The following is a 115,343-nucleotide window of genomic DNA, read 5'->3' as shown; positions in this document are numbered from 1 at the left end:
CCTTTCTGATTTACTCAACGCACTGACATGTACCGCGCGCCCGGTCTCCTCTCTGGAGGCCGGGCGCGTGCCTTTTCTGGCCAATCTAAACGGCAACAACTCTAAAAAAACACAGCCCAACCGCGAACGGCTGGGCTGTGGCACTTTTCATAGCGTTGAGTGTAGTGAAGGCGAAGAAACAGCTTAGTTGAACTTCAGCGCGTCTTCGGCTTTGTTGATACCGGCTTTGGTAGCGTCGGCGGCATCTTCGACGGTGTTATTGTAGGTCGACTTCGCTTTCTGCTGATTATACTGTGATTTCACGTCAGCTTTAACGTCGTCTACTTTGTTCTGTGCTTTATCGGCCAGTTGGTCGGCTTTGTCTTCTGCCTTACCAAGTAGGCTGTTGATCTGTGCTTTAACGTCGGCTACGCCTTCGTCCCACTGACTTTGCAGGTCGCTTACGCCTTCGTTCAGTTTTTGACGGGTTTCTTTGCCACTGCGGGGGGCTGTCAGATAACCGATAGCCAGACCTGTTAATACACCACGTAGGAAACTCATGTTCGTATGTCTTTAAAGTTGAATTCTGGGATTGACTGGTACAGTCGAAAAATGGTGCCAACTATACGCATTTGCTCGATAGTTGACTGATGGTCAGTGTTTTGTATTGGTTTTGGGGCGTGCCAGCGCGAGTCAGAGGTAGCGACGACTGAGTAGTTTTCTCTACAGAATAGGGGTTAGGAGGGGGCGATACACACCCGCTGCCGGTGCAGCAAAAAGGCGAGCCGCCGGATAGCAACTCGCCTTTTTGCGGATTCTCGGAAAGCCCGATTACCGGTTTTCAGAAATGACTTCCCGAATGTCGCTGATGATTTTGCCGGCCAGATGATCGGCCGTGGCCAGCGTATCGGATTCGGAATAAATGCGGATAATGGGTTCGGTGTTGGACCGGCGCAGGTGCACCCACTCCTTGTCGAATTCGATCTTAACCCCGTCGATGGTGCTGATCGGGTTGCGGGCGTAGCGGGTCTTGATGCGTTCCAGCAGCGCGTCGACGTCGATATCGGGCGTCAGTTCGATCTTGTTCTTGGAGATGTAGAAGTTCGGATAAGTCCGGCGCAGCATCGATGCCGATTTGCCCGACTTGGCCAGCTGGGTCAGGAAGAGGGCAATGCCTACCAGAGCGTCGCGGCCGTAGTGCAGTTCGGGGTAGATGATGCCGCCGTTGCCTTCGCCACCGATCACCGCCTGCTGCTGTTTCATCAGCTCCACCACGTTGACTTCGCCCACGGCCGACGCAAAATACTGCCCGCCGGCTTTTTCGGTGATGACCCGCAGGGCCACCGTACTCGACAGGTTCGATACTGTGTTGCCGACCTGCCCGTGCCGCAGCACGTAGTCGGCCACCGATACCAGGGTGTATTCTTCGCCAAAGGGCGAGCCATCTTCGCAGATCAGCGCGAGCCGGTCTACGTCGGGGTCGACCACGATGCCCAGATCGGCGGTGCCTTTTTCCATCTCCTTGATAATGTCGCGGAGGTTTTCGGGCAGCGGCTCGGGGTTATGGGCAAACTGGCCGGTGGGTTCGCAGTGCAGCTTTGTAACCTGCTCGACACCCAGGGCCTCGAGCAGCATCGGCACGGCCAGCCCGCCGGTTGAGTTGACGGCATCGACCACAACGCGGAAGTTGCGGGCCGCAATAGCCGCACGGTCGACCAGGGGCAGCGCCAGAATCTGGTCGACATGGCGTTTCAGCCAGGTATCGTCGGTGCGGTACTGCCCGAGTTTGCGCACATCGGCAAAGTCGATGGCTTCAGCGTCGGCAATGGCCAGCACCTCGGCGCCATCCTGAGCCGAAATAAACTCACCGGCTTCGTTGAGCAGCTTGAGGGCATTCCACTGAATGGGATTGTGGCTGGCGGTCAGAATAATACCCCCCGACGCCTGTTCGCCCGTGACGGCCAGCTCGACAGTCGGCGTGGTCGACAGGCCCAGGTCGATAACGTTGAGCCCCAGCCCCTGCAGCGTAGCCGCAACCAGCTTGGCAACCATCTCGCCCGACAGCCGCCCATCGCGGCCAATCACCACCGACGACGACGCGGGATTACGCTGTTTCAACCATTGCCCAAAGGCCGCCGTAAATTTTACGACATCCAGGGGCGTCAGTCCGTTTCCACTGCGCCCGCCAATTGTGCCTCTAATCCCGGAAATAGACTTAATTAATGTCACAGTACTGGCGTAAAAGGAGTAATTTTTTTATGTACAAAGATAACAGGTACTGCCAGTCGGCAGTGAGTTGTGCCTAAAAAGAACCTGTCCGATCGGGATCGTATTTACCTGAAGAATAACTCGGCCCGCAGGGTCGAACTGGCCTGCCCCTGGAAGGTGCCACTGATGGGCGCGGCCAGTTCGGGCTTGGCCGTCGAGGTCAGGAAAATGTGGCGGTTTACTACCACCGACCCTTCGGTGGGATCGAAGCCCCGCCAGCCTGCCCCGGGCAGGTATACCTCGGCCCAGGCGTGAAGCTGGTGTTCCTGCTGGGGGTTGCCAAACAGGTAGCCGCTCACGAAGCGGGCCGCCACGCCCAGGCTGCGGCAGGCGGCCATAAACAGGGTGGTGTAGTCGCGGCAGGAGCCACAGCCGAGCGTCAGGGTTTGTTCGGGTGGGTAAGGGGCACCTACCTCGCGCACTTCGTAACGAAAGGCCCGGATGGCCCGGTTGAGCGCCATCAGAAAGCCTACCGTTTGCCAGTTGGCCCCGGCCGCCAGCCGGCGTGCCCACGTTTCGACCCGCTCCGACACGCCGACCCGCTCCAGATAAGGCTGCAGCAGGTCGCTGACGGGTTTGGGGTACCGAAACGGTATCTGCTGGGTTTCGAACGGAAAGAGCACGAAATCGAACGAGTTGAATTCCTTCGACTCCAACTCCATTTCGGCCGTCACGCGCAGGTGCCGCGTGGGATGATCGAAATAAACGAGCTGCTGCACGTTGCCCTCCACATCGATATTGCGCACCACCCGGGCGGGTGTGGGGTCGATCTGCAGGTCGTAGCGCAGCAGCCGCTGATACGGATAGGTGCGCGGGTAGAGATACAGCGTCTGCGGGCCGAGCGCGACGGGATGATCGTACGTATATTCAGACTCGTGCCGGACGTGCAGGTGCATAACGAAGAAAATTGCGCGGGTAAGATCAGCCACGGCGAAGCAAACCGCCGGTCTGCTCAGACGTCTTTTACCGAACGGACTTTATCGAAAATAGGGTCCATCCAGTAGGTGGGCACTTTTCGTACCGAATTGCTGAGCAGGGCGCTCCACTGGTGCGAAATCTCATCCATGTCCTCTTTCTCGAGCCGGTATTCGGTCATGTGAAAGCTGTCTTTGGGGTAGATCACCACATCGAGCGGATAGTCGACATCGTTGGCGCTGACCCGGGTGGCATCGAAGGCCAGAAACCCGATCTTCAGGGCATCCTGCAAACTGGTCTCGTAGGAAAGGTTGCGGAAGAGCAGCGGCTTGCCGTAGCCCGAGTTGCCAATGATCTTGAAAGGCGAACCCTGGTCTACTTCGACCCAGTTGCCCTCCGGATAAAGCAGAAACAGCTTATGTTCCTTGTCGTCTTCGAGCTGCCCCCCAACAATCGCGTTGAGGTTGAAATTCAGCCCGCTGGCCGTAATAGAGGCTTTGTCTTCCTGCGCTACGCGCTTTACCTGCTCGCCAAAGGCATTGACAGCCTGGTAGAGTTTGGTAAAGGATCGATCCTGCTCGGCGATTACTTCGCGGAAGTAGGTGATGGCCTTATCGCGAACCGACCGCAGGCCGGAGGTCATGATAAACAGGGAGTGATTTTCAACTTCGTGAACCGAAATTTTCCGGTTCGACGATACATCTGTGCCCGACGTCAGCCGCGTGTCGGCGATGGCAACCAGGCCCGACGCGACCTTAATTCCTAAGCAATACGTCATCGTAAGCGTTGCAAAAAGCAGGGGTGTCCCGAACAAATATACAGGTTGCCCCCCTACTTGGTGCTGTTGCAGGGCGTTTTCTCGAAAAAGAATCGGCTCACTGGCCACTGCCGGAGAGCCGACGCTGGGGCTGACGGGGCCGGCTCAGCACGGCCTGACCCGGGCTGCCGGCGGGGGCCGCCTGCCGCCCGCCCGAGGTCAGACTGGTCGATCGGATGTCGATACGGGCCGTGTCGTCTTCGCCGTTGGTGACCCCATTGCCGGGGGTCGAGTCGGGGTCGGGCTGGTTCGAGGCACTGACTTCAGCGGCATGGCTGAAGGAGCCAGCCGCCGTGGTTTTAACGATATAGCTTACCAGCGCGCTCTGCCCGGCCTGAATCTGGCCGATGGTGGCGGTCAGCACGGTACCGGCGGCCGTCACGCCCGCATTCGACGAGACAAACTGCAGTCCGGCCGGCAGTTCGCTGCGCAGTGCTACCTGGGTGGCGGGTAGCTGACCACGGTTCGAAACGACCAGGCTGACACTGATAGCCCCCCCCACAGGTACGGTTCGGCGGTCGGCCAGCATCGACAGGCTAAGGTCGGCTTTGTTGGGGTCTGGTGCGGGCTGGTTCGACTGAACAGCCGGCAGCGGTACCTGGTTGGGGTTGGGCGAAGCAAACAGAGCGGTGGCGGTAGTGCGGGTGCGGAGATCGGTGGTGGCGGCATCATCCTGCCCGTCGCCGGTGCCGCTGTTGGGCTGGCTGTCGGGGTCGGGGCCGCTCTGGGCGCTGATCTCGGCAGCATTGAGGTACTGACCCGCCGTCTGAAGCCGGGCCACGTACTGCCGGCTCACCGACTGCCCCGGCTGAAGCTGACTGATGGTGCCGGTAATAATGCTGTTGCTGGCGCTGAGGGTGCTCGGCAGCGTTACCACGCTCACGTTGGCGGGGAGCCGGTTTTGTATCGTGACGCCGTTGACCTGGCAGGTTCCCTCGTTCCGGATGGTCATGGTAAACGTGACCGTATCGCCCACGGCCGGCGACCGGCGGCTGCTGTTCATGGCGAGGGCCAGGTCGGAGCCGGCCGCACTGACCGTATAGGCAATCGGGTTCGAGAGGCACCCGTAGGCTGCGCCTTTAGCCTGCACCGAATACACACCGGAATTGTTGACCGTGAGGGTGGCGGTCTGGGGCCCGGTGTTCCAGACGTTGGTGCCGGCGTAGCTCGACTGCAGCACGGTGCCACCCACCACGCAGAAGCTCGCCGAGCCCTTCACGCTGATGGTCGGGTCGGCGGGCCGCACTTCGGCGGGCACCGTTACGGCGGGCGGAAAGCTGATCTGGTTCTGGCTGTTGCGGAGCCGGGCCGAATACGTGCCGGGTCCCACGGTCAGGGTCTGGCTGGTACTGCCGGTATTCCAGGTGTAGCTCACGCTCTGGGGCTGCGACAGCCGTACCGTGTTGCCCGAATCGCAGGCAATACTGGTCAGGGGCTGCAGCTGGGCCATGTAGGGCTGGGTCGACTGCAGAAAGCTATTGGTAATGGCCGTCGACCAGAGCTGGGCCACCTGCATCTGCCCCGAGGGGGAGTAGTGAATACCATCGGGGCGGTCGGTCATGTTGTCGAGGTCGGGGCCCTGATACACGTTGTAATTCGCGCGGGCCAGTACCTGGGTCTGGGCATCGCGCACGTTCTGGTAACGGCCACCGGCATACGATGAAATGGCGATCATCCAGGCGAGGTTGGGCTTGTTGAACTCCTGCCGCACCTTGTCGATCACGCCCACATTGTGCGTATAGATATCGCTGGTCGCGTTGCCCCGGTCGTTTTCGCCGTGGTGGAGCAACACCGCCCGCACGCCCGTCGAGGGCACGTAGAGGTTCATGATGTTCCGCATGTTCACGTAGGGCATCCGGATGCTGTAGTTCACAAAGAAATGGTCGAACGGAATGTCGTAGGCCGCCTTGTAATTCTGCTCCATGTTGGTGCCGCCAAAGCCACCGTTGTAAATCAGCACCGGCACGTTGATACGCTGCACGAGCTGATCGCCCATGCGGCCCCAGAACCAGGCAAACCGCGCAAAGGGCGACAATCCGCTGAAAGTAGCCAGCTGGCTGAATACCAGTCCCGGCAGGTAGCGCGTGTCGGCTGTCTGCTCGTAAGCCCGGAATTCGGGGGTGCTCTGGTCGAGGGGGACCACCGTCACGCGGTCGTCGACGGCACCATCGATAGTGGGGCAGTAGTCGGTATTGTTGATGACACAGCTGGAGCCCTGCGCATTGGAGTGGCCCATGATGGCAAATACTTCGCCCACCCCGAAGCGGGCCACCGAGTCGAGGCCAACGACCTGGCCGTTGCGCAGGCCCCGCACTTCCAGACGGTACCAGCCCCCCTGTACGGGCATCATACCCGAAAACTGTCCGTTGGTGGGATTGCTCTGCAGGGTGGTCCAGCTGGTGGTGGTACCCTGACCGGCGGTACGGGCTACGGCCCGCGCTTCCACGGCGTCGAGGACCTGGGCGTAACTGCCGGCAATCTGCACCGTCGCTTTGTTGCTGTTGTCGCGCTGCAGAATCATCCGCTCCACCGGATAGGTAACATCGACCTGACCAAGCGTTACGTGTGTCGACAGAACAAGCAGGGGTAACAGCCAGACGAGGTAAGGCGAAAAACGTAGTGGTTTGTGCATCGTTGAATAAAGCAGGTAGATACCGGCTGGCTGATGGCGAACCGGTTACTCCACAAACGGCCGAAGGCAACAGTCATTGCGCGAACATTCGTAAGTGGTCTATGTCAAAGATAACGCCATTGTACCGGGCTGCTTCCGTTTGTCACCAAATCAATGAAAAATTAATATTCATTTTTGACCAGGCCTCAATTGGGGCGCTGGTGGGATAGGAAAGAGCTGGCCTGGCAACCATTGGCTGATTGTCAGGTGGTAAGCGCTCGGTTTCGCCGGCATGCGTTTGTTTTTGGGAAACGTTTCTTTTACTTTGTCGCTAAGAAGGAGGTTATTCCCTTCGCCAACCGCCCTATGAACTTTGATGACGAGGACGACGAAGACGGCTTTATGGATTGGGACGGGTTTGACGAAGACTACGATCCGGAAGAGACGCGCGCCGAGATGGAAGCAGAGAACAAGCGGATCCGGAACCTGCCTATTCTGCGCAAGGCCAATGAGATTATGGAACTCACGCAGGCCATCGTAGAAACGATCAATAAAGAAGAAGACGTGCTGATGATGCACGAGCAGATGCTGGCCAACGCCATGATGCTGCCGCCCAAAATTGTGGGGGCTGAAGGGGGAGACCTCTATACCCTGCGCATGGAAAACGCGGTCATCATCAAGATGCACGCCCGCGAACTGCTGGCACAGACCTCGTATTGCAAAGCCGAAAAACTGGCTACGTCGGCTTACCTCAACGTCCTGCGCGACGAAATCGAGCAGTTCCGGCTGCTGTTTGTCGACTGGGTCAATGGCTTCGATAAAGACAACGATGCTCCTGACGACTGGGGGCTGTTTTACTAAACGGCCAGCCCCGTTATAGTGGCACCCGACCCGACCCCTGAACCGGTCGGGTTTATTGTTTTAGCGCCAATGCCCGACCGTACAAAAAGATCAGACCAGTGGGGTTGGCCGGCGCGCTGTCGCACGGTCAAAACAGATAACTTTGTCTGTATTGTCAACGTATCCTCCTGTTATGGTGCATTCGCTACGGTCTGCTTTGCTGCTTGTTTTCTGTACGTTGGCCGGTCTGCTGGCGACGGTGGCCGGACAGGCCCAGACGCCGACACCACCGGCTTCACAAACCGGTACACCTACCTCCCAGACAAGTACGGTAACGGCGCTGACGCTCAGCCCGGCAGCCAGCACCGTTTGCGTAGGTAGTCCGGCGTTGCTGACCCTCAGTGGCTGCCCTACCGGTGGCACGATTCGCTGGTCGACGGGGCAGACCACGGCCAGCGTAACCGTAACGCCGGCGCAGCCATCGGCCTACACCGCTACCTGCACGCAGAATGGCGTGAGCAGCAGCGCCGTCGCGACGGTCACAACGGTACAGGCCGTCACGTTTACGGCAGGGCCCGGCTCCATCACGGTCTGTGAAGGCACCTCGCCCGAACTGTCGGTGGCGCTGGCCGACGGCACCAGCGGTACACTGGCCTGGTTTGGCAACAATAATCCCATTCGCAACAACCCCACCGCGTCGACGGCCCGGCTTGTGCTGACAACCGTTCAGGCGTGGGAAGAAGGAAACTATACGGTAACGGCTACCAATCAGTGTGGCGTAACAACCAGTCGGGTAGCCCGCGTTACGGTGATTCCCTCGCTGACCCTGGTGGCCACCAGCACCCCGGCCAGTTGCGCGGGGCTGTTTACCGGTAAAATCCAGATAGCCGCTACCGGCGGAATCGGTACCCGGCAGTATCAGTTGAATGGCGGGCCGTTTCAGAGTCTGAACTCATTCATCAGCCTGCCCGCCGGTGCGTATTCAGTAGGTGTAAAAGATGAATTTGGCTGTTCGGCCGTAACCCTGGTCGATGTGAAGCAGCCCGCCACGCTGGCCCTGTCGCTGACGGCGGTGTCTGTGAAATGTACGGGCGGCACCGACGGCGGCATTATTGCGGCTGTAACGGGCGGATCGGCACCCTACAGTTATAAGGTCAACGGCGGAACGGCCCAAAGCAGTCCCATTCTTGTCGATCTGAAAGCGGGCAGTTACACAGTGGTCGTAACCGATGCCGGCGGCTGTTCGGCCTCGCAGACGGCCACCGTGGGCGCGCCCCCAACGTTTGAACTGAAAACGGTGCTGTCGCCAACGCGCTGCGCCGGCTCAGCCGACGGAGCCATCACCGTATCGGCCACGAATGGTACGGCACCGTTCCAGTATCAGCTTGGAACGGGTGCTTTTCAGACTGGTACGCTTTTTACCGGATTGAGTGCCGGTACCTACGAACTAACGGCGCGCGATGCCCGGGGCTGTACGATCAGGCAAACGGCTACAGTGCAGCAGCCGGCCATACTGACCCTGACGGGCGTATCGGCACCGGTCAACTGCTTCGGGGCCGCCAGCGGTTCGGTTACCGTGAAGGCCACGGGGGGCACCGAACCCATTCGCTACCAGCTGACCAGCTCGAAAGTAGTGCAGCGAACCCCTGTCTTTACCGGCCTGGCCGTGGGCGACTATACCGTGGTGGCCACCGATACCAATGGCTGCACGGCGCTGGTGCCGGTTTCGGTGGGTAAGGCCGATCCGATCAGTGTACGGGCGTCGACCCTGGCTGCCCGCTGCTGCGTATGCCCCACGGGGGTTGTCTCGCTGACCAGTACGGGCGGCTCGGGTAGCGCCCGCCAGTTTCAGCGACTGGGTGGTGGGTCCCAGGTCAGCAGCCAGTTTGGTGGGCTGGTGCCGGGTCAGTACCGGTTCCGGGTCACCGACGAGGTAGGCTGTGCCGACACGGTGGCCGCGCTCATTGCCGATGCCACGGCCATGACCCTGACCGCAGGCCGCATCAAAGACGCCACCTGCCCGGGCCTGACCGATGGCGAAGCCGCCGTGCAGCTGGCGGGGGGCACCAAACCGTTCTCGTTTTTCTGGCAAACGCCCCGGCGCGACACGCTGCGCAGCCGCTCCGGCAGTCAGACGGGTATCGGCGCCGGTACCTATACGGTTAGTGTACTCGACAGCAACCGGTGCACGACCACCACAACGTTCGTGACTGTGCAGAACCAGTTCCCGATGACCGAAACACCCGTTGTCTCGCAGGTGGGCGGTACACTTCGGGCTACCAACATTCCGGGGTTGCAGTGGTATGTACAGACCGATACATCGGCGGCCCGGGCGGTACCCAACGCGACCCAGGCTACGCTTACACCGTACCAGAGTGGGCGTTACTACGCCATTGCCACGCAGAACGGCTGCCCGTCGCCGGCGTCGAACCAGATCACATTCGTACTGACGGCCCTTAGCGAGCCCGCCAGTGGCCTCTCGCTGGCGGTTGTGCCAAATCCCGTGGGCGCCGTGCTGCGGCTGGCCATCGAACAGCCCGACCGACAGGGGGTAGCCCTTGCCCTGCACGATGCGGGGGGGCGGCTCGTACGCACCTGGCAGGTACCGGGGTTTGTGGGTAAGAAGCAGGTCGAATGGCCCCTTCTGGACTTACCCACAGGCATCTATCTGCTACGGGCCGAGGCTGGCACCCGGCAGGCTACGCTGCGGGTAGTGAAAGAATAAGCTGCATCAGCGCCCCGGCACCGCCAGGGGGGTGCGGGGTACGGGCCGGCCAAAGTTGGGCGATCCATCGGCGTTCCAGCCAAACTGCTGTATGTTGGGGGCGCGCCGGTTGCCGCAGCCATCGGTTGCCGTGGGGTTGGCATGGTAAATCATCCAGTCCTGCGGAACGGGTCCGGTAGTGCGGAAGAAGCCGCCGTGGCCGGGCGCATACACACCGTTTTCGGGCGCCTGCGTAAACACCGGTTCGGGGCTTTTGCGCCAGCTGGCCGGATCGAGCAGATCGCCGGTGCCGCGGTAACTGAGCAGCCCTAGGCAGTAGTCGAGCCAGCAGGCATTGGCCGAGTAGACCAGAAACAACTGCCCGTTGTGGTGCAGGAACTCGGGCCCTTCGTTTACGTAAATGGTGGGCACCTCGCCGTTTTTCTGCCACTCGGCCGGTACACTGCCGTGGCGCTCCCAGGGCAACTCGGGCTGCGAGAGCCGCACCCGGTCGGAGTCGAGGGTCCAGGGGTTGCGGAGCCGGGCGAGGTAAATGTTCTGCTGCCCATTTTTAGGCCCTTCCCAGCCCGACCAGGCGGCATACAGCTGGCCCCTGAATTCGGTCACGGTCATGTCGATGGCCCAGTGGTCGCCGGTATCCCCAATTTTGCCTTTCATAACCCAGCTGCCCTGCATCGGGTCGGCCGCGCTGTTTTCGATGACCCAGACCCGGTGGCTCAGGTTGTTGAGCGAATCGGCCGAGAAATACACGTACCATTTGTTGTTGATCCGGTGAATTTCAGGCGCCCACAACTCGCGGGAGTAGGGCTGCCCGGCCGGGGGCGTGTAGATAACGGCCGACTCGGCCGTTCGGAGATCGGCCAGGTTACGGGTTTTCCAGAGGGTCAGGTTGCGGCCAGTGGTGTTCATGTAGTAGTACCAGCCATCGTGTTCGAGCACCCACGGGTCGGGCCCCGAATCCTTGATGGGATTGGTAAACGTACGCTGAGCCAGCAGGGGCGTAGCCAGCAGCCACAGGGCGATCAGAAAACAACGGGTCATAGGGAATTGGGCTTAACAGATTCAGTCGCTGCGGGCAGCGGCTGTTTTTTTACCCATAAAGGCCGGCGGCCCGGTTTCTATCCCCATCATCGGGTGGCCTGTTCGCTTAGCGCTGCAGACTAACCGTTGTGACGGGCGGTGTGGGCGTCGGGATCGGAAACGGTTCGGTTGGAACGGGCGGCAGGCCGGGCGTACTGCGCTTGCTGCCGAACAGCCGGTTGAACGACCGGGTGTAGAGCAGACTCAGTCCCCCCCCGGTCGTGATGGTGTTATTGGTCAGACTGAACTGGTTCAGGATGCTTTGCTGATTGCGGTTGTACATCTTGGCCCGCAGCCGTCCGTCGCCCGTCAGCCAGTATTCAAGTGTCCACTCGCCCAGCAGGCTGGCTGCGTTATATTGGTTCTGGCCGTAGGTAAAGCCCCCGTCGCGGCTGATGCGCAGCCGGTCATTCAGCAGCCGGTACGAAAACCGGAGCTGGAGGTTGTTGAGCAGGTTTTCGTTCTGGGTGGTGTTGCCGGTGAAGCCGCCGAACGACACCCCGATGTCGAGGTTGTCGTCGAGCGACGAGGCCAGTCGGCTGATCTGGTTCGACAGCAGTTCGCTCACGCTGTTGGCAACGCCCGCGTTGACCTGGCCCTGTTCGAACAGACCCGTTCCCTCGGGCAACAGCTGGTTGAAAAGCAGTATGCTGCTCACCTGCCGCGTCAGCTCCTGATCGTTGCTCTGCAGCCGCGACTCGAAGGCGGTGACGGCCTGCCGGAAATCTGAGGTCGACGGATACTCCTTCACATCGACATCGTAACTGATAGCGGGCGAACCGAGATCACCGTTGAGTTTGATGACCAGATCGACGGGGTAGCGACGTGTCTGATCGGCGCTGCGGCTCCCGACCGGCAGCAGGGGCGACAGCGATGCGTACTGGGTGTAGGCCGCCGTTACGTCGAGCAGCGCGCCGTAGGGATCACCCGTCCAGGTGATGCGGCTGCTGGGGCGAATCTGAAACCGTTTGTTGATAATGTTCTGGAACGTAAACGTGTAATCACCCTGCTTGATCTCGTAGGTGCCCGTCATCGAGAAATCGCCCTTCGTATCGACCCGCATGGCCATCAGCCCCTGCCCATAGGCTTTGATAATATCGCCGGTCTGCCGGTCGAGCTGAATTTCGCAGTACGCGTCGGGGGTGATGTTGACGTTGAAATCCATCTGAATCCGTGACAGATCGATGGCGCCGGTTCGCTCGTCGGGGGGCGTGCCGTCGGCCTGGGTGGGCGCGGGGCGACTGTGGTTGACAAACCGGATTTGCTCGTCTGAGGCTACGGAGGTAGCCCCGTCGAGCGGGATGTAGATGCGGGTACCCTTATTGCTGGTGAGGTTGGCCCGGATGGTCAGGTCGTTGAGGGGGCCGAAGAGTTCGGCTTTACCCGTTACGACGGCCTGCCCGTAGAAAATATCGTTGTCAGCAACGGTCGTATTCAGAATCCGGAAGTTGCGGAAGTCAGCATCGAACCCCAGCGTGAAATACCGGAATCCATCATGATATACCCCACCCCGCAGTTGGGCCGTGTTGCCGTCGGGGTCGTGGAGCGTAAGCCGGCGGGTAATGATTTCGTTTTCGCCGAAGTAAATCTTGTCGTCGAAGGTAAAGTCTGTTTTCAGGTAGTCGAAGCGACCCCGACCGTTTTCCACGGCTACCTCACCGGTCAGAATGGGTGCCGTGGGCGTACCCGTGATGGTAACCACGCCGTTGGCCGTGCCACCCAGCCGGGAGAACAGCCCGGGCGTAAACGACTCGGCGATGGCCAGATTGGCATCGTGCAGCACGGCTTTCAGCGTCAGCGGGCTGCCCTTGGCCTGTGGGGTGTAGTTACCCAGAATCGTCAGCACATCGGCCCGGTCGCGCATCAGGTGAGCGTCGACATTGAGTTGCTGCGTCAGCTGATCCCATTCGGCCCGGCTGCGCAGGTCGCCAAACAGGGTACTGTCGTAAGCGAGGGCCGACACGGCCAGCTGACTCTCCAGAATGGGGGTGCGGTACACGTTACGCAGCGATACGGTACCGTCGAGGGTACCGCCCAGCTTCGTGTTCAGAACCGGATTGAGCGATTGCAGCCGAAAAGCGTTGGCCTGCACATTGAGTGTTTGCAGGGAGTCCGTCGAGAGTCGGCCCGAAGCCGCAATCTGCTGATCCTGGTTGCTCACCAGCAGGTTCTGAATGGTATACTCGTCGCCCACCTTCCGAATCAGGCTGGCCGGGCTCAGGGTCCAGTCGCCATCGAGTACCCGCAACTGCGACTGTCTGAAGGTAAGGTCGATGGCGTCGCCTTTGAAGCGCAGTTCGCCGTTCAGGTTAGCGCTGTTGGTGCTGCCCGCCTGGTCGACCCGGCTCGTAAACACAATGTGGTCGGTTTCCCACGAGGCTTCGGCCTGCAGGTTACGGGTAGGGAGCAGCCGGCTCAGTGTCTGCCGCTCCGACGTAAGAACTACCGAAGCCAGTACGTCGGGGCTGAGCGTAAACTTGGAGGTGGTGAGGTCGAGTTCGCTGCGCCCGAAACCGGCCTGCCCGAAGCGAACCGAATCGGTGCGGACGTTGGCCGTCAGGAAGGTGGTATTGTCGACCGTGAAGCGTCCTTCGAGCCGGGTGCTGGGCGCTATGTAGACCGATGGGCTCAGGAAGGCCAGCAGCGGGTCGATGCGGTTGGCAATGAGTTGGTAGTCGATGCTGTAGCGCGCCAGCGGCTGGTGCTGCCGGGCCTTGCGGGCGTAGTAAGCGGCCATGCCGGCAGCATCGCCGTCAAAATACAGGGTGTATTCGCGGACCAGTCGCTGCAGATCGTCGAGGGTACGCTGGGGCTCAAACGTGCCTTGCAGTCGGGCCGTCAGAAACTCCGAATCGATTCCGACGTAGCGCTGGCTACCCAGGCTGTCGGCCCGGCCCCGCAGCGATTCGATCGATGAGACAATGGCGAGGCTGTCGATGTGCAGGCTCCGCCGGTTGAGGGTCAGGCTGGCATTGCGGAAAGCAGCCCGGCCCACCATGTCGTTGAGGGTATTACCTTCCAGCTGCACATCGAGTCCGGTACTGACCACTAGCGAGTCGGGCAGAAAGCCGAGTGCCCGCAGGTTGGCCTGCTGGATACTGCCGCGCAGATCGTAGCGGTGCAGCGGTTTGCCCAAGTCGAACTCCCCATCGAGGTCGAAGCCCAGGTTAGGGTCGCGAAGGGCCAGTTGCCCATGGAAAAAGGCCTTCTGCAGATTACCCCGGATCGTAACGTTGCGGTAGTCGTAACCCTGCCAGCCAAAGCGCGACAGTTGCCCGTTTACGTCGACACTGGCTACTTCAACCGTGGTGCCGCGCCCACTCAGATGGGCCTGCCCGTCGAGATGTCCGAACTGATCGGGCTGATCGATGAGCGTACCCAGATCCAGATTCGTGGCTTTCAGGTCGGCCAGGTACGTAGTCTGCTGCGATTTGTCGGCCAGTTTCAGCGTCAGATCGCCGGCCACGGTGCCAATCGCGGTCTGGAATGTACCCGACGTTTTGAAGTTGTCGAACGCGCCTACGAAGCGGGTGTTGAACGTTACCGTTCCGAACTTCTGGACGAGCTGGTTGAACGACGCATCGGGGTAATACTGGCGAATATCGGCCATGTTGACCGATGAGGGCGCGAAGTTAAAATTGACGGTTGTCCGGTCAATATCGGGAAGCCCTTTCCAGGCCATGTCGCCCACCAGCTGACTACGCCCCCCACTGCCGAAGCGCAGGTCGGTTCGCGTCAGCCGAAAGTCGTTGACCGTGCCGGTAAACAAACCGGAGAGCTGCCAGGTCTCGTTGAGCCCCCGCAGGTAATCGGAAAAATAGCCCAGGTCTTTCGAGCGGATCTCGCTGTCGTGAAACCGGGCCTGGATAACGACCCGGCTGTTGAAATCGCCGAAGGCCGCCGGTCGGTCGTAGAAGAACGTGATGTTATGCCGGATAATCGAGTTGCCGATGTGGGCGTACAGCCGGTCGAGAGCCATCTTTTTGGCACAATACAGAAATCGGGTGTCGAGCCGGCGAATGGGCAGCCGCGACCGCTGGTCGATACCCGACAGCCGGCTGATATCGAGCGCAATGGTATCGCCCAGGACCAGAAACTGACTTACTTCGGCGGTGAGGTTGCGGAGCGTAAAGTGGTTGTAGTCGAAGCTGTTGCGGTCGCGCATGTACGGCTCCCGCGGGTCGTCGAGCGTGTAGGCCCCGTCGATCAGGTGAATATGCCCGATGGTGAAAGGCGTATGCTGATCGGGAACGAACGGCTTGGTCGTATCGCTGGTGAGCGTTTCGATCCGGGCAATAAACTCGTCGAGGTTGGTGTCGCCCGTGCGGGGGTTCTTGATCATCCGGACGTGGGGCCGGTACAGTACCGCTTCGTCGAGGTGCAGGTTATGCGCCGATGAGTCGATCAGGTTGCGCAGGTCGTAGTCGATGTCGAGCCGGCCCACATCGATCATAGGCCGCTGTTCACGGTCGAGAATCCGGACGCCCGACAGGGTCAGCGAGTCGAACCACTTGATCGACACGTGCTGGATCGACACCGGAAACTCCAGTTTGGCCGACAGCCGGCGGGCCGCTTCCTGCACGATCCGGGTCTGTACCGCCGGAATCTGCAACGCCAGCAAAACGCCAAACGTCAGCCCTACTACCGTCAGCAACAGGTAGAGCAGCGTTTTAAAGAATATGGCGAAAAACTGACGCATTCGGAGCGGAAAGGTCTAAGGTACAACCGATAGACAAAACGGGATATACATTAGACTACTAACAGAGGGAACGGTTTACCGGCGACATCCATTATACTCTCTACAACAATCATTATGCATTAGTTTTGTGCGTGACTATTTTAGCTATTGAGTCTTCCTGTGATGAAACGTCGGCGGCCGTGCTGGCCGATGGCATCATGCGGTCTAACATCATTGCGGCTCAGCTCATTCACGAGCAGTACGGCGGGGTGGTACCCGAACTGGCGTCGCGTGCCCATCAGCAACACATCTGGCCGGTGGTCGAGCGGGCGCTGGCCGATGCAAAGGTACCGAAACAGGCGCTCTCGGCGGTGGCCTTCACGCGTGGCCCCGGTTTGCTGGGGTCGCTGCTGGTCGGGGCTTCGTTTGCCAAAGCACTGGCCCTTGGTCTGAACATCCCGCTTATCGAGGTCAACCACATGCAGGCCCACGTGCTGGCCCACTTCATCGACGATCCCGACCGGCCCCAAAAGCCCCAGTTTCCATTTCTGTGCCTGACCGTGAGTGGTGGACACACCCAGATCGTGCGCGTCGACGGGCCGCTCGACATGACCGTGATCGGGCAGACGCTCGACGACGCGGTAGGGGAGGCTTTCGATAAGTCGGCCAAGCTGCTCGGGCTGCCCTACCCGGGTGGTCCGCTTATCGACCGGTACGCAGCCGAAGGCAATCCGCTGGCCTACCGCTTTCCGCTGGGCGAAATGCCGGAGCTGAACTTTTCGTTCAGCGGTATCAAAACGGCCATCATGTATTTTCTGCGCGATCAGACCCGGACCAACCCCACGTTTGTTGCCGACAATCGGGCCGATATCTGCGCCAGCATCCAGCACACTCTGATTCAGATGTTGCTGACCAAGCTGAAGCGGGCGGCCCGCGAGACGGGTATCCGGCAAATTGCCATTGCCGGGGGCGTTTCGGCCAACAGTGGTCTGCGCCGGGCCCTGCAAACCCTGGGCGATGAACTGGACTGGACAGTGTTTATTCCGCGTTTCGAATACTGCACCGATAATGCGGCTATGATCGCTATGGCGGCTCAGTTCAAATTCGAGCAGGGCGATTTTGTCGATCAAACCGTCAGCCCCCTGCCCAGAATGTCGCTGTAAGCCGGGGAATGGGAGTTTGTGTTGTGTGGTGTGTGGTTTTCAGTATTCGGTTTTCAGTTTTCTGTGCGTGGCTACGAACCATACCAGTGGAACCCTATGTAGGAGCATCAGCGACTGTACACTGAGTACTAAAATAGAATACCAGAAAGCTGTATAGTCCATAAACGGAGCCTTGCACGACAGCATCAGCCACCGTAACCTGAATACGAAAAACTGTAAACTGTAAACTACAAACCACAAACAGCATCAGCCACCGTAACCTGAATACGAAAAACTGTAAACTACAAACTACAACCCCCACACCATATGCGCCTGTCTGCCCTCTACATCTACCCAATCAAATCGCTGGGCGGTATTGCCCTGACCGAAGCTGTTGTAGAACGCAAAGGGCTGCGGTACGACCGGCGCTATATGCTTGTGACTCCCTCGGGGGTATTCATTACCCAGCGGACTACCCCCGTCATGGCACTTATCGACGTTGCCATCGTGGGCGACATGCTGCGGGTATGGCACCGGCAGCAGCCCGACAACGTGCTCGAACTGGCACTCGCGGGTGTGCCTTCGGGCGAAACGATGTCCGTGTCGATCTGGGACAGTGAAGACGTGCCGGCGCTGACCGTAAGCGAGGCTGCCGATACCTGGTTTTCGCTCGTGCTGGGGCAACCCTGCCGGCTGGTATTTATGCCCGACAGCACGCACCGATCGGTCGAAGCCCCCTACGCCCGCGACAACGACCCCGTCAGCTTTGCCGATGGTTACCCGTTCCTGCTGGTTGGGCAGTCGTCGCTCGACTACCTCAATGCCCGGTTGCCAGCTGGCCAGGCACCGATGGAAATAGCTCGTTTTCGGCCCAATCTGTTCGTCAGCGGTAGTCCCGCCCACGACGAAGACAGCTGGACCTCGTTTCGTATCGGTCGTGTGCCCTTTTATGGGGTAAAGCCCTGTGCCCGCTGCGTGCTGACGACGATTGACCCCCAAACGGCCGAATCCGGGCGTGAGCCCCTGCGCACGCTGGCTACCTACCGCAAGCTGGGCCACAAAATCCTGTTCGGCCAGAACGTATTGCCCGAACCTTCGGCCCTGGGCGTGATCCGGGTGGGCGATCCGGTTGAGGTTGTGCAGCAGCAGGCTCCCCGGCTAACTGCTCCTGAACATAACTGATCGGTACCGGTTCTGGTTGACACCCATACGTGGTTCCGGTATTTACCCTCTTTTGCTTTGTTGACCCCGATTCGCTACGCCTACTACCTGAGTTTCCCGGTTGTACTGGGAGCTGTTTTGTCGAACCGTCTGGCCGCCCGCCTGTCTGATGTCGATCCCATTCACTGGGCGACGCCCGTCGTTCTGGCGCTGGTGGTGTTTATCATTTATACTGTCGATCGGCTGTTCGATGTGCGGAAGGCAGGTGTCCAGACGCCACTGGCGCAGCTGACTCCGCGGCACCGGTTTCATCGGCTGTATGCCGCCCGGCTGTGGCGCATAGTGGTGCTGGCGGGCTTGCTGGTGCTCGGTCTGGTGGCTGTACTGCCCATGTCGGTGATCGAATTTGGGCTGGTGCTGGGCGGTATTTGCGCGATCTACGTAGGACTCGTATTCAGGCTGCCCCCCGGTCACTCTTCGCTGCTGCTCAAGGAGCCGCTGGTCGCGTTACTGTACTCGGCGGGTGTCTGGGGTAGTGTGTGGGTGCAACGGCCTGTGGTGCGGGGCGTCGAAGTAGCCGAGGGGATCATGTTTGCCGCCATCGCCTTCCAGAACCTGCTGCTGTTTGCGCTCATGGAAAACTACGAACACCCGAGCCGCCCCGACTTTTCGCTGGCCACCCACTGGGGCGAATCGGCCAGCCTGTCGGTTCTTTCCTGGCTGACGCTGCTGGTCGTAGGGGCGGCTTTTACGCTCTGCTTCGTTACCGACGACCGGTTCGCGCAGCGAGCGGCCCTGATGCTGGGGCTCATGAGTCTGTCGCTGTACGCCATTCAGCGTTACCCGGCTTATTTCGTACGGAATGAACGCTATCGCTGGCTTGGCGATATCGTGTTCTGGCTTCCGGCGCTGGTTCTCTAGCGTAGGGCTACGGGACGGGCCGTGCTGGCTGCCTTTACGCGGGCGCTGGTCAGGATGTCGATCAAAATGTTGGCGATATAGTCCCGCTTGTTCACGACAATATCGTGCCGGCTTTCGGGTAGTAGAAACTGCTTCAGGCTGGCATGGGTGAGGTGCTGCGCGGCAAACGATACATTGGTTGGGTAAACAAGTTCATCGCGTTGGCCGTGCAGCATCGTAATACCCGACCGGATACGGGGCCAGTCGGGCAGAATGGCTTCGAGGGCCTGGCGGTGGGCCAGTTTTTCATCATTGGCCAGCCGCAGCAGTGTTGGCACACCCCACCGCAACAGGGGGCTGTCGACCACATAGCTGATGGGATATGTGCGTTCCAGACCGGGGCCCAGGGCCGACGACACAAAGACGACATGATCGACCCGATCGGGATTATTCATCGCCAGCCGGGCTGTTACCGATCCGCCGTACGACGATCCCACCACAACCAGGTAAGGCGCTTTACGATAGCGATCGATGAGGGGCTGCAGCAGCCGGGCCTGGCGCACCACCGATGTCTCGACCCGCCCAAAGTCCGAGTAGCCATACCCCGGTCGGTCGACGGCCACAAGCTGCGCCCGGTTGAGCAGGGTAGTATCCTTGAAAAAACCGTTGAAGAAAGAGAGGGAACTAGGGGCGCCGTGAATGAATAGCACGACCGGCCGGGCCGAATCGCCGGCGGGCGTTTCCATGAAGCGGATCGTACGGGGCGGTTTGCCGGGGCGCCCTGCCACCTGGTAGTAATGCACGACCGGACGGATCCGCTGGCCGCGAAACTCGTGGGCCAGTTCGGCATCGGTCTGCCGGAAGTCGACGATCCAGGCTACGAGCACTGCCCCTGCTGCCAAACCAAAAAAGACCAGAAAAGACCATCCCAGCCAGCGTAAAAACCGCACCATATCAAGTTGGAATAAAGACGTAGCGTATTAACCGACAGACCTAGCCAAAGTTAGACCAACTCCTGCTCGACGGCGAGAAAATGTGTCAGTTCTCCGGCTACGTTAAACAGCGGGTCTATCTCGAGCCGGCACAGGTAGGGGTCGCCACCCTTGCGGTAGTTGAGCAGGTCGGCTTTCACCGCCTGTTGCTGGCGCAGCTGGCTGCTTACGTAGCGCAGCGTGTCGGGATTAGTACCAACGCCCTGCAGCATCCGGGGTGTTTGCCCAGCCACCTCGCGGTGGGTATAGCCGGTCATGGTCATAAAACTATGACTGGTCCAGAGAATCTGTTTGTTGCTGTCGGTAAGTACAAAGGTGTAGCCGTTGCTGAGTTTCTGCAGGTAATTCGCCTGCTGCCGCCGGTTGATCTGCCAGTCGAAAATGGTTTTCAACTGCGCAAACACGGTCGATTCGGCACGTTTCGATCGCTCTCTGGCCTGATCGAGCAGGAAAATTTCGAGGCAGGCAACCGGGTAGGGCCGTCGGCCTTCCTGATTGAGATGATCGGTCGACGGATCAGAAATCGTGAAATCGGGTATTGTAAACACGGCAGTTGACGGTTGAGTAGTGACCAATTTAGGGAAAGTATCGATATGGACCAAAACGAGCTGAGGAGTCCTGGTGTTTGAAAGCGGCCCCACGACTAAAAAATTTTTTGCTTCTAAATGGACTGATTTACAGGAAGAGTGCGCGGAGACGGGTTTTTTATTTCACTTTTTTTTGGAACAGCACTTGCGTTGGATGCCCCATAGCACTACTTTTGTGCCACGATAAAGGGAAATAAACAGCCCCACATCGAAAACGGTTCGGTAGTTCAGTTGGTTAGAATACCTGCCTGTCACGCAGGGGGTCGCGGGTTCGAGCCCCGTCCGGACCGCCAACACAGAAGCACTTATCAGCGATGGTAAGTGCTTTTTTTATGTCCTGGCCACACGAAGCGGGTAGGCATAAAACGCGAGGGAGTGATTCCTGCCGGAACCACCCCCTCGCGTCTTGTACTCGCCGGCCGGGTTGGCTAACGCTTCAGCAACCGCAGGCGCTGTACCTGCCCTTTGCTGGTTACCGTCAGCATGTAAACCCCGGTGGGGCGGTTACCCAGCCGCAACCGCACGTCGTGGTGATCGGTAGGCACCTGTTCGACCTGATTCAGAACTGGCTGACTCAGCACATCGGTGATCGACAGTTTTACCGCCTGGTTGGCCATACCGTCGAGGCTCAGCACAAACTCGTTGTCGACCGGGTTGGGATAAACGCTTGCGTTGACCACGGCCGATGTTTCGGCCGATACGCGGGCCCCGACGGGGCACTGGGCGCGGATATTCCAGACATAGGTGGTTTCGACCCCGTTCTGGCGGGCCCGAAGCGTAATGGGCTGGGCATCGGCAGCCGTGCGCAGTTCGGTGTCCACAAACTGATTGGGGTTGGTGGTCCAGCCCGTAATGCCAATCGCCATGTACTCGATTGGCGAACTGTTGCCTCCACTGCTTCTGAAGGTAAACGCACCTGACTGGCAATTGTAGGCGGGCGCTTCGAGTTTAATGGATTCACTGACTACCGGAGCACTGCCACCGACAGGGCACTGAACCCGGATGTCCCAGATGTAAGTGGTTTCGACCCCGTTCTGGCGGGCCCGGAGCGTAATGGGCTGGGCGTCGGCGGCCGTGCGTAGTTCGGCATCCACAAACTGATTAGGGTTGGTGGTCCAGCCTGTAATGCCAATCGCCATAAATTCGACGGGTGCGCTTCGGCTGGTCTGCACGTTGAACGTGAAAGCGCCCGTGTTGCAGTTATACGTGGGGGCAATCAGCGTCAGGCCGGAAGGCGTCGGAGCCGAGCAGGTGGCCGCAGCCGTGATGCGCTGCGTGGCCGTAGCCGTATTGTTGCAGGCATCGGTGGCCGTCCAGGTCCGGATGACAGTATAGGGAATACCGGGCGAAGCGGGGGTGACGGCATCCTGTACGGTTATCGTAACGGGCCCCGCGCAGTTGACCCCCGATGCGGTTACAGTAGCCGCGCTGGCTGCCGGAATCTGGCTGACGCAGTCGTACTGGGCTGCGGCCGGAATGCCGCAAAACCGGGGCAGAAAGCTTGTGCCGAGGGGTGGGTTTCCCGACGCCCGGATGCTGGCCGGGTTGTTATTGAGCGTATTGTTGAGGTAGTCGCGCAGGGCAGGCTTTTCCTGACCGCTGCAGGCATCCACCAGATAGGCTTCCTGCGCCGAACGCCAGTGGCCCGTCAGGTAGCCCCAGAGCGTGATGCCAATGACCGAGGGGTGGTTCCAGTAGAGGCCGAAAATGCGCTCGTACTCCGATTTCTGAAACGCCTGCTTCACGGCGACGTTGCTGGTTACGGTGTAGGTGTTGTCGACGTCGCCATCGATATCCAGCTCGGTAATCATGATGGGTATCTTCGTCGAAGCAATTGTTTCCAGGTTGGCTTTAAGCAAAGCCGTGTGTTCTTCGAAGGTTTGGTTGGGGCTGTATTTTCTGGTTGAGAACGAATGCCCCTGCATACCAGCCACATCGATCAGGTTATCGGCCTTTAGCAGGTTGATGATCTCGGCGTAGCGAAGGGTCTTGGGCGTTTCGTTCTCGATCGCATAATCGTTCAATACCAGCTTTGTCTCACAGGGGAAGTATTTCCGGGCCAGCTTGAACGAGTTCACGATCCAGTCGTATTCGCCCGGGGCTGTTCCTAGCTCGGTATTGAGCGATTTCAGCGCGTTGAGATAATTACCGCTGGCAGCATCGCTTGCGTTGGGTCCTTCGTTGTTCGGTGGATCGTTCAGCGCTTCGTTAACGACTTCCAGATACTCCAGTCTGGCGCGGGCGTTCGAACTACCGTCGTAGTGGCTGGCCACAGCCTGGAACCAGGCTTTGATTTTCTGCACTTTCTCGGCATCGCTCAGCGGTTTAAGCCAGGTAGGCTGCTGAGCACCCCAGATCAGTACGTGAAAGCGGAACGGGAACCCGTTTACCTTGGCAAATTCCCGGGCCTGGTCCACTTCCGTAAAGTTGTAAACACCCTTGGTGCCTTCGATACTGCCCCACTTACCCGCGTTTTCGGGCGTTACCTGGTTGAAGTATTTACTGAAATTGGGCGCCTGGGGCGTGCTGTAGGCCGACCCCAGAAACTTGTTTTTGCCCGTGGCGATGGGCGTTTGATTACCGGGGACCTGATACTTTACGGCGCAGTCGTCGGCCCCGACCACGGTTACGTTGTCGACGAAGAAGGTGCCGGCGCTGGTGCCCATGTCGAGCACGATTCGGGTACTGGCGTCATTGGCCGTAAACGTCCAGCTGATGGCTTTCCAGGCCGTTGTACTGGTTTCGTTCGGACCGTACTGAGCGCCGGCAGTAGCGTTGGTCGAGAACCGGATGATTTCGCCCCCCGCCACGGAGCGCACGTAGGCCGTGACGGTGTAGTTCTTGCCCACCACCAGCGCCATGGGATCGCTTACCAGCTGCACGCTATATGCCTGACCAGCGGCTGTGTTGACCACTTTGACCGCCCGGCTGCCTTCGTTGACTTCGGCCGGCACGGTGGTTTCGATTATGTTGGCCGCGCCGTTGTACTTCGACCAGTTGGTGAACGTATTACCGGGGCCGCCCTGCTCAAAGCTGCCGTTGCTGACCAGGTTGATGACCGCCGGGCTGATGTCGGCATCGTCGAGGTAATAAACATTGGTATTCTTGCCCAGGTCCAGTACCAGTTTCGTTTGGGCACTGTTGGCCGTAAACGTCCAGCTTAGTTTAGTCCAGGTAGTCGGGACGGGCGTGTCGGGGCCGTAGAGGGGGCTGGGGTCGGTTGAGAAGCGGATGGTCCCCCCGGCGGTAGTAGCTTTGGCCCAGACCGAAAACGTGTACTGCGTACCGATAACGGTGTTGGCCGCGTCGTTGATCAGCTGGACCGAGTAGGCCTGACCCGCGTTGGGCTGGGTACCGGTTACTTCGGCCCGCAGGCCCCGGCTGCCTGTGCGCATCTCGCTGGTGGTAGCCGTCAGAAAAGCGGCCCCGTTCTGCTTGGTCCAGTTGGTGAAGTTATCGCCGGCCCCAAACTCAAAACCGCCGTTGCCAATCAGTAGGGCATTGCTGGTTGTGACCCGCATGTCGTCGACGAAATACGTACCGGCATTGCTGCCCAAATCGATCGCTACCCGCGTGGTGGGTTCAACGGGTACGAAGTCGAGCGTCAGTTGCTGCCAGTCGGTACCAATGGTGGTCGACGACGAATAGGCGTAGGCACCGTAGTTGGCCAGGGGCGAAATAGTCGAGAGCCGTACCTGTCCGCCCGCCGTAGCGGCTTTGATGTAGATGGTGAAGCGGAACTGCTTGCCTACCGGCGTAGTCAGAAACGGGCTGGCAAACTGCACAAAGTAAGGCTCACCGGGGGCTGCGGTCACGACTTTCAGGGCCCGGACGCCGGTTTTTACCTCGGCCGGGACGGTTGTTTCCGAGAAGGAACCCGCGCCATTGAGGGCTGTCCAGTTGGTAAACACGCTGCCGGAGCCGTCTTCAAAGCTCGGGTTAGGCAAATAGTTGGTCAGATTGCTGGGCGTCGGCGTTACCGAAACCGTGCCGAGCATCTCCATGTCGTCGAGGTAGTATACCACATTGCTTTCGCCCAGGTCCAGCGCAAGGCGGGTCTGGGCTTCGTTGGCGGTGAAGGTCCAGCTCAGCTGCGTCCAGGTCGTTGGCACGGCCGTGTTTGGGCCGTAGAGAGCGTTGGGCTGGGTCGAAAAGCGGATGGTACCTCCGGTGGTGGCGGCCTTCGCCCAGATTTTAAAGGTGTAGCTTGTGCCAACGGTTGTTGGAATCTGATCACTCAGTAGCTGCACCCGATACTGCTCACCCGGATTACCCGGACCAGCTGATTTCAGGGCGCGACTGCCGCCGTGCACCTCACTGGAGGTGGTGGTAGCCGTCAGAAAAGCGGCCCCGTTCTGCTTGGTCCAATTGGTAAATACATCCCCGGAGCCAAGCTCGAACCCGGGGTTGGGAATTAGGTTTTGTTGCTGCGCATACACCGATACGCAGGTCCCCAGCAGGAGGAGACAACTGACGAATAACTGGTACATTTTCCTCATAGCGATGAGCCGACGATTGGGTTCGTTTGGGTTGATTGTCAGCACGACACTAAAATGAGAAAAATCATTATTTATTCATGCAATCGGTTGTAATTATAACTAAATAAATATTTTGAATAAATAAAGAGTGCGCACGATTTCTATAGACTTTTAGGCTCAGGATGCCGCCAGGGCCCTTTTTGAGGGCTAGTCCGTGGCTTTACCAGTGATACGTTCGGGGCGTTAGTCGCGCGACTTTACTCCGCCAGCAGAGCTATTCGGAACAATGAATTGCTGACTGGTCAGTTTGGGACCCGTGGGACTGGCAGCCGAAACAGGCCTTCTGTCGGGTGGTGCTGCTGTTTTTGTGATTAGCCCGGACAGGCGGGGACTTTTGCTCAGCTGACAGGCCGTTTTTCGGCTGGGTCAGGCCGGTAGCGCCTGCTTGCGATACTGGGCGGGGGAGAGGCCCATCTCGCGCCGGAAGAGCTTCATAAAATACGTCAGGTTATTGAACCCGCAGTCGAGGCTGATATCGGCCAGGTAGCGGTTGGTGGTGCGCAGGAGCCGGCTGGCCAGCGCAATCCGCTGCTGGTTGATATAGTCGACCGGGGTCATGCCGAACGTTTGTTTGAAGGTTCGGTAAAAATTGGGCTCGCTCATGCAGGCCTGATCGGCCAGTTCGCGGATGGGTATGTTGCGCGACAGGTGTCGGTTGATGTACTGCGCTACGTGGGCCAGCCGGTTAACGTTGCTAAGCGTGGTATCGGGACTGAGCAGCAACGAGCGGGCCTGGGTCTGCATCAGCCGCACCACCAGTTCCTGTAGTACCAGATTGGCAAAAACCTCCTTGGCCTGGTTGTTCTCCGTGAAAATGTAAATGAGCCGCGCAATGAGCTGATGGATCGGCTCGTCGTTGGTCAGAAAAAAATTGTGCCCGCCAAACTGCCAGCCCTGCTGCGAGTCGACGAGCGGGGCGCGGTCGTTGAGCATATCGGTTACCTGCCGCACCTTGTCGGGTGCAATGGCCAGCGCCAGGCACTGCGTAGGGTCGCGATGATCGGCATCGGGAAAATCGATACGCATGGTTTCGTCGCTCGGTACGATCACTGATTCGCCGGGCAGGAAGTCGAACGAAGGCGTATTGGGCAGGTACATCACCTTGCGGCCTCGGATCATACTGGCCAGCACCGGGCTGCTGAATGTAAGTTCGACCTGTTCGGCCGTATGCTGGGTTTCATAGATGTTCAGCTCGGCCGTGTCGATGGTGTAGGCAGTCCGATTTTCCACTTCCTGCTCCAGCTGGCGGTGGCGCAGGTGATGCGAGATGTCGAGCGGAGTAGTCGAGATGCGTTTCATGTACAACGGGTTGTCTGTCAGTCTGCCAGCACTGGCTGGCTTATAAGGCCAAGGTAGCTAATTAAACGAGGTTGTATGGCAATTCTGCAAATTAATACCTGACATGTACCATAACTGACCAGCGTTCTTCTTTTGGCCAAACGCCCGGCAAGTTGATAGGATTGTATAAGGCAACGATACAATCGCTCAACTGGGTATTGACTAATTCCGGCAAACTTTGTGAACATTCTAATGTATAAATCAGCTGGATCAGTCGTATGGAAACCCTTGAACTTGTAGAAACCCACGCAAATCGCCCCAAATTCCGGTCGCATTACGATAATTACATCGGTGGTAAATGGGTCCCCCCCCTCGATGGCGAATACTTCGAGAATACCTCGCCGGTCGATGGCAGCCTGATTGCCAAAATGCCCCGATCCAAAGCCGCCGATATCGACCTGGCGGTCGATGCCGCTCACAAAGCCTTTGACACCTGGGGTAAAACGTCAGCAGCCGAGCGCAGCAAGATTCTGCTGCAGATTGCCGACATGATCGAGAAGAACCTGGAGTTTCTGGCCCGGGTCGAAACGGTCGAAAACGGCAAGGCCCTGCGTGAAACCATGGCTGCCGACCTGCCGCTCTGTGTGGATCACTTCCGCTATTTTGCGGGCGTGATTCGCGCCGAAGAAGGCTCGGCCACCGAACTGAATGCCGATACCCTGTCGCTCATTATCAAGGAACCCATCGGCGTGGTCGGGCAGATCATTCCGTGGAATTTCCCACTGCTGATGGCCACCTGGAAACTGGCGCCGGCGCTGGCGGCCGGCTGCTGCGTAGTGATTAAACCAGCCGAGCAAACCCCCACGTCGCTGGCGGTGCTGTTCGAACTGCTCGATGGCATTGTGCCCCCGGGCGTGGTCAACATTGTGCAGGGCTTCGGGCCCGAAGCCGGCAAACCCCTGGCGCAGCACAAGCGGGTCAACAAGGTGGCTTTTACCGGCGAAACCACCACGGGTCGCCTGATTATGCAGTATGCGTCGGAAAATCTGATTCCGGTCACGATGGAACTGGGGGGTAAATCGCCCAACATCTTCATGAAATCGGTGGGCGATGCCGACGACGATTTCTTCGACAAATGCGTGGAAGGGGCGGTGATGTTTGCCCTCAACCAGGGTGAAATCTGCACCTGCCCGTCGCGGCTGCTGGTCCACGAAGACATCTACGACAAATTTATTGCCCGGGTTATCGAGCGCACCAAAGCCATCAAGCTGGGCCACCCGCTCGACCCCGATACCATGATGGGTGCGCAGGCCAGCCACGACCAGTACGAGAAAATTCTGTCGTACATCGACATTGGCAAGCAGGAAGGTGCCGAAGTGCTGACGGGGGGCGGTGCCGCCGACTCGGTTGAGGGTGGATTCTACATACAGCCCACGATCTTCAAAGGCCACAACAAAATGCGGATTTTCCAGGAGGAGATTTTCGGACCGGTTCTGTCGGTGACGACCTTTAAGGATGCCGACGAAGCCGTAGCCATTGCCAACGATACCCTGTACGGGCTGGGGGCGGGTTTCTGGTCGCGCGATGCGCATGAGCTGTACACCATTCCGCGGCAAATTCAGGCCGGCCGGGTGTGGGTCAACTGCTACCACGATTACCCGGCCCACGCACCCTTCGGTGGCTATAAAAAATCGGGCTTCGGCCGCGAAAATCACCTGATGATGCTGAACCACTACCGGCAGGTGAAGAACCTGCTGATCTCGTACAGCAAGCAGAAACTGGGCTTCTTCTAGGGGGAACAAATCCGTCGGCCGGGCGTTAGGTAGCCGATGCCCGGCCGACGGGTATCGTTTTCAGTCACAAACCCCCAACGAACATGGTTCGCTTAACGATTTTATACCCGCAAACGGCTGACAGCCGGTTCGATCTGGCTTATTATCTCGATACCCATATCCCGCTCGTGAAGGAGCGGCTGATGCCGCTGGGCCTGCTCGCTGTCGATCTGCAGCAGGGGTTGTCGGGTGCCACGCCCGATGCCCCCCCGACTTATGCCATGATTACCGGGCTGGTGTTCGACTCGGCCGAGCAGCTGGGCGCGGCCATGGGTACACACGGTGCCGAACTGCTGGGCGATATCCCGAATTTCACCGATGCACAGCCCCTGAGTCAGGTGACCCGGGTGCTGTAGATCGCTTGTCAACAAACCGCATGGTAGCACCACCAATTTCCCGCATTGCCGTTACGCCCGATGCTACGGCCGTTATCGGGCAGCTGCGCGCACAGCACGGGCCCCTGATGTTCCACCAGAGTGGCGGCTGCTGCGACGGGTCGTCGCCGATGTGCTTTGCGCAGGGCGACTTCATTGTTGGGGCGTCGGATGTGTGGCTGGGCCAGATCGACGGCTGCGACTTCTGGATGGCCGACGATCAGTTTACCTACTGGCAGCATACGCACCTCACCGTCGACGTGACGCCGGGGCGCGGGGCCAGCTTTTCGCTGGAGATACCGCTGGGTGTTCGGTTCCTGATTCGCTCGCGGCTGTTCGATGAGGACGAATACGCCCGGCTGCCCCCCGTTCGACGGGGCGAATAGGTAGCGTTCGGGCATGCAAAAAGCCCCGGTCCAGCGGATCGGGGCTTTTTTAACTACCAACCTTAAATTAGAAACATCACAGTTTGGTCAGCGAGTAGGTGTAGTTACCACCGCTGCTCAGGTTGAGCGTAACGAGGTAGTTACCCGCTGCCGGTACTTTGATATTGGCGCCGTTGCTTTCGAGCAGTCCGTCGGCCTTATCATCGCCATAGTTGATGTCCCAGGCATCATTGGCCCGGAATTTCAGCTCGTCCTGCTTGAGGGCCAGCGTTACCTTCCAGGTCCCGGTGGATTCATCATAGGTCATAGGTGTACTGGCATCCCAACCTTTTGGCGTTGCGGCCCCAATTACCCCGAAGGTGGTTTTGGTGGCGCTCCAGGTCAGCGCGTTCAGATCGGCTTTGAGCAGGTAATAGCCCCCCGATGCAACGTTAAGATTATCGCCTTTGGCTTTCAGCTTGCCGGCTCCGGCGCTGCCGAAGTCATTGTCCCAGTTACGGGCGGGCGTGAGTTTGAAATCCGATGCGTCTTTGAAATAGATGTAGCCTTCGTAGACCTTGTTGTCTTTGACCGACACAATGCCCGGCGCTTTATCGGGGGCCCATCCCTGGTACGCGCCCGGCACGTAAATAGCCGGATACTGGATCACAACCAGGTAGGGCGTACCGCTAATGGTGGTTGTGCCCGACACGACCGACGGAACGGTGCTGCCGGCGATATCCGACTTGACCCGCACGTCGACCTGCCCCGCGCTGCCGGGGGCAACCCCCAGCTTAAGCAGCATGGTGTTGAAATCGGCCCCGGTGATGGCCTGCTTCAGGTTGCTGCCGGCCGTGATTTCGATGGGGCTGGCAAACGTACCGCCTTTCTTGTCGAACTGCAGGGTGTAGGCATTGGCCGCTTTGAAGCCATAGCTGGGTACGGTCCACGAAAACGTTACGGCATCTTTGGCGGCATCGGCGCTCGTCAGCGATACGCTCTGGGCGCTGCTCGTCAGGGTAATGGTTCCACCCGGCTGCAGGGTCAGGCGGTCTTCTTCTTTCTCGCACGATACCAGCGTGAACAGGGCCGTTACCGTGGCAAGGAGGGTAAATAACGTTTTTTTCATGAGTACGGATGGTTTACTGTGTGCGGCAGGCCGGTGCCCGGGTGGGTTGGCCTGCCGCAACCGGTATTAATAACCCTGATTTTGTTTCAGATTGGGATTGGCCACCAGATCGGCTGCCGGCAGCGGGAACACGGTGCGGAATGCTTCGACACCCCGGCCTGCTTTCACACCACCTTTGAACGGCCACAGGTAGCTGTTATCGGTAAACTTGCCAAACCGGATCAGGTCGGTCCGGCGGTAGCCTTCCCAGTACAGTTCGCGGGCGCGTTCGGCCAGAATGAAGTCGAGGTTGATGCTCGTCACGTTGCCCGAGGTGCCTTTGTAGGCGCGTTGCCGCAGCTGGTTGATGTAGCCCAGGGCCGTGGTCTGATCGCCACCGGTGCCCCCGCGCAGCACCGCTTCGGCATACATCAGGTACACATCGGCCAGGCGCAGCAGTGGGAAATCGGTATCGGGGAAGTTGCCTTCGATATCCGACCCGGCCTTACCGGCCGACGTTACGTTTTTGTACTTGGCAATGGCGTAGCCATCTTCAAACTTGTTCAGCACCTCGTTGATCTCCAGATTCTGGCCGTCGGTGAAGAACAGCGCCCGCTGGTCGGTTTTGCCCGACGGGTCGCTGAAGTTGCCCACCAGCCCTTTGGTGGTACGCAGGCCAGCCCAGCCCCCGTTGATGCCGAAGGCCGCCGGACTCATTTTGCCCCCTACGGCCGCGTGAACCAGGAAGGTCATACCGCCGTAGGTTTTGGTGCGCGTGCCATCGAACGTAACCGGCAGGATAATCTCCCGCGAGGTGTTGTTGTCGGCCAGAAACAGCTTGTTGTAATCGGTGTCGAGGGCGTAGGCATTCGACTGAATTACTTTGGCCGAATAGGTAACGGCGTCGGTCCAGCGGGCGGTGCCGGTATAGACTTGCGCGTTCAGGTACAGGCGGGCCAGCAGGGTCCAGGCAGCGGCCCGGTCGGCCCGGCCATACTCGCCGGCTTTGGGCGCGGGCAGATCGGCTTCAATGGCTTTCAGCTCCGACTCCACGTAGGTGAACAGGTCGGCGCGGCTGATCTGCTTGGGCAGAAACGAACCCACGGCATCGGCTTCGGTCACGAAGGGCACGCTGCCAAACAGGTCAATGGCGTGCAGATAAGCCATGGCGCGCAGGAAGCGGGCCTCGGCGCGGTAGGTTTTGGCGTCGGTCAGGTTTTGCCCCGTAATACCCCGTTCGCTCAGCTTGGCATCGGTTGTTTCGCGGATAAACTCGTTGCTGGCCGTTACCATGTAGAAAATCCGGTTGTACATGGCGGTGATAAACTCGTTGCCCGACGACCAGTTCATGTTGTGGTAGTCCTGAATCGAGCCATCGTTCCAGCCAATCACGGCTTCGTCGGTGGGCAGTTCCTGAATCATCCAGTACTGCCGCAGGTAGTTCGAGAAGCCTTCGTCGATACCCGAAATGTCGGGCTTACCGGCGGGCCCCTGCTGTCCGCTCACGGCCATAATGGCGTAGAGCTTGGCCAGCACCGATTTGTAGTTGGCGGGGTCGGTATAGACCGATGCCGACGTTACGTCGTAGACGGGCTGCCGGTCGAGGTCCTGCACACAGGATGATACGGTGGCCAGCATGGCGGCCAGCACACCCGTGGTGGTTATTGCTTTAAGTGATTTCATGAGCTATAAGTGATCGGGTGACCGGCTGGTGTCGCGCAGACACCAGCCGGCACGATTAAAAGTCCAGATTGGCACCGAGCGAGAACACGCGGGGGCGGGGGTACAGGTTGTTGTCGATACCACCCGATACTTCGGGATCGAGACCCGAGTACTTGGTGATTACGAACACGTTCTGCGCGTTGGCCTGCAGGCGCAGGTTGCCGCCCTGACGCAGGCCTTTCAGCACCTTGCCGACGTTGTAGCCGATGTTGAAGTTATCCATCCGCAGGAACGACGCATTCTCCACGTAGTAATCCGAGAAGTACTGATTGTTGACAAACATCGTGTTGAGCACGTCGGTCGATCCGTTGCCGTTGAAGCCAAGCGAGTTGGTGAAGTTGCGGATGGCGCCACTGTTCGACCGCACGTTGTTGTACACGTAGTTGCCGATGTTGCCCCGCAGTACGAAGCCCGCGCTGAACTTGTTGATGGTGTACTGCGACGTGAAGCCCAGGAAGATTTTGGGGTTGGCCGATTTGTAGCGGTAGCGGTCGTCGATCGTGATTTTGCCATCGCCAACGGTTTCGCCCACCCGGTTGCGGTCTTCATAAACGCCTTCGAGCGGCTTGCCGTTCTGGTCGTATACCTGATGCAGCACGTAGAACGAGTTGGTGGGGAAGCCCACCGTCTGGATCTGTACCGTGTTACCCACGCCACCACTGATGCCGCCTACCAGTACGCCCGGATCGTTCGGGGTTGGTACTTTGGTCAGGTTCGTGATTTTGTTCTGGTTGTAGGTGATGTTGAAGCCGACATCCAGATTCGAGCGCTCGCCCCGGATGGGGTTGGTGTTGATTGAGAACTCGACGCCCCGGTTTTCCAGATTACCCACGTTGGTCAGGATCTGGTTGGTCAGGTTCGAGCCGGCTGCTACCGGAATCACCGCCAGCAGGTCGCGGGTTTTCTTCTGGTACACATCGATGCTACCCGAGATCCGGCCATCGAAGAAGGCGTAATCTACGGCTGCGTTGATGGCATGCGTTTCTTCCCACTTCAGGTTGGCATCGTAGCCTTCGGCCCGCAGCGTGCGGTAGAACGTGTTGCCAAACTGGTACTGGGCCGTCAGGTCGCTGACGGTGTAGCGGGGCAGGTAGGGGTAGTCGCCTACGCCCGGCAGGTCCTGCTGACCCGTTACACCATAACCCACCCGGAATTTCAGGGCCGACAGGGCTTTCACACCCCGCAGAAACGATTCTTCTTTCACGTTCCAGGCCAGACCGGCCGAGGGGAACGTACCCCAGCGGCTGTTAGGGCTGAAGCGCGAGGTAGCGTCCCGACGCAGGGTAGCGGTCAGCGTATAGCGATCTTTCAGCGTGTAGTTGGCCCGGCCAAAGAACGACAGCAGCGTGTACTGGCTCTCGAACGGAATGCCGGCGGGGGCAAACTCAGTGCCGTTGGCCAGACGATCGGGGAAGCTGGGGCTCTTGCGCAGGAAATCCTGGTAGGCATAACCCGCCGTCAGGTCAACCCGGCTGTCGATCGCGCGCAGTTCTTTGGCGTAGTTCAGGTAGAACTCCAGCGTTTTGTTATTGCGGGTCTGCGCGTACTGGTTGTTCTGACCACCCCGGTTGAACTGCGAGGCTGCCTCGGCCGGCACGAAGATGGTGCCGTTGGTCGACGAGATATCGTAACCCAGGTTCAGGTTGGCGCGCAGTTCGGGCAGGAAATGGAATTTGTAGTCGAACTGGGCGTTGCCGATGCTCCGTTTTACGGTGCTCAGGTCCTGCCGCTGCATCAGCAGCCCCAGTGGGTTGCGCGTTGCCAGCGTGTTGGGTTTGTTGGTGTTGGGGTCGAGCCATTCGTAGAAACCACCGTAGTTGTTGTTGCCGCTGTAGACGGGTTGGGTGGGGTCGAACGAAACGGCGGCACCAATGGCTCCCTGATCGGCAAAAACGTTATTGATGATCGATCCTTTCAGGTTAACGTCGATGCGGAGGTGATCCTGCAGCAGACGGGGCGACAGGCCCAGCGAGCCCGAAAACCGCTCGAAATTCGAGGTTTTCAGAATACCCGCCTGGTTGAGGTAGCCAAACGACGCCCGGAAGGGCATATTTTTGATCGAGCCGGTCAGCGCTGCGTTGAGGTCGCCACTGAACGCCTTGCGGTAAATCTGATCCTGCCAGTTGGTGCTGGCCGTACCGAGCAGGGCACGCTGGGCGGCATTGCCGGTCTGGGTAATCAGGTTGCGGAACTCGTCGGTCGAGAGTACAGGCACCTGCTTATAGATGGTCGAGAGCGATCCCAGCCCGCTGATGCTCAGGCGAAGCTTGTCGCCCGCGCGGCCTTTCTTGGTCGTAATCAGGATAACCCCGTTGGCGGCCCGGGCGCCGTAGATGGCGGCAGCCGACGCATCTTTCAGTACCGTGAAGGTTTCGATGTCCTGCGGGTTGATCTGGCTGAGCGGGTTGGCTGCGCCCGAGATACCACTGTTGTCGACGGGTACACCGTCGATGACCACAAGCGGATCATTGCTGGCATTAAGCGACGAACCACCCCGGATCCGGATGGTGCTGCCACCGCCCGGCTGACCACTGGGGGGCGTGATGCTGACACCGGCCAGTTTACCGGCCACCAGCTGCTCGGGGTTGACGATGTTTCCTTTCTGAAAATCCTCGGCCGAAATCGAGGCAATCGACCCGGTCAGGTCTTTCTTGCGCTGGGTGCCGTAGCCTACCACCACCACCTCGTTGAGTGATTTTGAGTCGTCGGCCAGGGTAACGTTGAACGAAGTGCGATTGCCCACGGCGACTTCCTGGGGCGTTTTGCCGATGAAGCTAAAGACCAGCGTGGCGGCTGGCGGTACGTTGGTCAGCTGGAACTTACCGTCGACATCGGTTTGGGTGCCGCGGTTTGCTCCTTTGATCTGAACCGTCACGCCGGGCAGGGCCGAGCCATCCGATTCAGTAACCAGGCCGGTTACGGTTATTCCCTGAGCCAGCGCCGACAGGCGGATCAGGAAGGTCAGCGTCAGCACCAGCATAACCCGAAGCCAGGCGGCTTGAGTCAGGCACCAGACCTGTTTGGAAGAGGTGTGCATTAGTTAGGTTTGTTAAATGGTCGTTAAGCGAATCAAATCAGACGCGGCCATCGGAACAGCCGGTCAACTAATTCTGACAAAAGTACCATTAGGGAAAACCCGAGTCGTCCCACTTTACAAACGCTGACGATTTTGTGGAGAAAAGGAATAATTAGTTGGATTCCACGCGATTAGGTTGGTGCCACTTTCCGAAAAGGGCACTAGGACAGGAGCTGCTCATCGCTGACCATGTTGAAATACTCCTTGGGTGTCTGACCGGTCAGTTTCTTGAACGCCCGGTTGAAGGCCGTTTTGGAGTTGAAGCCCACATCGAAGGCCAGGCTCAGCAGCGTATAGTTGCGCGATCGGGGATCATCCATGCGCTGCTTCAATTCCTCGACCCGAAACTGGTTGACGAAGTCGAAAAAGTTCTTGCCGAAGCCCTCGTTGATCACCCGCGAGAGCGTATGGGGGGGCATGCGCAGGTTGCCCGCCAGCTCGTGAATGGTGAGGTTAGGATTCGTGTAGGGCTTCTGCTGAATCATGTGGGCGTCTACCAGCTGCTGCAGGGCCTCCAGGTCGGGCAGGGGCGCCGGGCGGGCCGCGCGCGTCTCGGGGGCGGGCAGTACATCGAGCGCAGCCAGTGCTGCCGGCTCGGCCGGATGCTCGGTCGGCTCCTCGATGAGGGGAGACACCACTTCTTCGAAAAGAACAGCCGGCTGACTGGCCGCCGGGCGGGGCTGTGGCAGCTTGAAAATTTCGGGCTGGTGCACCGCTACGTAGCCCAGAAAATACGTGATGGTCGAGAAGGCAAGGTAGATGGCGTCGACGTTGCGTTCGGCAATCGGTATGAGCTCGAACGATGCGCCCTGGCTGACGGCAATCAGTACGTACAGAAACGCCCACAGCAGCAGGCATACCGACTGGATGGTCAGCACCGTGTTGAGGTAGTTCAGGTTTTGTTCGTATGAAATACTGCTCTCGTTGTGGCGCTTGTAGGCCCGGATGGTACGCCGGCACACCAGCCAGTAGCCCGAATTGAAAGCCAGCGCCAGCAGGCCCATTACCAGAAACAGGCCCCGCAGCGTTGGGTCGTGGTTGACCAGCTTCAACTGAAAGTCCTTACTGTCCATCAGCAGGTAAGGCAGGTAGGCGAAAAACTGCACAACCACCGGAATGAAATGGAATGTCCAGTTCCGCATGGGGCGCCTGGTATCGAACAGCAGTCGGCGCAGGTAGAAGTAGAAAAGTGGTGCGTAGAGAAACCAGATGAAGTCGGGCAGCAGCAGCAGTTTGGCGTTGGCCTGCGCCACCGCGCGGTAGCTGGTAATAACCTTCAGAAACACAAACAGCGAGGCCATGCCGATCAGTACCACCAGCCAGCGGTTGGCGGCCCGGTTGTAATTCTGAATACTCGGTATGGCAATGAGCAGCAGTAACCCCTGAAAGGCCGAAAACAACATCAGCAGGTCGTAGATCGAGAAAAAATTAAAGGTGCCACTCAGATCTTCCCAGTTCAGAATATGAATGTCGATGTCCTGGTTACCCGTTTCGATGCGCGTCGACCGGCGGTTGGCGCGGGCTTTGCCGTTTTCGCGCCCCTCCACCGAATCCCAGTTGCCGCGGGTAAACTTGTAGTCGATGTAGGGCGCGTCGGATTCCACCGTGACCCGGTAGGTCCCATCCACCTGCCGCACCAGTCGGTAGCGCGGATCGCCGGGGTTCCATCGGTTGAAGGAGCCCGTGATGTAAAGTACAGCGTCGTGGGGGGTGTTGGGGGGTAGTTCGGTAACCACAAACTGGTAGGCCGGCTTGCGCTCCCAGCCAACAATCGTGGCCTGAATCAGGCGGGGCTGACCCGGCGTATACTGGCGGTTGCTGATGGCCAGTCCGGCGGTGTCGCCTTCGGCCAGCTGCCAGCTGCCCTGCGTAAACTTATACTCGAACGGTTTGTCGCGACCGATGTTAGGCGGCAGCACCAGGCTGTAGCGACCGTTGGCCTGCCGGGTAAACTGAAACCGAGGGTCGCCGGGGCTCCAGTCATTGAACGTACCCGACATAAACAAACCTGAGGCCGTGGGCGACAGAGCGGGCAATACCGTTACCTCCACCCGGATCTGCGCCCGGAGGGTCAGAACCGTCAGCCAGCAAAGCAAGAAGAGGCCGAAACGCATGGAGTAAGTCGGTTAATAAACTGCAAAATACGATTTCAGGCCTTACGCATTCTCGATCGTATCGAAATAGTGCTTGAGTTTGATGGCCCGGTCTTTGCCAACCACCTCGGCCACTTCGTCGATGGAGGCTTCGCGGATTTTGCTGACGCCCTTGAAGTGTTTGAGCAGTTTGGCGGCTGTTTTCTTGCCGACGCCCTCTACGTTTTCGAGTTCGCTGATGAGGCTGTTGCGGCTCCGCTTGTCGCGGTGGTAGGTGATGGCAAAGCGGTGGGCTTCGTCGCGGATACGCTGGATGAGCTTCAGCGACTCCGACCGCTTATCGATATACAGCGGCAGGTTGTCTTCGGGGAAATAAATTTCTTCCAGCCGCTTGGCAATGCCGATGATGGGTACGGCGCCGTAGAGGTTCAGGGCTTTCAGCGCGTCGCAGGCGGCACTGAGCTGCCCTTTGCCTCCGTCGATCACAATCAGATCGGGCATGTCGAGTTGCTCCTCGAGCACCCGCGAATAGCGCCGGGTAACGACCTCATACATGCTGGCGAAGTCGTTGGGCCCCACCACGGTCTTGATCGAAAAGTGCCGGTACTCCTTATTGGCGGGCTTGCCCCCGATGAAGCAGACCATGGCCGACACCGGATTGGTGCCCTGAATGTTGGAGTTATCGAAACATTCGATGCGGTTGGGCAGGGTTTTGAGCTGTAGATCCTGCTTGAGCCGAATCAACACCCGGTCTTTCTTACTGGCGCTGGCCGTAGCCTCGGCAGCCGCCCGTTCCTGCCGCTCGCGCCGGAAATACAGCACGTTTTTAAGCGACATGTCGAGGAGCTTCTTTTTGTCGCCGATCTGCGGAATGGTAACCTCGGCCTTCAGATCAATATCGAGCGGAATGTTGGTGATGATTTCTTTGGCCTGACTGCCGTACTGGTCGCGAAACTCCACGATCATCATGGCAAGCAGGTCGGGATCGGCTTCGTCGAGTTTCTTCTTGATCTCTACCGTATGGGCCTGTACGATGGTGCCGTTGACCACCTTCATAAAGTTGATGTAGGCCGCCGACTCGTCGGAGGCAATCGAGAATACGTCGGCGTCGGCAATTTTGGGGTTTACCACCGTCGATTTGCTCTGAAACCGCTGCAGCACGTCCATTTTTTCCTTGTGCTGCTGCGCCTGTTCGAAAGCCAGCTCATTGGCGGCTTCGACCATGCGGTGCCGGAAGTATTCCTGCGCCGGTTTCAGGTTGCCCTTCAGAATGTGGTGCACCTGTTCGATATCGCGGTTGTAATCGCTTTCGGGCTGTTTGCCTTCGCAGGGGCCTTTGCAGTTGCCGATGTGGTATTCCAGGCAAACCTTGAACTTGCCTGCCTCGATGTTCTCGGGCGTGAGGTTGTAGTTGCAGGTCCGAAGCGTAAAGAGCTGGCTGAACATATCGAGCACCGTGTACATCGGCTTCAGGTTGGCAAACGGGCCGTAGAAGGTCCCCTGCTTGCGGTCGATACGCCGGGTGGTGATGACGCGCGGAAACGGCTCGTTGGTGACACACACAAACGGGTAGGTCTTATCATCGCGCAGCAGAATGTTGTACTTGGGCTGGTAGCGCTTGATGAGCTGGTTTTCGAGCAGCAGGGCGTCAAACTCGGTGTGCACGATCGTGAACTCCAGCTTGCGGATCTGGCTCACCAGCCGCAGCGTTTTGCGGTCGTGCTGTTTGGAGTTGGTAAAGTAACTGCCGACCCGGTTGCGCAGGTCTTTGGCTTTGCCCACGTAAATCACTTCGCCCGACGCGTCGAAATACCGGTACACGCCCGGTTCGTGGGGTACGGTGGCTAAAGCCTGTTTATAATCGAATTCGGGCATAAGGCTGGCCGAAAGGAGGTTAAAGTCTGTGATAAACCCGGCCGGTACGGGGGCGGGGGCTTAGTCAAAACAACCGGCAGACGTTAAAGGTTGCCTGTCGCAGATCATCGTAGGCCGTCTGTTGGGCCTCGGCCAGCCGCTGCGGTCGGGTGAGCACCGAAAAGGCCGCCCGCAGCCCCAAGGCCCGGATGCCGTCGGGGTCGAGGGCCAGCGTGCCGCACAGCGCCAGAACCGGCACCGGGCCCGCGCGCTGCGTAATGCCGTGCAGTAGCTTACCCTGCAGGGTCTGCCCGTCGAGCTTGCCTTCGCCCGTCAGTACGTAGTCGGCCCGGCGGCAGTGGGCGTCGAACTGAACCGCATCGAGCACCAGATCGACACCCGGCAGCAGCTGGGCGTGCAGAAAAAAGCGACAGCCGGCGCCCAGCCCGCCGGCGGCTCCGGCACCCGGCCCCGCATCGAGATCAACACCGAACTGCTGCTGCACCACTCGCGCCAGGTTGCGCAGCCCCGCGTCGAGTTCGGCTACCATGGCGGGCGTGGCTCCTTTCTGGGGGCCGTAGACGTGGGCCGCTCCCTCGGGGCCGGCGAGGGGGTTCTGCACATCGCACGCCACCGATACGCGCACAGCTGGGAAGACTGGTTCGGTGGGGGGCACCAGCCGGGCTACCTGCGTCAGCGCCCCGCCTACGGGGGCCAGGGGGGTACCGGCGGCATCCAGAAACTGCCAGCCCAGGGCCGCAGCCATACCGATGCCGGCGTCGGTGGTGGCGCTGCCGCCGATACCGAGCACCAGCTGGGTAACGCCGGGCGCTACGGCTTCCCGGATCAGCTGGCCGGTGCCCAGGGTGCTCGTCAGGAGGGGGTTGCGCTCGGCTGGCTGCAGCCGCGCCAGCCCCGACGCTTCGGCCATTTCGACGAAGGCCGTACGCCCATCGCCCGACCGGCCAAAGCCTGCCTCGACCGGCCGCCCCAGCGGATCGTCGACGCGGGTGGTGTGCCAGCTGCCGCCCGTTGCGCGGGTCAGCACCGGGGCCGTGCCTTCGCCCCCGTCGGCCAGGGGCAGCAGCTGCACCGTAGCGTCGGGCCGGGCCATTGCCACGCCATCGGCCATGGCCTGCGCGGCCTGCGTGGCTGTCAGCGAGCCACGGAATTTATCGGGAGCCAGCAGCAGGTGCATAGGCAGGCGGGGCTAAAACAGGCCGGGTCAGGACGCTGGCCTGACCCGGTTGCTTATTGGAGAATATCTTCGTCTTCGTTGGGCACCACCTTGGGCGGAATGTACCGGCTGGCGGAGTCGATATGGTAGCCGCCACAGTCGATCTTGAAATTATTGGGCTTACGGAACGGCTCGGGCTTGTACTGGGTCAGCGTCGGGTCTTTGTAAACCTTCTGCATGTAGAGGGCCCAGGCCGGCATGGCCAGCCGGCCACCCTGGCCCAGCTCGATGGTCCGGAAGTGAATGGGCCGGTCGTCGCCACCTACCCATAAGCCCGACACCAGGTGCTGGGTCATGCCCATAAACCAGGCATCGGAGTAGTTGGAGGTCGTACCGGTTTTGGCAGCAATCTCGTTGCCGCCCTCCAGCAGTTTGTACTGGGCACCGAGCCGCGCGGCCGTACCCCCCGGCTCGACAGCGGCCCGCATCAGGTGGAGCATCTCGTAGGCCCGGTTCTCGCTGATCACCTGGTTGGCGTCGGCAGTGAAGCGCTTGAGCACATTCCCGTTTTTGTCGGTGATGGTGGCAATCAGCATAGGCCGCACCCGAATACCGCCATTGGCAAAGGGGCAGTAAGCCGCTACCATCTCGAACACCGACACATCGCCCGTACCGAGGCAAAGCGTGGGGTTGTTGGGGAGGTCCTTGCTCTGAATTCCCATGTCGTGGGCGTATTTGATCACCGCTTCGGCCCGGGTTTTCTTGATGAGCTGGGCACTGACCGTGTTGATCGACTGACCGAGGGCTTCGCGCAGCGTGAGGTCGCGGAAGCTGTAGCGGCCCGTCGAGTTTTTGGGCGTCCAGGCCGGGCCACCGTTGTTGTCCTCGCCGTGGGCAAAGGTGGTGGGTCGGTCGGTGATATGCGAGCAGGGGGTCACGAAGCCCTGGTCGAGCGCTGTCAGGTACACAAACGGTTTAAAGGTCGAGCCCGGCTGCCGGCGACTCTGCCGCACGTGGTCGAACTTCATGTGCCGGAAATTGATACCGCCCACCCAGGCTTTTACGTGGCCCGTGCGGGGGTCCATCGACATAAAGCCCGTGTTGAGCAGCCGCTTGTAGTAGCGGATCGAGTCGAGGGTGCTGATGGTGGTGTCTTTTTCGTTGCGCCGGCCGCCATACACAAACACTTTCATTTTGTGGGGCTGCCGCATCTCGGCCCAGATCGCTTTCTCGTCGTCGCCCAGCTCGGCTTTCAGCTGCTTGTAGCGGGTTGTCTGGCGGGCGCGGGCTTCGATGAAGCCCGGAATTTCCTCATACTTCTTGGTGCGCGGGTTTTTCTGTACCCACGGGTTGCGGCCGCGCCAGTGTTCGTAGAATTTCTTCTGCTGGTCGCGCATGTTGTTCATCACGGCTTCTTCGGCGTAGGCCTGCATCCGCGAGTCGATGGTGGTGTAAATGCGCAGCCCGCTCGTGTAGAGGTCCAGTTCGGCGCCGGGGTTTTCTTCGTTATACTGGTTGATCCAGCGCTTGATGTCGTCGCGGATCACCGAGCGGAAATAAGCCGCCATCCCCGTATTCTGGTTCTCGATACTGAAATCGAGTTTGAGGGGTTTGCGCTTGTAGGCAAAAGCCTGCTCGGCCGACAGAAAACCGTAGCGCTGCATCTGACTCAGCACCACGTTCCGGCGCTGCACGGCGCGGTCCTCAAAAATGCGGGGGTCGTAGCGCGAGGGGTTCTGCAGCATACCCACCAGCAGGGCTGCTTCCTCGACGTTCAGGTTCCAGGGCTCTTTGTCGAAGTACGTCCGGGCGGCCGTTTTGATGCCGTAGGTGTTGTTGCCGAACGACACCGTGTTCAGGTACATCATCATGATTTCCTGCTTGGTGTAATTGCGCTCGAGCCGGACCGACAGAATCCATTCTTTGGTTTTCTCGATCACGGTTTTCAGGACAGGCACCTGTCCCAGCGTACCGCGCAGTTTTTCGCCCCGCGTGTCGAACAGGTTTTTGGCTACCTGCTGCGTCAGCGTACTGCCCCCTCCCGAACTGCTGTTGCTGGTGGCAATCCCTTTGATCACCCGGAAGAACGAGCGTGGATCGATTCCCGAGTGCTTCACAAACCGGGCATCTTCGGTCGCCAGCAGCGCCGAGGTCACGTTGGGCGACACCTGCGTGATCTCGACCGGCGTCCGGTTTTCGGTATAGTACTTGCCGAGCAGCTGGTTATCGGCCGTGTAGACTTCCGAGGCTACCTCGCTCTGCGGGTTTTCGAGGGCTTTCAGGCTGGGCATGCCGCCAAAAAGCCACAGGAAGTTGTAACTCACGGCCAGAATATACAGCACCAGCGAGGCCACGCCCAGCAGGGCGATCTGCCACAGTTTCAGTATCAGTTTCCGGTAGCGACCGGCGGCAAAATCAATCATTATGGGGGAGGTGGTTATCCGTGTTCAGTCGTCGTAGTCGGTATGGGTTGGCTCACGGACGGGTCTGCGCGCCAGCCGTATAGCGGATACGGTATCCTGTAAACATCATTTCTTCTGGTTGGCAGCAGCCAGCATTTCTTTGGCCCTGAACAGCAGCGGGCTGGCTGGAAAATCGCGGACGAAATCGCTCAGCGCCTGCCGGTACGCATCGACCGACTGCACTTTTCCGACCAGTATAACCCGCAACAGGGCCAGTTTGTCGCCAATTTTCGTGCCCGTGTACTGGCTGAGGGCATTGTCGGCCCGGGCCAGGGCCTCCGTTGGGTTGTTGGCTTTATAGAGGTCATAAATCTGGGTGTACACAGCCAGGGCCTGCGCTTCGGCGTCGGTGGTCGACACGGCGGTGTTGCCCGTCAGGCGGGCATACGACGTGTTGGGGAATTCGGCCTGCAGGCGCTCTTTCCAGGGCGAGGTTTTGCCCAGCTGCTCATTCGACAGGTAAAGCAGGTAGTACACCTCGGGTTTTTGCCGGGTGTTGGGGTAGCGGGTCAGCAGCTGCTCGAACACCGGAATGGCGTCGGCAGGCTGGTTGAGCCCAAACTTGTAGAGCTTGCCCAGTTTGTAGAGGGCTGTTTCGATGCGTTCGTTGGCCTGCTGCTGCGCGCCGGGACTCGTGGGAATCAGAGTCTTGAGCGCATCGCGCTGCGCCTGCCGGGCCGACCCCCGGCTGCCGGCGGGGGGATTGGCGCCGATTACTGGCACGGCATTGTCGGCGCCCTGGGGAGCCAGCGGGGCGTTGGGGTTCACATCGTTGGCCGAAGTGCCGCCGTTGAGCGGGCTGTTGACACCCGCCACGGCCTCAGAAGCCTGCTTGTTGCTCCGGCGCCAGTCGTCTTCGAGCGGCCGGTTGCCCCAGCGCGTTGAAAATTCCTGGCGGCCCTGGCTGAGGGCCACCGGGTTGTAGAGTACCCAGCGGGCTGTGGGAGCCAGGTCGGAGTTGGTGGCACCGGGCACCTGCCCGCCGTTGCCGCTGCTGGCCCGGTCAATAATCTGCTGAGCCAGCGCGGCCTGCTCGCGGTCGGCTTTGTCGCGCTGATCGAGCACGCCGTTGAGGGCTTTGTCGAGCTCGGCCGGCGACAGCTGCGCCAGCCGGAGCAGGCTGTCCTGCACCTGAATGGTGCTGCGGTACTGGACAAACTCGTCGAGGGTATTTTTGCGGGTCAGCAGGGCCGCGTATTCGGCCGACTGCCGGGGCAGCTGCGCCAGCGCACTGTCGTAGTATAGCTTGGCCCGGCCGTAGTCGGTTTTCTTTTCGTCGAACAGTTTGCCCATGGCCAGGTAGGTGTAGGGCACCTGCGGAGACGTGGGGGCGGCCTGAATCGAGCGGCTGTAGTAATCGATGGCTTTGTCGATGCGGCCGTTGCGGGCTTCGAGCAGGGCCATCGTGTTGTAGATCTTGTCTTTCAGGTCGGCGTTCTTGCGGTCGTTGAGCATCCGCTCAAACGTCTGGGTCGAGGCTGTGGCCTTGGCCATATCGCCCGTCAGGCCGTTGCTTTGAATGGCATACAGGCTGGCGTAGAACGACTGATCGTAACTGGGCCGCGACGACTGCACGAGCTTGTACTGCTCGATGGCTTTTTTGGGTTGTCCGGACACATCGAACAGCTGGCCCGCAATGAGGTGAAGGCGGGCCGTGACTTCGCCCTTTTTGAGCGCCGGAAACGTGGCTTCCAGAATGGCGGCTGCCGTAGCGTATTCGCCCTGCCGTTCGTGCAGGTACGCCCTGGTCAGGTAATAGTCGCGGGTGTTGGCGTTGTTGAGTGGCTGCGCCCGCAGGTATTCGGCTACGTTAAGGGCGTTGGTATAGTCGCCCGCTTCTACATAGGCCCGCATCAGCCCCACCAGGGCGGTGTGTTTATCGTCGTCGCTGGTGCCTTTGGTGTTGACGTATTTAAACACCTCAATGGCGTTGGGCAAATCCTGCCGCAACAGCCGGGCCTTGCCGATCAGGATGTAGGCATCGTCGAGCCACTTGCTGTTCTGGTGCCGTTCGGGAATAAGGGAGGCCTTCTTGATGGCATCGTCGAGCAGGGGCTTCACTGCCTGGCTGCGAAGCGAATCGACCGGCAGCAGAATGGGCAGCACCTGGCTGTAATTTTCCTGTCGGGTGCTGAACAGCGTGCGCTCGGCTTCGGCGATTTCATCGCGGGCAATGACGTAGGCGTTGTAGTGCGCCGTCAGGTTGTGGTAGCCTTTGCTGACGGGTTTGGTGCTATACTGCGAACACGAAACCAGCCCACCGGTCAGCAGCATGGCTACTGCGGCAGCATAAAAATAGTGGTTACGGACGTAGCGGAACATGCAAACGGGGAACGCGTGAATAGTCACTCTCAAAACGCTGACGAACCCGGCGGTTATATGCAACGTTAGCCCAAATTAACGAATTTTGCCCGACCGAACGTATCGCCCCTCCCTAATTCCATGGAAAACAACCCCGACCAGCCAACCGATCCGCAGCCCGGTCATCGCCCCGGTACCGACCCGGCCAAACGCCTGCCGGAGCAGTCGCGCTCGTTTGTGCAGTACAGCGGCATTGCCTTTCAGATGCTCGGTACCATCGGACTGGGGGTTTTTGTGGGCCTTAAAATCGACGAGTGGCAGCAGAACGCCCGCCCCATCTGGACCATCGTGCTGTCGCTCACGGCCATCGGCGCATCGCTCTACCTGTTTATCAAGCAGCTAACCCGCTAACGGCGGACTAGCCCTGTCTTTAGCGAACGGGCTGGGCTATGCCGGCCTGGTCGAGGGCGATGGGCTGGCCCTGTAGCGCCTTTTCGGCGTCGGGCAGAATCTCACAGTTGTCCCACAGGCCCGTTACCAGCGTTTGGGCGTAGGAGTCGGGCAGGTGGCTGGCGTGCATTCGTTGCTGCGCCGTGTGGTGGTCATACGTGAAGGCGTGGAAGCGGTACGTCAGCTCCCCGTTGGCGTCGTCGAGCAGCATATACCACACGCGGGGCGTTCCGTCGTTGGCCGGCATGCCAATCACCCCGGCGTTGAGCCAGTACTGATCGCCCTGTCCATCACGAACCCGCCTGTCGGCAAAAGGAAGCCCCGCGTGTCCGGCCAGCACCACATCGGCGCCGGTAGCGGCCAGGCTGGCGGCTTTTACCGACCAGGGCGTCGAGGCAAACACAAACTCGGCGATGCCGGTAGCCGCCCCATGCAGCACCGTCACGCGTTTGCCCGCGTACCGAAACGACAGGTGCAGGGGCAGGGTGCTCAGCCAGCGCACCGATTCGGCCGACAGCGTTTGTACGGCGTAGGGAAACCAGGTGCGCGAAAACAGGTCGCACCGCCCGCCTTCCGCGAAATTGCAGCCGCAGTCGTCTTCACCCCGGATAATGTTCTGCTCCACGTTGCCCTGAATGGCATGGATGCCCCAGCTTTTCACCAACTGCACCGATTCGTCGGGCTGGGCGCAGTAGCCCACGATGTCGCCGGTACAGATGATCTGGTCGGGGGCCAGGCCGAGTTCATCGGCCAGGATGCGAAGCGATTCGAGCGCCTGCAGGTTGGAGTAAGGGCCACCGAACACGAGCAGTTTACCGCTGCGGGTGCCGAGGTCCCGGGTGTCGGAACGATCAGTCATGCGGCTTGGGGGCGAACAGCGCACTGCCCGCAAAAACCAGGAAACAGAATCCTGTGGTGATGAGGTTCACGCTGAGCAGCGATCCGTATTTCCCATCGCCCAGCCGCCAGGTGTCGGGCAATGGGAAAAAGGTCAGGAAACCACCCAGTAGCAGTCCGCCCACCACCGACAGGTGGAACGCCAGACGCGGGACGGGCACCCGCCAGCACAGAAAAACCGGTGCCAGCCCCAGCACCAGCGTACCGCTGATGGTGGTGGCCGACAGAATGGCCGGATCGAAAAAAACCGGAATGGTGCCGAGCACTGTCAGTACCACCATGGCCCACCGACCCCGCCTGACGCTCGGCACGGCGGCCCGGCTCAGGTCGATGCTGATCAGTTTGGAAAACGACGCCATGGCCGAGTCGAGGGTCGACGAAGCCGAAGTAACCATAATGAGGTTCATCAGCAGCAGCATCGGCACCCCGAAGTAGCGGGCCACGGCCACCGGGGCTTCGCCCGTCAGGGCGTTGAGTTTGGCGAAAATGCCGACGAAGCTGAAAAAGATGATGCACAGCGAACCGATGGCCCCCGCCCAGAGGTAGGCTTTAAGGGTGGTGCGCGTGTCGGCGATGAAGCCCCGGTCGGTCAGTACAGGGTCGTGGAAGGGGTAGCTGAAACACTGCACCAGCGCCACCAGCAGCAGATCGACGCCCTGATTCAGGTCCCAGCGGCCACTGGTTACAAAGGGCGTCAGGCTACCCCCGTAGTGTGGCATAATGAACCCCAGAATTACCGTAAGCAGAATCACGAAAAGCGACAGCTGAATCACGTCGGTCATGATCGAACTGCTCATACCGCCTTTGAGCGTATAGGCCAGCGTGAGCAGCGTAAACACGATGATGGCCACGTAGTAATCGGTCGAGCCCTGCGCCCCGAAATAAGAGCCGATCACGATGGTGTTCGACCAGATTTCGTTATAGAGTCGGATCATGATGAGCCCCGTGAATACCACCACCGCACTCGCCCCGAATTTCGACTCCAGAAACTGGTGGATGCTGCGGTAGCCGCCTTTGTTGCGCATCGATACGATCACAAACCCCGCCACCAGAAACGACAGGTAATAGCCGGCGTAGGCCACGCCCCCCACCAGTCCGAAGCTGTGGCCCAGGTTGGCGGCATTGGTGATCGACTTGGCAAACAGCCAGGAAATCACCAGGCTGCTGGTCAGGAAAAGGGTGTTGGGCGTTCGCTCGTGGCGGGCACCCCGGAAAAACTCGGGAACGGTGCGGGCCAGGGGCGACACAAAAAACAGCGTAATGCTGGAGGCCAGCACCAGCGCCCATTGCCATAGGGTTGTAGTCATGCGGGAACGGTTAGCGGGTAGCCCACCAAACGGGTACGTTGATGCTGTTGCGCTGGGTTTTGTCGGCGGCTTTCTGGTACTGCACGGCGTTCAGGGCGCTTTCGGTGCCGGGGTAGGGCATCCGCACCGGAATAAGCCCAGTATTAAGGCTGGCCGAAATGGGTTTCAGCCGCGGAAAGCCCGTCCGCCGGTACTCGGTCCAGCCTTCGTAGGCGTTATTGAGGTTGCCCAGCCATTTCTGCGTCAGAATCTGCTGAATCGGGTTTTGCCCGTTCTGCCCGTACGCGACGGCGCTGCTGCTCAGGTACGCAGCCGGCAGCGCGGTGCCCCAGTACTCGAATGCCTGCGTAATGCCCCGTTCGTACAGGTCTTTGGCCTGGCCTGTAACCAGCCCCCGTTCGGCAGCTTCGGCCAGCCAGAAACTTGTTTCGTAGGCCGTCATGTAGTTGGCATACAGGCGATCCGAGTTCTCCCGGAAGATGGTGCCCGTCAACGAATAGTCGGCCACCGAGATCGAGAGCTTTGAGGCATCCGGTCCGTTGAGCAGGCCCCTGTAGGTGCCTGGTTTGGCCGCCGTCGGGCGGAAATACACCCCAACGCGCGGATCATTCAGACTGGCGAGCAGCTCCTGACTGGTCAGCGACATGATAAACAGGTTGTAGTCGCCGATGCGGGCTGTAGACATGCGGAAGTTGTTGGGCTGCGACAGCGAGAACCGATACACGGCATTGTCGGCGTTGGCTTTGATGTAGTTGCCATCTGTCACCACTTTCTGCAGGGCCTCTTTCACGTTGACCTTTCCCGAGATACGCATCAGGGCTTTGATCTTCAGGGAATTGGCAAACAGAATCCACTTGCTGCGGTTGCCGTTGTACAGAATGTCGCCGTCGAGGGCGGTCGCACCTTTGTAGGCATTGATGGCGGTAATGCCCTTGTCGAGGTTGTCGAGGATGCCGCCAGGCGCGGTGTAAATCGATTCCTGCGTGTCGTAGGCGGGGGTGATAACGCCCCCTTTACCCTGCAGGGCTTCGCTGTAAGGAACGTCGCCGTAGAGGTCGGTAAGGGCGGCCGCCATATAGGCTTTCAGGATGAGCGCCGGTCCTTCATACACCCCGAACGCCAGATTGGCACGCGACTTCTGCAGCAGAATCTCGTTGTCGCGCAGGTTGGTGTAGATAAACGGCCAGGGGTTGCCGCCGTATTGCGGCTCGCTCAGGCTGTGCCGGTCGAAGAGGTTGAAGTCGATGGCCGTGAAGTACTGTCCCAGCAGGTTACCCGCCACGAAGGCTTCGTACGACATCTGCTCGCCATAGTCGAACAGAATCTTGCGGAACAGCAGCGACGGCTGCACATCCACGGGCGCGTTGGGGTTGGTGTTGATGTCCTGAAAATTCTCCGTGCAGCCGGGCAATACACTCGTCAGCGCCAGCAGCAGGAGGGTACTATATAGAATCCGTTTCATGATTGTCGGTTGGTTACCAGTTGGCATTCCGATGGTCCGGCATCCCGGTGGTCTGGTCGTTCGAATGCCCTAGAAATTCACGCTTAGTTTCACCCCGATGTTTCGCGAGGTCGGATAGGTCATGTCTTCGACGCCCGTCTGCAGCTGATTCTGCTGAAACGAGGTTTGCTCGGGGTCGAAGTGCGGGATGTGCGACAGCGCCAGCAGGTTGCGTCCCACCAGGGCCACCGTCAGGCGCTGCATACCCAGTTTGCGGGCCAGCCCCGTCGATGCGGGCAGGGTATAGCCGATGCTCATCTCCCGCAGCTTCACGTACGATGCATTGTAGGTGTTGTTTTCCTCGTTGTTGCGGTCGTAGTACATGCGGTAATAGGTTTCGGCCGGAATGGCTTTGGTGTTGGGCTGGTAGTTTGGGTTGTCGGCGGTGCCGGTGTTCACCACGCCGTTGGCCACAATACCGGCGTCGGGCCGGTCGGCGGTTTCGATTAGCTGCCCTGCCACGCCGGCCAGTGCCAGGGTGCGCGACACCAGGATGCCGCCCTGCCGCCAGTCGAGCAGGAAGCCCAGACTCCAGTTCCGGACGCTCAGCTGGTTCGACAGCCCCACCATGAAGTCGGGGTTGTAGTTGCCCAGTTTCTTCAGCGTGTTGTCGGCGATGTACTGGCCGTTGCTGCCCACGATAAACTCGCCCTGGGCGTTGCGCAGGTAACCCGTGCCCCACATGTCGCCCATGCGGTCGCCCTGCCGCACCTGGTACCAGACGGTCTGGTTCACGTTGTCGTAGATGCGGTTGTAACCCAGTGTCAGCGTGCCGGCCTCGTCGGGCAGCGATACCACGTGGGTGCGGTTGCGACTAAAATTCAGCCCTACCGTCCAGCGCACCTGGCTGGTCTGGATGGGCGTGGCGGTTACCACGGCTTCGATGCCCTGCGACCGCACTTCCCCCCCATTGATGACCCGTTCGCTGTAACCCGTCGGGATGGCGATGGGCAGCGACAGAATCTGGTTGCGGGTTCGGGCGTCATAGTACGTCAGGTCGATGCCCAGCCGGTCGTTCAGGAAACGTACATCGGCCCCCACCTCTACCGACCGGATCGACTCCGGTTTCAGGTTGGTGTTGGCAATGGTACTCTGGTCGCTGAAGGCCGGCTGCGAGAAAACGGGGTTGCGGGCGTTGAATACCCCCGTGGTCTGGTAGGGACTGGTGTCGTTGCCGACGCTGGCCACGCTGGCCCGCACTTTGGCAAACGATACCAGCGCCGGCAGCCGGAACTGGTTCGACAGCACCCAGCTGGCCGACACCGACGGGTAGAAAAAAGCCGTATTGGCCGTCGAGGCAGGCGTAGCCAGCGCACTCGACCAGTCGTTGCGGCCCGTAATGTCTACAAACAGCAGGTCTTTATAACCCAGTTTGGCCAGCGCATAGAGGCTGTTGATGCGTTTGCGGGCGCTTTGCTGGTAAACCTCCACCGGCGAGGCCGCGTTGTTGAGCTTGAACACGCCCGGCTGCGCCAGCGTCAGCGCCTGGTACTGATCGAACGACGCCAGCTGATCCATGCGGTTGCCGCCGGCCGAGAGATCGAGCGAGAGCGGCCCCAGGCTGCGGGTGTAGTTCAGCAGAAAGTCGGTGTTGATTTCGCGAAAGAACACGGCGTTTTCGGCGTAGGCCCCACTCTTGAACCGGTTGCTGCTGAAGGCCCGCCGGAACTGCCGCCCTTCGCTCGAGTAGTCCATGCCGCTGCGCACCATCAGCGTCAGGTTGGTGGCCAGCTCGCCCGTTACGGCCACATTGCCGATGAGCCGGTCGCGGTTAAACGAATTGCGGTTTTCGTAGAGCGTGAAGTACGGGTTGTCGAAGTAAGTATAGTTATACGAAAACTGCTGAATGCCCTCCAGTCCCGGCTGCCAGTACTGTTTCATGGGATTCACGTCGGTTTGTCGGCCCAGCCACGCGCTCAGGGCATAATTGATGTTTTCCGAGCCGTATTTGGTGGCGGGGCGGTTGTCGCTGCCGGTGTTGATGTAGTTGATCGACGCGCTGAACTTCAGCCGCCGGATGGGTTCGAACTGCAGGCGGGCGGCCAGCGTTTTGCGTTTCAGGTCGACGCCCGGAATGGTCGACCGACTGTTCAGGTCGGTGTACGAAAGCCGGTAGCTGCCCTTGTCGTAGCTGCCCGAAATCGCCAGGTTGTTGATGGCGGTATGGCCCGTCTGGTAGAAGTTTTTCAGGTTGTCGGGGTGCGATACGAAGGGGGTAGGGGTAATGGGCAGACCACTGTACACGTAGGTGTCGGCTCCGCGCACTACCCGGCCGTCGGGCAGGGAGACGGGGCTGTCGTACTGCGGAATCAGTAGACCCGCGTCGAGTTTGGGGCCATAGCTGTACGAGATATTATCGTTGATCCCTCCGCCCAAACCGTTGACGTACTTAAACGCACCACTGTTGCCCTGTCCATACTGGTTCTGGAACCGGGGAAGCTGGAACGGCCGCTCGGTGTAGAACGTGCTGTTGAAACTCACACCAATGCCTTTGCCCGCCGACGAGCCATCTTTGGTCGTGATCAGGATAACCCCGTTGGCCGCGCGGGTGCCGTAGAGAGCAGCTGCACCGGGCCCTTTCAGCACCGATACCGTGGCCACGTCGTCGGGGTTGATATCCATCGCGCCGTTGCCGAAGTCGATTTCCTGAAAGCCGTTGGCATCGTCGTTGACCCGATTGACGACCGTGGCGTTGTTGATCAGAATCCCGTCGACCACAAACAGCGGATTGTTGTTTGTAAACGACGATTCGCCCCGTATAATGATGCGCGACGACGAGCCCACGCCTGTCGATCCCGAGGTAATCATTACGCCGGCCACCTTGCCCGACAGGTTGTCGAGAAAGTTGGGCGCTTTCACCTCACTGAGCTGCCGGCTGTCGACTTTCTGAATGGCGTAGCCCAGGCTCCGGGCGTTGCGTTCCAGACCAAGGGCCGTCACGACCACTTCGTTGAGCGAGACACCTGCCACCAGTTCGACGGTCAGGTCGGTTTGGCCTGTGTAGGGTATGTCCTGGGCTTTATAGCCGAGGTACGAAAAAGCCAGCACATCGCCCGGTTTAAGGCTGGCCAGCGTGAAGGTACCCGCGGCATTGGTCAGGGCGCCCGCCTGCGTGCGCCTGACCTGTACAGTAGCGCCGGGAATGGGTTGCTGGGACGCCTGATCGATAACGCGCCCGGTTAGTTTCTGGGCGGAAACCGCCAGTGATGCGCATGAAAAAAAGACAAGTAGTAGGAGTGGCCGCATAGACGGGTGGTTAGTTGAAAAAAAACGGTTGGTACAGACGGGATGAGCCGCTAACCAGGAACGGCACGCGTGACGAGGTAACTGGCCGGACAGCTAGGGCGATCGATGGATGACGCGGGAATGACTGGGCAGACAACTCCGTGTAGAGGGTGGAGCAGAGCCCCGCATGGATAGGCACGAAAAGCAAAACTACGCAGGTCGGTGTAATAAATCGATTGGGCTGGTTCACTAAATAGTCGGCTGGTGACATCGGATAGGGGCCTGCGCCCTGCCCGCGCCAACTGTCGCTACGCACCTACATACGCAGCGGAGGCCGGTGCCGATTGCTTTTTTTGCCGGGCGGTGGTGGGCCGGCTGTGCAGGCGGGGCTGGAAGTTAGAAATATCCTGCTGACCTTTGCAGGCTGAAACGCCTTTAAGGGGCGCAAGGGCTTATGATTCGACTCCTCCTCTTCACATTCATACTGGCAATTGTACTTTTCGTAGCCGAACAATATATGGGCGTTTCCTGGCTGCATCCGCGCTGGCCGGTTATGCTGGGCTTCTATCTGTGCCTCGGCTTTCTGGGCGAACGGCTGGTGAGCATTGGTTTACAGGGTAATCGCGAGCATCTGGTCGCGTTCCTGCTGGGGGTAACGGTGGTGCATATGGTGGCAGCCCTGGCCTTCGCCGGTTTTTTTCTCTACCGCCACATCCCCGACCGGCGGACGTTCATCATTAACTTTCTTGTACTATATATATGTTACAGGGGTTTTGAGATTTGGACGATGAACCGTAACTTGCGACGCGATTCATAAAATCGGTCGATTACATCATATGATGCGTTCATTATATAAAAAAGTTCTGGTTGCTACGGCGCTAATTCTGAGCTCGTTAGTATCGGTGCAGGCGCAGGAGGGTCATGAAGGCCATCAGGCTGCTGAAGCCCATGCCCCGGCCAAGGCTGGTAAGTTCGATGTGGGTTCGATGATCATGCACCACATCAAAGATGATCACGGCTGGGAGTTTGCCCACGGCGTTACGCTGCCCCTGCCCGTTATTCTGTACTCGGCCGATCGGGGTGTCGAGGTGTTCTCGTCGGCCCGGCTCGCCCACGACGAGGTGTACAACGGCTACAAAAACGTACACGGTAAAATTCACCGCGTAACGGCCACGGGTGCCGTCGACGAGGAAGCCAAAGTGTATGACTTCTCGATCACCAAAAACGTAGCATCGCTGCTGCTGAGCGCCGTTATCATTCTGACGCTGTTCTCGGCCGTGACCAAAGGCTACGCCAAAAACAAAGGCCGCGCTCCGAAAGGTATTCAGTCGGCGCTGGAGCCCATCATCCTGTTCGTTCGCGACGAGATTGCCAAGCCCAGCATCGGCCCCAAATACACGAAGTACCTGCCGTACCTGCTGACGTTGTTTTTCTTTATTCTGATCAACAACCTGCTGGGGCTGCTGCCCGGCGCGGCCAACCTGACCGGCAACATCGCCGTAACGCTCGTGCTGGCCACGATCACGTTTCTGATCGTCAACTTCAGCGGTAACAAGCACTACTGGCTGCACCTGGTGAAGCCCACGGGTGTCCCTATCCCGTTGCTGCTGATCATGATTCCGGTCGAGATCGTGGGTGTGTTCATGAAGCCCATTTCGCTGATGGTCCGGCTTTTCGCCAACATCACCGCCGGCCACATCATTATTCTGAGTCTGCTGGGGCTGATCTTCATGGCCAACGCCATGGGTGGTACCCTGACCAGCTGGGCTATCAGTCCGGTTGTGCTGTTCTTCTCGCTCTTCCTCAACCTGATCGAGCTGCTGGTTGCGTTTCTGCAGGCGTTTATTTTCACCTTGCTGACGGCCATGTATATCGGCAGTGCGGTTGAAGAGCACCACGAAGCCGACCACGGCATCGGGTACGAAGGTGCCGAAGCGCACTAATTTTTTTCTATTGCAATCTTTTGTTTCACGTTTAATAAATCAATCATGTTCGCAATGTTGTTTGGTCTGCTGCTGGAAGCCACGGGTAGCATTTCTGTATTTGGTGCTGCTATCGGCGCTGGTCTTGCTGCTATCGGTGCCGGTATGGGTATCGGTCGTATCGGCGGTAGCGCTATGGAAGGTATTGCCCGTCAGCCCGAAGCGGCTGGTCGGATCCAGACCGCCATGCTGATCATCGCAGCTCTGATCGAGGCCGTTGCCCTGTTCGCAGCTGTTATCTGTCTGCTGGTTGCTACGGCTTAATCGCCCGGCAACAGCAGTCGACACCAACGGGACTGGCTGGTTGCAGTAGGCACCGGCACAAACAGTCCGAATGAGTATCCGAAAAACGTCCATCGGTTTGGGGTAGCCGGCCGATGGACGTTCTTCAACAAAAGATTGAGCAGGACCGGTCATACGGCCGCGCCTGCACCAAGCGCATACAAGCCTGACGGCCCCCGGTCGTTGGTTCACAATCGAAACGTCAACCATCGAATTTCATACATAAATGGACTTACTTACTCCCGATCTTGGCTTGCTTTTCTGGCAGGTGGTGGTGTTCCTCGGCCTGTTTTTCATTCTGCGTAAACTAGCCTGGGGTCCCATTACGTCGAGCCTGACCGAACGTGAGAACAACATTCAGAGCGCCCTCGACCTGGCCGAAAAAACCCGGGTTGAAATGGTAGCCCTCAAAGCCGACAACGAAAAACTGCTGGCCCAGGCGCGGCAGGAGCGCGAAGCCATTCTGCGCGGTGCCAAAGAAACGGCCGACAAAATGCTGGCCGACACCCGCGAACGGGCCGACGCTGAAGGCAAACGGCTGCTGGAGCAGGCCCGCGAAACGATGAACAACGAACGGCAGGCCCTCGTCCAGCAGATGAAGAAGGAAGTCGTTACGCTCTCGCTCGATATCGCCGAGAAAGTGCTGCGCAAAGAACTGAGCGACAAGTCGTCTCAGGAAAAACTCGTCAGCGATCTGGTTGCCAACTCACGTTTAAACTAACCGACAATGGCTGTTGCTACAGTAGCTTCCCGCTACGCTAAGTCGTTGCTGGATCTGGCGAAAGAACAGAACGTGCTGGATGCCATGCACACCGACATGCTGTTCTTCCGCGATACGCTTGCCCAAAACCGGCAGCTGGCGCTTATTCTGAAAAACCCCATCGTGCGGGCCGAAAAGAAAAACGCCATCGTAGAGCAGGTGTTTGCTAAACGGTTCAGCCCCCTGACGATGGCCTTCTTCAAGATCATCGCCAACAAGAACCGGGAGGCCATCATCGGTGCTATTGCCGACGAATTCATTGCCCAGTATGACCGTTTGAAAGGAGTCGACCGGGCCACGATCATCACCACCGTGCCCCTCACCGAGGAGCAGCGGACCATCTTCAAAAACATGGTATCGAAGGCCATGGGTGGCAAATCGGTGGCGCTCGACGAGAAGATCGATTCCAGCCTGATCGGCGGCTACGTGCTGCGGATGGGCGACCGTCAGGTCGACGGATCGATTCGCAACCAGCTGAGCGAAATGAAACTGAAGTTTCTGAACAACTAGGCTCCGTCCAGTTGCCTCATACCGGGCGCGGCTGATTCCTTACGGAGTCAGCCGCGCTTTTGTTTTACCACCACTTCTCATAGCCGGGTGCTGGTTTCCAGGTCGATTTAGGTTCGAAATGGTGCCAAAGTAGTGCCGATACCGTGCGGAGCAGGGCGAAGCCTTCGTTCGTGCGCTCCCAGCTCTGGTCGACCTGGTTTTTGGTCATTACGCAGTACACATACTCACCGTGGGGCGCGTGAACGAGCACGACTTCCGACCGGGCCTGGTTGACAGCCCCGTTCTTGCAGGCTGTTTTTATCTCGGGGGGCAGCTGCGACAGCCCATCGTTATCCCAGTACTGCCGGCCTAAATTTCGGTACATCTCATCGCTGGCGTCGGGGCTGACGGCTTTACCCGACCGGATATACACGAGCAGGTCGGCCAGTTCGCGGGGCGTCGACACCCCCCAGCCGTAGCGGGCCTGGAAAGTCGCCCGACCGGGGGTGCGCGAATTTACCCGTGTCTGATGAAACCCATTGGTGGCGAGCCAGTCGTTGATGGCCGTGCCGCCCCCCGCCAGCGCCTGACACCACAGACTGGCGGTATTGTCGCTCACGGTTTCCATCAGCATCACCACCTCGCTCAGCGGCAGTTTGGCCCCGTCTTTCAGCGATCCCGTAATGCCATCGTCGTAGTGCAGCGAATCGCGGTAAACCAGTGGCTGATCGTAGCGCAGCGCACCGGCGTGGATTTTGGCGAACAGGCCGCACTGGATCGGAATCTTCACCGTACTGGCCGTGGGAAAGAGCGTGTCGGCGTCGATGGCGACGGTTTCGCCGGTGCGCAGGTTACGCACGTAGATACCTACCTGCCCGCGGAAGCCGGTCAGGGCCTGCCGCAGCTGCTGCTCGAGCCGGCTGGGTTTGGGGGCAGCCGCCGGAGGGCGGGGTAGGGCGGTAGCGCTGAGGGTGCCGGCCAGCAGCAGGCCGGTAAGCAAACGAATCATAACGGAGCTGATTTGACGAGTTTGAGATGGGTAGCCACAAACCCCTGCGCTTCGTAAAAAGCCGTGGCGTCGGTACGCCGGCGGTTGGTGGTGACTTCGAGACTGAGCCAGTGCCGGGCCTGGGGCAGCGCCAGCAGGCTGTCGAGCAGCAGCCGGCCCACCGCCTGCCGCCGGTAGTCGGGCCGCACGAACAGCTCCTGAATTTCGGCAACGGGCCCGGTATGGTGGAGCAGGTATTGCACATGGCAGCTGACAAAGCCCACCGGCACGCCCCTGTCGATGGCCACCAGGTAGCTGATGGCGGGGTTGGCCAGATTGCGCGCCAGCACCGCCAGAAACGCCTGCGGATCCAGTACCGTGTCTTCGAGGACGCAGAGAAAACTGTAGAGTACCGGCCCATCGGCGGGCCGGGCCGGTCGTACCGTCAGTGGGGCAGGGGGCGGGCCGTTCATCAGAAGCCCTGCAGCACATCCGATTCGAACACGTGCCGGCCTGTGAGCGACTGCTGCGCCGTTTTGAGCATGGCACTGGCCACCCGCGACGCATCGATGCCTTTGTACTTGGCCGGAATAAGCGGATTGAGCAGCCGCATGGCACTCTCGGCCAGCCGTTCGCCCAGCCGCGACTCGTGGCGCTCGCCCAGCAGCAGCGACGGTCGGTAGATCAGCAGGGTAGGGTAGTCGAGAGCCGCCAGGTCGCGTTCGATTTCGCCTTTCACCCGGTTGTAGAAAAACGACGAGTCGGGATCGGCCCCCATCGATGTGACAATGGCGTACTGGGTCGCTCCGGCCTGCCGGGCCAGCCGGGCCGCGTCGAGCGGATACTGGTAGTCGACTTTCTGAAACGCACCCTTCGAACCGGCTTTCTTCATGGTCGTGCCAAGGCAGCAGAACGCATCATCGACGGGGTCGGTCAGCGGGGCCGGCGCGTCGAAGTCGACCAGTTGTTCGCGGAGCCGGGGATGGCTCCAGCCAAGCGGACGACGGACCAGCACGGTAACCGTCTCATAGTAAGCCGAATCGAGCAGCCGGTGGGTTAGCAGATCGCCAATCAGGCCCGTTGCGCCAACGACAAGGGCTTTTTTGAGGGGACGATTGGTCATAGGTTGGAAGGGATTTTTGCTAATTTAGGCGATCCGGTACATAACCCGTACACCACACCCCTAATTCTGATTGCATGCTTCGCCCAGCGCGTGTGCTGCTGACCGCCCTCGTCAGCGCCTTTACCCTCGCGGCTTTTGTGCCCGCCGATGACTTTCTGCAGCTGGTCGTCGACCGACTAACCGCCCACACCCGGCACCTGCCCACCGAAAAAGTATACGTACACACCGATCGCGATGTGTACCTGCCCGCCGAAACGATCTGGATGAAAGGCTACGTAGTCAACGGCATCAACCACGAAGCCGATACGCTGAGCCGTGTGCTGTATGTCGACCTGATCGACGCCCAGCCGCAGACCACCGTGGCCCGGACCACCGTGGCCCCGATCATTGTGGCCCGGCTCCAGCTGAAAGCGACCGGCGGTTACGCACCGGGGCAGCTCACCCTGCCCGATTCGCTGCCTGCCGGCACCTACGTGTTGCAGGCCTACACCGGCTACATGCGTAATTACCCGGCCGACTATTACTACCGCAAAGCCATTACGGTGCTGCCCGCCGACGAGTCGGCCCGCCGGGCGGGGGCTCCGGGCGAGCCGGAGGGAACCCCCGACGTGCAGTTTATGCCCGAAGGCGGTTATCTGGTCAGCGGCATCGAAAGCCGGGTGGCCTTCAAGGTAACCGACCGGCGGGGCTACGGCCTGCCGGTGAGCGGTTTTGTGATCGACAGCCGCAACGATACGCTGACCGGCTTCGAAAGCATCCACAACGGGATGGGCTTTTTTGTGCTCAAACCCGAAGCGGGGCAAACCTACCGGGCGTTCGCGCGCGTCGGCGATGGGCCGTTGCAGCCCTATCCGCTGCCGGCCGCCCTGGCCACCGGTGTCAGCCTGCAGGTCGATAACGTGAGCAGCCGCCAGCATGTGCGGGTGTACATCCGGCATAACCGCCCGGCCGGAACCTGGATGCTGACCCTGCTGGCGCAGTCGCGGGGCCGACCCGAGCAGAGTGCCCAGATTCCGCTGAGCCGCAGCCAGTCCGTGCTGACCCTGCCCCGCGAAACGCTTTTCGAAGGCATCACCCAGCTGACCCTGTTCGACGAAAATCGCCAGCCCGTGTGCGAGCGCCTGATCTACGTGGATCGGGGCGGGCGCCTGCGCGTAAGCGTCCAGACCGATAAACGGGTCTACAAACCCCGCGAACGCGTGGGCCTGACCATCACCACCACCGACACCGCGGGCCGACCTGTACCGGCCAACCTCTCGCTGGCCGTTGTTGACGGGCAGCAGCTGCCTGAGCCCGACTCCGGCGCGGCCACGCTGGTGTCGCACCTGCTGCTGAGTGCCGACCTCACCGGCTTTATCGAACAACCCGGCTATTATTTCGAATCGACGAGTCCCGAGCGGTGGCGGCACCTCGACCTGTTGCTGATGACGCAGGGGTGGCGCCGGTTTGTGTGGGCCGATGTACTGGCCGGTAAACTCCCTCCGGTGGTGTATCCCATCGAAGGGGGGCTGTCGCTGACGGGGCGGGTGCAGCGCAGTGGCCAGCGCGAAACCGGCGGACCGGTCAACCTGAGTTTCTTCGTGAGTCACCGCGACAGCACCCGCGATTTCATGACCGGCCAAACCGATGCCACAGGGGCATTTAGCGCTTACAACCTGGACTTTACCGATACCACCATGGTGCTGATTCAGGCCATTAAAGGTAAGTACAACCGGGACCTGACCGTATCGCTCGATCAGTTGCTGACACCCACCGTGCGGCTGCTGCGGGTACCCTACAATCCCGTCGACATCAGCCGGGCCGAACTGGCGGAACTGCGCCGGCGCATGGGCGAGTACCTGGCCATCGAGCGGCAGATTCGCCAGAACCGCGAAATCCTGCTCAAATCGGTGACCGTCAAAGCCAAACGGGCCGACCCGCTGGCGTCGCGCCGGATCTACGGCGCCCCCGATGCATCGGTGGTGTTCGACGACCGGAATACGGCCGGACGTATCTCAATTCTGGACGTGATTCAGGGGCGGGTAGCAGGCGTGCAGGTAACGGGGTCGGGTTTCAACGCCCGGGTGCAGATTCGCGGAGCCGTGAATTTCGGGGGCGCTATCGAGCCGCTGTTCGTACTCGACGGCATGCCGGTCGATCTGCAGACCATCAATTCGATCTCGGTGCAAGATGTCGATCGGGTCGATGTGCTCAAGGGGGCTTCGGCGGCCATCTACGGCTCGCAGGGAGCCGGCGGTGTTATTGCTGTACTGACCAAACGGGGTAGTTCGGGCGAGGTGGTGCGGGGCCCCGCGCCGGGTACGCTCGTGGCCAAACTACCCGGTTATGCCCCCGTTCGGGAGTTCTACGCGCCCCGCTACGAGCAATCAGCCACAAACCCGGAGCGGCCCGGCCAGGACAGGCCCGGCCAGAATAGGCCCGGCCCAGAGAGGCCTGACTATCGGGCTACGCTGCACTGGGCCCCGCTGATCCAGACGGGAACCGACGGGCGGGTAACGGTAACGTTCTGGACATCGGATGCCCGTACCCGGCTGCGGCTGCGGGCCGAAGGGGCCACCACCGGGGGGCTTCCCGGCAGTGTGGGTGCACAGGTGCGGGTCGAGTAGGTGGGGCTGATGGGGCTACAGCGAAGCCAGTCAACTGTTGTGTATCCGGTACATAGGAAAGGGAAACAAGAAGGCTACGTAAACGGCCGGTGGTCCGATTTTTGTCTGGGTTCAGGCAGCAGAATTGCTTAAGTACTTCTGCTTAGTTCATTGTCTGTTTAGACCCTGATCATCCGTTTACCGCCCGTTACCTGCCTGAACACCTATGCAAACCATATCCTCTCTGCCGCTGTCCGATCGGCCAGTGTCTACCATGACGGGCGATAAAGCCCGGCTGATCAGCCTTGATCTGTACACCGGTTCGCGTGAGTCCCTGCTGCGCGCGATCATGCAGGCCGCCCGCCGTCGGGAGTCGCGGGGCGTGTGCTTTGCCAACGTGCCGCTCGTGGTGGCCGCCCAGCGCGACCCGGCCGTAGCAGCCGCCGTTAACAGGGTCGACTGGATCACGGCCGACGGGGTGCCGCTGACCTGGGCCATGCGGGCCCTCTATGGTTTCCGGCCCGAGCGGATTGCCGGCATGGCCGCCACCGACACCCTGCTTCGGCTGGCCGCACAGCAGCAGATTCCGGTTTTCTTCTACGGATCGACGCCCGAGGTGCACCAGCGTACCTGGCAGCTGTGCCGGGTCATGTACCCGACCCTGTCCATTGTGGGCATGGTGGCGCCCCCGTTCCGACCGGCTACCCCGGCCGAAGACGAGGCTATCATTGCCGACATCACGGCGTCGGGGGCGGGGCTGGTGTTTGTTTCGCTGGGGTGCCCGGAAAAAGAGCTTTGGATTGCCCGGATGCAGGATCGCATTCCGGCGGTGCTGCTGGGCGTGGGGGGCGCCCTGCCCGTGCTGGCCGGCTACCGCGCCCGTGCCCCCCGGCTCATTCAGCAGGCGGGACTGGAGTGGCTGTTCCGGCTGGTACAGGCCCCCAGCCGACTCGGCCGGCGGTATGCGTTTACCAACCCGCTCTTCGGCTATTACCTGCTCCGGCAATGGCTGACCGGCCATTGAGCTACCCCGCCAGCGTGTACTGTGTTTGCCTGGATACTACCCCGCAGCGCCGGTCGCTGCGGTTTTTTTGTGCCCGTTGGGTAGGGGAGCGAAAGCGCCCGAACTGACCAGTAGGGCCGGCATCGGGTTACCGTTTACACACATTCGAAATTTTTTTCAGGCGCCGGCGGCCCTGATTTCGGACGCCGTACACTAAAAATTCCGGTTTGAAATCCCTTTTTCAGGAGGACTTTTTTTGTGACTTTTTTTGGGGTGCTATGTACCAGGTGACTGCCTATGGTTACGAAACCGAAAAAGCGTTCACAAGAAAAATGGGCAGTATAAACGAGGCAATAAATAATTGGATTGTTTACTTTGTTAGGGCTTGATAATCAGTACGATACGTAGAGACAGGTTGTCATGGGTCGCACGGCCGGGGTCTAAATCCCGACGCGTTTTTTTTGCTATATTTGAGTTGCGCTTGCTGCGCCAGCCCCGATTGGCAGGCCTGGCAGCCTCCGTTTAGTTGCTACTATCCACCCCCTGCGTATGTCGTCTACCGCTACGTTTTCTTCTCGTTTCGATCAACGCGCTGGCATTCAGCCGCTGTGGCCCCGGCCCGATCAAACCCTACCGTACCGACCGCTGTAACCGCGCCCGTTCCCGAACACGGCCCCGGTGCAGCAGCCCGTTTGCCAGGCGCGTAGCCTGCTGCCGGCCATGTCGTGTGCCCCCTGCTCCGCCCGACTTCACTACGTCTGTCTGACTCACCCTGCTCCATGCTAACTGCTCCATCCGTTTCTGCTCAACACCAGCGCGCATCGGTGCTGGCCCTGCGGCTGTCGCTGGGTACCTACCACGCTGTTCAGGAAGCACTGGTCGAGGCTGCCCGCCGGCGCGAAGCCCGCTCGGTTTGCTTCGCCAATGTTCACATGACTGTCGAGGCTACCCAGGACCCCCGCTTTGCCGAGGCCGTCAACGGAGCCGACTGGGTGCTGACCGATGGCATGCCGCTGACCTGGTTCATTAACCGCCAATACGGTATCCGGCAGGAACGCGTGGCCGGGATCGACATGCTACCTGATCTGGTGCGCCGGGCGGCCGAAACCGGGCTGTCGGTGTTTTTCTTCGGCTCCACGCCCGAGGTGCTGGACCAGACCGTAGCCGTGTGCCGGGCGCGTCATCCGCAGCTGACCATTGCCGGTACGCTGTCGCCCCCGTTCCGCCCCCTGACCGACGCCGAAGATGAGGCCATGGCGGCCACCATTCGCGCGTCGGGGGCACAGCTGGTATTTGTGGCGCTGGGCTGCCCCCGGCAGGAATACTGGATGGCCCGCATGCGCCACCGCATCCCGGCCGTGCTGCTGGGTATCGGCGGGGCCCTGCCCATTCTGGCCGGCACCGTCAGCCGATCGCCGGGCTGGATGCAGCGCAACGGGCTCGAATGGGTGTACCGGCTGGCCATGGAGCCGCGCCGACTGTTTCGCCGGTACGCTGTCACCAATACGCTTTTTGTGTTAAAAGCCGGCCGGCAACTGCTGGCTGGCCGGCCGTCCTATCCAACCTATGAACCCTGATCAACCCATTACGCCCTCGCCGGAACTGGCCCCCATCGTGCTGTTTGCCTACCGGCGACCGGCCGAACTGGCCCGTACGCTGGCGGCCCTGCGGGCCAATCCGCTGGCCGCCCAAAGTGAACTGTATGTGTTTGTCGACGGCCCCCGGCACACCTTCGATATGCCCAAGGTAAAGGCCGTACAACAGCTTGTCGACGCGCTGGATGGTTTCCACACCATTCACCGGCACTACGCCGGCCGAAACCGGGGCCTGGCCGCATCGGTCATTGCCGGTGTCTCGCAGGTGATGGCCGAACACGGCCGCGCCATCGTGCTCGAGGATGACCTGGTCACCAGCCCCAATTTCCTCGACTTCATGAACCAGGGCCTGCGGCAGTACCAGCACCAGCCCCGGGTGTTTTCCCTGACGGGGTACACCTTTGCCTTCGACCGCCCCGCCAACTACCCGCACGATGCCTATCTCTTCCCCCGTACCGGCTCCTGGGGCTGGGCCACCTGGGCCGACCGCTGGGCATCGGTCGACTGGGCGGTGAGCGATTACGACGCGTTTCTGGCCGACCGCAGCCGCGTGCAGGCCTTCCAGCAGTACGGCAGCGACCGGCTGAAGATGCTTAAACGCTGGCGCATGGGCGAGATCGACTCCTGGGCCATCCGGTTCTGCTACGCCGAAGCCCGCCAGAACGGCCTCACGGTGTACCCCACCACCTCCAAGGTCGATAACATTGGCTTTACCGGTGAATCGACCAATACGCATGGGTACAACCGCTACCGTACCCGGCTCGATACCGGCACCCAGCAGGTGTTCAGCCTGCCCGACGACATGACCTGCCTGCCCCACTACGTGCAGCACATGCGCTGGAAATTCAGCTTACCCGTGCGGGCGGCTAACCGCCTGCTGACGCACGCCCTGAAAGCCCAGCGCTGGATGGGAAAATCCGACTGACCAGACCAGCCGTACCGTTTTGCTTCCTCTTTTTGCCACACCATAAATAGCTAAAAAAATGACCCATAATGCATTCATCGCAACCTGTACCCGTAACTATGCCAGCACCCATCGCCTTATTCGCCTACAAGCGGGCGGCCGAACTGCAGCGGACGATCAAGGCCCTGCAGGCCAATTACCTGGCCGCTGCCAGTGATCTGTACGTGTTTGTCGATGGGCCCCGCCGGCCCGCCGACGAAGCCAAAGTAGCCGAGGTGCGGGCGCTGGCCCGGCAGATCACGGGCTTTCGCTCGGTGACGCTGCACCTGAACGACGCCAATGCCGGCTGCGCCAGCGCCATCATCACGGGCGTATCGACGGTGCTGGCCGCCCACGACCGGGTGATCGTGGTGGAAGACGATATCGTGACCACGCCCAACTTTCTGGATTTCATCAACCAGGGGCTGGACCAGTACCGGGATCACCCGCGCATCTTCTCGATCGGGGGCTACACCTTCCCGTTTGCCCGACCGGCCGGCTATACCGACGATGCCTACGTCTATGGCCGCACCTGCGCCTGGGGCTGGGGCATCTGGGCCGACCGCTGGGCCAATACCGACTGGGCCATTTCCGATTTCGACCAGTTCATGGCTGATCCGGCCCAGCGCCGGGCATTCAATAAGTACGGCAGCGACCGGGTGCGAATGCTGCGCCGGGCCGTGCAAGGTGAGATCGAAGCCTGGGACATCCGGTTGTGTTACGCGCAGTTCAAGCGCCGGCAGCTGACCCTGTACCCAACCGTATCCAAGGTAAACAACATCGGCTTTGAGTCTGGTGAGGGTGTAAACACCAATGTGTATAACCGCTACCAGACCACGCAGGACGAGGGTACCCAGCGCCAGTTTCAGCTGGCGGCCGATCCGGCCGAACACCCGCTTTATACCCGCCAGTTTCAGCAGCAGTTCAGTTTGCCGGTGCGGGTCATCAACCGCCTGAGAACCGTAGTCGGCATACGTTCCTAACGCCTTACCGCTTTGATCAACCGCTACCGATCCTTCCTGATGGCACTGCTGCTGGTACGCACCGCCAGTGGGCAGGCCATTCCCGATACCACCACCCGTCCCCGCGCGTTGTTCGTGGAAGTGGGGGGGCTGGCCGCCACCAGCCAGCAAACGCCTTTCTGGCTCCGCAGCCGCCAGTATGGCACCATACCCCTCGATAACCCAGCCGGGCTGGTCCGGCTGGGGGGCGTGCTGAACCGCGATCTGACAAGTCAACCCCAGGGGCTGCGGCTCAAGCTGGGTGCTGAAATGGTGGGGCAGGCGGCACCTTCGGGCGGGCGGCTGCTGTTGCCGGAGGCCTATGCCCAGCTGCGGCTGGGGCGGTTCGAGCTGTATGCAGGCCGTCGGCGGGAGGTGTTTGGGCTGGTCGATACACTGCTGAGTTCGGGCTCTTATGCCTGGTCGGGCAATGCGCTGCCGCTGCCGAAGGTGCAGCTGGGTACGGCGGGCTTTGTACCGCTGGGATTTACCCGGGGCGTGGTGGCCATCAACGCGCTGTATGCCCACGGCTGGTTTGGCCGGGCCGATTCGGTGCAGGGGTCGTTCCTGCACCAGAAAGCCTTATTTGCACGACTAAGCCTGTTGAAACACCGATTACGCCTATACGCCGGGGCGACGCACTACGCCCAATGGGGGGGGCGACGACAGGCCGGTACGCTGGCAAAAGACGGTACATTGCCCGGCTCGCTCAGCGACTACTGGCAGGTGATTCGGGCGGCTGAACCCCCGGCGGCCGATTCCGCTAAGTATGTGCAGATCGACCGGCTAAACCGGGTTGGCAATCACCTGGGTTCCATCGATGTAGCCCTCGAATGGTTGGGGGAGCGCAGCCAGTGGCTGGCCTATTACCAGCACCCTTACGAAGATAAATCGGGTGTGGCTTTTCAGAACCTGCCCGATGGCCTCTACGGTATCCGCTGGAAGCCAAACAGTTCGGCCGTTACCGGTTTCCAGTTTCGGCAACTGACACTGGAATTGCTGTTGACAACCGATCAGGGTGGTTTTGATATTAAAACAGGTAGCCGGCTGTACGACGGAGCCGATGATTATTTCAACAACTACCAGTATTCGGATGGCTGGACCTATCGGCAGCGCGTGGTCGGTACTCCGTTTCTGACCCGCACGGTGGATGCCCGGCCGGAACTGCGGGATGTAAAAGGGGGCTTTGGCCCTATCATGATCAGCAATAACCGGGTGAAGGTATTGCATGTGGGGCTGCTGGGGGGCTGGCCTTCAGGGACTCAGGTTCGGGCGTTGCTGTCCGTGGGTCAGAATTATGGGCGTCCCATTCAGTCAGACCCTCGATTACCTAAAAATCAGTTTTCGGGACTACTGGCCACTTCATTGCCGGTAAACTGGCTGCGCAACGCCAGTGTGAATTTATCTGTTGCCCTCGATCAGGGCGGCTGGCTCCCGGCAAGCGTTGGTGGAGCTGCCAGCTTACGCGTAAACATTTAGTAGTCAGTAAATCATGCGCATTTTATTCGTTCACAACTACTACCAGCAGCGAGGGGGAGAAGATGGGGTATTTGAGCAGGAAGTAAGCTCACTGCGCGAAAACGGCCATGCAGTCGAAACGGTAGAGTTCACTAATGAAAGTTTCGATGGCTCATTGATCGGTAATCTGCTGGGGGCCGTGAAATCGCTGTACAACAGTCAGTCGGCCCGCCGGGTTGAGCAGGCCATCGACACGTTTCAGCCCGACATCGTACACATCCATAACCTGTTTTACGAAGCCTCTCCCTCAGTTATTCGGGCGGCCAAACGACGGGGTATACCAGTCGTCATGACGCTACATAATTACCGGCTGGTGTGTAACAGTGGCATGTTGTCACGGGCCGAGCAGGTTCCCTGCGAGCGGTGCCTGACCAAAACCATTCCACTGGCAGGTATAAGGTACGGCTGTTTCCGTGATTCACGCATCCAGTCCACTCAACTGACAGCTATCACGAGTTTGCACAAACTGACCGGCTTATGGCGAAGTGTTGACCGATACATTGTACTGACTGAATTTGCCCGTAAAAAGATACTGGATTCGTCGCTCAACCTGCGACCTGAGCAGGTGGTTGTGAAACCGAATGCGGTGCCTGACCTCGGTTACAGTGGTCCAGAGCAAAGGGAGGACTTCTTTTTGTATATAGGCCGTTTATCATTTGAGAAAGGAATAAAGGTTCTATTGGAAGCAGCCAAATCCCAGATCTTTAAGTTGGTTATTGCAGGGGATGGGCCCTTTCGAGAGGAGGTAGAGCAGGTTGCGAATCAATACACAAACGTGACGTACGTTGGAAAACTTGACAGGCAGGCGGGAATAGACATGATGAAACGCGCAAAAGCAATTCTAGTGCCTTCGATTTGGTATGAAGGACTGCCAACGACAATACTAGAGGCTTTTTCTACAGGTACTTTTGTAATAGCTTCTGACCAAGAAAACTTTAGGGGGATTTTAGACAACGGCAAGCTCGGTTTGTTATTTAGATTAAACAGTTCTGATGATTTAGTAGATAAAATACTTGCGATCAAGCAAAATAAAAATTTGCCTGATTGCGGTCTTAGAGAAGGGTATGAGTGTAAATACACTCAGCAAGCAATAACAGAAAAAGCCAATCTGATTTATAATTCTCTTTTGTTAAATAAGGTTGATATGAATCAAACTATGCATTCCTAATTTTACGGATAGCAAAACCAGTAAGCATTCTTAATACGTCTAAAATAAAATAAACTATTTTAGTTTTGGTATGACTCAGAGCAAACCTCAACCTTGGCTTTAGGTGGGTAGATGACCGTATAGAAAAGAATCCTCTTATGAATTTTGCTGTGGAAATGTTAGTTTGAACCGGAAGGCCGGAAGCATCAACAAATTCAGTAACGATGCTATTGGTACTAACATAAACACCAATGCCCGACTTCTTTGCTCGAACAGAAAATTCTATGTCACCGAGATAATGAGGGTAGTTTAAATGGTCAAACAAGCCTATTTTTTGAATTACATCAAATGGAATGAGAGTGCCTCTTCCTGGTAAACTATCACTGTTGAGATATTTCGTGTTTTTCTTAATATTTGAGACTCTGTTGGCAAATAATTCTTTAGCATAATCTGTTTCACCAGATAAATAAAGATTGATTTTTGTGCCTGCGTAAGTTAGTACAGAGCTATTATTGGAATCTACACTTATAGACCCAATAATAGAAAGGTCATTATTAATTGAGATATAAGTATCAATAAGATTTTTTAAATAGTCATTCGAAACTAAAGTGTCATTGTTTAGAGTGAGTATAAAATTTTTTTGATTTGACGGCGCTATAGACAGGGCATATTCTATCCCAAGGTTTGTAGCTCCTGTCCACCATAAGTCGCCATTTCCTCTCAATACTTTTACATCGGGAAATTCATAAGCTATAATCTGTGATGTCTTATCTGTAGAGCCATCATCGACTACAATTATTTTAAAGTTTTTAAATGTTTGATCTTTCAAACTTTTGAGACAATTAATCGTGTAGTTTACACGATTGTGTACAGGTATTACGATAAAAACCATAATGCTACGCTGTTATAATGTTTTTAGGTTTTTTTTGGGAAATTTTGTTGATGATGTAAAATAAAATTTTTAGATAAATCAGCATCAGCATTGCGCCAAAATATACATCTATTTGTCCAACGATGGACAAAACATTGTAAGAAAAGACCAAACACAAAAGCAAAAAATTTAATGTGTTGGTGGCTGTCATTATATTTTTGTTTACATAACTAAAAAAAAGACCCATCAAAAACATTATTAATATAGTAAAATATCCATAATCAAAATACAGTTCACTAATAATACCGGTTCTAATACCAAATTCTATTCCATATTCACGCATCCATATGTATGCACTTCCTGACTGCACGAGTTCATTTTTATCAAACCCAAGAAGCGATAACACGCTAGAATTAGTAAATGAGCCAACTGCACTTTTAATAAAGCTATAACCTTTTATATTCCCAGGCTCATATGTTTCAAAAGAATAAGCATAATCAGTATATTCAACACCAATAGGAAAGTTCTTTAATAATAAATCTATAGAACTTATATCTGCACCAGCAGCGCCCCTGAACACGGTGGCAGAAGAATATATAAGAATTAACACGACAGGTAAGATTAGTAGTACTTTATAATTAATTTTACCATATCTACTTTTATATAATGTGTACATTACCAGAGTAGACATTATGGTAATCATCACAATTACTCGGCGTCCATCTAGTAGACTTATAAAAGAAAAGGCAATGTAGAGAATTATATAAACATATTTTTTGCTAGCCAAATAAAAATATAAGCAGAGAAGGATGCTGAAGCCTATTAAAAATTTGTAATTATAAATTACTCCGTAATCTGATGTATACATTTCTGTTGTGAAATCTTTTCCTGCTATCAGAGGAATAAATCCCAGGTTTGTATAAATAGAGTAAATTAGCGCAACTGGATATGTGAAGAAAATAACTGTTATTATTGTAGGAATTTCTTCTTTTTTTGGAATACTGACATGGTTTACATTTTGCGAAAAATTTTCATGAAACAATATTCCTATGGTTAAAGCAATCAAACTGAGAAAATAAAACTGATCAGGACTAGAGTTGTCAATGTTTAATTTAGAATCGTTTAAAGCGGAAGCATTTAGAAAAACTACGCCACATAGATAATAAATATACCATGATATGAGGACAATTCTGTTGAGGAATTTTTTTACAAAATTTAGTAAGCATACAAATATAAATATCAATAAAAAAGTAAACTCAGTGATATTAAGTTCAAAGCTATATTGGTTAAACGCACTATCAATTGTCTCTCTTACTATTATTGCTAATATAAAAAGAAAGAGCGAAGTAATTCGAGCCGAAATTTCCATTTTCACAGTTTATGTTTATTGTTTACTTAGTTATGTGCTCTAATTGCTTTAACAACTTGTAGTGGAGCTACTATTATACCGTTTACGTTAGCTATAATAATTGCCATGAATAATCCAAAAATTCCAAAATTTAAGGTTATTGATAAGAAATGTGCCAGTGGCAGAAAAAAAAATATTGTTATAAGCGATAAGTAAAACTGTAATCCAATTTTGCTCAACCCGTTCAAGGTGTTTATAAATATAGACGAAAAACAAGCCGACAGCACAATTAGTAATACGCCTAAATTTATTGATGAAGAGACTTTGATTTTGCTGCTTGTCCACATTGAAATTACTTGATCTGCCGATATTAATATTACTACACCTAGTATACATGTGCAAAGCCAAGCCAGCATAAGTTTTTGTATTATATTTTTTATTCTTTTGAAATCGTTATTAGCTTTCGCATGTGTGACGGTACTCCATAATGGCGTTGTCAACAAACCGAAAAGAATTGAAATAGTACTAAACATTTTATATGAAATATTGAATTGAGTAACAAGTTCTGTTGAAAAAAACTTGCTAATTAAGATATTTGTGGTTTGATACTGAACAACGAATGCAACGTTTACAACGAAGAACTTCAATCCGAGCTCAGAGACGTTTGATAAATCTTTTAGATTAGGCAACTTGAATTTCTTTAATAAGTGATTTTGTTTTATTAACTGAATATAGAACAGAATCAACAGGACAATTAAATTAGACGAAACAACTGCTGTTCCTAAATATATGATAGACGGTTTTGTGTATTTTCTAAGAAAAAAAATAAATACAAGTCCTAATATATTTCCAAATAATAAGGCAAGCGATACGTTTTCAGGCTTTTGCTTTGCTAGTTGTATTGGATTATAAATTTGCAACACAAATTGAAGGGAAAAAAGTATTATTATAATATCAAAAAGCACTTTTATAGTTTCGTCATAACCAACATCGATACCTAAAAATGAAGACCAATGTATATTCTTAGAAAAGGTGTAGTATGTTATAACTACCATTGATCCAATAATCAAAAGAGCACACAGAGTGGTTTGAAATAGTTTTCTTTGTTCTTCAATATCATTTCTAGCTTCTGCTTCAGCAAATCTGTTCCTAAGTCCATTTCCAAAGCCAAGATCAAGAAGGTTGAACCAACTGAGAACAGAACTCAAGGTTAGCCATATACCATACTCATTTTTGTCAATGTAACTAAGTGTTAATGGCACGTATACCAAATTCACTAAGATACTTATAGCTTTTATTACAGCAGATATTAAAATGGATTTTCTCACAGCCTAAATTAATTTACTAATTAACTCTTCCATGGTGTATTCATGCCGAAGTTTGTTGATATACCACTCATCCCAAGTGTCTTTTATTGAATGCGTGTAGCCTTCTAATTTTAGAATTTCATCAATGTTTTTAATGAAAAATGACCTGTGAGCTTGAATCTGTTCGAGAATATCAACTCGTATTGTTGTTGACGAAATATTTTTCTTAATTAACTCATTAATGCCTTCTGATATAGATTTTTCTGAATCTTCTACAATGATTGAATTCATTTCGTTAAAAAAAACCTCTCTACCACCTTTTGATTTCGTTGAAACTACTGGTATTCCTGCAAGAAGGTATTCACAAGATGCATACATCGCCCCCTCAATTGCTGAAAGTGCCAATCCCACTCTCGATTGGTTGTAAGCAAGATTGACCTCTTCATTGTTTAAGAAAGTAGGCTTTCCATTCGTATAGTTTAACCAGATGTGCCCTGTTAAGGCTTTGTCAACACTATCTTTGTAATCAACGTTTTGGAAATTGTAAGTAAGCAAAGCAACGTTAGATGTTGTCTTCAATAAAAGATGTCTTTTGAACGCTTTTAACGTAGCATTGTAAATAGCTTTATAAGTTTTTTTTGTATCGGGTAGGATTTTAAAGATATTTTCATCGATAAAGCAATTTTGGTTGCAAAAAAAACTATTAATTCCGAGCAATTTCAGTATGCGATTTTCTTTACGAGTATTGGCCATCACTAGTATTCGAATGCGTGGATACTTTAATCTATTTTTGAGTATTTTATAAAAAATTTTTATTGCCTGAATTGGGCTTTCTATTGACCACCATATGCCACATACAAAATAAACTTTTTGATCTATTCTAATTTTATTGTTTATTCCAGCTGATATTGACTCAATGTTGTTAAAATCATTCAGTGCCAAGATTTTAGCATGTTTGTCAATTACTGTACCGTATATTACACTTTCCTGCGGCATGACTCAAAACCATTTTACTTATATGCTACCAAGCATTAACATTCCCTTTAAGCATCGCGCCAACGGTCATAAAACATATCTTCATATCCACGCCAAAACTTTGGCGCTTTACGTACAACTGGTCGTAAGTGACCCGGTGCTTCATCTTGGCCAGTTTATCCGTTTCGCCCCGGGCACCCCGTACCTGGGCCAGTCCCGTTACACCCGGCCGTACATGGTAGCGCAGGTGGTAGTTGGGAAGGGTAAACCAGTAGCGGTCATCGTGCTCGATGGCGTGGGGGCGTGGACCTACGATACTCATATCGCCCAATAGTACGTTGATGAACTGGGGCATTTCGTCGAGGTTGGTTTTGCGTAGAAACCGGCCAATGGGCGTTACGCGGGCGTCGTTTTGAGTCGCCTGCGCAAACTGCGTGGGGCGGTAATACATGCTGCGGAATTTCAGGCACCAGAACACCTGCCCAAACTTACCGCTCCGGCGCTGCCGGAAAAAAATGGGTCCGGGCGATCCGATCCGAATGAACAGCCCCACCACCGGCACCAGCCACGACAGTACCGTGATGGTTACGAGCAGCGCCACGAGGACATCGAACAGGCGTTTGCCGCGCCGGGCGTACCAGGAATCGGGACCCAGGGCCGCAGCGGGTACCGGGTCGACGGCCGCCAGGTAGCCGCCGACCGTTTGCGTGTCGAGAGAGAGCATGGTGTTCGGGAGGGTTGTATGGTGTGTGGGTGTGGATAGGGAGACTTGCGCTGAGGGCTAACTCAACCGCTTGCGCAGGCTGCTTTTGGCCTCGTCTTCATAGTAGGCGTTGTACCCGTAGCTGCTATAGTAGGATTCGCCGTCGCCGGTTGCGTTCAGAATTACGTTCAGTTTGTTGAAGCGCTGTTCGCGGTACCAGGTTTCGAGCTGGTCGAGGTAGAACTTGGGCGTTACATCGTGCCGCACCACATACATGGTAGCGTCGGCCAGGGGTGCAATGAGCTGGGCATCGGTCACGAGTCCGATCGGTGGCGAGTCGATAATGACGTAGTCGAAGCGGGCTTTCAGCTCGGTAATCAGTTCAGTTAGTTTGGGCGTGCTCAGCAGCTCGGAGGGGTTGGGCGGAATGGGGCCGCAGGAAACCATGTAGTAGTTCTCATAGCCGTCGATGGGTTGCAGCACCTGATCGAGCGTAGCTTCGCCGATGAGGAAGTTGCTGATGCCCAGCCCGGGATCGACGCCCAGGTTTTTGTGGATCTTGGGTTTGCGCAGATCCATCTCCAGAATGACAGTGCGCCGGCCGGTAATGGCCAGACTGGCCCCCAGGTTGAGCGAGATAAAGGATTTGCCTTCGCCACTGATGCTGGAGGTAAAGAGCAGCACCTGGCTGGGATCGGCCGAGCGCAGAAACTGCAGGTTGGTGCGCAGCGTCCGGATCTGTTCGGCAATAACCGACTGCGAGCGGCCCCGGATCACGATGGGCTCCGGCTTTTTGCTTTTAGTTAGCTCACCCAGAATAGGCGTATTGGTTTTCTGTTCCACGTCGAGCCGGCGCAGAATTTTGTTGTTCATGGCGTCGCGCCCGGCCATTGCCGCTACCGGTAGAAGCAAGCCAACCAGGCCAAACAGCAGGAAGAAAATTCGTTTAACCGGCTTAACGGGCTCACCATCCGAAAGGGCGGCATCGATGGTGCGGCTGTCGGAAATGGTGGAGGCAAAGGACACGGCGGTTTCTTCGCGCTTTTTCAGCAGGTAGGTGTACAGGTCGTTTTTAATGGCCTGCTGGCGGGCAATGTTCAGCAACTGCCGCTCTTTGGTCGGAATGGTACGGATCATGCCTTCCATGCGGCCGTTGTTGGCCACCATCTGCTGCTGCGAAGTCTGCAGCTGCTTTTTCATCGACTGCACGTTTTCGCGGATGCTCGTACGGGTTTCGGCAATCTGGCTTTCGAGGGTCTGCACCAGCGGGTTCAGCTCCGAGGTGGTCCGGATTACCTGTTCCCGTTTCAGTTCCAGCTCCGACAGCCGGTTCACCATACCCACCATGACCGGATCGGCCAGCCCCAGCGTAGCGGGCGCCATACCCTGCTGATTGGCCTTATTATCAACGTAGCGCTCTACATCGTTGAGCGCCCCCAGCTGCATTTTGGTCTGGTTCAGCTGGGCATCGTTCTGCTGCACGGTGGTCAGAAACGCCTGGGCCTGTGCGCTCAGGTCGGTAATGCCCTGGGTCGATTTATAGTTCTCGACGTCTTTTTCTACCGAGGCCAGTTCGCCCGAGATCAGGCCCAGCCGGTCTTCGATAAACTTGAGCGTGTTGGCGGCCATTTTATTTTTATCGGCAATGGCGGCCTGGTTGTATTCGTCGATCAGCTGATTCAGGATCAGCTCACCCCGCTGCGGCAGGGCATCCTCCATGGTGAGCATGATCACGCTCGACGCTTTGGAGGTGGGTTCGGCCTTGAGCGTTTTCAGATAAGCCCGCACGGCCTTGGGGCGTGGGTCGACACGTACGATAACCGGGGTGGTCTGTTCATTGACGGGCTGGCGGCCAAATACGCGCAGCCGGCCGTAGGGCGTCTGGATGCTCTGGTTCAGCGGGTAGCGCGTATCGTTGATGCTTACCTGCCGGGCATTGGGAAAAGTCAGTTCGAGCGGCTCTTTGTAGAGCTCGTCGGTCGCTTTCTCCACAATCAGCCGCACGGGGGGCGCAAAGGTTTCGCGCTTGCCGAAGGTGGTGGGGCTGTAGTAGCGCGTGGCCAGGTCGTTGCGGGCTACGATCTTATCCATGAGCGTAAACGACTTCAGAATCTCGGTTTCGTTTTCGACCACCTTCTTGGGGGTGAAAATTTCGAGTTCTTTCAGCATGCTTTCGCTGTCGAGCCCTTTCTTCTCGTCCTTGATGAGCAGGCTGGCCTGCACCTTGTAGATCGGCTGCTGGTAGAGCAGGTACACGTAGGCCGCCAGCAGCCCCAGCAGGGTGCAGCCCAGAAACCAGGGCCAGTTGTTGCGGTAGCGGAGCAGCATGGCCCGCAGGTTTTTGTTCTCGGCCTCAACGGTCTGGTAGGGCACGTAGGCGTAACTTTTGTCGCTCATGGCGTGGTTTTGTTCGGGATTGAACGGAATTGCGATTGCAGCGGAGCGCTAGTACCGCGAGAAGATGATAGCAATAAACGAGAGGGCACTCAGGATAATGGGCATAGTCTGGTAGAACCGGTCGGCGCTGGCGACGCGGGCCTTGCTGGGTTCTACGTAGACCACGTCGTTGGGGTGCAGGTAGTAGTAGGGCGACAGAAAGACGTCGCGTTTGGTCATGTCGAGCCGCTGGTAGGTGCGCTGGCCGTTTTCTTCGCGGACCACCAGCACGTTGTCGCGCCGGCCGTAGATGGTCAGGTCGCCAGCCAGGCCGAGGGCTTCGGGCAGCGTAATGCGTTCGTTGGCCACGTTGAACAGGGAGGGCCGGGCCACCTCGCCCAGCACGGTGATGCGGAAGTTCAGGTTCCGCACGCTCACGGTTGGCTCTTTCAGATACGGTTTCAGTCGGGTCCGGATCTGCTCGGCGGCCGTGGTGTTGGTCAGGCCGGCCACGCGCACCAGCCCGATCAGCGGGAGCGTCACGGTACTGTCGGGATTAACGACGTAGCCGGGGGTAGCGGGCAGGGGCGTGGTCGCGCTCAACTGCTGTTGGGGCTGCTGCATGGTTTGCAGCATGTAGGGGTTAAAGAACGCCGAGGCTTCGGGGTTGAGGCTGCTGACCTGGATGGAGAGCAGATCGCCGGGCTGAATGGCGGGCGAAAAAGGCTTCTGGAGCAGGGCATCCGGCCGGCTCGACAGGTCCTGGAAGTAAACCAGCTGCTTCGGGCTTACGCAGCCGGAAAGGCTGGCCAGTGACAGGCCGGCAACGGCCAGAATTGTACAAATACGGGAAAGAAGGGGTGTACGCAGGAAGACGTCGAGCATGCGGTAAAAAGAAGATTGTGGATAGAAAAGAGACAAATGAAGACATGGTCCGGCCCCCTTTCACTCGTTTTGCAACCGAAAGATACGGGCACTTTTTAAAAAAGCCGGCCTAGTTGCCTTATAAAATTTGGATAATCAATTGATGTACTGAATATTTATTCTGTTTATTACTTGTTTGTGTTAAGAAAAAATATTTTTATTCTGATTTAACCTTTTTTGCAAAATGAATACTAAAAGAATGTATTTAGTGCGTTGTTTCGGTTGTATCGGTATATAACGGATGCTGTATATAGTGCATAATGCGTCGGACGAAAAGCAGGATAAATTGCATTTGGCAAAGATGAAAGGCATTTAATTTATTTAACGGTAACAATACTCCATCGGAATGGTGGTCAACTGGCTTATTTACCGGGTTTCCGGGCTGGATATTGGCGGGGCTTTATGGATAATAGCATTGAAAAAATAGGATTAAACAGGATCGATATAAAAATCGTTACCACCTGTTTATCTGTGGGTTTAGCCCCGTTCAAACGGGCTATGTGGCATAGAGCCGAGGTGAGGTGTCTTTTTGTTAATCATTTTTGTAAAACGTAAATTAGTGGCATCATAGATGCAGCGGTATACCCGACGCAGGTGGAGCTGGCCCGGTCGGGTTGGCGGTTGCCACTGGTTTTCCGCTCCTGCGTCGCTGATACCAACGAATGAGCAGACGCAGCATATTCTACGGACTGATACTGGCCGGCCTGCTGGGTCGGTCGGTGTGCGGGCAGGCCCTTCCCGATACCACCACCCGCCCCCGGCTGGCGTATATCGAACTGGGGGGGCTGGCCGCCACAGCTGCCCCGACCCCTTTCTGGCTGCGCAGCCGGCAGTACGGCATCGTACCCCTCGGTAACCCCGCCGGGCTGGTCCGGCTGGGGGGCGTGCTGAACCGTGCGCTGACGACCCGCCCCCGGGGGCTGCGGCTCAGGCTGGGCGCTGAGGTGGTGGGGCAGGCGGGCCCTTCGGGCGGGCGGCTGCTGCTGCCGGAAGCCTACGCGCAGCTGCGGCTGGGCGTGTTTGAGTTGTACGGGGGGCGTCGGCGGGACGTGTTCGGGCTGGTCGATACGCTGCTGAGTTCGGGCTCGTATGCCTGGTCGGGCAATGCGCTGCCGTTGCCGAAGGTGCAGCTGGGTACGGCGGGCTTTGTGCCGCTGGGCTTCACCAGAAACTGGCTGGCCATCAACGCGTTTATGGCCCACGGCTGGTTTGCAGGCACCGATTCCATTCAGGGGTCATACCTGCATCAGAAAGCCGTGTATCTGCGGCTGGGCAAACCGGGCGGGCGGGTGCAGCTCTACGGTGGGCTGCTGCACAACGCCCAGTGGGGGGGGCGCTCCGACTACCGCTACCGGCGGCTGTATCCCAACAACGGGCAGCTGCCCTCGTCGCTGGCCGACTTCGGGCGGGTGCTGGTGGCCAAAGCCCCCGAGCAGGCACCGGGCAACAACGTAACGGAGCATGATGCGCTCAACCAGATCGGCAACCACCTCGGCTCGGTCGACCTGGGGGCCACGGTCCGGCTGACGAACTGGCAGCTGCTGGGCTACTACCAGCACCCGTTCGAGGATAAGTCGGGTTTGCAGTTTGCCAACTGGCCCGACGGGCTCTACGGGCTCTCGCTCCGGCGGCCGGGCGCACCGGCGGGGGGCTTCCGAATCGACCACCTGCTGCTGGAAGTGCTGTCGACGCTCGATCAGAGCGGCACCGTACTGCCCTTCGGTCTCGACGATTATTTCAACAACTACCAGTACCTCGACGGCTGGACAACGGGCGGGCGCACCATCGGCACGCCGTTTATAGGCCCCAAAGCCGATCTGCGACCGGCGCTGGTGGCGGGCACCACGCGTACCCGCTTTGCCGTGGGCAACAACCAGCTGACGCTGCTGCACCTGGGTGTGGCGGGGCGCTCGGCGTCGGGCCTGTGGGTGCAGCTGCTCGTATCGGCCAGCCGCAACCAGGGCATCATGCGGGCGCCCTTCAGAATGCCGGTGAACCAGCTGTCGGCGGGGCTGACGGCCGGCTCCCCGGTATCGTGGCTGGGCGGGGCCGACCTGCGCCTGAGTCTGGCCCTCGACCAGGGCGACCTGTACCCGGCATCGGCCGGTGCCTGGCTGGCCCTGCGTAAAACGCTGGTACCGCCGGGCCGCTAAGCCGGCCCGTATGAATGACGATTGTTTATCACTATGAATCAGCAACCTACTCTCGTTACCGACCGGGTGCAGCGGGCATCGAAGCCCAGTCCGCCGGGTCCTGTTGCGGCTGGCGCACGCCGGTCGGTTGTCAGCCTGTCGGTTTATACCGGCACCTACGCTGCCTTTATCGATGCGGTTATGCAGGCCGCTCACCGGCACGAGCCGCGCAGCGCCTGCTTTGCCAACGTACACATGGTGGTCGAAGCCCGGCGCGACCCGGCCATCGCGGCAGCCGTCAACGGGGCCGACTGGGTATGCCCCGATGGGGTGCCGCTCACCTGGGCCATGCGGCTGCTCTACGGGCTGCGGCAGGAACGGGTAGCGGGTATGGATGTAACGGATACGCTGCTGGCGCGGGCTGCGGCCGAGGGCGTATCGGTTTATTTCTTCGGGTCGACACCCGAGGTGCTGGCGCGGATCCGGGCGCAGTGTGCCGACCGGTTTCCGGGGCTGGTAATAGCCGGCATGGTATCGCCCCCGTTCCGGCCGGCCACGCCTGCCGAAGATGCTGCGGCTGCGGCTGCCATTCGGGCATCGGGGGCGGGGCTGGTATTCGTGGGGCTGGGGTGTCCGAAGCAGGAGCGCTGGATGGCGCGGCTGCGGGGACAGGTGCCGGCGGTGCTGCTGGGCGTTGGCGGGGCGCTGCCGGTGCTGGCCGGCGATCAGGCCCGGGCAGCGGCCTGGATTCGGCGGGCCGGGCTGGAGTGGCTGTTTCGACTCCTGCTCGAACCCCGGCGGCTGCTGAAGCGCTATGCCGTTACCAACCCGCTCTACGTGTATTACCTGCTGAAGCAATGGCTCAGGCGTTAATTGAACGAGGCCCGTCGCATGACGGGCCTCGGTTGTTTAGCGGAACCCGGCGAGGGTTTTGATTCGGTTCACGATTCGGGTCTCGACGCTGTATTTGCGCCGGAACGACTGGCTGTAATAGGGATCTTCGACCACGGCGGTCGGCAGCTGGTAGGGGCGGGTTTCCTGCTGGTCGAGGGTGGTTTTGTATCGGTTGAAAATGTTGGTGTGGGTGGCATCCTGGTCGAAACCGATGTTGTCGACTTTGGAGTAAACCGGGTACACGGTGTAGGCGTGGTGTTTGGCCTGGTGGTAGCCCCAGCGGATGGCCCACGAGTCGAGTTTGCCATCCATCTGTTCGCGCAGCATACGCAGCAGGTCCGATCCGCCGGCCGCAAACCGGGCCTGCGCGGCCTTGTCGGTCAGAAAGGCCGGGTAGTCGGTCATGTCCCAGTCGACCGACTGCCAGCGGTCGGCCCAGGTGGCCCAGCCCCAGGAGGCATAGCGCGGAAAAAAGTAAGCATCGTGGGGGTAATTGCCGGGCTTGCGGAAGGGGAAGGTGTAACCCGACACCGAATAAACCTTCGGCTCGTGCTGGTAGGTCTGCAGGCAGGCATTCATATACGACAGAAAGGTGGGGGCCGTGATCAGGTCATCTTCGAGGATGATGGCGCGGCCGTGTTCGCCGATGACCTGCGAGACACCCCGGATCACCGAACGGGCCAGTCCGCGGTTTACGTCGCTATATCGGCGTTCGATGCGGGCAAAGCCATCGACCGTATCCAGAAACTGTTTGACCTGATCGACGCGGGGCGCATCGGCCGGGCCTTTTGGGCCATCGACGAAGATGTAGAGGGTGCTGTGGGCCGCCAGCGTGTTTTGCTGCAGCGCCTGGACAGTCTGTTTCAGGGCGTCGTAGCGTTTGTAGGCAAACAGTACGATCGGAGCGGGAGAGAGCGGGAGCGTAGTCATATCAGCGCGTGGCAGGCTGTTGTTTGATAAATTCCAGTTGAGCGTCGAGGGCGAGGTATAGTTTCTTGGCTACTTTCTTGAGCCGGTAGAAGGGATACAGCAGGTAGTTGGTCCGGAACACCGCCGAGGGGGAGTTCGCCAGGGCGGGCAGGGTGCGTCCCAGCGTGAAGCCCGACAGGGCTGCCGGGTCGGTCACGATGCGCCCCTGCATCTGATTCGCCATGTTTTTGGCGTGGATGAGCTGAATCCAGAGCGGTTTACCGGTCAGTTCGAAGGTGGGGGTGCGGTAGAACCACTTGTGGTGGGGCCGGTGCATCACCGTTTTCAGGGCGTCGCGGCCCCGATATGGTTCCACATACGAGATAAAGGGGCTGGAGTAATAGATGCAGGCACTCACCTTCAGCTCTGGTTCGACCTGCATACACAGGCCCCGCGTCATATCGACCAGCCCCGACTCGATAGGGTGGCTTTCCACGAACGTCCGGATGGTGTGCAGGGCATCGGTATGCAGCATATCGTCGTTATCGATGCGGGTCGTGATGATGCCGGTTGTCTGGTCGTCGACCTGGGCTGCGATGGTGGTTTTGATCGCATCGGTCAGCTCGTCCATGTCCTGAATGAAAACGGGCTGGAACGCCGGGAATCGGGCCTGGTACTGCCGGATGCGCTCTCGGAACGGTTCGGGCGTCTGAACGTCGAAGAAAACCAGCCAGGTGAAGGGGCTGCGGGTGGCGTTGCTTTGCACCGACGGAAAACAGTAGGCGTCGAAAAGGGCGAAGCGGTTCTGCAGCCAGTCGTCGGTTTTAACGGTGTTCTGGTTCTTGTCCGTCAGCCAGGCTTTGTTGCGGACGTTGAAGCGGGTAATCAGAAAGTGGTTGTACATGGCCGTTGACAGCGACGCGGATAGCGTTGGTTGCGTACTAGCTAAGGTCGGTATGGATTTCTGGATATGCTACCTTTTTTGTTTAGTAGTATAGATAAAGTTAAACAATCACCGTGCCACGGCTGAAGGTGCTCATTATTTGTTTGCTAAGTGTATCTACTTAGTAGCTTACATCGAGCGGTTCTGAACCAAATAGGACAAAAGCCAGAAAACGAATAAAACGCGGATGGCTACCAAAAAACGGCTGTTTTCTACCATTCATCGAAGGAAACCGACCAAACACCGGTTTAGGGATCGGATGTCCTGTGCCGCTGGCTAGGTCCGGCAGGTTTTAATCTGTTTTTAATTAGTTGCTGATTATCAACTAGTTATGATCGGGTCTGTTCAAGTGAAACCGGATGGGCCGGGCTGAAACGGCAAAAAAAACAGCTTAGAAAGTATATTTATACTAGCTTTTAGTTACAAATTGCCTAAAAAATGAACCGGCTATTTCGCCGAAAAACAGCCGTTTTTTGTCGAAAAAGGACTGGAACCTGCAGTTCATAGAATAGAAAAAAAGAAGGGCCGCGCAATGGCCAATTTTGTCATGTACTTAAAGACAAGGCAAAAACAATGCGCTCCTTCTTCACTCAATCGGCCTCTAAAAACGTAACTCTCGTGATCGCTTTCATCGTAACGGCGCTGATTTCGGCCTGTAACCCTAAAGGTGATGCAGTGGTACCCCAGAGTGTTTCGGTTGATGTGAACGCTTCGTCGAAGATCGACGCAACCACCATCGACGACAGCACGAGCACGCTGAAGTCGGTTGCCTCTTTCCCGATCGGTATCGCCCTGAACTCGAAACTGATCGTCAACAACCCGAAAGTAGCCGGCCTGGTATCGACCCAGTTCAGCTCGCGGACGGTGCCGGTGTTCATGAACATCCAGTCGGCTCCCGGCAAATTCAACTTCACCGAACTCGACAACAGTGTGAAACTGGCCCAGGGGCTGAACCTGCGCCTGCACGGTCACTGCCTGGTGTATCACCTGGCTGCTCCCGAATGGATGACGCAGTTCAAAGGCACCACGGCTGAGTTCGAAGCCGCCATCAAAAACCACATCCAGACGGTAGTAGGTCGCCAAAAAGGTAAAATCGCCAGCTGGGATGTAGTTAACGAACTGTTCGATTACAAAGGCGAACTGCAGAAAACGGCCTTCCGCGCCCTATACCCCAGCGATGCTGCCTACATGACCTTCGTTAAGAAATGCTTTCAGTGGGCACACGAAGCCGATCCGGCCGCTACGCTGATCTACAACGAAAACTGCCTCGAGTCGAATCCCGCCAAACTGCAGGCCGTTCTGAAAATGATCGCTGACTTCAAACTGAGCGGCACACCCATCAACGGCATCGGCACCCAGACCCACATCAACCTGACCACGTCGGAAGCCGGTGTTCGGAACGCCCTGCAACAACTGGCCGCTACGGGTCTGAACGTGCACATGTCGGAACTCGACATCGCCGTGAATCCTAAAAACGATGCATCGTTCACCTTCACCAAAGCCATCGCAGTAGCACAGCGTCTGAAGTACCAGACGATCGCCACGATCTACAAACAATCGGTTCCGGCCGCTCAGCAGTACGGCATCACGCTGTGGGACATCAGCGACGCCGACAGCTGGCTGGTAACCGAAAAGCAGCCCCGCGAAATGCCGACGCTGTTCGACACGCAGTACAACAAGAAAGCCGCTTTCTTCGGCATGCTGCAGGGGCTGAAGTAATCAGCAAGACAAATCATGAGAAGAGGGAATACCGAATAAAAAACCCCGGCCGATGTTTCGGCCGGGGTTTTTTGTGTGCTGTTGGCAGGCGGGGCTCAAAGGGAAGGGTGGCGGTGACGCCCGTAGCGATGCCACCAGCGCAGGTATCCCTCGACCCGACCAAGCCACAGGGCCGTGTGGGTGACGAACTGGGCGGGCCGGAAGACGTAACGCCACGACCGGATGAACGGGGAGGTCAGACCGCGCAGCACCACGTAGGGGGCCGACTGGTGTTTGGCGTACAGCCCTCCGGTTCCCCGGGCGCGGTGGCGCGTGAAGGCAAACTGCTGTTCCAGGCTGTCGAACCGGCGGGGGGCGTACTTGTGGTGTACCCGGACTTCGGGCGAAAACAGAACGGTATGCCCCCGCCGGGCGACCGAAATCATGAGATCGGTTTCTTCGCCACAGCCGAAATAACCGCCGTTTTCGCGGTAGGCACCAAACTGGTGATCGAATGGATCGGCAGCCGGCAGAGCCTCCCGGCGAAAAAACTGGATGATTGCACTGGTAGGTACCGACCGGAAGTCGAGCAGTGAGCGCAGGGATACGGGTTCGGCCTGCGCGGGCACCACTACCGCGTGCTCGACCCAGCGGCCCAGTATGGCGCCCAGCGCGGGCTGGTCCGTGAAGATGGCCATCACACGGGCGAGCGTATCGGGTTCGTACCAGCAGTCGTCGTCGGGAAATCCGATGAGGTCGTAGCGGGCTTTGGTGAGGCCGTAGTTGCGGGCCAGCGACTGGTTGTTGCGGTCGAACCGCAGGTGCTGCACGTCGATGACCGGATTGCGCGGAGTATCCGCCAGCAGCCGGTCGATGCGGTCGTCGCGGTTCTGATCGACGATAATCAGGTCGATGGCGATGCCGGTTACCGGCCCCAGCGATTCGATAAACCGGGCCAGTTCGTCGGTCCGGTTCAGGGTGGCGACAATAAGGCTGATTTGATTGGCTGGCATAACTGTGGAAGGAAAAAGTCGATTGATCAGGCCCGAAGTCGCTGCATAAAGGCCGACAGATTACGCCGGACGACGGCTTTGTAATACGCCTGGGGGGTAAGGAAGTTGTAGCGTTTTTTTATAGCAAACGATTCGAGCTGGCTGGCCGGGTTGATGGAGGCTCCGCCTTCACGAAAATTGGCCAGCAGGTGGTAAAGTTGCTGAAAGGGGACCTGCCGGGTTTTGAGCCGGAGCATCAGCTCGTAATCGGCCGCAAATCGGTATTGCTCATCGAAACCGCCAAACTGGTTGTAAAACGTGCGGGGAACAAAGCAGGTCGGATGCTGAATCATTCGTTGGCCCAGAAAGTCATGATGGGTGGTCAGCACGGAAAATTCCCTGTCATCGACAATCAGGCGAAGCATGCCGTAGTATACGGCATCGCCATGCTGTTCGTAGGCCGCTGCCACGGTAGCGAGCGCGTCGGGTTCGTACCAGTCATCGCTGTTGATGATACCGATCAGATCGCCCGTAGCCAGCTGAATTCCTTTGTTCATGGCGTTGTAGATGCCCGTGTCGGGTTCGGACAGGTAGCGGATACGACCGTTGGTGACCGCACTGTAGCGCTCAATAATGGCCAGTGTTGTATCGGTTGACTGCCCATCGACAAGGATATACTCAACCGGTTCGTACGACTGGGCCAGCACCGACTCAATGGTCTGCGCAATGGTACGTTCACTGTTGAAGCAGGGTGTTATGATGGAGAAACTGGGTTTCATCGACGGAAGAAGCGGATAGAACTACTGCAGTTGAATGGTGGATCGGGGCATTGCCGGACGACTTGGTACGGGCTGACTCACAATGTTGATCGTGGGCCGGATGCGTTGTCGGTTCGTATGCTGGCGAATCAGCAGTCCCAGAAAAATAAACACGTGAAAAAGCGGGAGTTCAAAGAAGATTTCGCTGAAGGATAATATCAGGATACAAACCGTGAAGGGAAAGGCGAACAATCGATTGAGGCCGTGTACGCTGCACAGTTGCCAGAAGCTGTAATAAATCAGGCCAATGTAGAGCAGGGCAAACAGAACACCCCACTCCACAAAGAGTCCGGTCAGGCCGCAGTTACGCTGAGCGGTTTTGTCGAGTCCGCCAATGCGGGAGTCGCGGTCGCTTCCTTTGCCCAGTAAGATATAAAGCTGGCTCTCTGAAATCTCGAATAGATCGAGCATGGCGCCGGCTACCCGCGAATCGCCCCGCGTGTCGATGTTGATATCAGCCTCGTTGATCTCATTGTTGATTTTTTCCTGCAGAAAGGGCAGGTCGCTGTAGAGGTAGATACTGCCCGATACGGCCATAACTAGCAACGCCAGTTTTAGCAGGGGTTTGGTGCGCGAGTTGATGACCGTTACGGAAACTAGAAAAATGAAATAAGCGATGAAGCCGGTGGTCGAGAACGTGGTAATAATGGTCAGGGTAAAAACAAGACCATGCCGATTGAAAATGTGACGTGTACTGATGAAGTTAAAAAGTTGCGCAATGAGTAGCAGTGAGGCAAATACTGTTGGCTCCCAGAAAGGGCCATTGTTGCGAACCTTGTAGAAGTTGTAATCGAAATTATAGAAAATGGGATTTGTTTTTGTGACGTTCTTCCCATCGAACTCAATGTATTCGGACGTGATGCGGAACATGGCGGGAAACGAATTGTCGATGGAATGGACCAGACCCGGGTTGATTAACAGGAGCCCGAAGACAACCAGACTGATAATCGAGATCCAGTAAAGAACAGTGACGTAGATGACCTGGAACCGCAGTTTCAGGTAATAGACACAGAAGGCGGCCAGGAAAAAGGCGAATACAACCTCCCGAACGATACTAAGATCGTATTTGGGAAAATAAAGAAAATGATAGAGCTCGAGGGCCGCCACGATGCCGAGCATGTAGCCAACCTCTTTACGAAGTACCTTGAGCAGCGAGTGTGCTACCAGCAGTAGCGAGAGTACCACCAGGCCCCGGCCATAATTGCTTTTGAAAAAGGGAATGGTTGAGTAAGCAATCAGGGCGTATACCAGCAGGTATTCGACCCATTTCTGGTCGACCAGCTGCTCGGCGGGTCTGGTATGGGGAGAGTATGGCATGGCCTTCATCGCACAATGGGGAGGGAAACGCTGGCTGTCGGATAGTGACGCGTATGCTGAATATGAAAAGAGAGGACGGGTAGGTAGTTTGTAATACCAGCGTCTATGAATACGAAACGGCTGGCTTGTGTGGGCCGGTACCCATCGGGTCGGGCTGCAGTGACCGCACATACCTGGCAGGATTGCCTGCCCATATTTCATCGGCAGGGACAGGGCGGGTAACCACTGAGCCGGCTCCGATTACAGACCGGTCGCCTATGGTAATTCCTTTTAGTATGAGCGTATTGGCACCCACGAAAACATCGCTTCCAATCCAGATTGGGGCCTGCCGGGCTGGGTTGACCGGGTCTCGGCGCAAGTGGGCTTCAAGAGGATGAAAATCGGTGTCCCACAGGCAGCTGTTGCCGCCAAAATTGCTGTAGTTGCCAATCCGAATGGAGGTGGCCGCGTAGATCGATGTGCCCGAGAAGCCGCTGTTTGCTCCAATTAACAGTTCCGCATTGGCCAGCACACAAATAGAAACCGGCTTGGTAAGGCCAACAAAGTTGTGGCGCGTGGTAGACCGGAACACAACGTTGTCCTGAATAACGACGCGGGCGGTCCGGGCTATACGGAGTTGTATGGGTCCGTATACGCGAACGCCTTTCCCAATCTGTACCTGCGGATAACGAAGTCGGATACCCAGCAACCGAATCGATGAGGAGGTATCTCGCCACCAGGCGTCGGCCCGGCGTATAAATCGTCCAAGTGGTAGGCTCATAGGCGACTGATTTTACAGAGCTGTATCAAAAAACAGTCCAAGTCAGGCGTCTGCGTAGCCAGACCAGGTTGGTTGGGACGGTCAGGCTGGCAATCAGGCATTCCAGAGCTTGCTGGCGGTTTGATTGACTAGTTTACTGGCCTGAATAGAAAAAATAAACCCCATCGCAATGAAGAAGCAGGTGTTTGCGCCCACAATACCCGGCAGGCCAAACCACTTGCCGAACCCAATTGCCAGCGGAACATTGAGGGCTGCGCTGATCAGAATCAGGATAAGCTGTAATCTGACTTTGCCGACTCCGTTCAGTAGGTAGACATGAATCATATACCACATCATCGCACCCGAATAAATCGCCATGCAGAGCGAAAGACTAAACGGGATGGTAACGGTTTGACCAATCCAGAGCTGAAACAGGTAGGGCGACACAACCAGCAGTCCAACGGTGGCTACCGAAAAGAAGAGCCAGAGTTGTCGCATCTTTTGGAGTGTCTGCCGAAGCCAGTCAAAATCCTGCTTGGCGTAAGCGTCGGTAAACGAACTCCAGAGGGGGGTCATGATAATCGTAAAGACGAGGATCGAGATCGAAAAAAGCTTATAGCAGATATTGAAAACGGTAACCTGTTCCGGGCCCAGTATCCGTGCAATGATGATGTAATTGGTTTGCAGCAGCACCAGCGCACCGATCTGGATAAAAAAGAATGAAAGCCCAGTACCCAGCAGGGTGTTGGTATAGCGCAGCCGAATAGCCTTTAGGGACGGTCTGAAGGCCCGCATGCGCGTATGGAACAGATAAACAGACCAGATCAGCATGGTGCATACGGGGGCACCGGCAACAATCCAGACCAGCGTGGTGAGTTTTCCGGGAACATACTGCCGACAGGCATAGATAAGCAGCAGAATGAGCAACTGGCTGAACAAAGAAATCAGTGAAGCCAGCGAGGTCTGATGCGTTGCCGATAAAATCGTATTGATAAGCTGCACTACAAACTGCACACAGAAGAACAGAATGGCAATGAGCATTACCAGCTGTAAACTGTCGTTCGACTGCGCCTGAATGTTGAGGATATGCCGCCAGTCAACGTAGGGGTTAATCCAGATAAACAAAATGGATATTGCTGTAGCAATAATTGTCAATACGAAATAGGTGGTGCTGGTGAATGCTTTGGCTTCATCTGTCTGACCAAGGGCCAGGGCATAGCTCAGTTTGTTTTTGAGACCATTGCCAAGACCAATGTCGAAGAAGTTGAGCCAGCCCAGTACGGAACTTATGGTAAGCCATACCCCATACTCGGTTGGCGACACATAATCGATTGTCATGGGTACCAGCAGGAGACCAATGGCAATGGAGCCACCCTTGCTAAGCAGCGAAACCGCTACATTTTTCTTGACAAGTTGCGTGCGCTGATGACCATTTGTGAAAAAATGAGTGACCTTATGTCGAACTAGGTTAACCATTTGCATTTGCTTTCCAACCGTTACAAGTACAGATTAACAGGCTTTCTTGTCGCCGTTGACCATAGCCTGGGCGGTGGCCAGACAGATATGCAGATCAAGCCAGATTGACCAACGCCGAATGTAGAAATGATCGAGTCGGACCCGGTGCATCATATCAATTTGTCGGGCGGTTTCGCCCCGGTGGCCCCGCACCTGAGCCAGCCCCGTCAGCCCCGGTTTGATGGCGTAACGGCCGGGATAGTGCGCTACTGCATACCAGTGCTGGGCATCGAGCTGAATCGGATGCGGGCGTGGGCCCACAATGCTCATGTCGCCGAGCAGCACGTTAAGCAGCTGCGGTAGTTCGTCGAGATTGGTCTTGCGCAGAAAGCGGCCAATGGGCGTCACCCGGACATCGTTGTGGGTAGCCTGTCTGAAGGTCGCCATCGGCTCGTAGGTCATCGTTCTGAATTTCAGGCAGCGAAACGGCTTGCCGCCCTGCCCGGTCCGGAGCTGGACGAAGAAAGCGGGGCCCGGCGAGGTGAGCCGGATGAGTAGCCCAATCAGCGGCAGCAGCCAGATCAGCAAGGTCAGGCTAACGAGGAGTGCAACCAGCACGTCGAAGAGCCGTTTGCGAAGGCTGGATCGAACCGTTGGCACGGCCGCCGGAATGGACACGGCCGGGTTTGCTGCCCGGAACGAAGTCTGCTCATCGACTGGCGGTGAATACGAGTTGAGCATGAGTGCACCTGGTTAAACAAAAAAGTTGGGCGCAGCGCCGGAAGGCCCGCGCGTCGGGTCATAAAAAGCAACCCGTCGGCCGGTATGGCCGGGAAACCATACCGGCACGGACCTGTTAACGCAGCTTCCGGACGGGGGTGTTACCCGCTGATTCGCTTTCTTCGTAGTAGCCGCCATACTTGTTGGTGTAGCCATACTGGTACGACTCACCACTACCAACGCCATTCAGGATCAGGTTAAGGCGCTGGAACCGCTGCTCTTTCCAGAGGTTATCGATCATCCGCAGGTACGCCTTGGGCGTGTGGTCGTGCCGCACCATAAACATGGTGGCATCGACGAAGGGTGCAATCAGCTGCGAGTCGGTAACCAGACCGATTGGTGGCGAATCGACAATGACGTAGTCGAAGCGGGCGCGCAGTTCCAGGAGCAGTTTTTCCAGCATTGGGCTGCTGAGTAGCTCGGCCGGGTTAGGCGGAATGGGACCACAGGTAATGATATGGTAGTTGGCAAAGCCCGGAATGGGCTGCAAAATCTCGTCGAGGGTTGCTTCCTGGATCAGGTAGTTGCTGATGCCAACGGCGTTGGGCATGTTCAGCACCGAGTGCAGCTTGGGCTTGCGCAGGTCCATCTCCAGAATCACCGTCGACCGGTCGACAAGGGCCAGGCTGGCACCCAGGTTAAGCGACAGAAACGATTTGCCTTCGCCACTGATACTGGACGTAAACATGACCACCTGACTGCCGGTGGGGTTGCTGCGCAGAAACTGCAGGTTGGTACGTAAGGTCCGGATCTGTTCGGCAATAACCGATCGTTTGCCCGATACCATGACCAGGGGGTCGACGTTGCGGCTGGCCATGATTTCGCCCAGGATGGGAATCTGCGAGGCATCCTCGATGTCGGACCGGCGGCTGACGCGGTCGTTGAGCGCATCGCGGGCGGCAATCACGCCCACGGGAAGCACGAGGCCCAGCAGGCCAAAGAGCAGAAAGATGGTGCTCTCGACAGGCTTGATGGGCTTGTTACCACTGCGGGGCGGGTCGATGGTGCGGCTGTCGGCCACGGCCGAGGCATACGACAGGGCCGTTTCTTCCCGCTTCTCGAGCAGGTAGGTGTAGAGGTTGTTTTTGATGGCCTGCTGACGCGTAATGTCGACCAGCATACGCTCTTTGCGGGGAATGGTCCGGATCTGTCCTTCGAGCTGGCGGTTGGTTTGCTTCAGCTGCCGCTGCGTGCTGGCCAGCGATTGTTTCAGGCTGCGTACGTTGTCGGACAGGCTGCTTTTGGTGGCGGCAATCTGGCTTTCGAGCGACTGCATCATGGGGTTGCTGGCCGAGGTAGTGCGGCTCAGCTGATCGCGCTGCAGTTCGAGTTCACTCAGCTTGGTTACCAGCCCCAGCATAACCGGATCGCTGATACCCAGTGTGGCGGGCGCTACCCCCCGGTCGTTGCTCTTGCTGTCGACATACCGTTCGATATCGCCGATAACACCCAGCTGAATGTTGGCCTGGTTCAGTTCGGCATCGTTCTGCTTAACGGTTTCCAGGAACAGCTGCGCCTGCGAACTCAGATCGGTAATCCCTTCCGACGACTTGAACGATTCGACCCCTTTCTCAACGGACGAGAGTTCGCCCGAAATCAGCCGCAGCCGCTCTTCGATGAAGTTGAGTGTGTTGGCCGCTACAATGTTTTTGTCGACAACGGCGGCCTGGTTGTATTCACTGATGAGTTTGCCCAGCACGGCTTTGCCCCGGCTCGGAACAGCATCCTGCAGGGTCATCATCAGCACCGTCGAGGCTTTGCTGCTGGGCTCCACCGTCAGGTTTTTCAGAAAGCCGTCGGTGGCCGCACCAACGCTCATGGCATGTACCAGAATGGGGTCTTCGCTGGCCTGCAACGGTTTTGCGGCCACTACCTTGAGTTGACCGTAGGGTGTTTTGATCGACTGATTGACGGGATAGGACACCCCATTGATCTGTACCGTAGTTGGGTTGCTGACCACCACGCTCAGTTCTGTTTCGTAGAGGTCAGGTGCTGGCTTTTCGACCACCAGCCGGATGGGCGATGCACCGTACAGGTCGCGCTTGATGGTCGGGGTGGGGGTGTAGTACCGGACGTCCAGCCCCAGGCTTCGAACCACTTTTTCCATCATGGCATACGATTTCAAAATCTCCATCTCATTTTCGATGACTTTCTTGGGCGCCAGAATGTCCATCTCTTTCAGGATGTTGTCTTCGCTGAGGCCCTTCTTGTCGTCTTTAATGAGCAGGCTGGTTTTGATCTCGTAGATCGGCGTCTGAAACTGCAGGTAAGCGTAAGCCGCTGCCCCCATCAGGATTAGCGACAGCACAAACCATTTCCAGTGCCGGACGTAACGCATCAGAATGACGCGCAGATTCGGCGTTTGCTGAGCCTCGTATAGCTGATACGGTGCGTACGGATAATTAGACTGGTCGGACATGAGATGTGGGGATTGTAACGGACTGAGTATGACTAGAAGCGGGAAACGATGATGGCTACAAAGGACAGGGCGCTCAGGACAATCGGTAACAGCTGATTGGTACGGTCGGCAGTTGCGGCCCGCGATTTATTAGGCTCTACGTAGATGACGTCGTTTGGGTGCAGATAGTACTGGGGCGACTGGAACACCTTGCTCTGGGTCAGGTCGAGCCGTGTGTAGGTACGCTGTCCTCTTTCCTCCCGAATCAGCAGTACGTTGTCGCGCCGGCCGTAAATAGTCAGGTCGCCGGCCAGGCCGAGGGCTTCGGGCAGGGTAATGCGGTCATTATTGATCGTAAACATCGACGGACGGGCCACTTCGCCCAGTACCGTGATGCGGAAATTCAGGCTCCGGACACTGACCGTTGGCTCTTTCAGGAACGGCAACACTTTCTGGGTGATCAGATCGGCAGCCATAGCTGTAGTCTTGCCTACCACTTTTACTTTACCGATAAGCGGAATCGTGATCGAGCTATCGGGCGATACCACATAACCCGGCGTAGCGGGTATGGGCACACTGGGCGAGAGTGTAGTTTGCTGGGCAGAGTTCGGTAATGCGTAGGGGTTGAAGGCCAGTGAGGCTTCGGGGTTAAGACTGCTGATCTGGATCGATAACAGATCGCCGGGCTGTATGGGCGGATTGAAAGGCTGCTGCTGCACCCGCTCGGGCATACCGCTGAGGGTCTGGAAATAAACCAGTTTCTGAGTGTTGATACAGGCCGTTAACTGGCAGCAGACAATAAGCAGGAAAAGGGATGACCGGGTAAGCTGGCGTAGAAAGCCCGAGTGACGGCGGTTAAACATGCTTGACAAGAATAGATTGGAAGAGCGAATGAGAATGACTCGCTTATACCGACTGGAAATAGAGTCGGTCAGTAGCATGCAATATGTCTGCCAGAAAAATTGCATACTAGTAAGATAATTAAAGATTTTAAAGTTTATAGATAGTGTTAATATCTGATAGTAGCGACTACTATTTGTTTTCAATAGTAAAAGTATAATGAATAAAATGAGGAAATTTAGTTTTATTGGATTTGTTTAATCATTGCCAGTCAAAATGCAAAAACAGCCGATTTTGTGCGTTTTTGTTGATTAAACGGTACGTTACATGACTGATTACTACCGCTCAATTCAACTACGTAACGCTGTTGAACAACGTATTAAGTGTATTTTGTGATACGTAAAAACAAAAGAGGAAACATAATTATGATAGTGAAGCCCGATAGGGATACATGCGTTTGCTGCCAGGCGCCTTACACACAAAACCAGGTGAAATGGCCGGCATGAGTAGATTGAGGCCGATCCAGGGGTTTTCTGGCAGACGCTTCTGAATGCTCGACCGAGCGAACTTCTCCGAGACACTATGCGATTACTACGCCGTGGTTTGCTATTGGCTGGCCTGTCCGCCCTGGTTTTTCTGGCGCATGGCCAGTCCCTTTACCCCACCATCGGCCAGGTGGTGCGGACAGATGCGCGGCTCGACAGGCTGCTGCCGGCCGATGCCCGCATCGAGGTGCTGGCCTCGGGCTTTGTCTGGACCGAAGGACCCGTGTGGGTAAAACCACAACCGGGCCAGCCGGGCGGTTTTCTGCTGTTTTCCGATGTGCCGCAGAACACTATTTTCAAATGGACCGAGAAGGAAGGGGTAACGCCCTTTCTGAAGCCGTCGGGCTATACGGGGCTGGGCGCCTACAGCGAAGAGCCGGGCTCGAACGGACTGACGATCGACGGGCAGGGCCGGCTCGTGGCAGCCGAACACGGCGATCGGCGTATTTCGATGATGCCCCTCAACGGTACGGGCGGCAAGCAAACCCTGGCCGATAACTACCAGGGCAAGCGCTTCAACAGCCCCAACGATGTGATTGCGCACCCCGACGGGAGCTACTATTTTACCGATCCTCCTTACGGCATGCCCCGGCGCGAAACCGACTCGACCCGCGAACTGGGCTTTGGGGTCTACCGCATCGGGCTGACCCAGCCTGACGGGCACCGGCCCGTTACGCTCGTGGTCGGCGACCTGACGCGGCCCAATGGCCTGGCCCTGTCGCCCGATCGTAAGCTGCTCTACGTGGCCCAGTCCGACGGCGACCGGCCCGCTATCATGGCCTATCCGCTCCGGCCCGATGGATCGGTGGGAGCGGGGCGGCTGGTGTTTGGTAAGGAGCAGATGGCCCGGCAGGGGCTGCGGGGGGGCTTCGACGGTATGAAAGTCGATGAAGCCGGTAACCTCTGGGCCACGGGGGGCGGTGGCGTCTGTGTGCTGGCCCCCACAGCGGGCACCGGCCCCTACGATTTCCTGGGCCAGATCCGCATCGGGGGCGCTACGGCCAACTGCGCCTGGGGGAACGACGGCTCAACGCTATACATCACGGCCGACATGTACCTGTGCCGCATTCGTACTACCGCCAGAGGCCTGTTCTGATTCGCCGGGCGCAGTAGCAACCCGAACCGGGCCAGAACCCGTTTTTCCGGGGCAAAACGCAGCAGCCGCTTTTTTACTTGGGATTCTTTCGGTTAATTTTGTAGTAGGGCCGAGTGGCCTATACTAATGCAACAAAGTGAATGCTGGAGAATCGTAAGTACGTCATTATCGGCGTTTTCTGCCTGGTTGGACTGACGTATCTGGCCCGGCTGTTTTATTTACAGGTACTGGATGACAATTATTCGCTGGGCGCATCCAAAAACTCAATCAAACGGGTTATCGAAGTGCCCTACCGGGGCCAGATTTACGACCGCGACAACAAACTGCTGGTCGACAATACACCGGTCTACGATCTGTATGTGACGCCCAAACAGGTCCGGATGACCGATACGGCGGCTTTTTGCCGGCTGGTCAACATCACCCGCCCCGAGTTCGACAGTATCATGGGTACGGCGGTGAGTTACTCGAAGGTGAAGTCGTCGCTGTTTCTGCGTCGGCTGTCTAAAGAAGATTTTGCCCGTATTCAGGATGCCCTGGTCGACTACCGGGGCTTCACGCCCGTAATCAGCTCGATGCGCACGTACCCGGCCCATACCATGGCCAATGCGCTGGGTTACGTGAGTGAAGTATCGCGGCAGCAGCTCGATGAACAGGAATATCCCTACTACCGGCAGGGCGACTATGTGGGCCACAACGGGCTGGAAGAGCAGTATGAAGAACAGCTGCGGGGCCGGCGTGGGGTGAAGTTCATGATGCAGAACGTGCGCGGGGTCAACAAAGGGTCGTGGAAAAACGGCGCCTACGACACTATGGCTGTGGCGGGGCAGAACATGATCACCGGCATCGACTCCGAGGTGCAGCGTTTTGCCGACAGCCTCATGCAGAACAAGGTAGGGGCCATTATGGCGGTAGAACCCGCCACGGGCGAAATTCTGGTGTCGGTGTCGGCACCGACCTACGACCCCAATCTGCTATCGAGCCGGTCGTTTTCAGACAGCTACCGGGCGCTGCTCAAGAACCCCTATCGCCCGCTGATCAACCGCCCCATTATGTCGAGCTACCGGCCGGGGTCGACCTTCAAACTGATTCAGGCCCTGATCGGGCAGCAGGATGGTACGCTGACGCCCCACACGGTTTACGGGCACGCGGGTTCGCCCATGCGCTGCCACTGCCGGGGTGGGCAGGATCTGCGCGGAGCCGTGGGCAACTCCTGTAATCCCTACTTCTACCAGGTGTTTCGGCGTATGATCTACAACAACCCCGAGCGAAACACCTTCAAGGCGTCGGCGATCGGGATGGAGAAGTGGCACGAGCGGGTGAAAAAATTTGGCATCGGCCAGCAGCTCGGCGTCGACCTGCCCAGCGAACGGCGGGGCAATCTGCCCGATGTGGCCTATTACGATAAAATCTACGGCGGCTCGAACCGCTGGAAATTTTCCTACATCTCGTCGCTCAGCATCGGCGAAGGCGAATTGCTGATCAGTCCGCTCAAACTGGTCAATCTGGCGGCTACCATTGCCAACCGGGGCTGGTACATTGTGCCCCATTACCTGCGGGGCTTCGGCAAAGCAGGGCAGGGGCTGCCGGAAGCGTATCAGATTCGCCACGAAACGGACATCGACCGGCCGTATTTTCTGCCCGTCATCGACGGTATGCGCCGGGCCATTGTCAACGGCAGCGCCAAGTCGGCCAACCTGCCCAGCATCGACCTGTGCGGTAAGACCGGTACGTCGCAGAACGCCAAGCGCGGTCACCGTTACGACCACTCGATCTTTATCGGCTTCGCGCCCATGAACGATCCCAAGATCGCCATCGCCGTCTTTGTGGAGAATGCGGGCTGGGGGGGCGACGTAGCCGCGCCGATTGCGGCTCTGGTGGCCGAACGGTATCTGAAACGGCAGACCATTGCGCGCCATCTGGCCAGCCGGCTCATGGCGGCCAACTACCTGCCGCCGATCAACGGGTTGCCGGTGGTGAAGAAAACCATTCCGCGCCCGCCCCGCCCCGATTCGGCGCACGGAACCAAAACACCCCCGCATCGCCCCGACAGTGGCACCACGCCGAAACCGCTGACGCCCCGCCCCTTCATGACGGCCCAGCCGCAGCGGTCGCCGGTCGCCATTAACCGGTAGCCGGCAGCCAGCCTGCGCGGTCGTCGATCTACCGGGTCGACAACCGCGCGGGCTACTCCCGTTTTCGAAACGACTTCACCAACTTAGTCATGGCTCGCAGTAACGATCCGTTTTCACAGAATATCGACTGGCTCACGCTGGTGCTGTTTATGGGCTGCCTATCCATGGGCTGGCTCAACGTCTATGCCGCTGTTTACAGTCCCGAAGAGCCTACCAACCTGTTCAATTTTTCGAATAACGCCAGCAAGCAGATGTATTTCATCGGTACCACGGTGGTACTGATTATCTGCATCCTGGTGGTGAACCATAAATTCTTCGACTCGTTTGCGTATCTGTTCTACGGGCTCACCATTCTGGCGCTGTTGCTGGTACTGGTGGCCGGGTCGAATATCAACGGGTCGCGGTCGTGGTTCAAGTTCGGGGGCTTCTCGCTGCAGCCGGCCGAGTTTGCCAAGGTGGCCACCGCGCTGGCCATTGCCAAGTATATGGATGTGCCGGGCATCAATCTCACCAAACAGAAAGATCTGCTGTATATCGGCGGCCTTATTGCCCTGCCCTGCGTCCTGATTCTGGCCTCGCACGAAACCGGGCAGATGCTTGTGTTTGCGTCGTTTCTGATCGTGCTCTACCGGGAAGGGCTTCCCGGCTGGATTCCGCTGACGGTAGTGGCCGCTGCGACCCTGCTGATGCTGAGCCTGGCGGTGCCCAAGCTGCTGCTCATTGCCGGCATCATCGGCTTCTGTGGCCTGATCGTGCTGTTGCTGCCCCGCTACAACCGCACGACCAGCAACCTGATGGCCATTGGCCTGATCGGGCTGGGGGCCATTGCCTACTCCATGAGCATGAATTTCTTCGTGAACAACGTGCTGGGCAAACACCAGAGTAACCGTATCAAAGTGCTGCTCGACCCCAGTATCGATCCGCTGGGCATCGGCTGGAACGTAACCCAGGCCAAAATTGCCATTGGGTCTGGTCGGCTGCACGGGAAAGGATTTCTGGAGGGTACCCAGACCAAATTCGACTTCGTGCCCGAGCAAAGCACCGACTTTATTTTCTGTACCATCGGCGAAGAACACGGCTTCGTGGGCGGCTTTGTGGTGATTGCGCTCTTTGTGGGATTGCTGTCGCGGATCGTGATTCTGGCCGAAAAGCAACGCAGCAAGTTTGCCCGGGTCTACGGCTACTGCGTGGCCAGTATTCTGTTTTTTCACGTGCTGGTCAACATCGGCATGACCATTGGCCTGATGCCCGTAATCGGTATTCCGCTGCCGTTTTTCAGCTACGGCGGCTCGTCGCTCTGGTCGTTTTCGATTCTGCTCTTTATTTTCCTCAAGCTCGACTCGCGTCGGGTGGCCCTGTCGCGCTGGTAGTGTAGGCTGCGATCAGTCGGGCTGCGGTCAGTCGGGCTGCGGTCAGTCGGGCTGCGGTCAGTCGGGCTGGCGGGTGAGGGTGACCGGCACCAGCCGCGAAAAGCGCGGGTCGGCGCTATCCCAATGACTCGAACCATCGGCCCGGCGGTAGTTGAAACCAAGCGTAAACGTGAGTTTGTCGCCCTGCCACTGCGCCTTACTGACGGTGCCGAGGGCGAAATTGGGCAGCAGCTGCGTTTTTTCGTCGACGACGCGGGTGTTCAGGCTAAACCCATGCGCATCGTCGCGGTTGATGGCTCCCCAGGCTTCGTACTGCTCGGTGCCGCGCCGGCTGACTACCGTGGCGGCTCCGTCGAAGGCGCGGTTGTTGGTGCGGCTGTGCCGGCGGGGCCGGCGGAAGGCTTTGCTCCAGCGCGACGATTCGTCGAGGGGACTGTCGATGCGGAGGGTGAGGGTTTTGCGGGTCCCGTCGGGGTCGGTAAAGTTTCCCGTCCAGGAACCCACCAGCCGTGGCTCGGTGGTGCTGAAGGCCCACGGGCGCTGGTAGCGGTCGAGCCAGGCGCCCCCATAATACCGGACAACGCCCAGTAACAAACCCAGCCCGAGCAGCCCCAGCAGGGGTTTCAGGCAGCCACTCCGTGTTTGCGTCATAGTCGATCAGCCTTCGATCAGGCGGTAAAAGGAATCGCGGTAGGTATCGCCAATCGGAATTACGGCTTTCCCGATGTAAATACGGTTGCGCTCGATGGATTCGATGCGGCTGATGGCCACGATGTATGATTTATGAACCCGGACAAACTGGCTGGCGGGCAGTTTCTCGTCGAGGCTTTTCATGGTCTGCAGCGCCAGAATCCGTTCGGTCGGGGTGTAGAGCGATACGTAATCTTTCAGGCCTTCCACATACAGAATCTCGCCGAGGCTCACGCGCTGCAGCCGGTACTCGGTTTTCACAAAAATAAAGTCTTTGGGCGCTTCGGTGGGTGGGGGCGGAGACATCATTGAGGCATCGGTCGGAGCCGGCGCTGCCACCGGAGCCGCACCCGGCAGTAATTTCTGTACGGCGCGGTAAAATCGCTCGAACGATACGGGCTTGAGCAGGTAGTCGACCACGTCGTGTTCGTAGCCTTCGAGGGCATATTCGGCATAGGCAGTGGTCAGAATCACGCGGCACTGCTGCCCGCTCACCCCCCGGCGCAGCAGATTCAGAAACTGCATACCGGTCAGTTCCGGCATCTGGATATCGAGCAGCACCACGTCGACGTCGCCCCGCTGCACCTGTGTCAGGGCATCGATGGGGCTGGTTGTGGCCCCCACCAGCGTCAGAAACGGAACTTTCCGGACGTAATCGCTCAGAATGGTGTGGGCCAGGGGTTCATCGTCGACAATCAGACAGCGCATGGGGGGATGGTTGGATGGTTATAGAGTTGGAGGATTGGATAGTTGTAGCGTTTACGGGTTGTCGTGTTGACTGGTTATAAAGTTATAGGATTGTATGGTGAGGGCATTTGAGTTGCTACAACCGAACCCCAAACAACAGACCCCAAACCTCCAAACGACAACCCATCACAGGGTCAATTCCAGCGAACAGGCGTAGAGGTTGTCCTGATCGGTGATGTGGAGGGTGTGGCGGTTGGGGTAAAGCAGGTGGAGACGACGCCGAACGTTGGCCAGCCCGATTCCACCCACGGCGTCGGTCTGGCGGCTGACTTTCTTGTTCAGCGTGTCGAAGCGCAATTTACCCTGTTGCACGCTCAAGTAGAGTACGAGGGGCTGACCCGGATCGCTCAGGTCGCCGTGCTTGAACGCGTTTTCGACAAACGAAACCAGCAGCAGCGGCTCGATCCGGAACAGGTCGGTGTTGCCTTCAACCGAGAATTCGACCTGGGCGTTGGCCACCCGCAGCTTCTCCAGTTCGACGTAATTCGACAGATAAGCCACTTCTTTCGACAGGGGCACCCGTTCGGGGGCGTTGCTGCCGGGCTTGCCGGCGCTGTCGTAAAGCATATAGCGCATCAGCTCCGACAGTTTCAGAATAGCCCCCGGTGCCGCATCCGACTTGGCATAGGCCAGCGCGTAGATGTTATTGAGCGTGTTGAACAGAAAGTGGGGGTTGACCTGCGACTTCAGGAAAGCCAGTTCGGCCTGATTGCGCTGGCCCACTAGTTCGGCCCGCTCCTGCTGATGCAGCAGCCAGTCGTCGATGAGTTTCAGGCCCGCCCCCACAAACAGCGCCGGGAAGCCATAGTAGCTGTTATCCCAGGCATAATAGATCAGCGAGACATCACGGTTGTAGTTGCTCATGGTGAAGAGGTACCAGTAGACCTCCTGCTCGATGGCGTAGCGTGTACCGATAAAGACCAGCAGCGACCCGGCCGAGCCCAGCAGCGCCAGCCCCCACTGCCGCTGGGGCAGAAAGCGGTCGAGTACCACCGTATGCTCGAACCAGACGGCCAGCCAGAACGCCAGCGCGAACGAAACCTCGAACGGCTCGAACGCGAACGTATTCGATTTGGCAATGTAGGCATTGCTCAACAGGACCAGCCCGAACAGCAGGACATAGAGCAGATTGCGCACGGTGGCGCGGTGCGTGAGAAAAACCGGGAGTTGCATACCCATAGCTGGAGCTGAATAAATCGATAGCCGAAATACGCACCCGGGCGATTGGGACGCAATGCCAATCGACCAACCCCCCGTTTTGGCCGACAAACGGGCTGCGTGGGTATCGGCTGGTATTGGTCGGTTGGGATGGGTGTTGGGCGAGGTATTGCCGGCGTTGGTCGACTTGATGCGTGGTCCGCCTGACGCAGGCTGCACCTTTGACCCATCAATCACGACAACGCAACACAAATCGCCATGAAAACCACCCTGATCGCTACCCTGCTGCTTTCGCTTCGCCTGTTCCTGCCTGGCTTCGCCCAGCACCAGCCAACCGGTGCCCAATCTAAAAAAAGTCAGCCCGTCGAAGTGCTCATGATCGGCACCTCCCACGGCTACGGCAAAAAGCCCGTCGAGCACTTCGATTCGCTTATCACCACCGCCCTGGCGTTTCGGCCCGACGCGGTGTTTGGCGAGTGGCTGTCGGCCGAGGACTACAACGCCATTCCCGACTACTGGAATAAAGCCAACGTAGAACGGCGACTGGCTTACCTGAAAGGGCTTCCCAACAACGACCCCAAATCGCCGGCATCGTTTATCCGCAAAACCTACGCGCTGCTGCGTCAGCACCCCAACTACCACCAGGAGCGGATGAAACTGGCGCGGGCGCTCTACCTGAACCACGACTTTGGCGACGCGGCCTACCAGCTTTACCGGCTCGACCGGGCCCGCCCCGCTTTCGGCGCCGAAGAAGTGGCCGCGTATCGGACCATCCTGGGGGTGCCCGATTCGCTTTACCGCAACCGGACCAACGAGTACCACAATATTCTGTTTCCGCTCCTGGACCAGCTGAAGCAGGACCGGATGCGGCCCATGGACAGTCAGCGTCACGATCGGGCCTGGCAGCAGGCCTGGAACCGGGCCGACTCGCTTGTACACCGCTGGGAGAATACGCTCGATTCGAATTCGGCAGACGGGCGCCGGTATGCCGCCCTCATGCAGCGCACACAGGCGCTGTCGGTACTCGAACAGAAAGCCAGCAAAGCCGGCAACGGTACCCTGTTTTTCAACAGCCCCGAGGGCGACGAATACCTGAACATCCTGAACTTCTACGGCGGTCGCCGGATGTACGGCGCGGCTGGCTTTCCGGAGAAAGAGCTGGAAGCGATGCTCGATTATTTCCGGCTGCGCAACGTCGATATGTGCACCAACCTCGTCGACCGGGCCCGGGCAGCCGGTGCGCGTCGGGTAGTAGTAGGGGTGGGGGCCAATCACCGCAAGATCATGGTCGATATACTGCGCACCATGCCGGGCGTAACCGTGACCGAATTGACCGGGTACGGGGTCCGCTAAAAAAAAGTGCAGCGCCCGTGCAACCTGCCGCCGGCTGATTTACATCTACTGGTCAACTAAGGCACAAAGACGTTGCCGCTCTCACTGAAAAACAAACCTGTATACTGTCTCACTGAACATCCTAAACGCATACGACTATGAAAACGCTCAACACCCTCTTCGCTTCGGTTCTCGTTGCCGCTACTACCACTGCCTACGCCCAGACCAGCGTTACGATCATTACTACCACCACCGATTCGGTAAAAACAGAAATCAGTAAGCCCGCTCCGAAGAAAGTAGAGCGCGTGGTGAGCGACTTCAGCATCTATGTCGGCTTCAACAACCTGAGCGGTAGCCTGCCTGCTGGTTATGAACTGCGGCCCATCGGCTCACGCTTCGTGGCACTGGCCTGGCAGAAACGCATTCCGCTCGTTACGGGGGGCAGCACCAAACTGCGGCTCATTACCGGACCCGAAGTGGCCTGGAACAACTTTATGTTCGACGGCCGCAACGTGCTGACCCGCCAGAACGATAAGCTGGTGATCGAAGCAGCCCCCACCGATCTGCACAAGTCGAAACTGGTTACGACCCAGTTGAACCTGCCGCTGATGCTGAACTTGGCGGCAAAATCAGGCTTCTCGTTCAGTGTAGGGGCCTACGCCGGCATGCGGCTCGACAGCTACACGAGTGTGAAAGCCGTTGGGGCCAGAACCGTACGCGACCACAACAACTATAACCTGAGCCCGGTGCGCTGGGGCTTTATGACCGAAATGGGCTTCAAAGGATCGGCCCGGCTCTTTGGCCGCTACGAACCCAACAGTTTGTTCCGGGCGGGTCAGGGCCCTGATGCTTCGGTCTGGTCGGTAGGCATCAAACTGTAACGGGTCGGTCAGGCCGGAGACGCCGGATTCCGGCCTGACCCATACGCGCCGATGCCAGCACATCGGCTTTTTTTTTAAGATGACGTGCAACATCGCCCGGCGTTTCGCTCTCTTTGTCCCGAATTCCCTCTCCTCATCAGCCGCGTAAAACCGCACCGGGGCCATTCATCCCAGCCTCCCGACCGCTCATGTAAGATAAGGTACTTTGCGATACATACTACCTACCTTTGTAAGGTACTAAGTGGTCAAGAACACCCCTCCTCGATAACTAAACTAACGTATGAAAACGATAGCGCTACTCATCTCCTCATTTGTACTGACAGCATCGGTGGCTGTCAGTCAGCCAATTAACCGCGGCACGGTCCGGGGGCAGGTTGGCACGGCGCAAAACAAACCCGTTGAATTCACGACAATGATGCTGCTGAAGGCAACCGACTCGACGCTGGTGAAAGGAGCGATCAGCGATGCCGACGGCAAATACCTGTTTGAAAATGTTGGCGCCGGCCGGTACCTGGTGTCGGCCCAGCAGCTGGGATTTCGTAAAACGTATAGCGCTCCGTTCGCAATCGACGAGGCCCAGCCCGCTTACGAACTGCCGGCTATGACGCTGCTCGACGAATCGAAAAACCTGACGGAAGTAAACGTAGTGGCAAAGAAGCCATTCATTGAGCAGCAGGTCGACCGGACTGTGGTGAACGTGGAGAACAGCATCGTGGCCAGCGGCAGCACAGCCCTCGAAGTGCTCGAGAAAGCGCCGGGCGTGACCATCGATCGGCAGAACGACCAGATTCAGCTGAAAGGCAAATCGGGCGTGATTGTTTACATCGATGGCAAACAAACCTACCTCTCGCAGCAGGAAGTATCGAACCTGCTGAAAAACACCGCCAGCGACAACATCGCCAGCATCGAAATCATTACCAACCCGGGGTCGAAATACGACGCGGCCGGTAACTCGGGCATCATCAACATCAAGATGAAGCGCAACCGCAATCTGGGCACCAACGGCACCGCTACCGTCAACTCGGGCTATGGCTGGGTGCGCGACCTGGATGGCAACTTCCTGAGTCGCCCCAAATACGGTGCTACGCTCAACCTGAACCACCGCACCAGCAAAGTCAACCTGTTTGGCAACTACAGCTACAACAATAGGTTGAGCAACAACGCCAACATCCTGAATCGCACCATTCCCTTCAACGGGCAGGTAACCTACTTCGACCAGCAGTCGTTTCGGCCCAGCCAGAGCATTGGCAATTCATACAAGCTCGGAGCCGACTACTTTATCAGTACCAAGAGCACCCTGGGCATTCTCTTCAATGGCTTTCATAACAACTGGACGTCGATGGGGATAAATCGCACGCAGATCAGCAACCAGAACCGCGAACTGATCAGCCAGCCCACCACGCGGACCGATGCCGGCGAACTGCTCAAGAACAGCACGGTAAACCTGAACTATAAGTACGATTTCGATGGCAAGGGCCGCGAATGGACGGCCGATGCCGACTACGTACAGTACGACGGGAAGAATTTCAATAACCTGAGCACGGTCTATCGTAACGCCCAGAACGAACTGGTGCGGCCCAATCAGGAGGTACGCAACAACATGCCCTCGATGATCAAGATTCTGGCGTTCAAGACCGACTACACCCATCCGTTCAAAAACGGTTCGAAACTGGAGGCCGGCCTGAAAAGTAGCCTGGTCAACGCCGATAACAATGCCATCTACGATACGCTCCAGAGCGAACGCCAGCTGTGGGTATTCGACGCCAGCCGCTCCAATCAGTTCAAGTACGACGAAAACATCAACGCGGCTTACCTGAATTATGCCGGCAAGATTGGCAAAAACCTGAAAATTCAGGCCGGGCTGCGCGCCGAGCACACCCATTCGATTGGCACGTCGGTGACGCTCGATCAACGGGTCGAACGCAACTACCTCAACCTGTTTCCGACGCTGTTTCTGTCGCGCCAGCTCGACACCAACAATGTGCTGAACCTGTCGTACAGCCGCCGGATCGACCGGCCCGATTATCAGAATCTGAATCCGTTTGTGTTCTACCTCGACCCCTACACTTACCAGCAGGGCAACCCGTTTCTGCGGCCGCAATACACCAACTCGATCGAACTGACGCACGTGTTCAAAAGCACCATTTCGACCACGCTGGGGTACAGCCGCACCACCGACTTTATCAATAACGAAACGCCCCGCCAGATTCCCGAGCGCAACATCACCTACGTAACTCCCGAAAACCTGGGTCACCTCGACAACGTAAACCTGACGGTGAGCTTCCCGCTGCCGGTAACCAAGTGGTGGAACATCCAGACTAACCTGAATGGCTACTACACCAACTACCAGACGTTCTACTCCGGCGCACCCTACGAGGTAAAACTGGTGGCCTTCAACATGTACATGGCGCACGCCCTGACCATCAACAAAACACTGTCGGCCGAAGTCTCAGGCTGGTATAACTCAGCCTCGCAGTACGGCTTCTACCGCTCACAGCCGATGGGTGCGTTCAGCATCGGGCTGCAGAAAAAGGTGATGGAAGGCAAGGGTAACCTGAAGCTCAACATCAACGACCCCTTCTGGCTCAATCAGTTCAATGGCCGGGCCGTGGTGCAGGATATCGACCTGCGGGTACGCTCGCGCTGGGAAAGCCGTCGGATCATGCTGACGTTTACCTACCGCTTCGGCAACCAGAACGTGAAAGGCGCCCGCGAACGCAACTCCGCCACCTCGGCCGAACAGAACCGGGTGAAGGGTGGGAACTAGTCAACGAGTGAAAGAGCGAAAGAATGAGAGAGTGAAAGAATGAGAGAGTGAAAGAGCGAATCTTACCAGCACCCTTTACCGGGTCAATTCAGCGAAGCTTTGCCCATTGTCCCACCAACTCACTCACGTTCCCCCGCTCTTTAGTCATCCATCGCCCTCGCTCTTTCACTCATTCACTCTTTCGCTCTTTAGTCATACTCCTCTTTATTAGTTTAGGTTAAGCAAATGCAAAAAGCCAGCTCCGTTTTGAGGGCTGGCTTTTTCGTGTTTGAGGGAGGGGAGAGCCGGACGGGTTGCCGACCGAATACCCCTAAAAAAAGATAAGGTTCCCCGATCGAAGCGGAGAACCCTATACTGACTATTCCTAAACCCTTAACCTTTTCTACATGAAAAACTAACTTCAACCCTATTGTGTTCCAAAATTCCGGTTAAATCGGATTTTGAAGTAGTTTACTGAATGTCAGCGGCTTCGCTGGCAGTCCGGTTCGCGTTCCAGAGGAAGTTGATCATCCGGGCTGTGTGATCGGCCTGTCCCAGCCATACCGACGCCTGTGCGTCTTTGCGGCTGGCGAGCTGCGTATTCAGTTTGGCAATTGCTTCGTTGAACCGGGCCCGATCAGCGTTGCTGACAGTCAGCACAGCAGCCGGGTTTTGGTTATACAGCGAAACGACATTCGTAAAGTCCTGCCAGTTGGTATGTTGCGTAGCTTTACCAATGTGCTGTTCGAGATACGAAGCGAATTGCTTCTCCGAACCATTGACAAGCATGGCAGTTGCCGGCCTGGTGGCAGCCGGGCTATCATCAGTGTTGGTGGTGGTAGCCGCGTTTGCCTGACTGCTTACTAATCCTAATCCAAGAATCAGTGATGCAAAGATAACACGCGTTTTCATTGATTTGTTCTATTTCGTTTGTGAATTAAGAACGCACAAATGTCCGTAGAAGTTTTGAAAACACAAACCAACTATAGGGCCGTTGCCGAATTTTATTCCGAATATAATGCCGATAAATACCTAGTTTTGGAATTAATAGTCGAATAAATAACTAGAAAGAAAATATAATTGAAGTCTTTCAATGAGCTTTCAATTGTTTGTTTTTTCTGTAAAAAATACAAAAATCTTTAAAATATTATATCATTGGTTGTAATTGTTCATGGCGTGTTGTATGCCCATAGTGCAAAAAGCCAGTATAGCTTCGCCCGCTTTGTCGAGATAGTCGGGTAACTGAATCAGTTCGTCTTCCGGAAACGGCCCCAGCACAAAGTCGACCTGCCGGCCTTTTGCGTAGTTATTGCCAATACCCACCCGCAGCCGGGCGTACTCCTGGGTAGTCAGCGACTCGTCGATATGGCGCAGACCGTTATGCCCACCGGCTGATCCTTTGGGCTTTAGCCGCAGTTTGCCGAAAGGCAGGTCTTTGTCGTCGGTAACCACAATGAGGTTGCTGACCGGAATGTTTTCCTGCTTGAGGTAATACAGTACGGCCTTGCCGCTGAGGTTCATAAACGTGGTGGGCTTTACGAAGAACAGCTGGCGGCCTTTGTGCTGCCACTGCGCCGTGTAGGCCAGCCGCGTGAGCGAAAACGAAAAGCCGTGCTGAGCCGCCAGTCGGTCGAGCACCATAAAGCCGGCGTTATGCCGGGTCAGCGCATATTCGGGCCCTACGTTGCCGAGCCCAACAATCAGAAATTTCATAGAAGTAATTGTCTGCCAGAGCCAACACCCGGCGCACCGGGTTGGCTTGTGCCACAAAAGTAACCAGAAACCGCCGGACCCGACAGAAACCGCGTGGCCGGGGCCGGTGCATCCGGTTTCCGGCCACGAAAATCGGATGGTTAAATAAACGCGAACCGGTTACTTTTACCGTATGAACCAACAACGCCTGATCTTATCCAGTCCGCTGCTCGAAATCGTAGTAAGTCGACTGGCCCAGCAACTGATCGAGAACCATCAGGATTTTGCCAATACGGTACTACTGGGCATGCAGCCCCGCGGTATCCATTTTGCCGAACGCATCAGCCGCGAGCTGACCCGTGCCCTGGGTACCACCGTGCCGCTGGGTTATCTGGATGCAACCTTCTTTCGCGATGATTTTCGCCGGCGCGATACGCCCCTGCGGCCCAACACAACCCACGTACCCTTCGTGATCGAAGGTAAACGGGTGATTCTGATCGACGACGTGCTGGCCACCGGACGGATGGTACGCGCGGCCCTCGACGCCATGACGGCCTTTGGCCGGCCCCGCAAGGTCGAACTGCTGGTGCTCATCGACCGGCGCTACAACCGCGACCTGCCCATCAAGCCCGATTATACCGGCATGCGCGTCAATACCCTCGAGTCGCAGCGGGTACTGGTCGAGTGGACCGAGCAGGGGGCCGATGCCGATAAAATCTGGCTGGTTGGCTAAAGGCAGGGCGCCGGTGTGGAAGTGTTTCTATAGAGTTAGTAAAATGTCGGTGACATTTTTGCTGGAATTACTAGGTAATTCATGTAACTTAGCTGACCTTTTTTTCGCATATGAAACATAGTGTACGCCTGCGCTTCCTGTTGGGTCTGTTGAGCTTGTTACTGGGTGTTCAGAGCCAGGCGCAGACGATGTATTCGGTTACGGGGCTGGTAACCGACGCCAAAACGGGAGAACCGATTCCGTTTGCCAGCGTGGCGCTGGTGGGCCGGCGAATCGGGACGCTCTCCGACGATAAAGGCCGCTACGTGCTGCGTACCAACGTGCTGACCGATTCGATTGCGGTCAGTTCGATGGGGTTTGCCACCCAGCGCCGGTTTATCGACCGGGAGCGGATTACCCAGGCCATCGATGTACAACTGCATTCGACGGGTACGGCCCTGCAGGAAGTGGTGGTGCGGGCGGGCGAAAATCCGGCCTTTCGGGTGTTGCGGCAGGTGCGCAGGAACCGCACGCTCAACGACCGCAACCGCCTGCAGGCCTACGAATACGACAGCTACGTCAAAACCGATATTGCGCTCAGTCACATGACCGACCGTATGCGCAGCAACCCACTGATCCGGCGGGTCAACGAAGCCATGAGCCGCCACGACTCGCTGGTCGACGATGAGGGGCACCGGCTGCTGCCCATTCTGGTGTCGGAATCGGTGTCGCATACTTACTACCGCACGGGGCCGCAGCGCCGGCGCGAAGATGTGCGGAAAACGCGCATCAAAGGGGTAGCTGTCGACGATGCCGGCCTCAGTTCGCAACTGCTGGGCGGCACCAACCTGGCCAGTCAGAACTTCTACGACAACTACATTCCCATTCTGGGTAAAGATTTTGCCTCACCCATCGGCGAAAACTGGAAAAACTGGTACGAGTTCTTCCTGGCCGATACCACCACCATCGGCGATCACGTTTGCTACGAAATTCAGTTCGACCCCAAACGCCCCGAAGACCTGGTATTTACGGGCAAAGCCTGGATCGATACGACCTCGTTTGCGCTGTGCCTGATCGAAGCTAAAATCGGCAGCCGGGCCAACCTCAACTACGTGCGGCAGCTGACCCTTGAGCAGGAACTGGAACCAACGGTCGATTCGGCTTCGGGGCAGGGCGGCACGGCCGGCTGGCTGCCGGTGGGCCTCAAGCTCATGGCCGATCTGACGGGCGTGGGCAAGCAATCGCTGGGGATGCGGGCGCAGGTAACCCTGCGCAACAGCAACGTGGTCGTGAACCGACCCCGACCGGTGCTGTTCTACGAGCAGCCCATCGAGCCCAGCGACACCGTGGCCACCACCAACGAAGCCTACTGGGCGTCGGTACAGCGCACCATGGCGGGGCCCGACTCGCTCAGCCGCGACGATAAGAAAGCCCGGATGCTGATCGAGAAGCTGCGCGAGGTGCCGGCCGTACGCACGGCCGAAGCCGTAGGGCAGATTGCTGTGACGGGTTTCTACAAACTCGGCCCGCTCGACATTGGGCCGTACCCGTATCTGTTCGCCGTCAACACGGTCGAAGGGTTACGGACACGGCTGGGCTTCCGTACCAACGAGCAGTTCAGCCGCCACCTGATTCTGCGCAGCTACCTGGCCTACGGTACCCTCGATAAGCAGTTCAAATACGGTGTCGAGGCCGATTACCTGATCTCGCGGCAGCACTGGACCATGCTGGGCGGGCGCATCAGCTACGACCTCGAACGGCTGGGCCTGACTCCCGAACTGATTGGCGGCAACCGGCTGTTCTACGCCCTGAGCCGCTTCGGCCGCTACCGGGGTGCCTACGAAAGCAAGCAGCGCGAACTGTTTTTTCTGGTCGAACCCGTAAAAGGCATACTGCTCCGGACGACCATTGGCAGCCGCACGATCGACCCTTTGTTTCCGTACCAGTACCGGCTCGAGCCAGCGCTCGAAGACCAGTCGCCGGTGCGGTCGACGATCTACGATACCTACTGGTCGTTTGAAGCGCGGCTGGCCCGCAAGGAGAAATACATTATGGATGGCAACGAGCGCATCACGCTGGGTACCAGACGGGCCCCCATCCTGACCATCCGCTACACGCGGGGTACCCGGGGGCTCGGTGGCGATTTCAACTACGACCGGCTGACGGTACGGGCGCAGCAGACCCTGCGGCTGGGACCGCTGGGGCGCATGACCTACCTGCTGTCGGCGGGCTTCACGCCCTCTACCTTGCCGGCTCCGCTGCTGTTTCCGCACATCGGCAACCCCACTCCGCTGCTCACGGTCAACACCTTCAACCGGATGCAGTTCTACGAGTTTGTTAGCGACCGCTTCGTGGCCATGCACGTGCAGCATAAGTTCGAGGGGCTGCTATTCAACCGCCTGCCGGGTATCCGCAAACTCAACTGGCGGCTCGTGGCCAACGCCGATGTGCTCTGGGGCAGCCGCTCGCGGGCCAATCAGGATATAGACAGTCATAAGGCCATGGGCAACCAGAAGCCAATCCACTTTGGCTCGCTCCGCAGCGACGTTCCCTACGTTGAGCTGGGCTACGGTATCGATAATATCTTCAAGATTTTCCGGGTGCAGGCCGTACACCGGCTTACCTACCTCGACGCAGGGCCCAACAACATTCCCGTGAACAAGTTTGCGGTGAAGGCGGCCGCTTCGATTAGTTTTTAGGGCGGTTATCAATCATTTCGGGCTGGATGGGGTTTTCAGGGAAATCCCATCCAGTTTTTTTATGGCACTTGTAGCCCCCGTCACGATTCAGAAAATTACCGGCGACACCTTCAGCGAAGCTCCCGATCTGCTGGCCGTGGAGGAGCCGCTCGAAATCCGGCTAGGTTTCGGTCCTGCCCACGACCGGCAGCAGCGCAGTGTGTCGGTGACGATGCGTACGCCCGGTCACGACGAAGAACTGGCCATGGGGTTTTTATTTACCGAAGGCATCGTTGGCCAGCCCGCCGACATTGTCTCGTGCCGGCACTGCGTACAGGATGAGGCCAAGGAAGGTAATGTCATGCGGGTCGAGCTGCACCCCTCGGTGGCGGTCGACTGGGCGCGGCTGGAACGCAACACCTTTACCTCGTCGAGCTGCGGGCTGTGTGGCAAGGCCACCATCGAGGCTGTACTGGCCCAGACAGCCGGCCCTGTCGAATCGGCGTTTCGGCTGGATGCCCGCGTGCTGCACGCCCTGCCCGATCGGGTGCGCGATACGCAGCGTGCCTTTGCCTACACCGGTGGTATTCACGCGGCCGCCCTGTTCGACGCCGAGGGCAATCTGCTGCTGGTGCGCGAAGACATTGGCCGGCACAATGCCCTCGACAAACTAATCGGGGCTGCGTTCTGGCAGGGCTGGCTGCCGCTGGCCCAACACGGCGTATTTCTGAGTGGCCGCATCGGGGTCGAGCTGGTGCAGAAAAGCTGGCAGGCCGGTATCGGGCTGCTGGGGGCCGTGGGTGCCCCATCGAGCCTGGCCGTACAGATGGCGCAGGAAGCCGGTATTACGCTGGCGGGTTTCGTGCGGAACGAACGCTTTAATCTGTACACCGAGCCGCAGCGGGTGGTTGTGTCGCCCGCTGTCGAGGCCTGACCGGCCATTCAGCTGCCTTTGTGCGGCAGAATCATGGTTAGCGCACCGGGCCGGATACGCGCGTCGATCGTTGTGACGCGCCCCTGGTACTCGCCGTCGATCTGAAAATACACTTTCCGGTGGGTCTGAATGGTAACGGTTGTAGCCGGGAAAATTTCGACATACCGGCTGTCGAAAGGTTTGTACTGCCAGAACAGTTTGATGATCTCCCAGGGCGATAGCCGCCGGAATACCACCACTTCAAACTGACCATCCGACGGATCACCGTCGGGGTTGATAACGGCACCGGTGCCATACATGCGGGCGTTGGCCAGTACAAGCATGAAGGCCGCCCGCTGCACACACGCATCGCCCAGGTTTATTTCTACGCGCAGCAGCCGCCGTTTGCGCAGCACCTCCAGCACGCCCTTGAGGTAGCCGAACTTGCCCCGCAGGTTATTTTTCTGGTAATACCGCACCAGCTGCGCGTTGAGCCCGATGTCGGCCAGGTGAATGCAGAGTTCGCCCCCGTTGACGTCGATGATGTCGACCGGGCGGGTGTCGCCGTCGACCAGCAGCGCCAGACTCTCGGGAATGGTTTGGGGAATGCCGAGTTCGCGGGCCATGCCGTTGGCCGAACCGGCCGGCAGTACGCCCAGCGGAATGCCCGTGTCGACGAGGTGTTCGGCGACGCACTTGATCGTGCCATCGCCCCCTACGGCTACCACCCGGTCGGGTTGCAGTTCGTCGATTCGGCGGGGCAGGGTCTGCGCGTCGGTTTTACCGTCGAGCATAAACAGTTCGGCGGTGTGTTCGGTGCCGGCAAAAAACGTTTCGATGCCAGATTCCCAGTCCGATTTGGCTTTCCCACCCGACGCAGGGTTGATGGCGAATAAAAAGAGCAACTTACCGGCGGTTTATAAGTTATACGAAAGACAGTAGTGACAACGAACGATGACCCCTGAGCAACCTACGTTTATTGCTAAACAAAACCGACCGGTAAAGGGATTTTTTCGACGGAAAATTCTGAACTGGCTGCGGCTTACGGATCAGCCGCTGATCCGGCTATACCGGGGTTATGGGAGCACCACCAAACTGACCATCAACGGTCATGTGCTGCGCCGGAGTGCCCGTTCGCGCCGGCGCTACCGCGACAATAAGCTGCTCAATATGCTGGCTGTGGTGCGGCTCTTTCTGGTCAAACCCTATCCCAACACCCTTGTTCGGCTTACCTGTGTGGGCCATACGGTAGACGTAAAAGCCGACGCCGACGGCTATTTTCGTCACGACCTGGAACTGCCCGAGCCCGTAACGCCGGGCTGGTATCCTGTGCGGGCCGAACTGCTCTCCCAGACCCTGGCCGAACAGCGGGTGCTGGCCGAAGGCAGCGGGCAGGTGCTGGTGCCCCACGATACCGATTTTGCCTGCATCTCCGACATCGACGATACGTTTCTGATTTCGCATTCGGCCACGATTGCCAAACGGCTGCAGGTGTTGCTGACCGAAAACGCCCACAGTCGTAAACCCTTCGCGGGGGTGGTGGCCCATTACCAGCTGCTGGCCGAAGCCAACAGCGGGCCCGGCCGCACCAACCCGTTCTTTTACGTGTCGAGCAGCGAGTGGAACCTCTACTCGTACATTCTGGAGTTCTCAGCCAAAAACGGACTGCCCGACGGGGTTTATCTGCTCAGTCAGCTGAAGCAGTTCAACCAGTTGCTGCAAACCGGCAAAACCAAACACTTTACCAAATTCGACCGCATCGTACGGATCCTGGAGACCTATCCCGACCGGCAGTTCGTGCTCCTCGGGGACGACTCGCAGCAGGACCCCACGATCTACGCGTCGATTGTCGAGCATTTTCCCCGGCAAATCCGCTGCGTATACATCCGGCGCATCCGGCCGGCCAAAGCCGAGGCTACCCAGGCACTGGTCGATCAGATGCAGGCGGCTGGCGTGGCCTGTTGCTATTTTACCCACAGTGTCGAAGCCCACGAGCACTCGGTTGCCATTGGGCTCGTTGCATCCTGATTAACTGATCATACTATGAATCCGAACACCCCCCCCGAAAAACTCACCGGTAATCTGGATCAGCAGGAAGGCTATCACGATGCCGCCGGCATGCCCGCTATTCTGCAGTCGTTCAAACACGTGCTGACCGGCACGGGTGTGGGACGCGGCTGGAAAGCACTGGTCAACCTGAACCAAAAAGACGGGTTCGACTGTCCTTCCTGTGCCTGGCCCGACCCCGATGGGCACCGATCGCCCATTGCCGAGTACTGCGAAAGCGGTGCCAAAGCCGTGGCCGACGAGGTGATGGACCACCACACGGCATCGCCCGTGCTGTTTCAGCGCTATTCGGTGAGCGAACTGCGTACCAAAACCGATTTCTGGCTGGGGCAACAGGGTCGCATTACGCAGCCCATGCTGCTCAAACCCGGCACCGATCACTACGTACCCGTTAGCTGGGACGAAGCGTTCGATCTGATCGCCACCGAACTCAACGCCCTCGACTCGCCCGACGAAGCCATTTTTTATACGTCGGGCCGGGCCAGCAACGAAGCCGCCTTTCTGTACCAACTTTTTGTGCGGATGTACGGCACCAACAACATGCCCGACTGCTCGAACATGTGCCACGAGTCGACGAGTGTGGCGCTGGCCGATACGCTGGGGCTGGGCAAGGCATCGGTCGTGTACGACGATTACGAGAAAGCTGATGTGCTCATGATTATGGGGCAGAACCCCGGTACCAATGCCCCCCGCATGCTGACGGCGCTGGAAGCGGCCAAGAAAAACGGTGCCAAAATCATCTCGGTCAATCCCCTGCGCGAAACGGGGCTGCTGAAGTTTCGCAACCCGCAGAGCCCCGGCGATATGCTGATCGGGCCGCAGAACCTGACCGACGTATTTCTGCAGGTTCGCATCAATTCCGACATGGCGCTGCTGAAAGCAATGGCCATGATCCTGCTGGAAGAAGAGGAGAAAACACCCGGTCAGGTACTCGATCAGGCCTTTATTCGCGACTACACGTCGGGTTTCGAGGCCTACAAAAAAAGCCTGGAGGCCTACAGCATTCCCGATCTGTGTGCGCAGTGCGGCCTGACGGTTGAGCAGGTGCGGGAAGCCGTACTACTATTCCGCAACACGCCGAAGCTGGTGATCTGCTGGGCCATGGGCCTGACGCAGCACCGCGATTCGGTCAACACGCTCAATGAACTGGTGAACCTGCTGCTGCTCAAAGGCAGTATCGGCATCGAAGGGGGCGGGGCCAGCCCCATTCGGGGACACAGTAATGTGCAGGGCGACCGCACCATGGGAGTTTGGGAAAAACCGAAGGCCGAGTTTCTGGATTCGCTCAAAAAACGGTTCCACTTCGAGCCGCCCCGCGAACACGGGTTCGACGTGGTGAAATCGGTAAAAGCCATGCATGAAGGCCGCGCCAAGGTGTTTTTTGCCCTCGGCGGTAACTTTGTGATGGCGGTATCGGACACCAACTTCGCGGCCGACGCCTTCCGGAAAACCAAATTGACGGTACACGTGTCGACCAAATTGAACCGGTCGCACCTGATCCATGGCGAATCGGCTCTGATTCTGCCCTGTCTGGGCCGTACCGACCGCGATCATCAGGCGTCGGGCGAGCAGTTTGTGAGCTGCGAGAGCACCACGGGCGTCGTAGCCCAGTCGCACGGCATTGTCGACGCCGTATCGGCCAGTCTGAAAAGCGAAGTAGCGATTCTGGCGGGTATGGCGAAAGCCACTCTGGCCGACGAGCATGCGCACGCCCGCCGGAATCTGGCACCGCTGCCCGCCGAAGCGCGGTCGGCCGCATTCTGGGATGCGTTTGTCGAAAACTACGACCGCATCCGCGACGCCATTGCCGACGTGGTGCCGGGCTTCGACAATTACAACGAGCAGGTGCGCAGGCCGGGCGGGTTCTACATTCCAAACGGTCCCCGGGTACGTGAGTTCAAGACCAACGACAACAAGGCGCATTTTACGATCAATGTACCGAGTCAGCATACCCTGGAGACGGGTGAGCTGATGCTGATGACGGTGCGCAGCCACGATCAGTTCAACACCACGATTTACGGCTTCGACGATCGCTACCGGGGCATCTACAACGAACGGCGGGTGCTGTTCCTGAACCCCGACGATATGGCCAATCTTGGCCTGGCCGACAAGCAGGTGGTCGATATTCACAGCCATTTCAACGGCCAGCAGCGCACGGCGCACCAGTTCATTGTGGTGCCCTACAACATCCCGCGCGGCTGTACGGCGGCCTACTATCCTGAAACCAACGTGCTGATCCCGATCGATTCGGTAGCCGAGCGCAGCAACACACCGACCTCCAAATCGGTAGTCGTTACGCTGACGCCGGCCGAAGCAGTCGACTAGGTCATGACTGCTGCCCCCCTAAAAAAAGCCCCGCCGACATCGGCGGGGCTTTTTTTGGTTTCTATGACCCGTCCTGAAATAGGTTGACACTACCCCCAACTTATTTTATGGATAAGCCAATCAATCAACGACGTAAGCGCACTCAGGGCGACTACACCTTGGCCTTTAA

Annotated in this window: 84 protein-coding genes and 1 tRNA gene; 36 read left to right on the top strand and 49 right to left on the bottom strand. The window is 57.6% G+C overall.

All coding sequences use genetic code 11. The features are described 5' to 3' along the window. Positions 1-183: 183 nt before the first annotated feature. The 5 genes from ACYVAC_RS03265 to ACYVAC_RS03245 form a co-directional block, all read right to left on the bottom strand. Positions 184-540, bottom strand: a complete 357-nt coding sequence (locus ACYVAC_RS03265; protein WP_461096136.1) for a YtxH domain-containing protein — start codon at positions 538-540, stop codon at positions 184-186. A 270-nt stretch (positions 541-810) separates the two neighbouring features. Beyond that, positions 811-2,208 (bottom strand): phosphoglucosamine mutase, encoded by a 1,398-nt coding sequence (gene glmM, locus ACYVAC_RS03260; RefSeq protein WP_461096135.1) that lies wholly within the window; start codon positions 2,206-2,208, stop codon positions 811-813. Positions 2,209-2,312: 104 nt separating this feature from the next. Continuing rightward, positions 2,313-3,143: a transglutaminase family protein gene (locus tag ACYVAC_RS03255; RefSeq protein ID WP_461096134.1), complete on the bottom strand. Its 831-nt coding sequence runs from the start codon at positions 3,141-3,143 to the stop codon at positions 2,313-2,315. Positions 3,144-3,199: 56 nt separating this feature from the next. After that, entirely contained in the window at positions 3,200-3,940 is a 741-nt protein-coding gene (locus tag ACYVAC_RS03250) for a peptidase (RefSeq protein ID WP_461096133.1), read from the bottom strand. Positions 3,941-4,037: 97 nt separating this feature from the next. Continuing rightward, positions 4,038-6,611 carry a DUF11 domain-containing protein gene (locus tag ACYVAC_RS03245; protein ID WP_461096132.1) on the bottom strand — a complete coding sequence of 858 codons (2,574 nt, stop codon included), beginning with the start codon at positions 6,609-6,611 and terminating at the stop codon, positions 4,038-4,040. A 345-nt stretch (positions 6,612-6,956) separates the two neighbouring features. Between ACYVAC_RS03245 and ACYVAC_RS03240 the strand changes: the two genes are divergently transcribed. Beyond that, positions 6,957-7,451, top strand: a complete 495-nt coding sequence (locus tag ACYVAC_RS03240) for a hypothetical protein (RefSeq protein ID WP_461096131.1) — start codon at positions 6,957-6,959, stop codon at positions 7,449-7,451. A gap of 172 nt (positions 7,452-7,623) precedes the next feature. Next, positions 7,624-10,155, top strand: a complete 2,532-nt coding sequence (locus tag ACYVAC_RS03235) for a T9SS type A sorting domain-containing protein (RefSeq protein WP_461096130.1) — start codon at positions 7,624-7,626, stop codon at positions 10,153-10,155. 6 nt (positions 10,156-10,161) lie between these two features. On the opposite strand, the gene ACYVAC_RS03230 is transcribed toward ACYVAC_RS03235, so the two are convergent. Both ACYVAC_RS03230 and ACYVAC_RS03225 read right to left on the bottom strand, forming a co-directional pair. Beyond that, on the bottom strand, positions 10,162-11,196 hold the full coding sequence (locus ACYVAC_RS03230; RefSeq protein WP_461096129.1) for a glycoside hydrolase family 43 protein: 1,035 nt from the start codon (positions 11,194-11,196) through the stop codon (positions 10,162-10,164). A gap of 106 nt (positions 11,197-11,302) precedes the next feature. Further along, positions 11,303-15,934, bottom strand: coding sequence for a translocation/assembly module TamB domain-containing protein (locus tag ACYVAC_RS03225; RefSeq protein ID WP_461096128.1), 4,632 nt, complete (start codon positions 15,932-15,934; stop codon positions 11,303-11,305). 131 nt (positions 15,935-16,065) lie between these two features. Here ACYVAC_RS03225 and tsaD point away from each other — a divergent pair, with 131 nt between their 5' ends. The 3 genes from tsaD (at position 16,066) to ACYVAC_RS03210 (ending at position 19,137) form a co-directional block, all read left to right on the top strand. Next, positions 16,066-17,076, top strand: a complete 1,011-nt coding sequence (gene tsaD / locus ACYVAC_RS03220) for a tRNA (adenosine(37)-N6)-threonylcarbamoyltransferase complex transferase subunit TsaD (RefSeq protein ID WP_461096127.1) — start codon at positions 16,066-16,068, stop codon at positions 17,074-17,076. A gap of 306 nt (positions 17,077-17,382) precedes the next feature. Further along, a complete protein-coding gene (locus ACYVAC_RS03215) occupies positions 17,383-18,237 on the top strand; it encodes an MOSC domain-containing protein (protein ID WP_461096126.1) in 855 nt (284 codons plus the stop codon). Between the two features lie 57 nt (positions 18,238-18,294). Continuing rightward, positions 18,295-19,137, top strand: coding sequence for a hypothetical protein (locus ACYVAC_RS03210; RefSeq protein ID WP_461096124.1), 843 nt, complete (start codon positions 18,295-18,297; stop codon positions 19,135-19,137). Here ACYVAC_RS03210 and ACYVAC_RS03205 read toward each other — a convergent pair. After that, positions 19,134-20,018, bottom strand: a complete 885-nt coding sequence (locus ACYVAC_RS03205) for an alpha/beta fold hydrolase (protein WP_461096123.1) — start codon at positions 20,016-20,018, stop codon at positions 19,134-19,136. The genes ACYVAC_RS03210 and ACYVAC_RS03205 overlap by 4 nt on opposite strands. A 101-nt stretch (positions 20,019-20,119) precedes the next feature. Beyond that, positions 20,120-20,656: a PAS domain-containing protein gene (locus ACYVAC_RS03200; RefSeq protein WP_461096122.1), complete on the bottom strand. Its 537-nt coding sequence runs from the start codon at positions 20,654-20,656 to the stop codon at positions 20,120-20,122. A 255-nt stretch (positions 20,657-20,911) separates the two neighbouring features. On the opposite strand from ACYVAC_RS03200, the gene ACYVAC_RS03195 reads away from it, so the two are divergent. Next, a tRNA-Asp gene (locus ACYVAC_RS03195) sits at positions 20,912-20,988 on the top strand. A 135-nt stretch (positions 20,989-21,123) separates the two neighbouring features. Here the strand turns inward: ACYVAC_RS03195 and ACYVAC_RS03190 are convergent. Together ACYVAC_RS03190 and ACYVAC_RS03185 are read right to left on the bottom strand one after the other, a co-directional pair. After that, positions 21,124-25,185 (bottom strand): endo-1,4-beta-xylanase, encoded by a 4,062-nt coding sequence (locus tag ACYVAC_RS03190; protein WP_461096121.1) that lies wholly within the window; start codon positions 25,183-25,185, stop codon positions 21,124-21,126. Between the two features lie 414 nt (positions 25,186-25,599). Then, positions 25,600-26,532 (bottom strand): AraC family transcriptional regulator, encoded by a 933-nt coding sequence (locus tag ACYVAC_RS03185; protein ID WP_461096120.1) that lies wholly within the window; start codon positions 26,530-26,532, stop codon positions 25,600-25,602. Between the two features lie 257 nt (positions 26,533-26,789). Here ACYVAC_RS03185 and ACYVAC_RS03180 point away from each other — a divergent pair, with 257 nt between their 5' ends. The 3 genes from ACYVAC_RS03180 to ACYVAC_RS03170 all read left to right on the top strand — a co-directional run bounded on the left by ACYVAC_RS03180 (position 26,790) and on the right by ACYVAC_RS03170 (position 29,103). After that, the gene (locus ACYVAC_RS03180; RefSeq protein WP_461096119.1) at positions 26,790-28,304 is read left to right on the top strand and encodes an aldehyde dehydrogenase family protein; all 1,515 of its coding nucleotides are present in this window, start codon (positions 26,790-26,792) and stop codon (positions 28,302-28,304) included. Positions 28,305-28,387: 83 nt separating this feature from the next. After that, on the top strand, positions 28,388-28,699 hold the full coding sequence (locus ACYVAC_RS03175) for an EthD family reductase (RefSeq protein ID WP_461096118.1): 312 nt from the start codon (positions 28,388-28,390) through the stop codon (positions 28,697-28,699). Positions 28,700-28,719: 20 nt separating this feature from the next. Further along, positions 28,720-29,103: a DUF779 domain-containing protein gene (locus ACYVAC_RS03170; RefSeq protein ID WP_461096117.1), complete on the top strand. Its 384-nt coding sequence runs from the start codon at positions 28,720-28,722 to the stop codon at positions 29,101-29,103. Between the two features lie 76 nt (positions 29,104-29,179). On the opposite strand, the gene ACYVAC_RS03165 is transcribed toward ACYVAC_RS03170, so the two are convergent. From ACYVAC_RS03165 to porW, 8 genes are all read right to left on the bottom strand, one after another. Then, on the bottom strand, positions 29,180-30,211 hold the full coding sequence (locus tag ACYVAC_RS03165; protein WP_461096116.1) for a SusE domain-containing protein: 1,032 nt from the start codon (positions 30,209-30,211) through the stop codon (positions 29,180-29,182). Between the two features lie 66 nt (positions 30,212-30,277). After that, entirely contained in the window at positions 30,278-31,873 is a 1,596-nt protein-coding gene (locus ACYVAC_RS03160) for a RagB/SusD family nutrient uptake outer membrane protein (RefSeq protein WP_461096115.1), read from the bottom strand. Positions 31,874-31,928: 55 nt separating this feature from the next. After that, complete coding sequence (locus ACYVAC_RS03155; protein ID WP_461096114.1) at positions 31,929-34,949, bottom strand: SusC/RagA family TonB-linked outer membrane protein; 3,021 nt, start codon at positions 34,947-34,949, stop codon at positions 31,929-31,931. 200 nt (positions 34,950-35,149) lie between these two features. Continuing rightward, positions 35,150-37,102 (bottom strand): helix-turn-helix domain-containing protein, encoded by a 1,953-nt coding sequence (locus ACYVAC_RS03150; RefSeq protein WP_461096113.1) that lies wholly within the window; start codon positions 37,100-37,102, stop codon positions 35,150-35,152. A 42-nt stretch (positions 37,103-37,144) separates the two neighbouring features. Further along, a complete protein-coding gene (gene uvrC, locus ACYVAC_RS03145) occupies positions 37,145-38,956 on the bottom strand; it encodes an excinuclease ABC subunit UvrC (protein ID WP_461096112.1) in 1,812 nt (603 codons plus the stop codon). 64 nt (positions 38,957-39,020) lie between these two features. After that, positions 39,021-40,133, bottom strand: a complete 1,113-nt coding sequence (locus tag ACYVAC_RS03140) for a glycerate kinase (RefSeq protein ID WP_461096111.1) — start codon at positions 40,131-40,133, stop codon at positions 39,021-39,023. A 53-nt stretch (positions 40,134-40,186) separates the two neighbouring features. Further along, positions 40,187-42,535, bottom strand: coding sequence for a penicillin-binding protein 1A (locus tag ACYVAC_RS03135; RefSeq protein WP_461096110.1), 2,349 nt, complete (start codon positions 42,533-42,535; stop codon positions 40,187-40,189). Between the two features lie 105 nt (positions 42,536-42,640). Further along, a complete protein-coding gene (gene porW / locus ACYVAC_RS03130) occupies positions 42,641-44,896 on the bottom strand; it encodes a type IX secretion system periplasmic lipoprotein PorW/SprE (RefSeq protein ID WP_461096109.1) in 2,256 nt (751 codons plus the stop codon). A 120-nt stretch (positions 44,897-45,016) separates the two neighbouring features. On the opposite strand from porW, the gene ACYVAC_RS03125 reads away from it, so the two are divergent. Further along, the gene (locus tag ACYVAC_RS03125) at positions 45,017-45,286 is read left to right on the top strand and encodes an AtpZ/AtpI family protein (protein WP_461096108.1); all 270 of its coding nucleotides are present in this window, start codon (positions 45,017-45,019) and stop codon (positions 45,284-45,286) included. A 19-nt stretch (positions 45,287-45,305) separates the two neighbouring features. Here ACYVAC_RS03125 and ACYVAC_RS03120 read toward each other — a convergent pair whose 3' ends face one another. From ACYVAC_RS03120 to ACYVAC_RS03105, 4 genes are all read right to left on the bottom strand, one after another. Beyond that, complete coding sequence (locus ACYVAC_RS03120; RefSeq protein WP_461096107.1) at positions 45,306-46,184, bottom strand: metallophosphoesterase family protein; 879 nt, start codon at positions 46,182-46,184, stop codon at positions 45,306-45,308. Next, complete coding sequence (locus ACYVAC_RS03115; RefSeq protein ID WP_461096106.1) at positions 46,177-47,529, bottom strand: sodium:solute symporter family transporter; 1,353 nt, start codon at positions 47,527-47,529, stop codon at positions 46,177-46,179. Before ACYVAC_RS03115 ends, ACYVAC_RS03120 begins: the two co-directional genes overlap by 8 nt. A gap of 10 nt (positions 47,530-47,539) precedes the next feature. Then, complete coding sequence (locus ACYVAC_RS03110) at positions 47,540-48,991, bottom strand: SusD/RagB family nutrient-binding outer membrane lipoprotein (RefSeq protein ID WP_461096105.1); 1,452 nt, start codon at positions 48,989-48,991, stop codon at positions 47,540-47,542. A 69-nt stretch (positions 48,992-49,060) separates the two neighbouring features. Further along, on the bottom strand, positions 49,061-52,276 hold the full coding sequence (locus ACYVAC_RS03105) for a SusC/RagA family TonB-linked outer membrane protein (RefSeq protein ID WP_461096104.1): 3,216 nt from the start codon (positions 52,274-52,276) through the stop codon (positions 49,061-49,063). A gap of 433 nt (positions 52,277-52,709) precedes the next feature. On the opposite strand from ACYVAC_RS03105, the gene ACYVAC_RS03100 reads away from it, so the two are divergent. The 5 genes from ACYVAC_RS03100 to atpH all read left to right on the top strand — a co-directional run bounded on the left by ACYVAC_RS03100 (position 52,710) and on the right by atpH (position 55,789). Further along, a complete protein-coding gene (locus tag ACYVAC_RS03100; RefSeq protein WP_461096103.1) occupies positions 52,710-53,072 on the top strand; it encodes a hypothetical protein in 363 nt (120 codons plus the stop codon). 19 nt (positions 53,073-53,091) lie between these two features. Further along, complete coding sequence (gene atpB / locus ACYVAC_RS03095) at positions 53,092-54,198, top strand: F0F1 ATP synthase subunit A (RefSeq protein WP_461096102.1); 1,107 nt, start codon at positions 53,092-53,094, stop codon at positions 54,196-54,198. Between the two features lie 54 nt (positions 54,199-54,252). Beyond that, positions 54,253-54,501, top strand: coding sequence for an ATP synthase F0 subunit C (gene atpE / locus ACYVAC_RS03090; protein WP_461096999.1), 249 nt, complete (start codon positions 54,253-54,255; stop codon positions 54,499-54,501). A gap of 244 nt (positions 54,502-54,745) precedes the next feature. Then, a complete protein-coding gene (gene atpF, locus ACYVAC_RS03085; protein ID WP_461096101.1) occupies positions 54,746-55,240 on the top strand; it encodes a F0F1 ATP synthase subunit B in 495 nt (164 codons plus the stop codon). Between the two features lie 6 nt (positions 55,241-55,246). Next, entirely contained in the window at positions 55,247-55,789 is a 543-nt protein-coding gene (gene atpH / locus ACYVAC_RS03080; RefSeq protein ID WP_461096100.1) for an ATP synthase F1 subunit delta, read from the top strand. A gap of 64 nt (positions 55,790-55,853) precedes the next feature. Here atpH and ACYVAC_RS03075 read toward each other — a convergent pair whose 3' ends face one another. The 3 genes from ACYVAC_RS03075 to ACYVAC_RS03065 are packed head-to-tail and all read right to left on the bottom strand — an operon-like array spanning position 55,854 to position 57,879. Continuing rightward, on the bottom strand, positions 55,854-56,777 hold the full coding sequence (locus ACYVAC_RS03075; protein ID WP_461096099.1) for a serine hydrolase: 924 nt from the start codon (positions 56,775-56,777) through the stop codon (positions 55,854-55,856). Continuing rightward, positions 56,774-57,229 carry a GNAT family N-acetyltransferase gene (locus ACYVAC_RS03070; RefSeq protein WP_461096098.1) on the bottom strand — a complete coding sequence of 152 codons (456 nt, stop codon included), beginning with the start codon at positions 57,227-57,229 and terminating at the stop codon, positions 56,774-56,776. The genes ACYVAC_RS03075 and ACYVAC_RS03070 overlap by 4 nt, the downstream gene beginning before the upstream one ends. Further along, positions 57,229-57,879, bottom strand: a complete 651-nt coding sequence (locus tag ACYVAC_RS03065) for an oxidoreductase (RefSeq protein ID WP_461096097.1) — start codon at positions 57,877-57,879, stop codon at positions 57,229-57,231. Before ACYVAC_RS03065 ends, ACYVAC_RS03070 begins: the two co-directional genes overlap by 1 nt. Before the next feature lie 74 nt (positions 57,880-57,953). On the opposite strand from ACYVAC_RS03065, the gene ACYVAC_RS03060 reads away from it, so the two are divergent. The 7 genes from ACYVAC_RS03060 (at position 57,954) to ACYVAC_RS03030 (ending at position 67,692) form a co-directional block, all read left to right on the top strand. Then, positions 57,954-60,485 (top strand): TonB-dependent receptor plug domain-containing protein, encoded by a 2,532-nt coding sequence (locus ACYVAC_RS03060; protein ID WP_461096096.1) that lies wholly within the window; start codon positions 57,954-57,956, stop codon positions 60,483-60,485. Between the two features lie 205 nt (positions 60,486-60,690). Further along, a complete protein-coding gene (locus tag ACYVAC_RS03055; protein WP_461096095.1) occupies positions 60,691-61,488 on the top strand; it encodes a WecB/TagA/CpsF family glycosyltransferase in 798 nt (265 codons plus the stop codon). Between the two features lie 758 nt (positions 61,489-62,246). Continuing rightward, positions 62,247-63,044: a WecB/TagA/CpsF family glycosyltransferase gene (locus ACYVAC_RS03050; protein ID WP_461096094.1), complete on the top strand. Its 798-nt coding sequence runs from the start codon at positions 62,247-62,249 to the stop codon at positions 63,042-63,044. Beyond that, a complete protein-coding gene (locus ACYVAC_RS03045) occupies positions 63,034-63,987 on the top strand; it encodes a glycosyltransferase (RefSeq protein WP_461096093.1) in 954 nt (317 codons plus the stop codon). The genes ACYVAC_RS03050 and ACYVAC_RS03045 overlap by 11 nt, the downstream gene beginning before the upstream one ends. Positions 63,988-64,085: 98 nt before the next feature. After that, positions 64,086-64,988, top strand: a complete 903-nt coding sequence (locus ACYVAC_RS03040) for a glycosyltransferase (RefSeq protein WP_461096092.1) — start codon at positions 64,086-64,088, stop codon at positions 64,986-64,988. A gap of 12 nt (positions 64,989-65,000) precedes the next feature. After that, positions 65,001-66,485: a capsule assembly Wzi family protein gene (locus tag ACYVAC_RS03035; RefSeq protein WP_461096091.1), complete on the top strand. Its 1,485-nt coding sequence runs from the start codon at positions 65,001-65,003 to the stop codon at positions 66,483-66,485. A 13-nt stretch (positions 66,486-66,498) separates the two neighbouring features. Further along, entirely contained in the window at positions 66,499-67,692 is a 1,194-nt protein-coding gene (locus tag ACYVAC_RS03030; protein WP_461096090.1) for a glycosyltransferase family 4 protein, read from the top strand. Here ACYVAC_RS03030 and ACYVAC_RS03025 read toward each other — a convergent pair. From ACYVAC_RS03025 to ACYVAC_RS02995, 7 genes are read right to left on the bottom strand one after another with little or no spacing between them, the layout of a single operon-like run. Beyond that, positions 67,679-68,563, bottom strand: coding sequence for a glycosyltransferase family 2 protein (locus tag ACYVAC_RS03025; protein WP_461096089.1), 885 nt, complete (start codon positions 68,561-68,563; stop codon positions 67,679-67,681). The two genes, ACYVAC_RS03030 and ACYVAC_RS03025, sit on opposite strands and share 14 nt — an antisense overlap. Positions 68,564-68,567: 4 nt before the next feature. After that, positions 68,568-69,911, bottom strand: coding sequence for an O-antigen polymerase (locus ACYVAC_RS03020; RefSeq protein ID WP_461096088.1), 1,344 nt, complete (start codon positions 69,909-69,911; stop codon positions 68,568-68,570). 26 nt (positions 69,912-69,937) lie between these two features. After that, on the bottom strand, positions 69,938-71,218 hold the full coding sequence (locus tag ACYVAC_RS03015; RefSeq protein ID WP_461096087.1) for an MATE family efflux transporter: 1,281 nt from the start codon (positions 71,216-71,218) through the stop codon (positions 69,938-69,940). Between the two features lie 3 nt (positions 71,219-71,221). Continuing rightward, a complete protein-coding gene (locus tag ACYVAC_RS03010; protein WP_461096086.1) occupies positions 71,222-72,193 on the bottom strand; it encodes a glycosyltransferase in 972 nt (323 codons plus the stop codon). A gap of 25 nt (positions 72,194-72,218) precedes the next feature. After that, positions 72,219-72,896, bottom strand: coding sequence for a sugar transferase (locus ACYVAC_RS03005; RefSeq protein WP_461096085.1), 678 nt, complete (start codon positions 72,894-72,896; stop codon positions 72,219-72,221). Between the two features lie 57 nt (positions 72,897-72,953). After that, positions 72,954-75,272 (bottom strand): GumC family protein, encoded by a 2,319-nt coding sequence (locus ACYVAC_RS03000; RefSeq protein ID WP_461096084.1) that lies wholly within the window; start codon positions 75,270-75,272, stop codon positions 72,954-72,956. 48 nt (positions 75,273-75,320) lie between these two features. Beyond that, entirely contained in the window at positions 75,321-76,136 is an 816-nt protein-coding gene (locus ACYVAC_RS02995; protein ID WP_461096082.1) for a polysaccharide biosynthesis/export family protein, read from the bottom strand. Between the two features lie 701 nt (positions 76,137-76,837). Here ACYVAC_RS02995 and ACYVAC_RS02990 point away from each other — a divergent pair. Then, positions 76,838-78,328: a capsule assembly Wzi family protein gene (locus tag ACYVAC_RS02990; RefSeq protein ID WP_461096081.1), complete on the top strand. Its 1,491-nt coding sequence runs from the start codon at positions 76,838-76,840 to the stop codon at positions 78,326-78,328. Positions 78,329-78,361: 33 nt separating this feature from the next. Beyond that, the gene (locus ACYVAC_RS02985) at positions 78,362-79,180 is read left to right on the top strand and encodes a WecB/TagA/CpsF family glycosyltransferase (RefSeq protein ID WP_461096080.1); all 819 of its coding nucleotides are present in this window, start codon (positions 78,362-78,364) and stop codon (positions 79,178-79,180) included. A gap of 36 nt (positions 79,181-79,216) precedes the next feature. On the opposite strand, the gene ACYVAC_RS02980 is transcribed toward ACYVAC_RS02985, so the two are convergent. Further along, positions 79,217-80,131, bottom strand: a complete 915-nt coding sequence (locus ACYVAC_RS02980) for a glycosyltransferase family protein (protein ID WP_461096079.1) — start codon at positions 80,129-80,131, stop codon at positions 79,217-79,219. Between the two features lies 1 nt (position 80,132). Beyond that, the gene (locus ACYVAC_RS02975; RefSeq protein WP_461096078.1) at positions 80,133-81,014 is read right to left on the bottom strand and encodes a glycosyltransferase; all 882 of its coding nucleotides are present in this window, start codon (positions 81,012-81,014) and stop codon (positions 80,133-80,135) included. Between the two features lie 657 nt (positions 81,015-81,671). Here ACYVAC_RS02975 and ACYVAC_RS02970 point away from each other — a divergent pair. Next, positions 81,672-82,772, top strand: coding sequence for an endo-1,4-beta-xylanase (locus ACYVAC_RS02970; RefSeq protein ID WP_461096077.1), 1,101 nt, complete (start codon positions 81,672-81,674; stop codon positions 82,770-82,772). Positions 82,773-82,867: 95 nt separating this feature from the next. On the opposite strand, the gene ACYVAC_RS02965 is transcribed toward ACYVAC_RS02970, so the two are convergent. From ACYVAC_RS02965 to ACYVAC_RS02930, 8 genes are all read right to left on the bottom strand, one after another. Further along, a complete protein-coding gene (locus ACYVAC_RS02965) occupies positions 82,868-83,764 on the bottom strand; it encodes a glycosyltransferase family 2 protein (RefSeq protein ID WP_461096076.1) in 897 nt (298 codons plus the stop codon). A 26-nt stretch (positions 83,765-83,790) separates the two neighbouring features. Beyond that, on the bottom strand, positions 83,791-84,522 hold the full coding sequence (locus tag ACYVAC_RS02960; protein WP_461096075.1) for a glycosyltransferase family 2 protein: 732 nt from the start codon (positions 84,520-84,522) through the stop codon (positions 83,791-83,793). A 21-nt stretch (positions 84,523-84,543) separates the two neighbouring features. Continuing rightward, a complete protein-coding gene (locus tag ACYVAC_RS02955; protein WP_461096074.1) occupies positions 84,544-85,887 on the bottom strand; it encodes a hypothetical protein in 1,344 nt (447 codons plus the stop codon). Positions 85,888-85,981: 94 nt separating this feature from the next. Beyond that, positions 85,982-86,638, bottom strand: a complete 657-nt coding sequence (locus ACYVAC_RS02950) for an acyltransferase (RefSeq protein WP_461096073.1) — start codon at positions 86,636-86,638, stop codon at positions 85,982-85,984. Positions 86,639-86,731: 93 nt separating this feature from the next. Beyond that, the gene (locus ACYVAC_RS02945) at positions 86,732-88,093 is read right to left on the bottom strand and encodes a lipopolysaccharide biosynthesis protein (protein ID WP_461096072.1); all 1,362 of its coding nucleotides are present in this window, start codon (positions 88,091-88,093) and stop codon (positions 86,732-86,734) included. A gap of 33 nt (positions 88,094-88,126) precedes the next feature. Beyond that, positions 88,127-88,813, bottom strand: a complete 687-nt coding sequence (locus tag ACYVAC_RS02940) for a sugar transferase (protein WP_461096071.1) — start codon at positions 88,811-88,813, stop codon at positions 88,127-88,129. 115 nt (positions 88,814-88,928) lie between these two features. Next, positions 88,929-91,271, bottom strand: a complete 2,343-nt coding sequence (locus ACYVAC_RS02935; protein WP_461096070.1) for a GumC family protein — start codon at positions 91,269-91,271, stop codon at positions 88,929-88,931. A gap of 32 nt (positions 91,272-91,303) precedes the next feature. Then, on the bottom strand, positions 91,304-92,113 hold the full coding sequence (locus ACYVAC_RS02930) for a polysaccharide biosynthesis/export family protein (RefSeq protein ID WP_461096069.1): 810 nt from the start codon (positions 92,111-92,113) through the stop codon (positions 91,304-91,306). A gap of 559 nt (positions 92,114-92,672) precedes the next feature. Between ACYVAC_RS02930 and ACYVAC_RS02925 the strand changes: the two genes are divergently transcribed. From ACYVAC_RS02925 to rodA, 3 genes are all read left to right on the top strand, one after another. Beyond that, positions 92,673-93,731, top strand: a complete 1,059-nt coding sequence (locus ACYVAC_RS02925) for an SMP-30/gluconolactonase/LRE family protein (RefSeq protein ID WP_461096068.1) — start codon at positions 92,673-92,675, stop codon at positions 93,729-93,731. Between the two features lie 140 nt (positions 93,732-93,871). Beyond that, complete coding sequence (locus ACYVAC_RS02920; protein WP_461096067.1) at positions 93,872-95,863, top strand: penicillin-binding transpeptidase domain-containing protein; 1,992 nt, start codon at positions 93,872-93,874, stop codon at positions 95,861-95,863. Positions 95,864-95,952: 89 nt separating this feature from the next. Further along, positions 95,953-97,233: a rod shape-determining protein RodA gene (gene rodA / locus ACYVAC_RS02915; RefSeq protein WP_461096066.1), complete on the top strand. Its 1,281-nt coding sequence runs from the start codon at positions 95,953-95,955 to the stop codon at positions 97,231-97,233. A 57-nt stretch (positions 97,234-97,290) separates the two neighbouring features. Here the strand turns inward: rodA and ACYVAC_RS02910 are convergent, their stop codons facing one another. The 3 genes from ACYVAC_RS02910 to ACYVAC_RS02900 all read right to left on the bottom strand — a co-directional run bounded on the left by ACYVAC_RS02910 (position 97,291) and on the right by ACYVAC_RS02900 (position 99,849). Beyond that, positions 97,291-97,884: a hypothetical protein gene (locus ACYVAC_RS02910; RefSeq protein WP_461096065.1), complete on the bottom strand. Its 594-nt coding sequence runs from the start codon at positions 97,882-97,884 to the stop codon at positions 97,291-97,293. 6 nt (positions 97,885-97,890) lie between these two features. After that, entirely contained in the window at positions 97,891-98,631 is a 741-nt protein-coding gene (locus tag ACYVAC_RS02905) for a LytR/AlgR family response regulator transcription factor (protein ID WP_461096064.1), read from the bottom strand. 165 nt (positions 98,632-98,796) lie between these two features. After that, on the bottom strand, positions 98,797-99,849 hold the full coding sequence (locus ACYVAC_RS02900; protein ID WP_461096063.1) for a sensor histidine kinase: 1,053 nt from the start codon (positions 99,847-99,849) through the stop codon (positions 98,797-98,799). A 237-nt stretch (positions 99,850-100,086) separates the two neighbouring features. Here ACYVAC_RS02900 and ACYVAC_RS02895 point away from each other — a divergent pair, with 237 nt between their 5' ends. From ACYVAC_RS02895 to ACYVAC_RS02885, 3 genes are all read left to right on the top strand, one after another. Further along, the gene (locus tag ACYVAC_RS02895) at positions 100,087-101,181 is read left to right on the top strand and encodes a DUF5694 domain-containing protein (RefSeq protein WP_461096062.1); all 1,095 of its coding nucleotides are present in this window, start codon (positions 100,087-100,089) and stop codon (positions 101,179-101,181) included. Between the two features lie 137 nt (positions 101,182-101,318). Next, positions 101,319-102,041, top strand: a complete 723-nt coding sequence (locus ACYVAC_RS02890; RefSeq protein ID WP_461096061.1) for an outer membrane beta-barrel protein — start codon at positions 101,319-101,321, stop codon at positions 102,039-102,041. Positions 102,042-102,321: 280 nt separating this feature from the next. Continuing rightward, positions 102,322-104,808: an outer membrane beta-barrel protein gene (locus ACYVAC_RS02885; protein ID WP_461096060.1), complete on the top strand. Its 2,487-nt coding sequence runs from the start codon at positions 102,322-102,324 to the stop codon at positions 104,806-104,808. Between the two features lie 450 nt (positions 104,809-105,258). On the opposite strand, the gene ACYVAC_RS02880 is transcribed toward ACYVAC_RS02885, so the two are convergent. Both ACYVAC_RS02880 and pth read right to left on the bottom strand, forming a co-directional pair. Then, positions 105,259-105,699: a hypothetical protein gene (locus ACYVAC_RS02880; RefSeq protein WP_461096059.1), complete on the bottom strand. Its 441-nt coding sequence runs from the start codon at positions 105,697-105,699 to the stop codon at positions 105,259-105,261. Positions 105,700-105,939: 240 nt separating this feature from the next. Further along, a complete protein-coding gene (gene pth / locus ACYVAC_RS02875) occupies positions 105,940-106,500 on the bottom strand; it encodes an aminoacyl-tRNA hydrolase (RefSeq protein WP_461096058.1) in 561 nt (186 codons plus the stop codon). Between the two features lie 172 nt (positions 106,501-106,672). Here pth and pyrR point away from each other — a divergent pair, with 172 nt between their 5' ends. The 3 genes from pyrR to fdhD all read left to right on the top strand — a co-directional run bounded on the left by pyrR (position 106,673) and on the right by fdhD (position 110,803). Further along, on the top strand, positions 106,673-107,212 hold the full coding sequence (gene pyrR, locus ACYVAC_RS02870) for a bifunctional pyr operon transcriptional regulator/uracil phosphoribosyltransferase PyrR (protein WP_461096057.1): 540 nt from the start codon (positions 106,673-106,675) through the stop codon (positions 107,210-107,212). Between the two features lie 110 nt (positions 107,213-107,322). Continuing rightward, complete coding sequence (locus ACYVAC_RS02865) at positions 107,323-109,890, top strand: DUF5686 and carboxypeptidase-like regulatory domain-containing protein (protein WP_461096056.1); 2,568 nt, start codon at positions 107,323-107,325, stop codon at positions 109,888-109,890. A 61-nt stretch (positions 109,891-109,951) separates the two neighbouring features. Continuing rightward, positions 109,952-110,803: a formate dehydrogenase accessory sulfurtransferase FdhD gene (gene fdhD / locus ACYVAC_RS02860; RefSeq protein WP_461096055.1), complete on the top strand. Its 852-nt coding sequence runs from the start codon at positions 109,952-109,954 to the stop codon at positions 110,801-110,803. Positions 110,804-110,811: 8 nt separating this feature from the next. Here fdhD and ACYVAC_RS02855 read toward each other — a convergent pair whose 3' ends face one another. Next, positions 110,812-111,687 carry a diacylglycerol/lipid kinase family protein gene (locus ACYVAC_RS02855; protein ID WP_461096054.1) on the bottom strand — a complete coding sequence of 292 codons (876 nt, stop codon included), beginning with the start codon at positions 111,685-111,687 and terminating at the stop codon, positions 110,812-110,814. A gap of 49 nt (positions 111,688-111,736) precedes the next feature. Between ACYVAC_RS02855 and ACYVAC_RS02850 the strand changes: the two genes are divergently transcribed. Both ACYVAC_RS02850 and ACYVAC_RS02845 read left to right on the top strand, forming a co-directional pair. After that, positions 111,737-112,810 carry an App1 family protein gene (locus tag ACYVAC_RS02850; RefSeq protein ID WP_461096053.1) on the top strand — a complete coding sequence of 358 codons (1,074 nt, stop codon included), beginning with the start codon at positions 111,737-111,739 and terminating at the stop codon, positions 112,808-112,810. 15 nt (positions 112,811-112,825) lie between these two features. Further along, on the top strand, positions 112,826-115,174 hold the full coding sequence (locus ACYVAC_RS02845; protein WP_461096052.1) for an FdhF/YdeP family oxidoreductase: 2,349 nt from the start codon (positions 112,826-112,828) through the stop codon (positions 115,172-115,174). Positions 115,175-115,343 lie beyond the last annotated feature (169 nt).

It is taken from the genome of Spirosoma luteolum, from assembly GCF_054778875.1.
Note: the sequence above shows the minus strand (reverse complement) of the source record. Positions and strands in the feature narration are given on the sequence as shown.

Coding starts and splice junctions, on each gene's coding strand:
- ACYVAC_RS03265 (WP_461096136.1), bottom strand. CDS start 540: ATGAGTTTCCTACGTGGTGTATTAACAGGTCTGGCTATCGGTTATCTG.
- ACYVAC_RS03255 (WP_461096134.1), bottom strand. CDS start 3,143: ATGCACCTGCACGTCCGGCACGAGTCTGAATATACGTACGATCATCCC.
- ACYVAC_RS03250 (WP_461096133.1), bottom strand. CDS start 3,940: ATGACGTATTGCTTAGGAATTAAGGTCGCGTCGGGCCTGGTTGCCATC.
- ACYVAC_RS03245 (WP_461096132.1), bottom strand. CDS start 6,611: ATGCACAAACCACTACGTTTTTCGCCTTACCTCGTCTGGCTGTTACCC.
- ACYVAC_RS03240 (WP_461096131.1), top strand. CDS start 6,957: ATGAACTTTGATGACGAGGACGACGAAGACGGCTTTATGGATTGGGAC.
- ACYVAC_RS03235 (WP_461096130.1), top strand. CDS start 7,624: ATGGTGCATTCGCTACGGTCTGCTTTGCTGCTTGTTTTCTGTACGTTG.
- ACYVAC_RS03230 (WP_461096129.1), bottom strand. CDS start 11,196: ATGACCCGTTGTTTTCTGATCGCCCTGTGGCTGCTGGCTACGCCCCTG.
- ACYVAC_RS03225 (WP_461096128.1), bottom strand. CDS start 15,934: ATGCGTCAGTTTTTCGCCATATTCTTTAAAACGCTGCTCTACCTGTTG.
- ACYVAC_RS03215 (WP_461096126.1), top strand. CDS start 17,383: ATGCGCCTGTCTGCCCTCTACATCTACCCAATCAAATCGCTGGGCGGT.
- ACYVAC_RS03190 (WP_461096121.1), bottom strand. CDS start 25,185: ATGTACCAGTTATTCGTCAGTTGTCTCCTCCTGCTGGGGACCTGCGTA.
- ACYVAC_RS03185 (WP_461096120.1), bottom strand. CDS start 26,532: ATGAAACGCATCTCGACTACTCCGCTCGACATCTCGCATCACCTGCGC.
- ACYVAC_RS03180 (WP_461096119.1), top strand. CDS start 26,790: ATGGAAACCCTTGAACTTGTAGAAACCCACGCAAATCGCCCCAAATTC.
- ACYVAC_RS03175 (WP_461096118.1), top strand. CDS start 28,388: ATGGTTCGCTTAACGATTTTATACCCGCAAACGGCTGACAGCCGGTTC.
- ACYVAC_RS03170 (WP_461096117.1), top strand. CDS start 28,720: ATGGTAGCACCACCAATTTCCCGCATTGCCGTTACGCCCGATGCTACG.
- ACYVAC_RS03165 (WP_461096116.1), bottom strand. CDS start 30,211: ATGAAAAAAACGTTATTTACCCTCCTTGCCACGGTAACGGCCCTGTTC.
- ACYVAC_RS03160 (WP_461096115.1), bottom strand. CDS start 31,873: ATGAAATCACTTAAAGCAATAACCACCACGGGTGTGCTGGCCGCCATG.
- ACYVAC_RS03155 (WP_461096114.1), bottom strand. CDS start 34,949: ATGCACACCTCTTCCAAACAGGTCTGGTGCCTGACTCAAGCCGCCTGG.
- ACYVAC_RS03150 (WP_461096113.1), bottom strand. CDS start 37,102: ATGCGTTTCGGCCTCTTCTTGCTTTGCTGGCTGACGGTTCTGACCCTC.
- uvrC (WP_461096112.1), bottom strand. CDS start 38,956: ATGCCCGAATTCGATTATAAACAGGCTTTAGCCACCGTACCCCACGAA.
- ACYVAC_RS03140 (WP_461096111.1), bottom strand. CDS start 40,133: ATGCACCTGCTGCTGGCTCCCGATAAATTCCGTGGCTCGCTGACAGCC.
- ACYVAC_RS03135 (WP_461096110.1), bottom strand. CDS start 42,535: ATGATTGATTTTGCCGCCGGTCGCTACCGGAAACTGATACTGAAACTG.
- porW (WP_461096109.1), bottom strand. CDS start 44,896: ATGTTCCGCTACGTCCGTAACCACTATTTTTATGCTGCCGCAGTAGCC.
- ACYVAC_RS03125 (WP_461096108.1), top strand. CDS start 45,017: ATGGAAAACAACCCCGACCAGCCAACCGATCCGCAGCCCGGTCATCGC.
- ACYVAC_RS03120 (WP_461096107.1), bottom strand. CDS start 46,184: ATGACTGATCGTTCCGACACCCGGGACCTCGGCACCCGCAGCGGTAAA.
- ACYVAC_RS03115 (WP_461096106.1), bottom strand. CDS start 47,529: ATGACTACAACCCTATGGCAATGGGCGCTGGTGCTGGCCTCCAGCATT.
- ACYVAC_RS03110 (WP_461096105.1), bottom strand. CDS start 48,991: ATGAAACGGATTCTATATAGTACCCTCCTGCTGCTGGCGCTGACGAGT.
- ACYVAC_RS03105 (WP_461096104.1), bottom strand. CDS start 52,276: ATGCGGCCACTCCTACTACTTGTCTTTTTTTCATGCGCATCACTGGCG.
- ACYVAC_RS03100 (WP_461096103.1), top strand. CDS start 52,710: ATGATTCGACTCCTCCTCTTCACATTCATACTGGCAATTGTACTTTTC.
- atpB (WP_461096102.1), top strand. CDS start 53,092: ATGATGCGTTCATTATATAAAAAAGTTCTGGTTGCTACGGCGCTAATT.
- atpE (WP_461096999.1), top strand. CDS start 54,253: ATGTTGTTTGGTCTGCTGCTGGAAGCCACGGGTAGCATTTCTGTATTT.
- atpF (WP_461096101.1), top strand. CDS start 54,746: ATGGACTTACTTACTCCCGATCTTGGCTTGCTTTTCTGGCAGGTGGTG.
- atpH (WP_461096100.1), top strand. CDS start 55,247: ATGGCTGTTGCTACAGTAGCTTCCCGCTACGCTAAGTCGTTGCTGGAT.
- ACYVAC_RS03075 (WP_461096099.1), bottom strand. CDS start 56,777: ATGATTCGTTTGCTTACCGGCCTGCTGCTGGCCGGCACCCTCAGCGCT.
- ACYVAC_RS03070 (WP_461096098.1), bottom strand. CDS start 57,229: ATGAACGGCCCGCCCCCTGCCCCACTGACGGTACGACCGGCCCGGCCC.
- ACYVAC_RS03065 (WP_461096097.1), bottom strand. CDS start 57,879: ATGACCAATCGTCCCCTCAAAAAAGCCCTTGTCGTTGGCGCAACGGGC.
- ACYVAC_RS03060 (WP_461096096.1), top strand. CDS start 57,954: ATGCTTCGCCCAGCGCGTGTGCTGCTGACCGCCCTCGTCAGCGCCTTT.
- ACYVAC_RS03055 (WP_461096095.1), top strand. CDS start 60,691: ATGCAAACCATATCCTCTCTGCCGCTGTCCGATCGGCCAGTGTCTACC.
- ACYVAC_RS03050 (WP_461096094.1), top strand. CDS start 62,247: ATGCTAACTGCTCCATCCGTTTCTGCTCAACACCAGCGCGCATCGGTG.
- ACYVAC_RS03045 (WP_461096093.1), top strand. CDS start 63,034: ATGAACCCTGATCAACCCATTACGCCCTCGCCGGAACTGGCCCCCATC.
- ACYVAC_RS03040 (WP_461096092.1), top strand. CDS start 64,086: ATGCCAGCACCCATCGCCTTATTCGCCTACAAGCGGGCGGCCGAACTG.
- ACYVAC_RS03030 (WP_461096090.1), top strand. CDS start 66,499: ATGCGCATTTTATTCGTTCACAACTACTACCAGCAGCGAGGGGGAGAA.
- ACYVAC_RS03025 (WP_461096089.1), bottom strand. CDS start 68,563: ATGGTTTTTATCGTAATACCTGTACACAATCGTGTAAACTACACGATT.
- ACYVAC_RS03020 (WP_461096088.1), bottom strand. CDS start 69,911: ATGGAAATTTCGGCTCGAATTACTTCGCTCTTTCTTTTTATATTAGCA.
- ACYVAC_RS03010 (WP_461096086.1), bottom strand. CDS start 72,193: ATGCCGCAGGAAAGTGTAATATACGGTACAGTAATTGACAAACATGCT.
- ACYVAC_RS03005 (WP_461096085.1), bottom strand. CDS start 72,896: ATGCTCTCTCTCGACACGCAAACGGTCGGCGGCTACCTGGCGGCCGTC.
- ACYVAC_RS03000 (WP_461096084.1), bottom strand. CDS start 75,272: ATGAGCGACAAAAGTTACGCCTACGTGCCCTACCAGACCGTTGAGGCC.
- ACYVAC_RS02995 (WP_461096082.1), bottom strand. CDS start 76,136: ATGCTCGACGTCTTCCTGCGTACACCCCTTCTTTCCCGTATTTGTACA.
- ACYVAC_RS02990 (WP_461096081.1), top strand. CDS start 76,838: ATGAGCAGACGCAGCATATTCTACGGACTGATACTGGCCGGCCTGCTG.
- ACYVAC_RS02985 (WP_461096080.1), top strand. CDS start 78,362: ATGAATCAGCAACCTACTCTCGTTACCGACCGGGTGCAGCGGGCATCG.
- ACYVAC_RS02980 (WP_461096079.1), bottom strand. CDS start 80,131: ATGACTACGCTCCCGCTCTCTCCCGCTCCGATCGTACTGTTTGCCTAC.
- ACYVAC_RS02975 (WP_461096078.1), bottom strand. CDS start 81,014: ATGTACAACCACTTTCTGATTACCCGCTTCAACGTCCGCAACAAAGCC.
- ACYVAC_RS02965 (WP_461096076.1), bottom strand. CDS start 83,764: ATGCCAGCCAATCAAATCAGCCTTATTGTCGCCACCCTGAACCGGACC.
- ACYVAC_RS02960 (WP_461096075.1), bottom strand. CDS start 84,522: ATGAAACCCAGTTTCTCCATCATAACACCCTGCTTCAACAGTGAACGT.
- ACYVAC_RS02955 (WP_461096074.1), bottom strand. CDS start 85,887: ATGAAGGCCATGCCATACTCTCCCCATACCAGACCCGCCGAGCAGCTG.
- ACYVAC_RS02950 (WP_461096073.1), bottom strand. CDS start 86,638: ATGAGCCTACCACTTGGACGATTTATACGCCGGGCCGACGCCTGGTGG.
- ACYVAC_RS02945 (WP_461096072.1), bottom strand. CDS start 88,093: ATGGTTAACCTAGTTCGACATAAGGTCACTCATTTTTTCACAAATGGT.
- ACYVAC_RS02940 (WP_461096071.1), bottom strand. CDS start 88,813: ATGCTCAACTCGTATTCACCGCCAGTCGATGAGCAGACTTCGTTCCGG.
- ACYVAC_RS02935 (WP_461096070.1), bottom strand. CDS start 91,271: ATGTCCGACCAGTCTAATTATCCGTACGCACCGTATCAGCTATACGAG.
- ACYVAC_RS02930 (WP_461096069.1), bottom strand. CDS start 92,113: ATGTTTAACCGCCGTCACTCGGGCTTTCTACGCCAGCTTACCCGGTCA.
- ACYVAC_RS02925 (WP_461096068.1), top strand. CDS start 92,673: ATGCGATTACTACGCCGTGGTTTGCTATTGGCTGGCCTGTCCGCCCTG.
- ACYVAC_RS02920 (WP_461096067.1), top strand. CDS start 93,872: ATGCTGGAGAATCGTAAGTACGTCATTATCGGCGTTTTCTGCCTGGTT.
- rodA (WP_461096066.1), top strand. CDS start 95,953: ATGGCTCGCAGTAACGATCCGTTTTCACAGAATATCGACTGGCTCACG.
- ACYVAC_RS02910 (WP_461096065.1), bottom strand. CDS start 97,884: ATGACGCAAACACGGAGTGGCTGCCTGAAACCCCTGCTGGGGCTGCTC.
- ACYVAC_RS02905 (WP_461096064.1), bottom strand. CDS start 98,631: ATGCGCTGTCTGATTGTCGACGATGAACCCCTGGCCCACACCATTCTG.
- ACYVAC_RS02900 (WP_461096063.1), bottom strand. CDS start 99,849: ATGGGTATGCAACTCCCGGTTTTTCTCACGCACCGCGCCACCGTGCGC.
- ACYVAC_RS02895 (WP_461096062.1), top strand. CDS start 100,087: ATGAAAACCACCCTGATCGCTACCCTGCTGCTTTCGCTTCGCCTGTTC.
- ACYVAC_RS02890 (WP_461096061.1), top strand. CDS start 101,319: ATGAAAACGCTCAACACCCTCTTCGCTTCGGTTCTCGTTGCCGCTACT.
- ACYVAC_RS02885 (WP_461096060.1), top strand. CDS start 102,322: ATGAAAACGATAGCGCTACTCATCTCCTCATTTGTACTGACAGCATCG.
- ACYVAC_RS02880 (WP_461096059.1), bottom strand. CDS start 105,699: ATGAAAACGCGTGTTATCTTTGCATCACTGATTCTTGGATTAGGATTA.
- pth (WP_461096058.1), bottom strand. CDS start 106,500: ATGAAATTTCTGATTGTTGGGCTCGGCAACGTAGGGCCCGAATATGCG.
- pyrR (WP_461096057.1), top strand. CDS start 106,673: ATGAACCAACAACGCCTGATCTTATCCAGTCCGCTGCTCGAAATCGTA.
- ACYVAC_RS02865 (WP_461096056.1), top strand. CDS start 107,323: ATGAAACATAGTGTACGCCTGCGCTTCCTGTTGGGTCTGTTGAGCTTG.
- fdhD (WP_461096055.1), top strand. CDS start 109,952: ATGGCACTTGTAGCCCCCGTCACGATTCAGAAAATTACCGGCGACACC.
- ACYVAC_RS02850 (WP_461096053.1), top strand. CDS start 111,737: ATGACCCCTGAGCAACCTACGTTTATTGCTAAACAAAACCGACCGGTA.
- ACYVAC_RS02845 (WP_461096052.1), top strand. CDS start 112,826: ATGAATCCGAACACCCCCCCCGAAAAACTCACCGGTAATCTGGATCAG.